This is a genomic window from Rhizobium album, assembly GCF_003122325.1.
GTDB lineage: Bacteria > Pseudomonadota > Alphaproteobacteria > Rhizobiales > Rhizobiaceae > Metarhizobium > Metarhizobium album.
This window is the reverse complement of the sequence record NZ_QFBC01000002.1, coordinates 389497-500681: the sequence shown is the minus strand read 5'-3', so window position 1 is coordinate 500681 and position 111185 is coordinate 389497. Positions and strand designations below refer to the sequence as shown.

The following is a 111185-nucleotide window of genomic DNA, read 5'->3' as shown; positions in this document are numbered from 1 at the left end:
CTGTCTACGTCGAGCGCGGCACGATGGCGAATGCCGCCATGGTGCCGCTCGCCGAAAAGGCGGATGACGAGGCGCCCTATTTCTCGCTGGTGCTGGTCGCCGGCTGGAAGGACCGGCCATGAGCGGAGTGCTGTATGTCGTCGGCACCGGCCCCGGCAATGCCGGGCAGATGACGCCGGAGGCCTTGAGCGCCGTTGCCGCCGCCACGGAATTTTTCGGCTACGGTCCCTATCTCGACCGCCTGTCGCTGCGCCCCGACCAGCGGCGCATCGCTTCCGACAACCGCGAGGAACTGGATCGCGCCCAGGCCGCGCTGACGCGGGCCGCGGCGGGAGAGAAGGTCTGTGTCGTCTCCGGCGGCGATCCCGGCGTCTTCGCCATGGCGGCTGCCGTCTGCGAAGCCATCGACAAGGGTCCGGCTGAATGGCGGCAGGTGGAGCTTGTGGTGACGCCGGGCGTGACCGCCATGCTGGCGGTCGCCGCCCGCATCGGCGCGCCGCTCGGCCATGATTTCTGTGCCATCTCGCTCTCCGACAACCTGAAACCCTGGGACGTCATCACCAGGCGGCTGCGGCTGATGGCGGAAGCCGGCATGGTGATCGCGCTTTACAATCCCATCAGCAAGGCGCGGCCCTGGCAACTCGGCGAAGCCTTTTCTCTGCTGCGCGAGGTTCTGCCCGGCACGGTGCCGGTGATCTTCGGCCGCGCCGCCGGCCGGCCGGACGAGCGCCTCCTGGTCATGCCGCTTGCCGAGGCCGATGCAAACCGCGCCGACATGGCGACCTGCGTCATCATCGGCTCGCCGGAAACGCGAATCGTTGCCCGCGAGGGACAATCCGACCTCGTCTACACGCCGCGCTTCTATGCCGGAGGCAACACGTGAGCGATGCGTTCGAGCGCCGCTTCCGCGTCGGCGACCGACAGGATGTCGGGCGCGACCTGCCGCTCGATCATCACCACCGGTTTGCCCAGAATGCGCGCGGCGGCGATCTTGCCGTAGGTGGCGCTGCCGCCGCTGTTCTTGGCGACGATCACATCGATGCGCCGCTCTTCGAGCAGCCGGCGCTCGTCCGCCTCGTGGAACGGCCCGGTCGCCAGGATGTATTCCGCCTGCGGCACGTCGAGCGGAGGCACCACGGGATCGACGCTGCGCACGACATAAGCGTGCTGCGGCGCGCGGCTGAAGGTGAAAGCCTCCTGCCGGCCGATCGCCAGGAACACCCGGCGCGGTGCCGTGCCCAGGGTATCGACGGCCGTTTCGATACTCTCGACGCTCTCCCACAGGTCGCCCTCGACCCGTTCCCAGGCGGGGCGGCGAAGCGCGAAGACCGGCACGCCGGTTTCCCTGGCCGCTTGCGCGGCATTGGCGGAAATCCTGTTGGCGAAGGGATGGGTTGCGTCGATCAGCAGGTCGATTTGCTGGGCGCGAAGATACTGCGCCAGCCCTTCGGCGCCGCCAAAACCGCCACTTCTCACCGCCAGCGGCAGGGCACGCGGCTCGGCCGTGCGGCCGGCAAGCGACAGCGTCGCCTCATAGACGGGATGGCCGGCCAGGCGTTCGGCAAGCTGCCGGGCCTCCGTGGTGCCGCCGAGAAGAAGAATGCGGTGTCTGCCCATGCCTGATCCCATCCATGCCCCGTCCGTTTCCGAACGCTGGCTCACCATTATCGGCATCGGCGAGGATGGTCCAGCCGGCCTCGGCGATGCCGCCAAGGCGGCGATTGCCGCCGCCGGCCTGGTTTTCGGCGGTACCCGCCACCTGGAGCTGGCCGCTCCGCTGATCGCCGGCGAGACGCAGGCCTGGCTCAGCCCCTTCGAAAAGTCGGTCGAGGCCGTCGTCGCCCGCCGCGGCAGATCCACCGTGGTGCTCGCCTCCGGCGACCCCTTCTTCTTCGGCGTCGGCGCCACGCTGTCGCGGCGCATCGACCCGGCAGAGATGGTCGTCATTCCCGCACCCTCCTCGTTCAGCCTTGCTGCGTCCCGTCTCGGCTGGCCGCTGCAGGAGGTGACGGTGGTTTCTCTGCATGGCCGGCCTGTCGACCTCATCCGTCCGCACCTGCAGCCGGGCCGCCGCGTGCTGGCCCTGACCTCGGACGACAAAGGCCCGGCCGTCCTTGCCCGCCTGCTTTGCGAAAGCGGTTTTGGCGGTTCGCGGCTGACGGTACTGGAAGCGCTTGGCGGAGAGCAGGAACGGCTGACCCGGCATGTCGCCGCGCATTTTTCCGACGATGTTTTTCACGCGCTCAATGTTTGCGGTGTCGAGGTGGCGGCGGGCGAAGGCGCAAGAATCCTGCCGCTCGCCAGCGGCCTGGACGATGCGCTATTCGAACATGACGGCCAGATCACCAAGCGGGAGATCCGGGCGCTGACGCTCTCGGCGCTCGCCCCGCGCAAAGGCGAGCTTCTCTGGGATATCGGCGGCGGTTCCGGATCGATCGGCATCGAATGGATGCTCCGAGACCCCGCCATGCGCGCCATTGCCATCGAACAGGCGCCGGACCGGGCCGCACGGATCGGCCGCAACGCGGCGATGTTCGGCGTGCCGGGCCTCGCCGTCGTCGAGGGGCAGGCGCCGCAGGCGCTTGCCGGGCTTGCGGCCCCGGATGCGATCTTCATCGGCGGTGGCGGCAGCGAGGAGGGCGTCATGGATGCGGCCATCGCTGCACTGAGGCCGGGCGGCCGTCTGGTCGCCAATGCCGTGACGATCGAGATGGAGGCGGTGCTGCTGGCACAGCATGCGCGCCTCGGCGGCACGCTGGTGCGCATCGACATTGCCCGCGCAGGCCCCGTCGGCAGCATGACCGGCTGGCGGCCGGCCATGCCGGTGACGCAATGGAGCTGGGTGAAATCATGACCGGAGCGGAAACGGGAGCTTTTTTCGTAGGAGCAGGGTTTTCGCCTATGGAATGAGAGGGTGCGCCCTGCCTCCTTCTCCCCGCTGGGAGAAAGGGAAGGCGGCATAGGTCGACACCCTGCCCGCCAGGGGTGGCAAGGTCGGTAATTTTTGTCAGCGCGGCGCCATCCATCGGCTGGTCGCGGTATGATCGAGGGATAGGACATGACTGTACATTTCATCGGGGCAGGGCCGGGGGCGGCCGATCTCATCACCGTTCGCGGCCGGGATCTGATCGGCAAATGCCCCGTCTGCCTGTATGCCGGTTCGCTGGTTTCGCCGGAGCTTCTGCAATATTGCCCGCCCGGCGCCCGCATCGTCGATACCGCGCCGATGTCGCTGGACGAGATCGAGGCGGAATTCGCCGGGGCGGCGGAAGCCGGCGAGGATGTAGCCCGGCTGCATTCCGGCGATCTTTCGGTCTGGAGCGCCGTTGCCGAGCAGATCCGCCGCCTCGAAAAACGCGGCCTCGACTACACCATGACCCCCGGCGTGCCGGCTTTTGCGGCCGCCGCCTCGGCGCTTGGGCGCGAGCTGACCATCCCTTCCGTCGCCCAGAGCCTCGTGCTGACCCGCGTGTCCGGCCGGGCGTCGCCGATGCCGAACCGCGAGACGCTGCAGGCGTTCGGCGCCAGCGGCTCGACGCTGGCCATTCATCTGGCCATTCATGCGCTGGATCAGGTGGTGGCGGAGCTGACGCCGCTCTACGGCGCGGACTGCCCCGTCGCCATCGTCGTCAAGGCAAGCTGGCCGGACGAACGGATTGTCCGCGGCACGCTGGCTGACATCGCCGCCAGGGTGGCGGAAGACCCGATCGAGCGCACCGCGCTGATTTTCGTCGGGCCCGGCCTTGCCGCCAGCGATTTCCGTGAAAGCGCCCTCTACGATCCTGCCTACCAGCGCCGTTTTCGCGGTCGGCAGGAATAAAAGAGCCGCCTGCTGACAACGCCGTTTCCAGCGCAACCGGTCGAGATTGCCCAGGGTTTTACGCGGGCGTCTGCGACCGGCAGTCCGCCTACAGTATGCCTGAGAGCAGGCCGACGCCCGCCAGCGCGGCGACGCCGCCGGCCGAACGGACGACGATCGGCCCCTTGATCTCGCCGAGCCGGCCGATCAGGGCGCCGGTGCCGAGACCCGCGACATGCAGCAAGGCGGTGGCCAGCATGAAGCCGAGCGCATAATCCATGCCGCTCGCATCCGCCGGCATTTCGGCGCCGTGCGCGTAACCGTGGAAGATCGCGAAAAGGCCGACGATGCCGGCTGCCGCCGCCAGCGAGGCGCGCAGGCCGAAGGCCACCAGGCCGCCGAGGATGACCACCGACAGCGCGATCCCGGTTTCGACGAACGGTACGGGTATGGCCGAAATGCCGAGTGCACCGCCGCCGGCCATCAGCGCCACAAAACTCGCGGGCACCGCCCAGAGCGCCTTGCCGCCGAGTTGCCGGGCGAAGACGCCGACCATCACCATCGCCAGGATGTGATCCAGCCCGCCGACCGGATGCATGAACCCATGCATGAAGCCGCTCGCCTCGCCGACGCCGGTATGCGCGAAAGCGAGCGCCGGCGTGAGAAAGGCCGCCGCGGCGGCAATGGTGAACGGGATGAATTTTCTGGCCATGATGCGTCCCCTTGCTGGCGGAGGCGCCGATGATGCGGACGACCTCCTTCAGTGTGGAGTTTTGGCATATCCGGCGCCGGGAGAAAATGCCGGAAGTTTTCGACTACGTCATTTGACGTATATCGGCCAGGGCCGGCGACTGCCGCTCAGCCGGCGATCTCCGAAACCTTAACGGCCCGGCCTTCCCTCACCGATTTCAACGCCGCCTCCGCCAGCACCAGCGCCGCCAGGCCGTCCTTGCCGCCCGGATGCGGCTCGGTGCCCTTTTCCACCGCATCGATGAAGGCGGAGATTTCCGCGGCATAGGCGGAGGTGTAGCGGGTCATGAAGAAATCGTGCAGCGGCGGGCGGGTGTAACCGTCGGCATTGGCGATCTCGATGGAGACCGGGCGCTGGTTTTCAGCCGAAACCGCGCCCTTCGAGCCGTGCACCTCGATGCGCTGGTCGTAGCCGTAGCTGGCGCGGCGCGAGTTGGAGATGACGCACTGCCTGCCGCTCGCCGTCGTCAGGATGACGCTGGCGCTGTCGTAGTCGCCGGCGGTGCCGATGGCCGGATCGACCAGCACGGCGGCGGAGGCCATGACGCTGTCGATCTCCTCGCCCAGTAGGAAGCGGGCCATGTCGAAGTCATGGATGGTCATGTCGCGAAAGATGCCGCCGGAGACTTTGATGTATTCCTGCGGCGGCGGGCCGGGGTCGCGGCTGGTGATCGTCACCATCTCGACCTCGCCGATGCGGCCGTCGTCGATGGCGGCGCGCACCGCGCCGAAATGCGGGTCGAAACGGCGGTTGAAGCCGACCATCAGCTTGCCCGAGACACTTTCCACCACCTTGAGGCAGGCCTTGACCCGGGTGACGTCGAGATCGATCGGCTTTTCGCAGAAGATCGCCTTGCCGGCCTTGGCGAACCGCTCGATCAGGTCGGCATGGGTGTTGGTCGGCGTGCAGATGATCACCGCATCGACATCGGTCGATGTCTCGATCTCCTCGATGCTGCGGACCGCGCAACCGACTTGCGCCGCAATCGCTTGTGCCGCGTCGGCGATGGCATCGGCGACGGCGACCAGTTTCGCGCGCGGGTCCGAGGTTATGGCGCGGGCGTGGACCTTGCCGATGCGGCCGGCGCCCAACAGTGCAAAACGAAATGCCATCTCTGGTCTCTCCTCCCGGATGTGCGGCATACGCACGGCGCGCATGCGACGGCTTGCTCTTCCAACCGATATCCTCCATGCGGGGAGCGATGGTTTCTTGCCAAGGACGCTCCGGTTCGGTGTGGAATTTTTATTCTATATTTGCTATGGAATAGCATGCCACCGGTGTCAAGACGGAATGTGAAAGGACGAGGCATGCCTGAGCTCGATGCGCCGACGACGATCAAAGCCTTCGAAGAGCGCCTTCTGGAAGTCTCCTCCAGCCTGCCGAAGCGGCTGCGGCAGTGTGCCGATTATGTCGCCGCCAACCAGGACCGCATCGCCGTCTCGACGGTGGCGACGATGGCGGAAGGGGCGGGCGTGCAGCCCTCGGCCTTCATGCGTTTCTGCCAGATCCTCGGCTTCACCGGCTTTTCCGAGATGCAGAAGCTGTTCCGCGAATCCTACTCCGGCGGCTGGCCGGACTATTCGACGCGGCTCGAACATCTGCGCGACAGTGGCAGCGGCAGTCCCTCGGCGCTGCTGGCGGAATTCGTCGATGCCGGCCGCACCTCGCTGGAAAGCCTGTTGAAAACCATGGATGCGGAGATGCTGGATGCCGCCGTTGCCGCGCTTGCCAAGGCGAATATGGTGCATATCGTCGGCTATCGCCGCTCCTTTCCTGCGGCAAGTTACCTCGCCTATGCCTTCGAGAAGATGGACGTGCCGGCGATGCTCCACAGCGGTATCGGCCGGCTCGACAGCCGCCATGCCCTGCGTCCCGGCGACGTGCTGATCGCTATTTCTTTCGCGCCCTATTCGGCCGAGACGGTGGAGCTTGCCGAAGCCGCGCATGCGGCGGGCGTCACGGTGGTGGCGATCACCGATACGGTCGTCAGCCCGCTGCGCAAGCTCGACGCGTTGATCCTGTCGGTCTCGGAGGTCGATTTCGGCGCGTTCCGCTCGTTGTCGGCGACGCTGTCGCTGGCGATCACGCTGGCCGTGGCCGTCGGGACGATGCGGCAGAATGGGAAAATCTGAATTTTTGTATTGCCGCTTCCAAAAATGGAATATATAGTCCAAATTTATAATGAATGAGGTTGGAATTCCATGTCCGCCTCGCAGCGGGAGATCTTGCATCCGCGGCAGGAGGCGGCAATCCTTGCCGGCCGCGGTCGCGCTCCAGCCAGCAACCGGTTCGGCCGGCACGATGACAGCGTTCGGAAGGGCGGTGAACCGCCTCCGGCAAGGGAGGGCCATGTGAAGCCGCTTGACTTGATTACCATTGGCCGTTCCTCGGTCGACCTCTATGGCGCGCAGATCGGCGGACGGCTGGAGGACATGGCTTCCTTCAACAAGTATATCGGCGGCTCTCCCACCAATATCGCCGCCGGCACCGCTAGGCTGGGGCTGAGATCGGCGCTGATCACCCGCGTCGGCGACGAGCACATGGGCCGTTTCATCCGCGAGCAACTGGTCCGCGAGGGGGTGGACGTGCGCGGTGTGAAGACCGATCCGGAGCGGCTGACGGCGCTGGTGCTGCTCGGCATCCGCGACCAGGAGCAGTTCCCGCTGATCTTCTACCGCGAAAACTGCGCCGACATGGCGCTGGAGGAAGGCGATATCGATCCCGCCTTCATCGCCGAGACGCGTTGCGTCTGCGCCACCGGCACGCATCTGTCCAACCCGCGCACCGAAGCGGCGGTGCTCAAGGCGCTGCGGCTCGCCCGCGAGAGTGGTGCGAAGACGGCGCTCGACATCGATTACCGCCCGAACCTCTGGGGCCTGGCCGGCCACGGCGCCGGTGAGAGCCGCTACATCGAATCCGGCACGGTGACGGCCAAGCTGCAATCGACGCTGAACCTGTTCGACCTGATCGTCGGCACGGAAGAGGAATTCCATATCGCCGGCGGCTCGACCGAGACGATCGAAGCCTTGAAGGCGGTGCGCCGGGTGTCGAAGGCGGCGCTGGTCTGCAAGCGCGGGCCGATGGGCGCCGTGGTCTTCGAGGGCGAGATCCCCGAAAGCCTCGACGACGGCCGGACGGGCGAGGGCTTCCCCATAGAAGTGTTCAACGTGCTCGGTGCCGGCGACGGTTTCATGTCCGGCCTGCTCAAGGGCTGGCTGAGCGGCGAAGACTGGCCGACGAGCCTGAAATACGCCAATGCCTGCGGTGCCTTCGCCGTCTCCCGCCACGGCTGCACGCCGGCCTATCCCAGCTGGGAGGAGCTGCAATATTTCTTCCGTACCGGCATCCGCGACCGGGCGTTGCGCAAGGACGGGGCGCTGGAGCAGGTGCATTGGGCGACCAATCGCGATGGCGACTGGCCGGACATGCACGTCTTCGCCTTCGATCATCGCATGCAGCTCGAGGAGATGGTGCGCGAGACGGGCGCCTCGCCGGAGCGGATTGCCGATTTCAAGCGGCTCTGCCTGCAGGCGGCGCTGAAGGTGCGGGACGGCCGTGAAGGGTACGGCATCCTCTGCGACGGCCGGCTCGGCCGCGATGCGCTGTACCAGGCGGCCGGCTCCGGCCTCTGGATCGGCCGGCCGGTGGAGTGGCCGGGCTCCCGGCCGCTGACGCTGGAGCCGGAGATCGGCCCGGATTTCGGCGGGCTGGTGGAATGGCCGCTGGAGCACGTCGTCAAGGTGCTCTGCTTCTATCATCCCGACGATCCGGAGGCGGTTCGCGCGCAGCAGGAAGAGACTGTCCGCCGGCTGTTTGCCGCCGCCCGCCGCAACCGGCTGGAAATGCTGCTGGAGGTCATTCCCAGCAAGGTCGCGCCCTGCGACGATACAACGGTGGCGAGGATCATCGACCGCTTCTACGAGATCGGCGTCTATCCCGACTGGTGGAAGCTGGAGCCGATGGTGAGCGCGGCCGCCTGGGCGAACGCCTGTTCCGCCATCGCCCGCAACGATCCCTATACGCGCGGCATCGTCGTGCTCGGGCTCGATGCGCCGGCGGCGGAGCTGGAGGCGAGTTTTGCCACGGCGGCGCAGTTCGACCTGGTGAAGGGTTTTGCTGTCGGCCGGACGATTTTCGGCGAGGCGGCGCGCAAGTGGCTTTCGGGCACCATCGGCGATCAGGAGGCGATCGACGACATGGCCCGCAAATATGGCGACCTCTGCGAGGTCTGGGACCGGGCGCGCGCCCGGAGGGGAGAAGCAGCATGAAAACCGTAAGACTGACGGCGGCGCAGGCCACCGTTCGTTATCTTGCGAACCAGATGAACGGCGAGGGCGAAACCTTCATCGCCGGCGTCTGGGCGATCTTCGGCCACGGCAACGTCGCGGCGCTGGGCGAGGCGCTTTACGGCATTCGCGAGGAGCTGCAGACGTTCCGCGGCCAGAACGAGCAGACGATGGCGCATGCAGCCATCGCTTATGCCAAGCAGCTGCGCCGCCGCCGCGCCATGGCCGTCACCTCGTCCATCGGCCCCGGCGCGCTCAACATGGTGACGGCGGCGGGCGTGGCGCATGTCAACCGCCTGCCGGTGCTGTTCCTGCCCGGCGACGTCTTCGCCAATCGCGGCCCCGATCCGGTGCTGCAGCAGATCGAGGATTTTGGCGACGGCACGGTGAGCGTCAACGACTGCTTCCGTCCCGTCAGCCGCTATTTCGATCGTATCACCCGGCCGGAACAGCTGCTCACCGCTCTGCCCCGCGCCATGCGGGTGATGACGGATCCGGCCGACTGCGGCCCGGTGACGCTCGCCTTCTGCCAGGACGTGCAGGCCGAAGCCTATGATTACCCGGAAAGCTTCTTTGCGAAGAAGGTCTGGGGCATTCGCCGGCCGGAGCCGGATGCGGCGGAGTTCGAGGCGGCGGTGACGGCGCTGAAGGCGGCGAAGAACCCGGTGATCGTCGCCGGCGGCGGCGTGCATTTTTCCGGCGCCACCGAGACGCTGAAGGCCTTTGCCGAAAAGCACGGGATCCCGGTGGTGGAGACGCAGGCCGGCAAGTCGGTGCTTGCCTGGGACCATCCGCTGAATTTCGGCGCCGTCGGCGTCACCGGCACGGAATGCGCCAACATCGTTTCGGAAAAGGCCGACCTGGTGTTCGGCGTCGGCACCCGTTTCCAGGATTTCACCACCGGTTCCTGGGGCCTGTTCAAGAATCCCTCGCGAAAAATCCTGGCGCTCAACGTCCAGCCCTATGACAGCCACAAGCACGATGCGATCCCGCTGGTGGCGGATGCCAGGATCGGGCTGGAGCGCCTGTCGGCCGCCCTCGGCAACCACGTCTTCGGCGCGCCGGATACGGCGATCAAGGACGGCTGGTTCGCCAAGGCGGATGCAGTGACGGCCGCACCGAAGGACAGCAACGCGCTGCCGACCGACATGCAGGTGATCGGCGCCGTGCAGCGCGCTTCGCGCGACAACACGGTGGTGATGTGCGCCGCCGGCACCATGCCGGGCGAGTTGCACCAGCTGTGGAAGGCGAAGCTGCCGCTCTCCTATCACATGGAATACGGCTTCTCCTGCATGGGTTACGAGATCGCCGGCGGGCTCGGCATCAAGATGGCGGAGCCGGAGCGCGACGTCATCGTCATGCTCGGCGACGGCTCCTACATGATGGCGAATTCGGAGCTGGCGACCGCCGTGGCGATGGGCAAGAAGATCACCGTCGTCATCACCGACAACCGCGGTTACGGCTGCATCAACCGGCTGCAGATGGGCACCGGCGGGGCGGAGTTCAACAATCTCTACGCCCATACCAACGTCCATCCGATCGCCATCGATTTTGCCGCCCATGCGGCGGCGATGGGGGCGAAGGCGCACAAGGTGGCGACCGTCACTGAGTTGGAAACCGCACTCGACGCCGCGCGTTCGACGAGCGAGACGACGGTGATCGTCATCGACACCGATCCCTATCCGACGCCGGAGTCCGGCGGCTTCTGGTGGGACGTCGCGGTTCCCGAGGTCTCCGAACGCAGCCAGGTCAACGATGCCCGCGCCCGCTACGAGGCGGCGCTGAAGGAAAGAAGCTGATCCGATGATTTTCTACGGCACCAATCCGATTGCCTGGTCGAACGACGACGACCGTTCGCTCGGCGCCCATATCTCGCTCGACCAATGCCTGGATGAGACCGCCAAGATCGGCTTCGACGGCATCGAGAAGGGCCACAAGTTCCCCGAGGACGCGGCCGGCCTCAAGGCGGTGCTGGAGCCGCGCGGGCTGCGCTACGTCTCCGGCTGGCATTCGCTGAACCTGCTGACCCAATCCATAGAGGATGAGAAGGCGGCGATGCAGCCGGCGCTCGACCTGTTGAAGGCCATGGACTCGAAGGTGATCATCGTCTGCGAAACCTCCAACGCCATCCACGGCAACGATGGCGTGGTGCTCAAGGACCGGCCCAAGCTCGATGAGGGGCGTTGGGCCGAGTTCGGCGCCGGCGTCGAGGCGCTGGCGGCGTTTGCGGCGGAGCAGGGCATCCAGCTCGTCTACCACCACCACATGGGCACCATCGTCGAAAGCGAGGACGAGATCGACCGGCTGATGCGCCACACCGGCCCGAAGGCGAAGCTGCTGCTCGACACCGGCCATTGCCTGTTCGGCGGCGGCGATCCGGAGCGGGTGGCGAAGAACCACATGGCGCGCGTCGGCCATATCCACGCCAAGAACGTCCGCCCCGCCATCGCCGGCCAGGTGGCGGCGGAGGGCCTGTCCTTCCTCGAAGGCGTGCGGCGCGGCGTCTTCACCGTGCCCGGCGATGCCGAGGGCGGCGTGTCCTTCGAGCCGGTGCTGAAGATCGCCGCCGAGCACGGCTACCAGGGCTGGCTGGTGATCGAGGCGGAACAGGACCCCGAGGTGCGCAACCCCTTCGACTATCAGAGCCTCGGTCTGAAATCGCTGAAGGCGTTTGCGTTATCGGCCGGCCTCGACAAGGGGGATCGCTGATGGCGAACCTCCTGCGCAAGCCGAAGGGCACGAGCGGCAAGGTCCACGACATCACGCCGCAAAGCGCCGGCTGGGGCTATGTCGGTTTCGGCCTCTACCGTCTGACGGCCGGCGAGCGGGCCGCGGAGCCGACGGGGGAGACGGAGGTCATCCTCGTGCTGGTCGAGGGCAAGGCGGAGATTGCGGCGGCGGGCCAGGATTTCGGGCTGCTCGGCGATCGCATGAGCGTCTTCGAACGCAAGGCGCCGCATTGCGTCTACGTGCCGGCGGGCTCCGACTGGTCGGCGGTCGCCGCCACGGATTGCACGCTCGCCGTCTGCACCGCGCCGGCAAAACCGGGCCGTGCGGCGCAGGTGATCGGCCCCGATGGCCTCAGCCTGGTGGAACGCGGTAAGGGCGCCAACACGCGCTACATCTTCCCGATCGCCATGGAGGAGCGCGACGTCGCCGACTCGCTTCTGGTGACGGAGGTGTTCACGCCCTCCGGCAACTGGTCGTCCTATCCGCCGCACCGGCACGACGAGGACAATTTCCCCGACATGACCTATCTGGAGGAGACCTATTACCACCGGCTGAACCCGGCCCAGGGTTTCGGGTTCCAGCGGGTGTTCACCGAAGACGGGTCGCTCGACGAGACCATGGCGGTTTCGGATGGCGACGTGGTGCTGGTGCCGAAGGGGCACCATCCCTGCGGCGCGCCGTATGGCTACGAGATGTATTACCTGAACGTCATGGCCGGGCCGCTGCGCAAATGGCGTTTCAAGAACCATCCGGATCACGACTGGATTTTTCGGCAGGATAATCCTTGAGCCTCGGCGAAGGCCCCTCATCCTAACCCTCTCCCCGTAAAACGGGGAGAGGGGACGTGGCCCACCCGCGCGTTGAATGTGACAGAGACGGTGCGGCATACCCCTTCGCCTGCGTGCGGGAAGAAGGTGCCTGCAGGCGGATGAGGGACCGGTTGCGCCAAAAAAATCATAAAACCTAAGGGAGGCATTCATGGCGGGTTTGGGCGTCGGGCTGATCGGCACCGGTTACATGGGCAAGTGCCACGCGCTCGCCTGGAATGCGGTGCGGCAGATTTTCGGCGATGTCGAGCGGCCGCGGCTGGTGCATCTGGCCGAAGCGAATGCCGACCTTGCCCGGGTGCGGGCCTCCGAATTCGGCTTCGAGAAGGCCACCGGCGACTGGCGCGACTTGCTCGCCGATCCCGAGGTGCAGGTGATCTCGGTAACGACGCCGAACCAGTTCCACGCCGAGATGGCGATTGCGGCGCTGCAGGCCGGCAAGCACGTTTGGTGCGAAAAGCCGATGGCGCCGGCGCTTGCCGATGCCGAACGCATGCTGGCCGCCGCCAGGGCATCGGGCCGCGTGGCGATCATGGGGTACAACTACATCCAGAATCCGGTGATGCGGCAGATCAGGGCGCTGATCGAGGATGGCGCGATCGGCGACATCAACCATGTCCGCGTCGAGATCGACGAGGATTTCATGGCCGATCCGCAGGCCCTGTTCTACTGGAAAAGCGAGGCTTCCTCCGGCTACGGCGCGCTCGACGATTTCGCCGTGCATCCGCTGTCGCTCCTGTGGTTCCTGTTCGGCCATGTCGAGGCCGTCATCGCCGACATGGTGAAACCTTATGCCGAGCGGCCATTGGCCGAGGGCGGCCGGCGCGCCGTGGAGAACCACGACATCGCCAGCGTGCTGATGCATCTGGGCGGCGGCATTTCGGCGGTGCTCATGGCCAATCGTTCGGCCTGGGGCCGCAAGGGGCGCATTGCGCTGCAGATCTTCGGCTCCAAAGGCTCGATCCTCTTCGACCAGGAGCGGATGAACGAGTTCGAACTCTATCAGGCCTCCGGCGCACCCGCCGAGCAGGGATATCGCAAGATCCTGTCGGCGCCGGTCCACAAGCCCTATGACCGCTTCATTCCCGCCCCCGGCCACGGACTCGGCTTCAACGACTTGAAGATCATCGAATGCCGGGAATTGCACCGGGCGATCGCCGGCGAAAATTATTCCGCCATCGATTTCGCCAACGGGTTGCAGATCGAGCGCAGCGTGCATGCCATGGCACAATCTTTTAGCGAGCAACGGTGGGTGTCGGTGCCGAAAGGCTGATCGCGCCGTTACAGCCGTTCCATGTTCGCTGAAACAGGCGATGGAACGTATATTCCATTTTTCGACAAGCTTTGGGTTCTCGACATTCCGGCCACCAGTGTGGCCGGAACGCCCGTGTTTTCGGGCCTGACTACGGTGAAAGCAATGTCGCATTCGAATATTTCGGCCGAAGCCGCTGCAAATGAGGTTGACGCTTTCATCAGAAAATGGAATAAACAATCCGAAAACTGAAATTTTCAGTTTGTTTATTCTGTTTTGGTCGAGGGCTTGGGAGAAGCTCCGGCCGGATGAAGAAGGACCCTTCCGGAGGAGGAAGGGGTTCCGGTCAGCTTCGGTGCCACCGGACACCGTTTTGGAGGAGGAAATCATGAGAAAGCTTATCCTGAGCGCGGCTGCCGCCATGCTGATGTCCACCGCCGCCCATGCCGAAACCATCGGCGTGTCGATGGCGCAGTTCGACGACAACTTCCTGACCGTTCTGCGCAACGGCATGCAGGACTATGCCAAGACGCTGAACGGTGTCGAACTGCAGGTCGAGGACGCGCAGAACGACGTCGCCAAACAGCAGAGCCAGATCCAGAACTTCATTGCATCCGGCGTCACCGCCATCATCGTCAACCCGGTCGATACGGATGCGACGGTGGCGATGTCGAAGATCGCCGCCGATGCCGGCATTCCGCTGGTCTATGTCAACCGCGAGCCGGTCAACGTCGACACGCTGCCGGAAAAGCAGGCCTTCGTCGCCTCCAACGAGGTGGATTCCGGCACGCTGGAAGCCAAGGAAGTCTGCCGTCTTCTCGGCGGCAAGGGCAAGGCCGTGGTGATGATGGGCGAGCTGTCGAACCAGGCGGCCCGCATGCGCACCAAGGACGTGCATGACGTCGTGGCGACCGAAGAATGCAAGGGCATCCAGATCGTCGAAGAGCAGACGGCCAACTGGTCGCGCACCCAGGGCGCCGACCTGATGACCAACTGGCTCTCCAGCGGCATCGAGTTCGACGCCGTCATCTCCAACAACGATGAAATGGCCATCGGCGCCATCCAGGCGCTGAAGGCGGCCGGTCGTTCGATGGACAGCGTCGTCGTGGCCGGTGTCGATGCGACACAGGACGCGCTGGCCGCCATGCAGGCCGGCGACCTCGACGTCACCGTGTTCCAGGATGCCGCCGGCCAGGGCAAGGGTGCGCTCGATGCCGCCCTGAAGATTGCCAAGGGCGAGCCGGTCGAGAAGAAGGTCTACATCCCCTTCCAGCTCGTCACGCCGGAAAACGTCAAGGACTTCGTCGCCAAGAACTGAGGCGTCATCGTCATCTGGAATGCGGGTTCTGCCCGCATTCCAATCATGTTCGCATATGTATCGGGAGGAGATGGAGATGGCTGTCAGCCCATCGACGATGGCTGCCGTCCGCCAGAGCGGCGCGATCCCCAATGCCGAGTTCCTGCTGGCCGCCGAGGGTATCCGCAAGGAGTTTCCCGGCGTCGTCGCCCTCGATGACGTTTCCTTCCGCCTGAAGCGCGGCACCGTGCATGCGCTGATGGGCGAAAACGGCGCCGGCAAGTCGACGCTGATGAAGATCCTCGCCGGCATCTACAGGCCCGACAGCGGCGAGGTTCGCCTCAAGGGCGTCGGCATCCGGCTGCAATCGCCGCTCGACGCGCTGGAAAACGGCATTGCCATGATCCATCAGGAGCTCAACCTGATGCCGTTCATGACGGTGGCCGAAAACATCTGGATCCGCCGCGAACCCAAGACCCGTCTCGGTTTCGTCGATCACGGCGCGATGCGGCGGATGACGCAGGACCTGCTCGACCGGCTGAACATCGCCATCGATCCGGAAATCGAGGTGCGGCATCTTTCGGTCGCCAGCCGCCAGATGGTCGAGATCGCCAAGGCGGTGTCCTACAATTCCGACGTGCTGATCATGGACGAACCGACCTCGGCGCTGACGGAAAAGGAGGTCGCCCACCTCTTTACCATCATCCGCGACCTGCGCGCCCAGGGCATCGGCATCGTCTACATCACCCACAAGATGAACGAGCTGTTCGAGATCGCCGACGAGTTTTCCGTCTTCCGCGACGGCCGCTACATCGGCACGCACGCGTCCTCCGAGGTCACTCGCGACGACATCATCCGCATGATGGTCGGGCGCGAGATCACCCAGATGTTTCCGAAGGAGGAGGTGCCGATCGGCGATGTGGTGCTGTCGGTGAAAGACCTGACGCTCGACACCGTCTTCCGCGACGTCTCCTTCGATGTGCGGGCCGGCGAGATCCTCGGCGTGGCCGGCCTCGTCGGCTCCGGCCGGTCGAACGTGGCCGAGACGCTGTTCGGCGTCACGCCGGCCTCGTCGGGCACGATCGAATTGTTCGGCAAGCCGGTGAACATCACCTCGCCGACGGTGGCGATCCGCAACCGTATGGCCTTCCTCACCGAAGACCGCAAGGATACCGGCTGCCTGCTGATCCTCAACGTGCTCGAAAACATGCAGATCGCCGTTTTGCAGGACCGCTTCGTCAAGGGCGGTTTCGTCCAGGAGGGCGCCATCGAATCCACTTGCGAGGACATGGCCAGGCGCCTGCGCGTCAAGACGCCGAACCTCGACGAGCGGGTGGAGAACCTGTCGGGCGGCAACCAGCAGAAGGTGCTGATCGGCCGCTGGCTGCTCACCGATCCGCGCATCCTCATCCTCGACGAGCCGACGCGCGGCATCGATGTCGGCGCCAAGGCGGAGATCCACCGGCTGGTCACGGAAATGGCGCGCAACGGCGTTGCCGTCGTCATGATCTCGTCGGAGATGCCGGAAGTGCTCGGCATGAGCGACCGCATCATGGTGATGCATGAAGGCCGCGTCACCGGTTTCCTCAATCGCGACGAAGCAACGCAGATCAAAGTGATGGAACTGGCTGCGCAATAAGCGCGCCGCCATCCGCCTCGAAGGGAGGGTTCACATGAATACCAAGGCAGCAGAGGGAGCCGCCCCGCTTGCAACCCGGCAGCGCCGCCGCCGCGTGCCGCCGGAGCTCAGCATCTTCCTGGTGCTGGTCGGCATCGCGCTGATCTATGAAATCCTCGGCTGGATCTTCGTCGGCCAGAGTTTTTTGATGAACAGCCAGCGCCTGACGATCATGGTCCTGCAGGTCTCCGTCATCGGCATCATCGCCGTCGGCGTGACGCAGGTGATCATCACCGGCGGCATCGACCTGTCCTCCGGCTCGGTCGTCGGCATGACGGCGATGATCGCCGCCAGCCTCGCCCAATCGTCCAGCTGGTCCCGGGCGCTCTATCCCTCGCTCACCGACCTGCCGTTCTTCATCCCCATCGGCGTCGGCCTGCTGATCGGCCTCCTCGCCGGCTTCATCAACGGCCAGCTGATCGCCAGGACCAAGATCCCGCCCTTCATCGCCACGCTCGGCATGATGGTCTCGGCGCGCGGCATCTCCAAGTGGTACACCAAGGGCCAGCCGGTCTCCGGCCTCACCGACCAGTTCAATTTCATCGGCACGGGCATCTGGCCGGTCATCGTCTTCCTCGTCGTGGCGCTGATCTTCCACATTGCGCTGCGCTACACCCTCTACGGCAAGTTTACCTACGCGATCGGCGCCAATGTCCAGGCCGCCCGCGTCTCCGGCATCAACGTTGAGGCGCACCTGATCAAGGTCTATGCCATTGCCGGCCTTCTGGCAGGCCTTGCCGGCGTCGTCACCGCCGCCCGCGCCCAGACGGCGCAGGCCGGCATGGGCGTGATGTACGAGCTGGATGCCATCGCCGCGGCCGTCATCGGCGGCACCTCCTTGACCGGCGGCATCGGCCGCATCACCGGCACGGTGATCGGCACCGTCATCCTCGGCGTCATGACCTCGGGTTTCACCTTCCTGCGCGTCGACGCCTATTACCAGGAGATCGTCAAGGGCCTGATCATCGTCACCGCCGTGGTGATCGACGTCTACCGCCAGAAGAAGCGGACCAAGCACTGACTTCGGCCGGTGCGGTCCTCCTCCGGCCGCACCGGTCCATTTCCCCCCATTTCGAATTTTCTCGGCGCGACGCTGCCGGAGAAGGAAGGCCGATGACCCGCTTGCCCTTTGCCCTCAACCACATGGCCGCCCCCGGCCTGCCGCTCGACCGCTTCTTTGCTCTGGCGAAGGCGCTTGGTATCGGCAGCGTCGAAATCCGCAACGACCTCGCCGGCACTGCGATCCTCGACGGAACCCCGGCGGCGGAGGTGAAGGCGGCGGCGCAGGCGCAAGGGTTGACGATCATCTCCATCAATGCGCTGCAGCGTTTCAACGAATGGAACGATATCCGGGCGTCGGGAGCCCGCGACCTCATCGCTTATGCCCACGATTGCGGCGCCAGGGCGCTGGTGCTGGTGCCGGTCAACGACGGCAGCGGCCGGGCGGATGGCGAGCGGCAGGCCAATTTGCGCACCGCGCTCAAGGCCCTGCGGCCGATGCTGGCCCAGGCCGGCATCATCGGGCTGGTGGAGCCTCTCGGTTTTTCCGTCTGCTCGTTGAGTTCCAAGCGCGAGGCCGCCGAGGCGATCGGCGAACTCGGGTTCACCGATACCTTCCGGCTGGTGCACGACACCTTCCACCACCACCTCGCCGGCGAGCCGGAGCTCTTTCCCGATCTCACCGGGCTGGTGCATATTTCCGGCGTCAGCGATACGGCGGTGACGGTTGCTGACATGCGCGATCCGCACCGCGTGCTGGTGGATGCCAGCGACCGGCTGGACAATTGCGGCCAGATCCGTGCCCTGCGGGACGCCGGTTACAGCGGGCCGCTGTCCTTCGAACCCTTCGCGCCGGATGTGCATGCCCTCAACGATCCGGCCGCCGCGTTGAAGGCCAGCATGGCGTTCATCGAAGCCGGGGTCTGAGCTTCGCTATCGCCGACTGCCGGGCGTTTCCGCTTTAACGCGAAAACGCTCCATCTCTTCGTTTCCACGCAATCCGGACGCAAAACCGTTTAGCACTTTTGCAGGGATGGCTCTATAGGCCGGCGGCCACTTCGAACACCCCGGCAACGGCAACAGCGCCCGGATCGGCAACCCCGTCGAGATCCCGTTCGCCGACATAGGACGCACGGCCGGCGCGGGCCTTCTTCATCGTCTTTGTCGATTCGGCACCGGCAGCCGCGGCATGGGCTGCGGCGGACACACCTTGGGCCGCGAGCGCCCGCAAGGCAGGCTCCAATGCGTCGATCATGGTACGGTCGCCGACATTCGCGCCGCCGTAGAAGGTCATGCGGTCGAGACCGGCCAGAAGCGCTGCGGCGATATCGGCTTTCTCGGCCATCGCCTTGGAAGCGGCGGTGAAGAAGATCGAAAGAAGCACGCCGCTCGATCCGCCCATGCTGGTGCTCAGCGTTTCGCCGATCACGGCGAGCGTCGCGGCGTGATCCTTGAGCGGCAACTGGTCGAGCCGCGACAGGATGCTGCGGGCGCCGGTTGCCACGGTCGATCCGGTGTCGCCATCGCCGACGCGGCCATCGAGGCGGTTCAGTTCGGTTTCGAGAGAAATGAGATGATCGCCGATCGCCGTGATCAGCGTGCGTGTGGCGGCATCGTCGCTCGCTGTGGCTGTCGTGGTGTCGCTACCTGCTTTCGGTGCGGGGATGACAGACAGGGCATGGCAGCGGACGGCGGGCACCCAGGCATGCGGCTCGACCGGTGCGGTCAGGGCCATTTCGCGCTCGGCATCGAGGCGGACCAGCGACAGGGAAAAACCGTTCATGTTGAGTGCCGTCATCATCGGTGCGGGTCCGACGATCAGTGTCACGCGCGATGCCAGCGGCGAGGCAAGCGTCGCATTGGCGATGACGCCCATTTCGAGCGGCGGGACGGCGCCGAGATTGTTGATCAGCAGGGCATAATCGCCATCCGCCTTCAAGGTCGCGGCAAGGCGTTCGCTCATGGTGCCGACGAGGTCGAGCACCGGCTGCAGGGCGATGCGCTCGACACCGGGCTCTCCGTGGATGCCGAGGCCGAGTTCGCCCTCCTCGGAGCCGAGCCGGTCCTCATGGGCCTGCCCGGGAATGGAGCAGGAAGACAGCGACATGCCGAGCGATACGATGTCGGAGGCGGCTTCTGCCGCCTTGGCGGCGACGGTCTTCAGGTCCTTGCCCTCTTCGGCCAGATGGCCGGCGATCTTGTGGACGAACAGCGTGCCGGCCACGCCGCGCGGCTGGTTGATGTCGGGCAGGGCAATGTCGTCGGCGACGATGACCATCTCGACATCGAAACCTTCGGCACGGGCCTTTTCCGCCGCCAGGCCAAAATTCAGGCGGTCACCGGTATAGTTCTTGACCACGAGCAGGCATCCGGGCGCGCCCGTGACGGCACGGATCGCCGTCAGCACGGCATCGACGCTCGGCGAGGCGAAGATTTCGCCGGAGACGGCGGCCGTCAGCATGCCCTTGCCGACGAAACCGGCATGCGAAGGTTCGTGACCGGCACCGCCGCCGGAAATCACCGCCACCTTCGACTTGTCCCAATCCGCGCGCACGATCACCTTGATCTCGGGATAGGTGTCGAGCCGGGCGAGCCGCCCCGCGCTGGTGGTCAGCAGCAAGCCGTCCAGGGCTTCGGTGACGATGGTTTCCTTGCGGTTGAAGAAATGTTTCATGAAGTCGGGTCCCGTCCGTTATCGGTTTTTGCATCCGGGGCATGTCGGCTTTCCTCGAAATGACATGCCCCGATTTTTTATATTTATGAATTTGTCAGATAAAACGCCGCGCGCCTCCGCCCTGATGTGCTTCTGATGGTTGTGTTCGATTGAGGCCGCGCAGGCGTTGTCCGCCTCCATCGAAATAGAGCGGAGCGCGTAGCGTCAAGCTGATTTTTCGCTGGGAAAGGAAGAAGCGGGAGGCCTATTCGTCGTGCGGGCGAATGCGCCAATAGCGGGAACTTCGCCTCATGCGCCTGTCGGAAAGCCAGGAGGCCACGACAAACCCGGTGCCAAGACCGAGCGCCAGCGAATACCAGTGGAACGGGATATAGACGAGATACCAGATCCACAACACCGCGACAAATGCCAGAACTCCCAGCCAGGGGCCGACGCTTCGGTCGGTCTGCGGTTCATTGGGGTCATGGTCGATCTGCGGCATGGCCGCACATTTGCGTACCCGCAATGATTTCGTCAAGGCTTTTCGGGAAAGCGGGAGAGCGGAAATGAGGAGCGTCGATCGCGGATATGCCCCCCAAAAGCCAGTCGCGGCCGCCTGGGCGGCAGCCGCGGCAGTCGCCGTCAGGCCTGGGCGAGGGCGGCGGCGATGGTATCCTTGAGGGCCAGGCGCTGCTTGCGCAGGGCCGTTTCCGCCGCGTCAGAAAGCGGTTCGATGCGTGTCTCCGACCGATGAATCTGGTCGTTCACGTCGTCGTATTCCTCCAGTGTTTTTGCAAACCGGCTGTCCTTCGCCTTGAGGGCATGGATGGCTTCGAGCTGGCCGGGAAATTCCTCTCCCAGAGTGTGCGGTGTGTTCGACATATCGTCTCCTTGTTGTTGTTACGGACGATCATAGGACGGAAGAGGTGGCCCGGCTTTGATCGAGCGCAAAGCAACGCGATCATGCAAGCCGGAACTCCGCGGGCACGGTGGCCGGGAAGGGTGAAGGCTCATCGAAGAATGCACGATGCATGCGGTCGCGACCAATGCGTCGCCGGCAACCCTGAGGACCATCATCCTCCGCGCCGGCTTGTTTACGGTGGGCAGGCGCTGCGGACAGACTGCTTCTGCGGATGGAGGGGATGTTTTGCAGCGCAGCTTGCTGTTCAGCTTGCTGTCAGCAAGCCCCGGCATGGTCCGCGCGATTTCAAGGACCGCGAGACTGGCCGTGACAGCAACACCGATCAAACGCATTTTTTCCAACCGCCCGACGATCGGCAGCGTGCCGTTGAGCATCCTGGTCGCCGTTTATGTGCTCTTTGCCACCAACTACACCTTCTGGTATCGAGCCGTGCATTATATGTCGGACGACCAGAGCGCGCTGATCGCGCTTGCCGTCGGCCTGTCGGCCGCCTTCATCGCTCTGTTCACGGCCCTTTCGACGAAATATCTGATCAAGCCCGTCTTCATCGCATTGATCATGGTGGGAACGCTGGCATCCTGGTTTACCGACCAGTTCGGCGTGGTAATCGATATCGACATGATCAGCAATGCCGCCGAGACGACGGAGGCGGAGGCCGGTCACCTCCTGACGACGGGGCTTTTCTTCCACGTCCTCCTGGTCGGTATCGTGCCGTCGCTGCTGATCGCCTGGATACGCATCGAGCACCGGCCGTTCCTCTGCAAGGTCGGGCGCAATCTGGCGCTGATCATACCTTGCCTGACGGTGTTTGCCGTTGCCGGCTACGGCCATTTCAAGACCTTTGCCGCCACCTTCCGTGAACACAACGACCTGGTGCGCATCCTCAATCCGATCATGCCGGTTGCCAGCGCGGTCAAATATGCCGTGCGGCAGACGGAGGAGCGGGCCATCGTCGTGCAGGCGCTCGGCACGGATGCGCGCCGCCTGCCGGCGGAAAACGGCCTGGCCAAGCCGCGCATCCTGATCGTCGTTGCCGGCGAGACGGCGCGGGCAGCGAACTTTGCCCTGAACGGTTATGGCCGGCAGACCAATCCGGAACTCGAGAAGCAGGACATCACCTATTTTCCGGACACGGTCAGTTGCGGCACGGCAACGGCCGTCTCGCTGCCCTGCATGTTCTCGGTTTACGGCCGCGATGCCTATACCCATGAGAAGGGGCGTTCGACCGAAAACCTCATGGATGTGCTCGCCCATGCCGGCATCAAGGCGGAATGGTGGGACAACAACACCGGGCCGAAAGGCATTGCCGACCGCATCGCATCGGTGAACCTGTCCACCTCCGGCGACAAGCGCTTCTGCGTCAACGACGAATGCCGGGACGGCATCTTTCTCGACCGTCTCGACGCCTGGCTCGATACCGTGAAGCAGGACAGTGTTCTCGTCCTGCACCAGCTCGGCAGTCATGGCCCGGCCTATTACCAGCGCTATCCCGAGGAGTTCCGGCATTTCAAGCCAGACTGCCGCAGCGCCGAGTTCAGCAAATGCACGCCGGAAGAGATCGTCAACGCCTACGACAATTCCATCCTCTATACCGATCACGTCCTGTCGGCGCTGATCGACAAGCTCAAGGCCCGGTCGTCGACCCTGGCCGGCGCCATGGTCTATGTCTCGGACCACGGCGAATCGCTGGGTGAAAACGGCATCTACCTGCATGGCGCCCCTTACGTCTTTGCACCGGCAGAGCAGACGCATGTGCCGTTCCTCGTCTGGCTGGACCGGGATTTCAGTGCCGCCTTCGGCCTCGACCGTCCATGTTTCGACGGTTCGTCGGTGCAGCCGCGGTCTCAGGACAATCTGTTCCACAGCGTGCTCGGCATGATGAACGTCTCCACAAAGGCTTACGATCGTTCCCTCGACATCTTTGCCGCCTGCACGGGAAAGCCGACCTCCTGAGTGCTGTACTTGACGCGCGGGCCATGAACTCGCTACGGCATTGCTCTCGCAGCAAGGATGCCGGCATGAGAGTTCTTCTGGTGGAAGATGATGCCATTCTCGGCGAGGCGGTGCACGACCACGTCGCCGCCAATGGCCATGCCGTCGACTGGTTCCGGCTGGTGGACGATGCGCGCAATGCCGCCCTGACCACCAATTACGGCCTGATCCTGCTCGACCTGCGCCTCCCCGACGGCAGCGGCCTGTCGCTGCTGCGCGGACTGCGGGCGAAAGGCGATGCGACGCCGGTGATCGTCCTGACGGCGCATGACCAGATTTCCGATCGCATAGAAGGGCTGAACAGCGGCGCCGACGACTATCTGGTAAAACCCTTCGACCTCGGGGAGCTGACGGCACGCATGCTCGCCGTTTCGCGCCGGCATGGCGGCAGTTCCGTTTCCATCATCCGCCTTGCCGGCCTGGAGATCGACCAGCGCTCGCGAAGCCTGCGCGTCGACGGTCGCGAAGTGCTGCTCAGCGGCCGCGAATGGTCGGTGCTCGACACGCTCTGCGGCCGCATCGGCGCCATCGTCTCGAAGACACAGATCGAGGAAGCGCTCTACGCCTTCGGTTCGGAGATCGAAAGCAACACGGTGGAGGTCTATGTCAGCCGGCTGCGCAAGAAAATCGGACGCGACCGGGTGCAGACCGTGCGCGGTGTCGGCTACAGCCTGAAATGAAACCGCATGGCAAAACGCAGTTTTAGCATCACGCGCCGCCTGACGATCACCCTGACGGGCATCGTGACATTGTTCTGGCTGATGGCGGCCGGCTTCGGCATGATGGTCATGCAGGACGAGTTCACCGAGATCTTCGACAGCGCGCTCAAGGAAACCGGCGAGCGCCTGATGCCGCTGGTCGTGGACGACCTGTTGCAGCAGGAGGCGTCCGGCGGCCCGCGCCGGCTGGAGGCGCCGACCATCGCCCATGGCGAGGATTACCTGATCTACCAGGTGCGCGATTCCGGCGGCAGCGTCATCCTGCATTCGCACGATGCGACGCAGGCGCCGTTCGACGCGCCGCTGCAACAGGGGTTCCACGATACAGGCGATTACCGCATCTATACGGCGGCCTCGGTGGACGGCAGCATCTTCGTGCAGATCGCCGATGCCTTCGACCATCGGCGTGAGGCGATGATCGAAGGCGGGTTTGCGCTGCTGCTGCCGCTTCTGATCCTGTTGCCGGCCAGCATCTTCGCCATCCGCTTCACCGTGCGGCGGCTTTTGTCGCCGATCGACGATCTTCGCCTCGCCATCGGCACCAAGGACGGCGGCAACATGGCGCCGGTCGAGCGGGAGACGCTGCCGCCCGAACTGCAGCCGATCGCCCATTCGGTCAACCTGCTGCTGACACGCCTGCGGGCGGCGCTGGACGCGGAGCGGGAGTTTGCCGCCAACAGCGCCCACGAACTGCGCACCCCGATTGCCGGCGCGCTGGCGCAGACGCAGCGGCTGGTCGAGGAACTGCCGCCCGGTGCCTTGCAGGGCCGGGCCCGGCAGGTGGAAACCTCCCTCGGCAAACTGGCCCGGCTGTCGGAAAAACTGCTGCAGCTGTCGCGTGCCGAAGCCGGCATCGGCGGCGGCGAGCCCGTCGACCTGTCGCCGATCCTGTCGCTGGTCATCGAAGACGCGCGGCGGGTGCCGCTCGCCCACGGGCGGCTGCATGTCGTCCCGGAAACATTTCCACCGCTCGAACGACCGGTCAACTCGGATGCTTTTGCCATCGTCGTCCGCAATCTCGTCGAAAATGCGCTGCTGCACAGTCCGCCGGGCAGCCTGGTTGAGATAGAGCTTCAGCCGCAGGGCGTGATCCGCATCGTCAACCAGGCAGCGGTACTGGGGTCAGAGCTTCTGGCCGGCATCCGCAGCCGTTTCATCCGCGGACCGACAAGCGCCCCGGGCTCCGGCCTCGGCCTTGCCATCGTCTCCAGTCTCGTGGAGCAGATGGGCGGCGAGTTGCAGCTGCTTTCCCCGGCGGAGGGGCGTCAAGACGGTTTCGAGGCGCGGATTGTTTTAAGCGGCCAGACGCAACGCTGAAAAGGGTCGCCGGCCTTCCGCCAGATGCCGATCTGTGGCGCATTTGCCGGAATGGAAGTGAAGCCCTTAAATGCGAAAAGCCCTGTCGTAACAGGGCTTTATCTGAATTAGGATGGTGGGCGTGACAGGCATCTTAGAGCGAATCTATATTATTGATTTTACTATTATTTTCTTCATCGCCGCCCTCACCTGAAAGCGGGTGAGGGAATTTTATGTTCCCGATCTGATCCGCAACGATCCGGCTGGCTTCGATTCCAAGCCTTTTTCGGTCAACGCCCTTTGTGTAGATTTCGGCCGTCGAAAGCTTCGTCCAACCATATTGCGCCATGAGTTGGTGGCTGCCGGCGCCTCCCTCGGCGGCCAGTGTTGCGCTCAGCTTGCGAAGGCCGTGGGCCGACTTCGCAACGCCCGCCTCGGTGCATTTTTCCTTGAACCAATTGCCGAACGCCTCTTTGACGAACGGCTTCCCTTTGCTGCTTTCGATCAGGTGCAGGCCCTTGCGTGGCGTTGCTTTAATCATTTTCAAAAGTTCGTCGGACAGCTCGATTGATATTCTCGTGCCGGTCTTCGCAGTCGAGATCGAAAGGATGCTGCCCTGGATATGCTGTAGTCCGATAACGGCAACATCCGAGCGACGGAGGCCTGCCAGAAGCATCAGTTCCATCGCCAGTCTCTCTGGCGTTCCAATTTGATGTTTCGCTCGAAAAGAGCGAACGTCATCGATGGTCCAAGGTGGAAAGCCGTCGGATTTGTACGTTGGCAACTGAACCCCAAGCGTTGGGTCGACCTGGACGAGGCGCATCCTTCTTGCCCAGCCGAACATTCCACGCATCACCTTAAGGAAGTTCGCCGCTAGAGCCGGTGTTTCATGCCGCTTGTCGAGACTTTCCTGGATGACATCCTGCGTGATCGCGGTCAGGGCGGCTTTGCCGCCGGTCTTGAGCACCTTCGCCATAATTAGGCTCTGCTGCTTTTGCGTCGCCGGGCTATAGCCAGCCCATTTGGCGCTCTCGGCGGTGTACTTTCCCCACAGCCATTTAAGCGTCCCTTCATAGACCTTTTCGACCGGAAATGAATTCCCGGTCAGTGCGGCCAGGTATGCTGTTTTGAATTTTGGATCCGTTGGGTTTGGCAAACGTGTTCGTTTTCCCTTACCAATGCGGAAATAGAAAACCCACTTTTTATGGCGGGTCAGCTGTTTGTGTACGTGGGGATAAGGCTTTTTCGGCATAACGCACTATCACAGAGTCGGTCGGCCAAATTCAATACCGCTACTTGTTTTCGAGGCATCTTCAGGGATGACCGAAATAACTGTGTCGCCGATCCTGAACTCGACACGGCAGCCGGACTGCTTCGCGGCCTCGGCAGCGCGCATGAGGTCCGATTTTTTGATGAGGGCGGGGCGGGTCATTTAGGGTTCCACGAAGAATGTCGGGTTTGATGCGAGCCACCGGCCTCTTCTTGGGCCGGCGGCTCGCCAGGTGTCGCGTCATTAAGTGACGCGACGATAATCACAGGTACGGGTTGAGCCGCTGAGTGCCGGCGCGAATGGTGGCGAAAACGCTGAGGACATCTTCAGCACCCTTCAGGGTTGGGTCGCCAGTAGCTGTACCAGCGCCGCCGAGGCGCGCATGCTGGAAGGGCGCGGGGACACCCGCGTAACCGTTGAACAATTCCGCCAACTGTTGGGTTTGCGCAAGCATTGTGGCGGCTTCTGCAATTTGAGTATTAGCCGCTTCAAGCCATTTTTCGCGAAAAGGGTGCAGGCGCTCTAGCAGCGCCGTGTGTGCGGCTCGCACTTTTTCAGCTTGGCGCAGTATTTCGCTTTTGAGCGCCTCCACGCGTAACTCGATCGATGTATCGTTGAACTTTTTTGCACTGTCGAGTGCCGCCTGCAGCCTGTCGATTTCCGCAAGCGACGGCACGTTGTCCGCCTCCGCGCCCATGGCGGCGGCCTCACGACGCGTGAGTGCGCTGACGAGCGCCGCTTGTGCTGCTGCAACGGGGTCGACGCTGGCGAGGTCGCGTGCAACCCTTGCGGCCTCTTGGCGCTCATGCGCGCGTTGAACGTCTGCTTCCCGATCAGAAACAGACTTCTCAGCTGCAGCAACTGCCGCTTCCAGCTCTTTTTTCCGGCGGTCAGCGAACATCGCCGTCTTGATTTCGGTGAATTCCTGAAGCTTGTCGCGAAGCTCGCGCCTCGCGTCCGCCAATACATCGCGCGCATAGCCGGCGAAATCACGAGCCTGTTCATACGCGCGTTCTGCGTTTTTCTGCCGGATATCCGGAGGGATACGTGCGCTTTCGCTGACTTTGCGATATTCCCCGACCAGCGCGTCCACAACCTCGTACGCAGCAACGAGGGTTTTAGCGGCCTTGAAAATTTCCGGCGGCAAAGGCTGCTGCATCGCCTGCTCGAGTGCGGTTAAACGGTTTCCCTCGTCCTTCACTTTCGGCGGGCGACCGCGGCGGGCGGGGATGAAATGTTCGAGATCCATGTTCAGCTGTCTCCAAAAAATGCTCGATTTGCGTTTTGTGCTGCCAGTTGCCATCCTTTTTCGATGGCCTTTCGATCGAGGTCGGCTCTTGCCTCTGCTGCAGACATGCGGGTGTCGTAGGCGTAGTAGGAGGCGGTCTCCGCACTCGCGATCGTCTTGAAGATCTCGCGGATTCGAGCAAGTTCCGCGACTTCAGCCTTCGCTTCGGCGTCTATTCGGGCGCGCTCGGCAACCGAAAGTCGCGGCGCCAATGGTGGCGGCGTCATTGCGACCCGCGGTGTTTTTGACACCGCAGAGTTGACATGCGTGGGCAACTTCGTCGGGATCGGGACTGGTCGCTTTTTCAGGCTGGCCTCCGCGCTTTCGAGGCTGCCGACCGCATCGGCCATTCCCGCCTTCACCGCATGAGCGCCGATCTCGACGCCGCCTTGCCAAGCCAACACCTTTTCCGCGGAAATGCCGCGCTGCCTCGAAACGTGTGAGACGAAGACGGCCCCGAGGTCATCGACCATTCGTTGAATGCGAGTGCGACCGGGCTGACTTGTCGGATCAGGCTGCTTGCCAGGTGATTGCGATGAGACGAAATTGACAACTTGTTCACCGTCCCGGCCGATACGAGTTTCGTATCCGACGACAACGCCAACGCTGCCGACGATCGCGGCGTCCGATACAGTGACGGGGCCTGCGGCGCTGGCGAGCCAGTAGGCTGCACTGCATCCCATGCCGGAGATATAAGAAGCCATGGGCTTCTTTCGCCGTGCCGCGAAGATTGCGGCGGCGAGTTCGTCGCAGCCGTTAGCCTCGCCGCCGGGCGAGTCGATATGAAAAACAATAGATTCCACATCTTTGTGATCAATCGCGGCCTGCAAGTCACGCGCAAGCGTTTCGTATGTTGAAAACCCGAACAAATCTGTCAGCCAGCTTTTTCGCTTCATGAGCGGGCCGTGGACATAGAGCCGGCCGATTCCATCGCGGACACCCAGACGTTCGCCGACTTTCGCTTTGAAAGGCAGCCGACTTTCCAAGGCCTTAGGATCGGCTGCGATCCGGGCAAGCATGTCGAGTCCTTCGCCGATGCTGCGATCGAGCATGTCGAGGCCGTCACCGGTGATGGCAAACGGCGTGTTCAGAGCAGATGGGATCAAATGATGAAACCTCCGACCAGCGGTAGCAGCGCGTGAAGCGCAAGGAAAAGCAATGAAAACGCCGCGATCGCGAAAACAGCGGCGCCGGACTTTGTTTGCCAACCGTCATTAGAAGGGCGAAGCAGGTTGACGCCCATAGTCGCGGCCACTAGGGACGACAAAATCGTTAGGGCGGTTAGCATCAGAAACCTCCCCCGCCGCTGGTATCGGCGAAATTTCGCCGCATCTCGGCGCCCATGTTGCGATCGATGCGTGAGGCTGCGGCGCCTGCGGAAACGATCTCGTTTTTCAATGCGCGGGCGATGCCTAGAGCTCGTTCCATCGATGCCGTATCGACCGTTGGCGAAGCCATTACTGACAAGTTCTGTTGGATCTCCTGGCCAGCAGCCCGAGACGCTTCAATTGCCCCGCGACCGATATCCAGATCGTCCGCAGTCTTTCCAGGCATCGTGTCGGTAGACGCCGGCAGGCCGGCCTCTCGCGATCGACGGGCGTTGTCGAGGGCTAGGCCGCTTTGAACTTCCGGTGTGCCCGCGGGGTTTGTCGAGTTGCCGATGCCGAAGAGCCGTTCAAGAAACTCACGATACTGACGTTGGTTTTTCACCTGGTCGTCAAACGTCTCGCCGGGCGTGTCGCCCATCGCCTGCGTGAGCATCGCCCATGCGCCCATAACGCTGACTGCCGCAACGCCGCTGAGTTTGCCCCACCCGCCTTTCGCACCCTTCTTCAGATCCGGAGTGCCGTCCGTCACCGCCGAGCCACCGAGTGCTATGGCGGCGCGGGTCAAAGCTGCCGCCGAGCCGTCGAGCGCAATAGCGCTGGACTTCAAGCCGAACACGTCGGCCAGTGCGCCGAGGGCGAATTTGCCGCCGCCATAAAGCCCAGCGCCGGCGACGCCCATGCCGAGCGCCGCAAGTGCGGGATTGTCTTTGGCCACGGCCGACAGGGCATTGATGCCGTTGGCCAGGCTGTTCAGGCCGGCGTTGATCGTATCGATCGGCGTAAGCGCCGCCGACAAGTTCTCCAGCGATTTCTTGAACGATTCCCAACCGACGAACGGGTCTTCGGCTCGCACGTCCTTCGCGGCGCCGGTGCCCATCGCCTCGTCCATCATCTTGAGCCAGCGCTCGACTTGCGCCCGTTGCGTAACGATGCGGGTTATGAAACCCGTCGCCGTCGTGTTGCCGGACAATTTGCCGATGGCGACCGATACCGCCGTGTTATCGCTCAGATCCACGCCGTCTTTCTGAAGAGCCGGAATCAGATATTTCAGAACCCATTCATCGGGGTTCGCACCGAACATCCCACCATCGACCAGTTTGCCGTTTTGCCGGATCCCAAGTCGATCGCGTTCCGCGAGGTACTTCTTGCCGCCGGCGGAGCCAACTGCCTCCAGCGCGAAGGCTCGGAAGGCCATGGCCAATGCGTTGCCGCTGGTGCCGTCCTGAATGTATGTCGGTGCCCGCGCCAAGAAATCGAGCGACAGTGCCGGGCCGGCGGTTTTCGTGGATTTTGCAAATTCGAAAAACGTTGCCGGGTCGAAATCGGGATCGACCTGCGCGGCTCGCGTAGCGGCGTCGATCATTTTCATGACGTCATCGATGCCCGATGGTCCGTCCTTATTTACCCCGAGGTTATCGAGACCGCGGATCAAGCCGATCAGCTGTTGGCCGGCGGCGTCGGGGCCGCGGGCGCTCTGCATGACGACGAGCGATTCCACCATCTTCTCCAAGATGGCGTTCGCCCGTTCAGTGTTGCCCATCACGCTGTAGGCGCTGCGCGACATCTCCATGATGCCGGTGATCGGGATAGACGGATATTTTTTGCCGAGCTCCTCCGAGCGATCGAAGAGTTGGCCGCGATCCTTCTCAGGGATACCGGCCATGCGCTGGCGAAAGATCTCACGGCGGCGTTCGGACGAAGCGGAAAGTGCTTCTGAGCTTAGACTTCCGATGAGATAGGGCGCGGTGTACGCGCCCAGCATCGCTAAGCCCGGCTTCAGAATGTCCCGCATCCGGTTCGCGTGGCTGCGGGCAGATTTTTCCGCCTCCTGGAAATGGCGATCCATTTCGGCGCGGCCCTGCGCCAAGACCGAGACGGTGTTCGTTTTCCAATGTGCGATCGAGTTCTTTTGAAGCGCGTCGGCCATGCTGCGCGACTTCATCGTGTCGTGGAGGTGAATCCACGACCGCTCAACCTCTTTCATCTCCTGCGCAGAGAGCTTCAGCTTGTCCAGCTGGCGCTGGAAGCCGACGCCCCACGAACCGACACCCGCCGAGCCGAGGCGCCGGGCGGCGTTCTCCACCTGGCGCATCGCATTGGTGACTTTCTGCGCCTCGCCCAGGCCTTCCGTTCGAAGACGGAAGATGAGCTGACCGATGAGTGTTTTTGCCACGTCTACATTTTCTCCCAAAAACTGGGAGAAAATGTAGCATAATGAACCTTAAAAATCAAATAATATCTAATATAATCAAATACTTAGGTCATTCTGCATCATGCGATTTCACCGTGTGTCATCTTGTGTCGGAAATGAATTCTCGCATCGTTTTCATTTCGCCATCAATGACCAAATTGATGGGATCTAAGTCCTTTCTTTTAGGTGCGTTTGGTGCAATTCTCCCGCTTGGGTTTATTGAGGGGGATTTTGATGAGGATTTTTGCAGCGCTTGTCTTCAGCATCATATGGTCGGGTTCGGCCGCCGCGCAGTGGTACTACCAGGGTGAAGAAAGTGCATTCGGCGCGGGTGGTACTCACATCGCACTGGCGGCAAATGGAAGGTACGGGTTTGGGATAAGGTGCCAGAATGGCGACCTCAATTTCGTATTTATCACTCCAGAGGAGATTTCAACCGACCAGGCAACCGTGTTGAGCAGCAGTCAGCTAAAACTGTTGCTCCGCGTCGACGACATGCCGGCAAATACGCTGGCTGGCGTCGCCGACAGCAGCGACGGCAAACTACGAGTGACAGCTGTCGCCAGTGCAGACGAAGTTGGTCAGATAAGGGATGCGAAGAAACGTCTCGCTGTCGCTGCGTCAATCGGCACGGAAGTATTTCATGAAATTAAATTCACTTCTCGCGGATCTACGAAAGTAATTGAAAAAGTGCTAAGTGGTTGTGGGGTTCGCTGAATGGATCCAAGGCAATTCCTGGAGGTAATTCTAAAGCCGAACGTCGCGGAAGCCTTGGAGAAATTCAAGGATCTTCGCTCAAATTTCAATGCAGTTGCAACCGCTGATGCGATGGCTGCTCACATATTTTACTGGGCAAAGAAGCGCGAAGTTCTTGAGGTCGCGCACATAAAAGATGACCTCAATTATCGATTAGAACTCCGCAGGCTCAATGCCCATATGGCCCTGCTTTTTGATGTTGCGAAGGCGCTGAAGCATGTGGAATTAGAGCGCGGAAACCCGATGGTCAAAGCCGCTTCGGAAGTCGATGTCAGGTCCTTTGGCTACGGCGAGGGTGGGTATGGTGTAGGGCCATATGGAGGTGGCCCGCAAGTAAGTGTGTTCATAGAGGGTCGAAAAATTCAACTTGCTTCCCTTTTTCACGGCGCGATTGAAGTTTACGAATTGATCTTGAATCGCATGGAGAGCTGGTTGGCCGCCTCCGATACTGCGAAATAGTGAACGCCAGCTCGCTCGCCATCGTAGTAACAGACCGCGCTGAGTTCAAAGACTCGCGCTCTGAGGGGCAGGTGGCACACGAGCTTCATCGCACCTTTTTGGTCCCGAATAGCTGCTCGGCAGTTTCGCGTGCCGAGGGCTGAACCTTATAGGTTTCCGCGCGGACGCGCGGGCGGGCCAAATCCCGTGCCGCTCGCCATGCCTTTGCCTCGGCCTCGTAGGCTGATGAGAAAATAGCATCCCGCCCGCGAGATTTCACTCGACGCCACGCCGATTGAGCTGAAAGGCGGAATTCACCGCAGTAACCACCCATCCGGGCAACGGAACGTGCATCGAAATCCATCATGCTGCCCCTCACGCTGTCACACTTCCGGCCAGATGTGGGTTTTCGGCGCCGTGACGATCCTGGGCGAAACGGGAGGCTACCGCGGCGGCCTCCCGAGGATGGCTGAACACCACGTCGCGACCGTTCGCCTGGACGCGCTGCCATTCTGACTTGCGTGACAATCGATATTCGCCAAAAAATCCGTCATCCGTGGGGACGGCGCGCGCTCCGACATAGCTCATTTTGATGCTCGCTGATTAGACAAAGGAGGGGTTGCTTTGGACGCCTCGGCCGGATCAGGGCGGAGTGGTGCGTCGCATTCTATCTTTGATCAGCGACCGGCCATGGGGCCTGACATAGTCGCAACCCGATCCTGCCCGAAACCAGATCCCAAAATCAAGAAAAATCGAATCGAGGCAGTTATCGACTGCCGTCGTTGCTCGTGAGCGTGTTCGGTCAAACCTCTAGCAGCAGCCTGCTGCATCGCGGGTCCGGTGAGCCTCTCGAGGAAGCTGCGCACCTCCGGCATTTCGGTCACGACAGCGTCAACTTTCAGCGTCGGCGCCATGTGGTGGTGACCCCCTCAAGAAAAACTTAAATTGCGCGAGACACCGGGAGGCCGCGCCTCGCGGGCGGCGGGGCGCGCATACGGTCCCTAGACGTTCTTCATAGCGGGGTAGAGCGGGGCGGGGCGGCTCGCAGAGAGCATAACGGATTTGACATGACCGATAGGCCCGACCGCGGTGTGCGCGTGCCAGTGCCCGCCTGTGGCTCGCAAAGCGGGTGGACCTGCGCGCACCTGCGCAGTGAGGCGAGCCATTGCCGTGACCAGACCACAGGTGTGCGACTCAACCAAGTCCCCCGGAGGGCGCGTCGACCTGGGTGTGCCCGCGTCCGCCATTGCCGTCTTCAGGCAGTCGAGAGATCGGCCGCGAGGTTGGGCAGACGCCACTTGTTGAGCCCGTTCGGAGACCGCACTACTGCGCGACGACCGGGCCAGGCTTTTGGCGCTGCTTGCCCGCTTGAAACGATTTCGCCGGTCTTCAGATAGCTGGCACCGTACTGGGACTCCGTTCGGCCCGGAGCATTCCTGCGAACCAGCGACTCGGGCCAGTCGCTGATCGCTGAAAACGATTTTTATATTCGCTCAGAATAAACACGCCGGGCAGCGCACATACGCACATGTCTATAGGGACATGTGCGTGTACGTGCGGTCTCTGCCGGCTACGGCCCTTCGCACAATATGCGAAATGTGCGGTCATGTGCGATTGTGTGCGGTTTGGGGATGAATCTCGAAATACTAAACATTTTCAGATGTTTATAGAGGTCGGATCTGCGGCGCAAATATGTGCGGTTCATGTGCGACTTGCGCCGCCGGGTTATTCTCACATCAAAATAGGCGACATCGCTGCCGCCTACCCAATGTGCGCTCATGTGCGGTGTGTGCGGTCCTAAAAAACCGCTGAAACCCAGACGAATTCGCCGTAGTTCTCAACATGACCGGCGCTGATGAGCTCGTCTGTCGCGCGTTTGAAAGCGTTCCGATGCGCACTTTCGCCGCGACCTGCCGAGAGGGAGCCGTTGCAAGCTCTTCGCCATTCCTTGATCGGGAGGACATTGCCCTCCGGACCACCGACCCAATCTGGAGCCGTTCCGTTTTCGGCGATCGCTTTTTCCAATATAGAAAGTGCGACCCTGGCCTGGCCAGTCGGCGGAGGCTTTATAGAGGTCGCGGCCGTGTCGAATTCCGGAACGAGGGTGTCGTGGCTTGGTTGCAGCTTAAAAGACCACTTCCCGCGACTGTCTGAGTCCTTGTGGCGATCGATGCTGGCCACGCTCGTCAACTTGTCCTTGTCGCCTTCAATTTTGATGCGGCTGTCGAACGAGCCCCAGAAATGGGTGTGCATGCGGGCCCGCGTGTGGTCGCCCCAACCGGTGTGCGCCACCGTCAAGACCGTAATGCCTTCACCGAGCAGCTTGACCATGTTCCTGACCCAAGCCCTGGCCGTGGTGTCTTCTACCTCTGTCCCTTTCATAGTGCCGCCGAAGATGTCGAGGACCAGGAGATCGACACTTAGTAGCCGGCAGCGATCGGCGAGCAAGCGGTAGGCGTTGGGGTCGTCGAGCATGTTGTCGTTGGTGTCGATGAAGAAGGCGCCGCGTTCTTCTCGCGGCACACCGTGGTGCTCGTACCAGCCGGGTACACGGAGCTTGCCGACGCCAAACGCGCCTTCTGTTGCGACGTAAAGCACGCGGCCCTGCTTAACCCGGTGGCCGTGCCAAGGCCGGCCGGTCGCAACGGACAGCGCGGCGTCGATAGCGAGGAAAGATTTGAACGCGTTCGACTTGCCGAACCAGAGCGATGACCGGTTCTCCATGATCAACCCGTCGATCAACCATTCTGGGGTCACCAAACTTTCCATCGCAGAATAATCGAGGACACCCTTCGGCATCCCGCGAGCCGCGGCGCCTGCTGTGACCTGTGCGTTATGAAGCAACCGCTTTACAGGTTCCCCCAGATCGACCACGTCGAATTCGGCGACCGCCATCCCGCCGCCCCACGATCCTGTGGCGTACCGGTAGGCGTTGGCCACGACAGTCTGAAGGTCGGCCGGCAGCCAGGCGGGAAACGCCTTGGTCTCGTTCCAGTGCTCGAGCATGATTTCGAGAGTTGCCTCTTGCGTGAGGCCATACTCGCGGCAACGCGCGGCGACGGTGTAGGTCGTCTCGTTGCCGCCGGCGCCTTCCACGGCCTCTGGCGCCCTGTTGACGAGGTATTCCTTCGCCAGCTCGATATGGGCGGGCAGATCAAGCTCGACGGCTGGCGATTTGCTGTCGGCGACGGTGTGCGTCGGGGCGTTGGCCAGGAGGGCGGCCTCGACCTCGGCGCCGGCCGGTTCGATCACGCCGGGAATCGCGACGTAGGGCTTTCCGTCGACAACCGAGCCGGGCCCGACGACATAGCCGTTGTCCGAGCGGATATCGATGCCAGGGTAATCGGGGATCGAATGGACGCGGTTGCGATGGGTCTGATCAACGCGCAGGTAGACGTGCATGCCGCCCGACGGCGTCTGGACGCGGAACGATTTCGGCATCCCGCAGGCGATCTCGAGCATTTCTAAGCTCGCAAGGCCAGGTGCGCCTTCTTTGGTGTCGGCGTCGACAACGATCGTCCCACCGCCGGTGGCCACACCGACGTTGAAATTTGGGTCGGCTTTCCACCACTCGCGAATGCGATCGGGATCGGTGGTCGCCTCCTCTTTCCAGGCGAAGTCGCGCGGCGGCTTCTTGGAGCGGGGCGACAGGGGAAAGACGCGGAACCCCTGTTCCGCGAGGGCGAGAGCGTGGTCAACCTTCTTGTTCATCATCAAACCTCGCCAGTTTCCGCGAAGATGCGCGAAGCACCATCCGTGTCGGTGAAACGGAAAATGCATTCTGGGGGAGCGAAGGTTTTTACGATATGGCACCAGTACTGCAGCCGATCCGTTGTTGCGCGGATAAATACCCGCACACCGCCGGCCGCCAATGTCATGTCAACCGCTGCCTGGTGTTCGCGTTGGCGCCGCTCCTGGCCAAGGCGGCTACGCCCCTGCGGCCAGCGGTGGAGCACCAAGAGCACCGCGTTCGCCAGCTCAAATGCTTCACCAAAGCCGATTTTCTCATAGCGAAATTCGCGGCAGCGATGGGTGTATTTGTCCCGGTCTTCGATAAGAACAACGGGTTCGGAGCTTTCGGCCCATGGGGATGGCTTTAGCCGGTCGCAGTCGAGAAACGAGACGAAGAAATTCTCGGTTTTGCCTGAAATTTCAAGCCCGAAGGCTTGCGTTTCAAGCAGGAATGCGGTACTGTTATCTAACATTTTTATTCCTCTTCTGTCCGGATCGTTGGCGCGCTTTGGACAGATGCTAAGTTAAAAAAAGCCGGTCGCCTTAAAGCGCCGGCTTTTTTGGTTCTGCATGGCAGCGATCTTCGATTAGGCGGCCACTTGGTCCGCTTGGTCTCGGTGTATACGCTGCTGACGCGGCGCGTTTTGCTTTTTGGCCATCCAGGCGACCACATCCTCCCGCACAAAATACACCCGCCCGCCAACGGCGAACGGAAGGGGAAAATCTGGATCAGCTCGACGGCGATTTATCGTCGCGCGAGAGCACCGGGTCAGTTCTGCAGTTTCGTCAATCGATAACCATTCAGCCATTTTGGGTCTCCGGTTAAGTTGTAAAAATTTGTATCACGCCGAACGACCTGTTCCAAACCGAGCTGCGAACATTCGAGGTCGCGTGCGGGGCTCAGGCCGTGTCATTTGCGTCCAGGCTGATCATCCATATGTGGTAGTTAAACTAAAGTTAACGTTTGAAAATGCTGCAGAACATCAAGGCCGGAATCTACATCTTGTGGAGTGGGCGGAAACCGGCAAATCGCAACATCCCTAAAACAATCCGATCCACCAGAAACAGCCGACGGCGACGGCCAGGCAGCAGACAGATTGCGCCAGCTGACGGCGCCATGGCCGGGCGACCTGCGCCGGCCGAGGGACGATGTTCGGAAGGAATTGCTTCCAGCCGTCTTCCGGCCATTCCTCATCGCTCCATTGGATCGGCGCCAGGCCATGCAGGTTTCGCATTCGGTCGGTGAACTGGCGCTGCATCGCCTTGGCATCGACGCTGGCCGGGTAGGTGTGGCGCAGCGGATTGCCGGCGGTCAGGGTGTCTCGCTCGAGATTGGAAATCGGCCCGATCTGCGATTGCGGCGGCGTGATGCGGACCTTCTCGACAGGTGACGGAATTCCATCGTCCAGCATGACGGAGACGAGCGCCTCACCAATTCCCATGCCGATGATTTCGGCCTTGACGTCAACCCCCCTGTTCGGTCGGAACGCCTGGACGGCAGCTTTGATCAGTTTCTGGTCCCGCGGCGCGTAAGCTCGCAAGGCGTGCTGCACGCGATTGCCCAACTGGGCAAGGACAGTGTCGGGGATATCGGCCGGCGACTGGCTGACGAAAAACACGCCCACGCCTTTCGACCGGACAAGGCGGACAAGCCGCTCGATCTGCTGCAGCAGCGGTTTCGGCGCCTCGTTGAAAAGCAGGTGCGATTCATCGAAAAAGAAAACCAGTTTCGGTTTGTCGAGGTCGCCGACTTCCGGCAATTCCCGAAAGAGCTCAGTGAGCAGCCACAGGAGGAAGGTCGCATAGAGCTTTGGGGCTTCCATCAACCGGTCGGCATGCAGCAGATTGACGACACCCTGGCCGTTTTCGGTGCGGAGAAAATCCGCGATACGGAACGGCGGTTCGCCAAAGAGGTGGTGCCCGCCTTGTGCCTCGAGGGCGAGGATTGAGCGCTGAATGGCGGCGATCGATGCTGCGGTAACATTGCCGTAGAGCTTGCAGACGTCTTCGCGCAAGTCGATCATTTCGTTGAGGTGCCAGCGCAGGTCGTCCAGGGTGAGAATGAATTCCTGATTGTCGCGGGCGCGGCGGAAGGCGATGGCCAGCGCGCCGTGCTGAGTCTCGTTGAGCCGGAGCATCGAGGCCAGCAGTTCCGGGCCGAGGGCCTGCACGGATGTGCGGATCGGCAAGCCGTGGTCGCCAAAGATGTCCCACAAGGTTACGGGGCATCGGTGCGGCTGGACGGCACCGTGGCGTTGTGCGACTGGCGATTGCGGATCGCCATAGGCCGCGATGCCGGACAGGTCGCCTTTGACGTCGGCGGCGAAGACCGGCACGCCAGCCTTGGAAAAGCCCTCGGCGAGCGCCTGGAGCGTCACCGTCTTGCCGGTGCCGGTGGCGCCTGTCACGAGACCATGGCGGTTGCCAAATCGGAGCGGAAGCGCAATTGGCTTTCCGGCGGGCGTGCGGCCGATGTGGATGGAGTCAGTCATTGCGTGAAATCTCCCGCTGCGGCCAAGTCGGCCAGATAGCTACAACCGAATTCCAGGAGAGCCATTGCGTCGGCTTCGTGGATGCTTCGTGGCCCGGCATTTTTTAACAGAGCGAATAGCTGTTTTTTCGTGCTTGGATGACCAGCAACTTTGGATTGGAATCTGGCGGTGGCCACTTTTATTAAAGTAACGCCATGTTCCCTGCAAAAACAGTCCAAAACGTCCCCGAGAGGTTGCAGGCGTCGCGACCAATTCTGGCCGTTGTAGCCGACAAAAATATGCCGCGGCTGCAAAAAGCTCCAGTTATCCGCCAGTCGGCATGCGAACGACTCCGCGGTGGCTGGTGAGGCCTTGGAGCCAAAAATTCCGGAAATGCACATCTCGCTGTTCCCGTAGGCGATGGCCCCTTGTTCGTTCAGTTTTATCGACATCACGTTCATTTCCATGCCCCCTAAAAATTCTTGAATGTTAGCGCTCCCACCATTCTGAAAGGCTGGATGTCGAGCTTCCCCAAATGCTAGAAAGCCAGGTAGGTCAATTTGAAAGTGGCGGGCTTGCGAGGTCTGAATTCACCCTATTAGGGTAAAATATTAATCATTTAGCGTCAATATGGCCGCGGTGTTATTTATTGTGGGGTACAAATGATAGACGCTGGGCAAATGAAAGCGGCGCGGTCGCTATTGGGTTGGAACCAAACGACGCTTGCGGAGCGTTCGGGGCTTTCCTTGGAAACGATCAAAAGAATGGAATCGAAAGGGACAAGCTTCAGCACGGTTCGTAATGTCCAGGCGGTAGAGGACGCTTTGGCGGCAGCTGGATGTACTTTCCTTCCGGATGACGGGAAGGGCAGGGGCGTCCGCGCCAAGGCGCCGGAGGGCGACGAATAGACGGATCCCGCGCACCTTGAACAGCCGGTGTGCCGTAATGTGATTTATGTGCAAAACGGAAATTTGGACAAGGCAACACGGCCTTGATCCTTTTCAAGCGAAGAGTGCTACAATAGCGTGTGCTTTACAGCGCAGCGGGGGCATTCATGTCTATTGAGCACATTGTTGGCAAGATTTCTGACGCGACCGGCATCAAGCTGTTTGATGCGATCGAGCAAAAGTTTGGAGTCGACAGTAAATCTTTCAGAATTGCGGGAATTGTACTCGATGACGCCGATCTCCAGCGCATCTCAGATACACCCGAGCCTACCTATTCAATCACTGAATGTAAGCTTCATATCGCGGGAAGTTCTGTATTCGTAAAACTGACTAGAACCCCGTCTCATGGTTCGCCAGCATATTTTGATCAGATCACTATCGAGCCTTCAACCAATGCCAACAGGCCCTCGGCTGCCGCGGTTCTCGACATAGAGGACATTATTCGCTCTTTCGTGAGACTTCCGGGCATCGATGCCAAAAGTCCGACAGCTGACAGCATTCAGGGCGTGATGGAGCGCGAGATCGGCGCTCTAGCGGATTTACATCACAAAATGATGGCGGATGCACACACGCTCCGCGAGGGGTATGAGCGGGAGGCTCTGGAGACGCGTGCTGCCATAGACGCCGAAATGCAAGCAGAGTTGACGGCGCTCAAACAACGAGAAAAAGAGGGGCTGGAACAGCTTGCCAGCGAAAGGGCGGAGCTTGATGACAGACTAAAGGAATTCGACAGCTCCGAACATATGCGTGCCCGCCGAAAGCTGCGGGAAGACATAAGCACGCAAGTGCAAACGTTCCTGAAAGAACCGTCCGTGCCTCGCAGCTCGACGTCGAAACTTATTGGACTCATTGTGCTGTGTATCGCGGGAGCCGGCGCGGCGGGCATCTTCGCCTTCGAAAGCTTCCAGGCTTTTGTATCGCAGGCCTCGTCCACTAGGATGGAGCTCGCCAACTTGCTCTTGCAAATTCGCGAAACGTCGCCGGAAGCAGCAGACAAGCTTCAGCAGGCAGTTCCCGCGGGTGAAATGCCCGGTTCTTCTTATTTGTTGTGGCTCTTAGCACTCCGGGGCGTGATCCTAACTGTGGTTTCGATAGGCTTTGTCGCCTACTTGATTGCTTTGTTGAGACAATCCCACGACGAAGACGTTCGCTCACACCGAGAACTTCAGCGCTACGGCATGGATATCAACCGTGCGAGTTGGGTTATCGAAACCGCAATGGAGATGACCACAAAAGAGGGAGCCACGTTGCCGGAAAAATGGGTGGAGGGCGCCTGCCACGGGCTGTTTTCAAGCGGAGCTTCCGATGGCAATGTGACCAAGCTCGAGGCTCTTGGAAGCTTGATGGGACTGGCGCCAGATGTCAGCATCGGCCCCGACGGCACCCATGTGAAGTTCACCGGCAAGGCAACGAAGCAGGCGGCGAAGGAGTCATGAGCGCTACCTAAAGAGGCGGCAAAACGGTTGCTTCGAATGCTGAATCACGAACGAAAGTATCGTCCGCAAACCGACCGTCAGCGACATTCTCGGGGAACGATTATCGTTGGCGGCCAGATACTTTGTGAACGGCGCATTCCTCACATCAACGGTGACATGATACTCGCCAACCGCATCCCCTGAATACCCATAAGCCGCGCCTCCCGCCTTGAAGCAAGGAATGACTCGAATCTCCTCGATCGAATACATGTCGGTTTCGTCGGCGACGTATAAGGTTTCGACCTCTTCACCAGCCGCGTTCTGATACTCAAGGCCAAAAACCAGCCGCTCCATTTCTGTCCTCGCAGGCATTGTTTCCGCACGAAGAAATTGGTGCGGGGGCCATCGTTTTCAAGCGACAAAATGTTCGAACAAAATTCGATCTGAAAGGCAGGTTGTGTGCCGCGGTATGAGAGACCTACGCCAGCCGCTTCACCTTTCGCGCCGGCTGCCTAAAGCAATGCTCATCTGATCCATTGAATTGCTCGCGGAGGCCGTTCGATCCTTTCAGATCTTGGTTCGTCGCTGGCCCATTCCATAAATGAAGTTCAGAGTGCCATTCGCTGCGATAGATCCTTTCCGCTTCGAAGCCCTCGTATTCTACCCAAGACCAGACGAAAAGCCTGGTCGAGCCATCGAGGATCGCTTGAATTTCCGCCACCGGAATGAACTCGGTGCACGTCGAAACAGTGCCATCCTTGCCGAGGCTTCCTGCCGACTCATCGCCAACGCGATCGGGGAAGCTAAAGTGTGTTGGCAGTTCCTCTTCTCTAATATCGTGAGTGGCCTTCGCCCTGACCGATGTTGCTGGCGAAATTCCCGTATTCTTCCACGTAACCTTTACCAGCCAGCTCTCTATCCCACCGTTGGCATCCAACTTGTATTCGAGTGACCAGCTATCGAACGTAACATATGGCCTTAGCTCCCGCGCTGCGGTTTCTCGGGCGAGTGCTACGGCAAGATTTGCAGCATCCGCTGCCGCTACAGCTGCTTTCGTTGCCTGCGCCGACAGGAAGATCGTGGCAACAACCGCAAGAGTGCCGATCGCCGATAGAGCGATTTCTATTACCGTCGCGATTAGCAGAGACCGGTTCGCTGCAGCGTCTGTTCTTTGCATGCACAATTCAGTCAGGTCGGCACACGGTGGCGGCGCATTGGCGCCGGAAACGGTAAGCAAAATGTGGGACAAACCGGCTGCCGCTGCAGCCACGAACAACAATGTGACGACCCATTGGAACACAATTTTCATGGAGGCCTGCTGTGCGGATTAGGGTATGTTTATGGTTGAGCTACGGCTTCAGCTTTAAATTCGCCGGTTTTCTGATTAAAATAAACAATGCGCATCAAACGTGATCGATCCGGCCAGTATCGCAGAGCTTCCTTCGGCGACGCGTTGGGATTTTTTGCCTCGGCCATGACGATACGTACAATGCCGTCCAGATGATCGATTGCCCATTTGATGTTCTCTCGACGCTCTTTATTCCCGTTTCGGTCGACAATTTTTTGGTCGTTGCCCCACCCGGTATCATCATAAATGCGGGAATTCTCGTCCCATTGATCGAGCCAGAAAGTGAGCGCCACCGTGTTCTGATCACGGCTCCGGCCGGACCAACTCCAGCGAATGTTTGAAAACTCAGCTCCAAAAGCGCCGAATGCTTCCAGCTTACTATATTTCTCAGGCGGAATTATTTCTTCAATCAGTGCAACAGCGCCGCCATTGTCCCAGGCTCGCTTTAAGCCTTCCCAATTTTTCGCGCACGTCTCGATAACTTGGATAGTTTTTGATGAAATTTTGTAAGGCTGCCTTTGCGCTACTTGGTATCGGTCTTTAGTTCGCCCAGGTACTTTGAAGCTAGGGTCATCTATACGTACCCAAATACCTTCATACTCAAGACCCTGTTCGCTACTCATCGCAAAGCAGATAAGCGGCACTCCTTCTGGAAGATCTTGCCAATCGCTAAACAAGTCTATGTCGTCGAAAAGTAATTGTTTTTCGGGTTGCGCCTCATTTCTCATCTTCTGAAGCATTGCGTCCATGCGAGCAACTTCGCGTTTGTCTGCATGTCTATAAATTGCTACATGAGTGCTCTTAGGAAGTTGATTGACGCCTAACGTCGCATTCTTTTTGTTCGTTTTTAAAGATGCGAGCTGTCGCACCTTCCAGTTCTCAATTGCCGTGTTTAGCATTTTGTTGTCGATCAGAACTGCAGCGCTGTCTAGCTTCTCCCAACGTTCGTTGAGAGATGCGACCACAGCCCGATCAGTAAATGCACAATTCAGCTCGATCAGACCGGATGACTGCTGGCCCTCCTGGCCTAACCCGTTTGCAGAGATATTCGATGAGCCGACATATGCCCACTCTCCGACAACAGCGAATTTCGCATGAAGGCTCGCCAGGTGCTTTACAGCAACGCCTGCCTTCCTCATCTCTATAATCTCGTATGGATTGGTGCCACCTGAAAGAAGGTCGCAAATCACCTCGACTTTTCCCTTACGCGCAGCAAGCGTTTTTATGGCGCCCTTGCCCCAATAGGCAACACAAAACCGAGCTGATGTAGCTTTCTTTAAGGCCGACTTTAGCTCTTTGCGCAGGTCATCCCCGTTCAAAAGTTTCATTTTGGCATCCCTCCTACTCAAAAGTGTCCTTTGAAATCAGAGGGGCGTCAAGGTTGCGGAAAGTAGAAAAAACAACGGTGGACCCTGCAACCGCCAGATTTCAGCCACCGCCAGTGGATGAGAGTTTATTGCGCGGAGAGGAGGGTGCGGGAGTAGGGGTGACCCGCACCCAAATCGCGCAGTTGTCCGATCACACCCACGCGACTAGGCGCGAGATAACAATCGAGATTTAGTAAAGCAATATCTAAAATACGGACAGATTGTCTCAGCCGCCTGCATCAACCCATGGCGTTGACGACCATCCAGACCGGCAGCCCAACCGTGACGACGACCGCCCCGACCTTGTTGTAGGCTATGCTTCCGATTTGGCCAAATGATAAAAGAATATTTCCACTCACTGCGGCGATGACGGCGGACCTTGTTGGGCAAGCTGCTTAAGCGCTTCGGTAAGGGCCTCTGCGATTGCTCCTTCTCGACGGGCATAGAAAGGGCCGCTTGAAGCTATGACCAGTTTTGGTTGATTTTGCCGATAAGGCTCGTATTTACCTTCTTCTTTCCTCTTCCCGCGGTAGAAAAACTCTCGGTACTTTCGAGGAGTGATGCCAAAGAATGGTACGAAATCGACGCCTGGAAAGTGCTGATATTTCCCTCGCGATGTTCCTTCGATGTTTACCGAGTCGGAGTGAAGATCGGAGGTAAGGCTTTTGGGATACGGCTCAAGAAAAACGACTTTCATGATGCCGCTCGCCACAATGTGTTTGGAGCACATATGGCAGGGAAAAGTGGTGCAGTACAGTGTTCCGTCTTTAATGTTTATTCCGAGCCGTGACGCATCGCTGATAGCCGACATTTCGGCGTGTATAATCCGTCCGTATTCCAATGCGTCCATAAACTGAGATTTCTTAAGTTTTTCCCTTTGCTCGGGCGTTATTTCGGTTTGATCAGGCTGCAGTATCCGGACAACCTCGTCCAGGAGCTCTTTTTTCCGTATGTCGTTGCTGTCATCGCCGAGCACATATTCCCGCGCGTCATAAGGGTCGTCGCACCAATATGTTCCGCCGCCTGCTTTTGGCACTTCGTTTGCACCCAGAGATGCGATTTCACCGGTCGAGCGGAAAATTGCAGCACCAACTTGGCGGGACAAGTCGAGGCTGCGCAGAGCTGCCGAGTGGGCCAAGTACATGCCGTACTCAAGATGATTGGGGGAGTGGCCGTTGTGGCCGAACAAGAGCTCCACAAACCTCTTTATCTGGTCCTCAACCCTGTTCCTATCATCGGTTCTGTCGTCATTTATAACGACGTCTGCTAGCTGGAAAATTTTTCCAACCTTTTGGCCATAAGGCACGCCGAGTTCATCCTCGTCGCGAACCACAAGCTCTTCAGCTTTTGCGCGAAAATGGTTGCCGTCGCGTTTGTTATGATCGTGAGCGATCGATTTGGCTAGATTGTCAACGCGGATGTTGCGCGCGGAATAAACGGAGATCTGAAGAAATCTCGTGCCGTAAACTTCTTTCAGAAGTTCAATCTCTTCTTCTGTTTTGAGTTGGTCAACAACGTAAACGATACCTTCGCAATTTGTGATTTCTTCGGGCCGCCGCAACGCGATCTCAGAAATAGCGAACGCGCCCAGTACCTTGAGGCCGACATGATGGCGGAGGTGATTCCCAAATTTTATGTAAGTATCAATACGCTGATCGCGCGTTTCGTTGTTCAGTCCGTCGTATCTCAATACTTTAGCAATTCCAGGAAATAAATCTGTGAGCTTCACATGGTAAAATTGGTATTTATATTGTTCAAAACAAGATTTCAATTCGTTTATAGTTTTTTCAAGACTCGTTCCAACAGGGGATACAATCCCGATCACAACCTCGGGGAAAGATTTTTCTGAAATATGGAACGTTTCAGTGGCCATTTTGTTCTGTATTTGTTAACGAGAGAGTGTTAAAATGGAATCGTCACTCATATTGAATAGGTGGGCCGTAAATGCAACCTAAAAGCGACAGTCAAACGTTAAGGCATCCGTTGTTCGAGGAGGACACTTTGGAACGCCTTGAGATTGTTGCGCGGAAAAGCCTCGAAATCTACGACAACGCGATAAACGAATATCGTAGCAATTTTTCGCTCGGCGCAACACATGTTGAGAAGCGTGAGTATGAAAGACGCTGAAGTTTGAGTACCCAGGAGGAAATAAAAAAGGCCCAGCGTTGGGCCTTTTTTATTGGGTGGTACAAGCTGGGCCGCTCCGCGGATCGCTGCTGAGGTGCAAAACTAACGGCTGGCATAGCTGAGCGAGTGCTCTATCTCCTGACCAAAGGAGATAGCGATGCCCGAACTGAAAGACATTCCCGGCCCCCGCCATCACGGCGCGTATCCAGAGCGAGCCGCAGATTGCCGAAATGCGATCGAGCCGGCATATATGGATCATGTAAACGCCGGAACCGAGGACGAGGAGAAGCTGGCGGCCGGCGAGCTTTCCGATGTCATGATCGCGCTCAGCAACCGGGCCAGCCATGCGGGCTGGTCGACGGAGGAGGCTGACGCCGCGATCACGGCGATTGCCGGCGGCTACGTCTCGGGATCATGCTCCTCTTAACGCCTTTGCGGCAGCGCTCTCTTCTTTCAGTTGCACGAGAACCTGGTGGCAAAGCGAGTACACGGATCGCATTTCACCCTTGTGTTCGACGGTCCAGTAAGGAATGTCCATTCCGAGATGGTCCCAAGCGTCTTTGTCCTCCCATTCAACATCGTTGGAGGTAAGGTCATCAGCGGATGGTTGGGTATTCTTGACGGCATGTTTTGCGCCGTTCCCAAGGCGCCTCAACGTATCCCAACCATCGCATTTCCCACCAAACTGTTTCTTGGCTTCCTTGTCGAATTTTCCGGAGCCAAACTCGCTGTTATACCAATCCGCTGCATGGACGGTCGCCAAGACTGCGCCAAACAGATCGTTGAGGGATTGGCTTTCCCAAAATTGCTCTAATGCAGTTTCGGCCATCGCAGCAAATTCTTCGAAGGTCTGAGGAAATTTGGCCGTTTTTGCCTGATCTCTTCCGGACGAGGTCATAAAGGCGGTTCTCCATTCCGATACAGTATTGTCCGCTGGTGATTAAAACTCAAAATGGAAAAATCGAAGTGTGAAAAACGCTCAAAGGCCGGGAAGGCGGTGACCGCACGCAGGTGCAGAATTGACTGTCCCTACCCAGGGGATGTGTTGCCACAAGCCCCCTGACTGCGCGAATTTCGTTGGAACTTTGGTTGCGCTCATCAGTTTCGATCAAGCATGTAGTTGCAATGTGCATCGACAATAGATTGTATTGCCCGGAATTGCCTTGATTCTGGGTGGTACTTTGGGCTACGTAAAATCTGCGTTGACGATATTGGGAGGTGTTGTCGCGTTCTTTACACTTATCGCTCTGATAGGTGGAATTAACGGCGATTTCGAGGAGGTGCAAGATGAGCCCGCTATGGTTGGGCTCATGTGGCTTTGCAATCGAATTTTAAAGATTGCTCTGTACCTTCTCTGGCACCATCCTGACGGAGTGATTATTTTCTTTGTGGTCGCTGTGGTGGTGGTTACTCACCTCAGTACGGCCACCGTTGACGGATACAAAAAGGAATTTGATCGGCGCCGGGCTGAGCAATTCCCAGGCGATAAACCGAAACGACCACGAGGCAAGGGAAAGGGAAGACGATGACTCAAATGCAAATCGTTATACTCGCCGCTGGTTGCGTAGTCTTCTACATGTATGTTCGTTATCGCGTGGCGAAACTATTCCAGCCTTTCCGGATGGGGCTGCTGGACCGAGCGGAAAAGCTCTTGCGTAGCAGCAATCTGAGCGAAGATGACCGCCGAGCCGTCGAGAACGGTCTTGATATGGCTTACAGCGTTCGTGCGGCCTGGATGCTTGCTCTTGGACTTTTGCCGCTAGCTATTTACAGTCTTGCATGCCGAATATTCCGAGGCCGTAAAGAGACAATGGTTAAAAAGCGACCTCACAGCCGCGAGCTAAATCAGTTCACGGGCGCGCTCATAGTAAGCATACTGGCCAGCAGCCCGCTGGCAGCTTTCGTCTTTTTGCACGTTTTCATTCTTGGATGCGTGATACTGCCGACCACCATGTACACATTGCGAGCAGCGGTACGTTGGGCGACATCGGACATCTCCATCGGTAACTTCAAGAGTGATGTTTTGAAGCACAACCACTGAAGTCGGCGCCATGCTGGATCTTAGAGATGTTTTTTACAGACCGGCAGGCTCACGACCACGAGCCGGGTGTGCGCCGGTCTCTGGAAGCAGCGCCACAATTAGGTGAAGCGGTCGATCGAGCGCTTGGCGGATCGCAGCGCAATTCACCACGCATTGGGGAAAGTTAAAACACCTCGGGCAAATCGATGGCCTACTCGATCAGGGTTTGCCTACGCATAAGGAGGAAATGAATGACGCATGGAGATACCGAGATCATCCGCGGGAAATTGACAATGCTCGAATTTGTAGTTCGTGAACTGATTAAATCGTCTCCGGATAGAGAGGCTATTTTGGCAAAGGCTGAAGACCTTTTGTCCCAAATCAAAGCTGATAACGGGGGCGGGACTGACATGGCTGAGGGTGCCAGGCTAGTGCTTGCCGCAGTTGATTTATAATTCGAATACTGTACTTAATCTCCTGGGCCGCCTGCTTGTACAGGCGTCCCCACTGCAACGGTCACCCAAACCAAATTCGAACGATGCACTGAGCGTCATTCAAAACGATGTTGACGCGACCTTGCATATAATCGAACGCTATCGCATCTCCCTGTTTATACACTCGGCAAAGCTTTCCGATTAAACCCGTCAACGTTGTTGGGTTATTGCCCACGGCACTCGTGTTGGAAATGATCGCAGTAAGCGCTGATGCTAGTTTCTCAGGATCGCCTTTGGCTGCTTCAACAAGTAGCATCGGCCAAGGCACCCAGCGATCGTCGCTCTGAGGCTTGGTTACAGAAAATGACGGCCACGGTACGATCGGGCCGCCTTTACCCGAGGCAGGCCAGATAATTATCGGATCTCCCGAAGGCGAAACCACAGTCGAGCCGCCGCCCTCTTGCCAAGTCGCGTCGCCACCCTTCTCGGTATAAAAGGGATAAAGCGCAAATCCATTGGGACCAGCGACCCCAGTAAACAAACGCCTGAGCCCCTCGGGCGTGATGCGGTAGGCATTCACTCGTGCTGTCGGCGCACCGCAAATCGTAATGATCGGAGTAGGCGATTGTCGCTTCTCTTCGTCAAGGACGTTCTCAGAACCTATCAATTCCTCCAAACCCTTGCGCATAACTGCAAGTGTGATCTCACCTTCGCCTTCAGGCCGGCACTGGATGGTGCCATCTTGTTTGAAAATCCAGATGTCTGTCATTGATTTTTATCCCCGGGGTTGCGGATTGATATCATCACACCTATCCGACAAAGCGAAGTGCATTTTGAAACTCGCCTTTGGTTCATCGCGCTAAACGTCCAAATGTCACAAGATGTCACGCCTGAGCGCGCAATGCCACGCTGACCGTCAAGACACGGCTCTGGCGGGGGCGGACGTTTGAGAGGTGCATTCCCCGTATGATATTGATGTGCGAAGAGGAACGTCGCCCCTACGGATGACGGTCGATTACCTATCACAGCAAGCCGGTGGGCCGACTTGGCAAACATCTACTTTGACGTGCCGATCGACGCCGGCATTACCCAACAAGCCACGTCAGGTAGGTCAAGCCGCGGGCGGCGATCAGCCCCGAAACGAGCACACCGCGTAGGTGATCCAGCCGGCTGGGGCCGGCGGGCGCCTTGCTGGGTCTCGTTGAGCCTGAGCATCCGGCCGAGCAGATCCGGCCCCATGGCATGGACCGCCGTCCGGATCGGGAGACCGTCATGGCCGAACAGATCCCAGAACTGGACGGGGAACGCCCTGCTGACGAACTGCCTTCCAAGCGAGGCAGAGCGGGCCGCCAGGCGGCTTCCAGCTTCTCCGGTAGCAGCAACACCAGATAGGTCACCCTTGACGTCGGCGGCCAAGACTGGGACGCTAGCGGCTGAGATTTCCTTGCCGAGCACCGAGCGTCGGTTGTCTTTAGTTGAGAGCGATTGAAGAAAATTGCGATCTACATGGTCGGTAAAGCAAAACTGCGCACCTGAATCGGCCCTCGCAAGGATTTACCGCTTTCGATTCGCCTTTCGCAAGGAATCAATTGTGGCAGTCCACTGCTGCCCCGACTCACGAATCCTTGCGCCCACTCTTTATACATAGGGCCTGAAATAGGTGAGGGACACGTTTCAGGATTCGCAATGAAAACAATGGGCCTTTCAAGCCCCCAAGTGAGGGGAGAACCAAGCCCTTAAATGCGAAAAGCCCTGTAAAAACAGGGCCTTGCAAAGAAAAGGATGGTGGGCGTGACAGGGATTGAACCTGTGACCCCTACGATGTCAACGTAGTGCTCTCCCGCTGAGCTACACGCCCATCCGATGAGGCGCATACATCACAAAACCGGTTGGGGCGTCAACTGCTTTTTTCCCGGTTTGTGATGATTTTTTGAAAAGCCCTAGGCCACAAGGAGTTTGTTGACCTCGTTGACGAGGTCGCGGAGGTGGAAGGGCTTGGAAAGGACCTTCGCGTCCTTCGGAGCCTTCGAATCAGGGTTCAAGGCAACGGCGGCAAAGCCCGTGATAAACATCACCTTGAGGTCCGGATCCAGTTCCGTTGCCCGGCGCGCCAGCTCGATGCCGTCCATCTCGGGCATGACGATGTCGGTCAAAAGCAAGGAGAACGGCTCTTCCCGCAACCGGTCATAGGCGCTCGCACCGTTGTCGAAGGAGGCAACCTTGTATCCTGCTTTTTCCAGGGCCTTGACCAAAAAGCGACGCATGTCGTTGTCGTCTTCGGCGAGAAGAATTTTCTGACTCATGAAAATGACCGTTATTCGATTCTTATAGGGGTGTATCAGCGCATCAAAATAGACGAGCCGCGGTAAAGATCCGGTGAATCCTGACGCTTACGCACACGAATTCACTGGATAGATAGTATGGACTTGCCGCCGGGCAACTGGCAACATACGCGAAGCATCGACTTTATGACATGGTAAAGACAAAAAGAGGCTGAATGGAGCACATGCCGAGCGATTGCGGCCTGTTCGAGGTCCGGGAACCCGAGGCGCAACGCATTCCTTTCGTCTACAACTCGCCTCACAGCGGCCGCGCCTATCCTGTGGATTTCGTCGAACAGTCCCGTCTTGATCCATCCTCGCTGCGCCGCTCCGAAGATCATTTTGTCGATGAACTGTTTTCCTCGGCCGTCGAACTCGGCGCTCCGCTTCTCCTCGCCCATTTCCCGCGCGCCTTCATCGACGTCAATCGCGAGCCCTACGAACTCGATCCGCGCATGTTCGACGGCAGCCTGCCGCCCTATGCCAATATCGGTTCCGTGCGGGTTGCCGGCGGGCTCGGCACCATCCCGCGCATCGTCGCCGAAAACATGGAGATCTATTCCCGGCGTCTGTCGGTGGAGGAAGGGCTGGCGCGCGTCGAGGCGATCTACAAGCCCTACCATGCCTGCCTGCGGCGGCTGATCGCCCGCACCCATGTGCAGTTCGGTTTCGGCGTGTTGATCGACTGCCACTCGATGCCGGGCAACATCCGCGTCGCCGGCAGCAACATCCGGCCGGATTTCATCATCGGCGACCGCTACGGCACCAGCGCCTCGGCCGATCTTTCGCGCACGGCGATGCACATCCTCGAAGATCTCGGTTTCACCGCCGTGCGCAACAAGCCTTATGCCGGCGGTTTCATCACCGAACATTACGGTCGTCCGGCGCGCGGGCTGCATGCGCTGCAGATCGAGGTCAACCGGTCGCTTTACGTCGACGAGACCAGCCTGCTGAAGCGGCCGCAGTTTCCCGCCATCGCCGCGGCGATCGCATCCTTCATGCGGCAGATGGCGGAATATGTCGATCTGTACGCCTCGCACGGCGCATTGGCCGCCGAATAAAGCCTCTTCCCGACTGCCATGAATGCCTGGGCGCATCCGGCCAAAAAAAACCGCGCTTTGCGGCGCGGTTAAGTCTAGGGAGGAAACACCCAAGGAGGGTATTTACAGTCAGAAGACTGTGAGTGAACAATAATTTTGCACTGCACAAATGTCAAGCAGAAATGTGGCTTTTGTGTTGCGGTGCCAAAAGCGCCATGGTTTGAGCCGTCGCATTTGCATTTGCCTGCTTTTGGTCTAATGAATGCTGACCCCTCCCAATTGCCGGATTCCCCATGTTTCCTGATCGCGCTTTCTTCTACCGACTGGCGGATGCCGCCAAGGCCGAAACCCTGCCGCGTTTCCGCACGGGGCTCGATGTCGTCAACAAGCAGGAACTCGGCTTCGATCCGGTGACCGAAGGCGACCGGGCGGCGGAAGCCGCCATCCGCAGGCTGATCGTCGACCATTTTCCCGATGACGGCATCCTCGGCGAAGAACACGACGACATCGGCCTCGATCGCGACCACATCTGGGTCATCGACCCGATCGACGGCACGCGGGCCTTCATTTCCGGCGTGCCGGTTTGGGGAACCCTGATCGGCCTGCAGGACAAGGGTCGCTCGGTGATGGGGCTGATGGACCAGCCGTTTACCGGCGAGCGGTATTTCGCCGACGGCACCTCCTCCTGGTATGCCGGGCCGGACGGCGAGCGGCAGATCCATACGCGCGATTGCGGTACGCTGTCGAACGCGATCATGTTCACGACCTCGCCGCATATGTTCGTCGGTGACGATATCAACCGGTATCGCGTCATCGAGGACCGGGTGCGCCTGTTCCGTTACGGCATCGATTGTTATGCTTATGCGCTGCTGGCGGCCGGCCATATCGACCTGGTGATCGAAACCGGCCTGAAACCCTACGACGTCGGCGCATTGATCCCGATCGTCGAGCAGGCGGGCGGCATCTTCACCAATTGGGAAGGCGGCCGTCCGGAAGCTGGCGGCCGGGTGATTGCCGCAGGCAGCGCCGCGGTGCATCGCGAGGCGCTCGACCTTCTCGCCGGCTGAGGCTGGCTTTCGGCTCCTATCAGTCCGCCAGGGCGGCGGGTTGCTCGACAGCGTCGCTGCCGGGAATGAAGGCGTGGATCGCCGCCAGGGCCTGGGCGCGATAGACATCCCTTTCCTGCAGGATCTCGTGGCGCGAGCCGTAGATCGTCACCAGTTGCGAGGCGCGGAAATACCGGGTCAGGCGCTCCTGGTCGGCATACGGAATGACGCCGTCGCGTGTGGGCGCGATCACCAGCGACGGGATGCGGATGCGTGCCAGGTGTTCCGGCCGGGTGACGCGGCGGATCGCCGTCACCGCTTCGCGCAACCATAGCGCCGTGGGCAGGCCGATGCCGAGTTCGGGGTGGCTGGCCAGGAAGGCGGCGTTGCGATTGAAGCGTCGTTCGTCGCTGGTCAGCGGATTGTTCTCGAAACCGGAATGGATGGTCTGGCGGCCGACCTGCAGCTTGCCGAGGCCGGCGAGGCAATAGAGCCGCGACAGACAATGAATGGCGCGCAAGGACAGCGACCGGTGGGCGATGCCGATGAACGGCGCACACAGCACCATGCGTTCGATGCGGCTTTCCAGCCGCGTGGCGGCGGATAGCGCGATCAGGCTGCCGGTGGAGTGGCCGAGCAGGAAAAACGGCATGCGTGTATCCGGCAGCACCACGTCTTCCAGGAAGGTCGTAAGGTCTCGTTCGTAATCGGAGAATCGGCGGACGTGGCCGGGCATGCCGTCGCGCAAAAGCCGTGCCGAGCCCCCCTGTCCGCGGAAATCATAAGTCGCCACCCAGAGGCCCCGGTCGTTGAGATCGCGGATCGTCTCGAAATATTTCTCGATGCATTCGTTGCGGCCGTGCAGGAGCACGACGGTGCCGCGCGCCGGTACGATGGCCGAGCGGAAGATGCCGTATCGCAGCTGGATGCCGTCATGGGTGGTGAAGTAGGAAGCGGTGTAATTGTCCGGTGCCGGATTGTCCGGCGTGGCAAAAAGCTTGGCGCCCATGAGCTCGGATCGTCCTTCTGCAAGTCGGCAGCCGCCATCGGCCTTCTTTACCTCAAGCCCTATCGTAACAGCAAAAAATTAAAAGAAAAAAGGCCGGCCACGCGAACTTGAGGGGAGGGGGAGCGTGGGCCGGCCGGAAGAGGACTGAAGGGGGACGTTTACTTCAGTCGCCAGGAGCAGTCCGCTCCCAATAACGACCTTTCTAGCGCGGTGAAGCTGAACCGGCGCAGAATCGGGCATTCATGTTCCGTTCATGCCGCAAAATGCGAAAAACCTCTTGAACGGCAAAAAACACATCCCCATCTGTTGTTGGCGGGCGCCGGAAGGGTCCGCAGAAAAATGCTCCGCCATCGCCCAATGCGGGATGCCGGAGGATGAAAACCGCAAACAGTCGCTCAAAGGAGGACACCATGCGTCACGTTGATTTTTCCCCCCTCTATCGTTCCACCGTCGGCTTCGACCGTCTGTTCAACATGCTGGATGGCATCGGCCAGCCGGAGCAGGCCCAGACCTACCCGCCCTATAATATCGAGCGGACCGGCGAGAACACCTATCGCATCACCATGGCCGTTGCCGGTTTCGACGAGGCTGAACTCAGCATCGAAGCCCGCGCCCATGTCCTGACCGTTAAGGGCGAAAAGGCCGAAGAAACTGCCGGCGAAAGCGAATACCTCTATCGCGGTATCGCCAAGCGCGCCTTCGAGCGCCGCTTCCAGCTGGCAGACCATGTCGAGGTCAAGGCCGCTTCGTTGAAGAATGGCCTGCTTCATATCGACCTTCTGCGCAACATTCCGGAAGCGATGAAGCCGCGGCGCATTGCAATTGCCGCCGAGCCGGTCGAGACGACGAAGGCCATCGAAGGTGATGTGGTCAGCGAACAAATCACCCACTAACATCCTCCCAAGATGAAACTGAACGGCGGCGTCCCTTGGGGCGCCGCTTTTCGTTTCAGGCCTTGGCTGCGGCAGGTTTGCCGCCTGCCGTAAGCGCCCGTTTGCTGGCGTATCGCTGGGCGATGACGGCGCAGGCCATCAGCTGGATCTGGTGGAACAGCATCAGCGGCAGGACGATGGCGCCGATCGATTGTCCGGCGAAGATGGCGCTTGCCATCGGCACGCCGCTCGCCAGGCTCTTCTTCGAGCCGCAGAAGGTGATGGTGATCTCGTCCTCCTTGGAAAAACCGAGCAACCGGCTGCCGAACATGGTGACGCACAGCACGATCACGAGCAGGACGATATCGATGACGATCACCGCGCCGAGTTCCAGCGCCGTAAAATTGTGCCAGAGCCCCTCGACGACGGCCTCGCTGAAGGCGAGATAGACGACCATCAGGATCGAGCCGCGATCGACCGGCGTCAGCAGCTTCTTGCGGGCGCGGATCCAGCCGCCGATCCAGGGTTGCAGGATCTGGCCGACGATGAACGGCGCCAGCAGCTGCAAGAGGATCTGTTCCAGCGCGTCGAGCGAAAAACCGCCATGGCCGCCGATGGAAAACAAGACGCCGACCAGGAGCGGTGTCAGGAACATGCCGAAAATGTTGGAAGCCGACGCCGAGCAGATCGCTGCGGGCACGTTGCCGCCGGCCATCGAGGTGAAGGCGATCGACGATTGCACCGTCGAGGGCAGGACGCAGAGGAACAGGATGCCGGTATAGAGTGCCGGCGGCAGCACCGAGGGCACCAGCACGCCGGCAGCGAGACCGAGGATCGGGAAAAGCACGAAGGTGGAGGCGAGGATCGCCAGGTGCAGCCGCCAGTGCAGGATACCGGCGACGACGACGTCCCGCGGCAGCCGTGCGCCGTGCAGGAAGAACAGGAGGGCGATGGCGATCTTGGTGGCGATGCCGAAATAGTCGGCAAAGGTGCCCGTCGCCGGCAGCAGCGAGGCGAGGATGACGGTGCAGACAAGCAGGATGGTGAAGGTATCGGGAAGAAAACGGCGCATGGGCATCTCGCGGCGTTGATCGAGTTTTCCGTGCTTCGCTCATTATGATAGAGGATGCAAGGAATAACAGTTATCGCGAAATGAGATGACAAGATGATCGACCTGACGCAATTGCGCAGTTTTGTCGCTGTCGAACAGGCGGGCAGTTTTACGCTTGCCGCCGAGCGGCTGGGGCTTGGCCAATCCACCGTCAGCCAGCATATCCAGCGTCTGGAAACGGCGCTCGGCCGTCGGCTGCTGGCGCGCGACACGCACCGGGTGGTGTTGACCGGCGACGGCGAGGCATTGCTCGGCCATGCCCGGGCACTGCTGTCGATCGAAGGGCAGGTGCAGGCGCTGTTCAGCGACAGCAGCCTGCGCGGCAGCATCCGGCTCGGTGTTTCCGAGGATTTCGTCACCAGCCAGTTGCCGGCCGTTCTGGAGGATTTCGTCCGCTCCCATCCGTCCGTCGACCTCGAACTGACGGTGGCGCTTTCGGGCGTGCTCTACGAGATGCAGGACAATGGCGAGATCGACCTGGTGCTGGCCAAGCGCCGGCTGGGTGATGTGCTGGGGCGGCTGATCTACCGCGAGCCGCTGGTGTGGCTGGCGCGCGATCCCGAGCATGTGTTGTCCTCCGGCCTGCTGCCGCTGATCGCCTTTCCGCCGCCGAGCGTCACCCGCGCCATTGCGCTGGAGGCGCTGGGCCGGCACCAGGTGCCGTGGCGGATCGTCTGCACCTGCGGCAGCCTGAGCGGCCTGACGGCGGCGGCGCTGGCCGGCATGGGCGTGCTGGTGCAGCCGCGCAGCATGGCGCCGGCGGGCTTGAAGGAGATCGCCCCGGAAAAATTGCCGCCGCTGGAGGATGTCGAATTCGTGCTGGTGCCGCGCAAGGGGGCGGACCAGGCGCTGGTATCGGCATTGTCGGAGGATATTCTGCGCAAGGTCCGCGGTTTGCGGCTGGGGGATGCGCGGGGATGAGGATGGGATTTAGAGCGCCTTGCGGCGCCTGCCCCTCACCCTAGCCCTCTCCCCGCTTGCGGGGAGAGGGGACTTGCCCGACGCAGTGGGGAATGAGCGGAAAAGGTGCGGCATATCCCCTTCTCCCCGCAGAGGAGAAGGGGAAGAGGCGCTCACCCCGCCAGACATGCCAGCAGCCCGTCCACATCATCCTTGCTCGTCGCAAAGCTGGTGACGAGGCGGATCAGCATGTCGTTGTCGCCGAGCAGATCAGGCGTTTCGGCCGGCACCGGCCAGTCGTAGAATTTCGCGCCGCGTTCCTCGGCGGTTTTTGCCGCATCCTTGGTGACGACGGCAAACACCTCGTTGGACACGGTGTCCCAGGCCAGCCGCGCCCGGTTGGAGGCGGAAAGGCCGGCGCGCAATTCGTCGGCCATGCCGTTGGCGTGGCGGGCGAGGTCGAGCCACAGGCCACCCTTGAAATAGGCGTCGAACTGGGCGGCGATGAAGCGCGACTTGGAAAAGAGCTGCGCCGAGCGCTTGCGCAGGAAGGGCACTTCCTTTGCGATTTCCGGCTTGAAGAACACCAGCGCCTCGGCGCACCAGCAACCGTTCTTGGTGCCGCCGAAGGAGAGGATGTCGACGCCGCGTTTCCAGGTCATGTCGGCCGGCGTCGCATCGAGGGAAACCAGCGCGTTGGCGAAGCGGGCGCCGTCCATGTGCAGCGGCAGGCTGTGGGCACGGGTGATTTCGGCGATCGCCTCGATCTCGTCGAGCGAATAGACGGTGCCGATCTCGCTTGCCTGGGTGATGGTGACGGCGGTCGGCTGGCCCTGGTGCACGGCGCCGGGCGGAAAGCGGCCGATCTTCGCCTTGAGATCGGCGGGATCGATCTTGCCGTGCGCGCCGCCGACGGCGACAAGCCGGGCCGCGCCGCTGAAGAATTCCGGCGCGCCGCATTCGTCGGCCATCACATGCGCCTCGTCATGACAGAAGGAAACGCCGCCGGGGCGGGTGACGCTGGCCAGCGCCAGCGAATTCGCCGCCGTGCCGGTGCCAACGAAGAAGACGGCGACGTCGTGCTGGAAGACGTCGCGAAAATGCGCCTCGACCTTCCGGTCGAGGTCGCTGGTGCCGTAGGCGGAGGCAAAACCGCCGGATTCCTGGAAGAGACGTTCGGCAATGAGGGGATGGGCGCCGGCCCAGTTGTCGGAAGCGAAAAACATGAAGTGTACCCGGCTGGAAATCACGGAAAGTGCGATCGGCGGACGACCTTAAGGCAAAGTCCGGCACATGCAATCTCCCGCCCGGCCTGGGTTGGGCAAAAACCCAAGTAAGCAATCAAAGGGAAGATTATTTGCTCGGCAAGAAATATTCTTTCGTCTGGTTTTCATGTATCGCAATCTTCCGTCTCAATCGACGGATATTTTTCCGTTTGCACCCTTGCGGTCCCCCGCCGTTTCTGGCATAGAACGATGGAAATAGGACAGGTTTGCTGTCCTATTTCGGCCTTGGAGGCCGAAATGCGCGGAAGATGCCTTAACCTTAGGGCAATTCGCGCTATAGTCTGCCGATCTCGTACCCTCGGTGCGATTGAGGCGATGCAAGGCAGGACCCGCCAAAGTGCGTGCCGCAAGGCAGGATAAGCGAGCGGGATCAAAGGAAATGCAACGCAGTTGTCACGCGCCGGGTCCAGAGTAACGGGTGCCGCGCGGAACACGGGTCTGCCCGCGGCATGCGGGTTTCGAACGGAGGGAAGACGATGACGAAGATGACGCCGTCACGAGGTTTTGGGCAGAGTGTCGGAAGCGAGATCAAAGCCGCCGACAAAACGCCGGCCTGTCCCACCGGCCTGCCGCGGAAACAGGGCCTCTACGATCCGCGAAACGAGCACGATGCCTGCGGCGTCGGCTTCATCGCCCATATGAAGGGCAGGAAGTCGCACCAGATCGTCCGCGACGGCCTGTTCATCCTCGAAAACCTGACGCATCGCGGTGCCGTCGGTGCCGATCCGCTGATGGGCGACGGCGCCGGCATCCTGGTGCAGATCCCCGACCGCTTCTTCCGTGAAGAAATGGCCAAGCAGGGCATTACCTTGCCGAAGGCCGGCGAATATGGCGTCGGCCACATCTTCATGCCGCGCGACGACAAGCAGATCGCCCACTTCAAGGCGATCATCAAGCAGGTGGTCGAGGAAGAAGGCCAGGTGCTGCTCGGCTATCGCGACGTGCCGGTCGACAATTCTTCGCTCTCCAGGGCGCCCGACATCGCCGCCACCGAGCCGCATCACGTGCAGATCTTCATCGGCGCCGGCAAGCGGGCAGCGACCAACGACGAGTTCGAGCGCCGCCTCTTCACCCTGCGCAAGGTGATCTCCAACCGCATCTATGCCGAATTCGAGGGTGCGGAGAGCAATTTTTACCCGGTGTCGCTGTCGAGCGCGACCATCGTTTACAAGGGCATGTTCCTCGCCTACCAGGTCGGCGCCTATTACAAGGACCTGTCGGACCCGCGTTTCGAGTCGGCCGTCGCCCTGGTGCACCAGCGCTTCTCGACCAACACCTTCCCGTCGTGGAAACTCGCCCATCCCTATCGCATGGTCGCCCACAACGGCGAAATCAACACACTGCGCTCCAACGTCAACTGGATGGCGGCGCGTCAGGCTTCGGTTTCGTCGCCGCTGTTCGGTTCCGACATCGAGAAGCTGTGGCCGATCTCTTATGAAGGCCAGTCGGATACGGCCTGCTTCGACAACGCGCTCGAATTCCTCGTGCGCGGCGGCTACTCCATGGCGCATGCGGTGATGATGCTGATCCCGGAAGCCTGGGCCGGCAACCAGTCGATGTCGCCGGAACGCAAGGCGTTCTACGAATATCACGCTGCCCTGATGGAGCCGTGGGACGGCCCGGCGGCCGTCTGCTTCACCGACGGCCGCCAGATCGGCGCGACGCTCGACCGCAACGGCCTGCGTCCGGCCCGTTATCTCGTCACCGATGACGATCGCGTCATCCTCGCTTCGGAAGCCGGCACGCTGCCGGTGCCGGAGGAAAACATCGTCCAGAAGTGGCGCCTGCAGCCGGGCAAGATGCTGCTCATCGATATGGAGCAGGGCCGCATCGTCTCCGACGACGAGGTGAAGTCGCAGCTTGCCAACAAGCATCCCTACCGCAACTGGCTGGATCGCGCCCAGCTGATCCTCGAGGAGCTGAAGCCGGTGGAGCCGCGGGCGTTGCGCCGCGACGTGTCGCTGCTCGACCGCCAGCAGGCATTCGGCTACACTCAGGAAGACACCAGGCTGCTGATGTCGCCGATGGCGACCACCGGCCAGGAAGCGATCGGCTCGATGGGCACCGACACGCCGATTTCGGCGATGTCGACCAAGAACAAGCTGCTCTACACCTATTTCAAGCAGAACTTCGCGCAGGTGACCAACCCGCCGATCGACCCGATCCGCGAGGAGCTGGTCATGAGTCTGGTGTCGTTCATCGGCCCGCGTCCGAACATCCTCGATCACGAAGGCATGGCCAACGCCAAGCGCCTGGAAGTGCGCCAGCCGATCCTGACCAACGGCGACCTCGAAAAGATCCGTTCCATCGGCCACACCGAGGACCGCTTCGACACCAAGACGCTCGACTTCACCTATGACGTGTCGCGCGGCTCGGAAGGCCTGCCGGAAATGCTTGATCGCCTGTGCGAGCGGGCGGAGGCGGCCGTTCGCGGCGGCTACAACATCATCGTGCTCTCCGACCGTCAGGTCGGCCCGGACCGTATCGCCATTCCGGCGCTGCTGGCGACGGCCGCCGTGCATCACCACCTGATCCGCAAGGGCTTGCGCACCTCGGTCGGCATCGTCGTCGAATCCGGCGAGCCGCGCGAAGTGCATCATTTCTGTCTGCTCGCCGGTTACGGCGCGGAAGCGATCAACCCCTACCTGGCCTTCGACACGCTGCTCGACATGCATGCCCGCGGCGAGTTCCCGAAGGAGGTCGATGCCAGCGAAGTCGTCTACCGCTACATCAAGGCGGTCGGCAAAGGCATCCTCAAGGTCATGTCGAAGATGGGCATCTCGACCTACCAGTCCTATTGCGGCGGCCAGATCTTCGATGCGATCGGCCTGAAGACGGAGCTGGTCGACAAGTATTTCTTCGGCACGGCAACCACCATCGAAGGCGTCGGCCTGGAAGAAATCGCCCGCGAGACGGCGGCGCGCCATGCGGCCGCCTTCGGCAAGGACCCGCTGCTGGCGAAGACGCTCGATATCGGCGGCGAATATGCCTTCCGCATGCGCGGCGAAGACCACGCCTGGACGCCGGACGTCGTCGCTTCGCTGCAGCATGCGGTGCGCGGCAATGCCGAGGATCGTTACCGCGAATTCGCCGAGATGGTGAATGCCTCGTCGCTGCGGCTCAACACCATCCGCGGCCTGTTCACCATCAAGAGCGCCGAAGCGCTCGGCCGTGCGCCGGTGGCGCTGGACGAGGTCGAGCCGGCGTCCGAGATCGTCAAGCGCTTCTCGACCGGGGCGATGTCCTTCGGCTCGATCAGCCGCGAGGCGCATACGACGCTGGCGATCGCCATGAACCGCATCGGCGGCAAGTCGAACACCGGCGAAGGCGGCGAAGAGGCCGACCGTTACCTGCCGCTGCACGACGGTTCGCCCAACCCGGAGCGGTCCGCCATCAAGCAGGTGGCTTCCGGTCGCTTCGGTGTCACCACCGAATACCTGGTCAATGCCGACATGCTGCAGATCAAGGTGGCGCAGGGGGCCAAGCCCGGCGAGGGCGGCCAGTTGCCCGGCCACAAGGTGGACGCGACCATTGCCAAGACCCGGCATTCGACGCCCGGCGTCGGCCTGATCTCGCCGCCGCCGCACCACGACATCTATTCGATCGAGGATCTGGCGCAGCTGATCTACGACCTGAAGAACGTCAACCCGACGGCGGATGTTTCGGTCAAGCTGGTATCGGAAGTCGGCGTCGGCACGGTCGCCGCCGGCGTCGCCAAGGCGCGCGCCGACCATATCACCATCTCCGGCTTCGACGGCGGCACCGGCGCTTCGCCCCTGACCTCGCTGAAACATGCCGGCAGCCCCTGGGAAATCGGCCTGGCCGAAACCCAGCAGACGCTGGTGCTGAACGGCCTGCGCTCGCGCGTCGCCCTGCAGGTCGACGGCGGCCTCAAGACCGGCCGCGACGTCATCATCGGTGCCTTGCTCGGCGCCGACGAGTTCGGCTTTGCCACGGCGCCGCTGATTGCCGCCGGCTGCATCATGATGCGCAAGTGCCACCTGAACACCTGCCCGGTCGGCGTCGCCACCCAGGACCCGGTGCTGCGCAAGCGCTTCAAGGGCGCGCCGGAACACGTCGTCAACTACTTCTTCTTCATCGCCGAAGAAGTGCGTGAAATCCTCGCTTCGCTCGGCGTGCGCAAGCTGGACGAGATCATCGGTGCGTCCGAACTGCTCGAAAAGGACGCGATGCTTGCCCACTGGAAGGCAAACGGCCTCGATTTCTCGAAGATCTTCCACAAGGTGGAGGCTGCGAAGGAAGAGACCTACTGGACGACCCGCCAGAAACATCCGATCGACGACATCCTCGACCGGAGGCTGATTGCGCAGGCGGAAGCGGCCCTGACGTCGAAGACGCCGGTTGCCTTTGCCGTGGACATCAAGAACGTCGACCGCTCGGCCGGCGCCATGCTGTCCGGCGAAGTGGCGAAGCGTTACGGCCATCGCGGCCTCAAGGACGATACGATCCGCGTCACGCTGAACGGCACGGCCGGGCAGTCTTTCGCCGCCTTCCTGGCACAGGGCATCACCTTCGATCTCGTCGGTGACGGCAACGACTATGTCGGCAAGGGGCTTTCGGGCGGCCGTATCATCGTCCGCCCGCCGGCGAACTCGCGGATCGTCGCGGAAAAGTCGATCATCGTCGGCAACACCGTCATGTACGGTGCCATCGCCGGCGAGAGCTACTTCAACGGCGTGGCCGGCGAACGGTTCGCGGTGCGCAACTCCGGCGCCATCGCCGTCGTCGAAGGCGTCGGCGACCATGGCTGCGAATACATGACCGGCGGCGTCGTCGTCGTCATCGGCGAAACAGGCCGCAACTTCGCGGCCGGCATGTCGGGCGGCGTCGCCTACGTGCTGGACGAGACGGGCGACTTCGCCAAGCGCTGCAACATGGCGATGGTCGAACTCGAGCCGGTGCCGGAAGAGGACGACATGCTTGAGAAGCTGCACCATCACGGCGGCGATCTCATGCACAAGGGCCGCGTCGACGTGTCGGAAGACATGACGCGCCATGACGAGGAACGCCTCTACCAGCTGATTTCGAACCACCTGCATTATACGGGTTCGAAACGCGCCAAGGAGATCCTCGACAACTGGGCCGACTATCGCCCGAAATTCCGCAAGGTCATGCCGGTCGAATACCGCCGGGCGCTTGAGGAAATGGAGCGGATGCGCATGGGCATTGCCGCGGAGTGATCCCTTCGGGGTCGCACGCTTTCAACGCCGTCAGGTGCTGCGGCCGCCATCCGGGCGGTCGCGTCTGCCGCCGGCGGCGACGTCGTCATAGAAATCATTGTGTCGGAAGCGTCTTTGGGTTGCGCTTCAAGGCACCGGTGTCCAGCGGACACACTGCTTCGAAGAGGGAAAAAACATGGGCAAGGTAACGGGTTTCCTCGAAATCGACCGCCAGGTGGCGAAGTATCAGCCGGCGTCGGATCGCATTCGCCATTTCCGCGAATTCACGATCCCGATGTCGGAACCGGAAGTGCAGAAACAGGCCGCCCGCTGCATGGATTGTGGCATCCCCTATTGCCACGGCCCGACCGGCTGTCCGGTGCACAACCAGATCCCGGATTGGAACGACCTCGTCTATAACAACAATTGGGAAGCGGCGATCCGCAACCTGCATTCGACCAACAACTTCCCGGAATTCACCGGCCGCGTCTGCCCGGCGCCGTGCGAGGAAGCCTGCACGCTGAACCTCGAAGATGCGCCGGTGGCGATCAAGACGGTGGAACAGGCGATCGCCGACAAGGCCTACGAACTGGGCTTCATCGTGCCGCAGCCGGCAACGGTGCATACCGGCAAGAAGGTCGCCGTCATCGGCTCCGGCCCCGCCGGCCTTGCCGCCGCCCAGCAGCTCGGCCGCGCCGGCCATGACGTGCATGTCTACGAACGCGAATCCAAGCCCGGCGGCCTGTTGCGCTACGGCATTCCCGACTTCAAGATGGAGAAGAACTTCATCGACCGCCGCGTCGAGCAGATCAAGGGCGAAGGCGTCACCTTCCATTGCGGCGTCAATGTCGGCGTCGATGTCAAGGTCGAGCAGCTGCTCGCCGATCATGATGCCGTGCTCTATTGCGGCGGCTCGGAAACCCCGCGCGAAGCCGGCATTCCGGGCGTCGATCTTTTCGGCGTCCATGATGCCATGCCCTATCTGGTGCAGCAGAACCGCCGTGTCGGCCGTGAAAACATCGACAGCGTCGGCTGGCCTTCCGATCCGATCCTCGCCGGCGGCAAGCATATCGTCGTCGTCGGCGGCGGCGATACCGCGTCCGACTGCGTCGGCACCGCCTTCCGCCAGGGCGCCGTCAAGGTGACCCAGCTCGACATCCGGCCGCAGCCGCCGGAAAAGGAAGACAAGCTTGCCGTCTGGCCGTTCTGGGCGACGAAGATGCGCACCTCCTCGTCGCAGGCCGAAGGCGCCATCCGCGAATTCCAGGTCGCGACGCTGGAATTCGTCGGCGAAGACGGGTTGCTCACCGGTGTAAAATGCTGCGAAGTGGACGAGCGCCGCAAGCCGATTGCCGGCACGGAGTTCGTCATCAAGGCCGATCTCGCTTTCATCGCCATCGGTTTCAGCGGTCCTTTCACCAACAGCGTGCTGAAGGACCTGGAAGGCAAGCTGACGCTCAACGTCGACCGCCGCGGCTCGACCAACGTCGTCGCCAACGACAAGGACTACAAGACCTCGGTCGACAAGCTCTGGACCGCCGGCGACGTCCGTCGTGGCCAGTCGCTGGTCGTCTGGGCGATCCGCGAAGGCCGCCAGGCGGCGCGGGCGATCGATGAAGCGTTGATGGGATCGAGCATCCTGCCGCGGTAAGCGGAACATATCGCCGGGTTTGGCATGTCGGTCGCTTTTCAGGCTGCTGACATGCCGGAAAACCGCTCCTGCGTCCTGCTCGGCCTTGTGCCGAGCATCCAAGCACGACCCATAGATCCTTTGCCGTCAATGACTTGTCGGGCGACGGCAGATGCTCGGGACATGGCCGAGGACGACGTTATCGAGAAAATGGTCACTTGTTGACAGACTGGTGATGGTTTGTCGGGCACCATTCCTATGACGCCCCACGCAATTGCCGGATGGCTTCTACTTCATCCGATAATCATCGATGCGCCCCGCCGGCGCCGCTTCCATTTCTCCCTTTTCGATCAGCAGCCGGCGGGCGGACTGGTCGAGCATGACGGGCATGGCGCGGGCGCCGAGCAATTCCTTGCCGCCGTCGAGTTCGGGGTCGATCAGGCTGATCGGCGGTGTGCGCACGATCCTGTTGTTTTCGGCCGGCGGCAGGTCGAGGAGTTCGGGAAGATTGCTGGCGTCGAGCCGGACCAGTTCCGGCGACGCCGTATCGCCGAGAAGCCGTTTTGCCGATTTTTCGACGTAGAAGGCGAGCTTGCGACGGCCGGCACGCGTCAGGTTCATGCCGTCGGAATTGCGCAATCGCACCTGCTGGCCGTTGACGTCGGAGCCGGTGATGACGAATTTGCCGTTCTCGTCGACGAAACCGTCCCAGACGTCGATGAACTCGCCGCCGGCGCGCTCCACCTGCGTGCGGAACATGCCGTTGAACTGCAGCGCATCCGCCGTCATCGACGGCGACTGGAAGGCCGGCAGGCCGACCCAGAGCAAGGGCAGGTTCCGGGAGCGTACCGCTGCCGCCAGTTTGGCGGCGCGGACCTCATATTCCTTCAGCCAGGCTTCCGTGCGGAATTTTTCGCGCGTGCCGTTGATCGCCATCTGCTGCCGGTCGTTGGCGCCGATCATGATCACCACCATCGCCGGCTTGATCTCGTCGATGAAGGTCGGCAACTGCGCCTGCCAGTCGTAGTGGTCTTCACGCACCAGGCCGGAGGCGACGCTGTTGCGGTTTTCGACGACGACATTCGGCGATGTCTCGAAGGCCGCCGTCAGTCCGTCGCCGAGGCTGTTTGCCAGGAAGTCGCCGATTACCAGGATTTTCCTGGCGTTTTCCGCCTTGGTCACGGGTTGCGGCTGGTCCTGGCTGGCTGCAGTGGCTGTCGTATTGGCGGCAGGATTGCGCTTGCGGGTGCGTGGCCGCGTCTGGCGTGGCGTGATGATTTCTTCGACCGCGGCCTTCTTGGGTTTCTTGCCGAACAGCAGTTGCAGCAGCGTCTTGCGCTCTCCGCGATCCTGGGCATAGGCAGGCGGCGGCAGGCAGGAAAAGCAAAACAACAATGCCAGCAGAGCCGCAAGGCTCCGCTGCATCAGACCCGTCGATGAGGATGGGCGTGTCTTCATCCCGTTTTGATTACGCCGTTCGCCGCACAAGGACCAGCGCTATTTTCTGAGCGCGTTGAGCAGCGCCTGCGATGGTTCGCCGTTCTGTTCCATGCCGAGCCGCTGCTGAATGCTGGTGATCGCCGCCTTGGAGCCGGAACCGAAATTACCGTCCACCTCGCCGTTGTAATAACCGAGCGCCTTGAGGCGGGTCTGCAATTCGAACTTCTCCCTGACGTCGAGCGTGCCGTCCGGACGCGGCCAGCGCTGCTGCATGCCGCCGTAACCGGCGATTTCGTCGGCCAGCAATCCGACGGCCAGCGCATAGGTGTCGGCGGCATTGTATTTCTTGATGGTGAAGAAGTTCTTGGTCATCAGGAAGCCGGGGCCACCGGCGCCCGCCATCAATTTCAGCGAGGCGCGGTCCTTGCCGTTCTTGAACCCCTTGCCGCTCGGCCGGATGAAGCCGAGCTTCTCCCACTCGGCCAGCGTCAGCGTCTTGCCGGAATATTTGTTGCCGCCTGATGGCACGACCACCTCGTAGCCCCAGGTCTTGCCCGTCTGCCAGCCGTTTTTCATCAACAGGTTGGCGGAGGTCGCCAGCGCATCCGGCACGGAATTCCAGATGTCGCGATGGCCGTTGCCGTCGGCGTCGATGGCGTAGAGCAGGTAGCTGGTCGGGATGAACTGGGTATGACCCATGGCGCCGGCCCAGGAGCCGGTCATGCCGTTGGCGCTGATATCGCCGTTCTGCAGGATCTTCAGCGCCGCGACCAACTGGGTGCGGGCAAATTTCGCCCGCTTCGGGTCGGCATAGGCAAGCGTGGCCAAAGCGCGCGGAACATAGTGAAGACGGTCTTCCTTCTCCAAAACTGCGCCATAATTAGATTCCATCGACCAGATGGCGAGGAGGATATTCTTATCGACACCGAAATGACGTTCCAGTGCCTTCAACGTCTGACCGTGCTTGACGGCCATCTCGCGGCCGATCTTGACGGTATACGGATTGACACGGGAATCGACGTAGTCCCACACTCTCGACTTGAATTCCGGCTGATAACGCGCCTTTTCCAGAACATCCGGATCGGGATCGGTCACGCCGGCAAAGGCCTTGCGGTAGGTCGCACGGGTGATGCCGCTTTGCGACGCCGTTTCGTAGAAATTGTCGATCCACTGTCTAAAACCGGCATCGGCGCGTGCAGGCGCGGGCGTCACGGTCGTTGCGACCACGAACGCCAGAGCGAGGCCCAGGAGGGAGAACTTTCGATTGTTGGTCATCAACTGTCCTGTCCGTTTCTCTCATGAGTTGCGGTTCGGAAGGCGAAATACACATCCGGCTCAAACGCGAAGATTACAAGAATGAAGTCAACAAACTCTTTACCATGAAACACAAAGCGGGTCATCTTTTGCAAAAAAGTAGCAAATTTGTCCTAGGTCGAAACACAAGGTCATGAACGAGACCCCGCAAAACGCCTGAGGAGGCATGTGTGAACCAGCATCAAAAAGTGCGTAAGGCAGTCTTTCCCGTTGCAGGTCTGGGAACCCGGTTCCTGCCCGCCACCAAGTCGGTGCCGAAGGAAATGCTGACCGTCGTCGACAAGCCGGTCATCCAGTATGTGGTCGAGGAGGCCGTCGCGGCCGGGATCGAGCACCTGGTCTTCGTCACCGGCCGCAGCAAGCATGTGATCGAGGATTATTTCGACATCCAGTTCGAACTCGAGCAGACGTTGCGCGAGCGCCACAAGAATGCCGAGCTGACCCTGCTGTCCGGCCTGCTGCCGAAGGCGGGCACGACCAGCTTCACTCGCCAGCAGGAGCCGCTCGGCCTCGGCCACGCCGTCTGGTGCGCCCGCGAGATCATCGGCAACGAGCCGTTTGCGCTGCTTTTGCCCGACATGATCATGCGCGGCGAAAAGGGCTGCATGAAGAGCATGGTCGAGCTGTACGACCATAGCGGCGGCAACGTCATCGCCGTCGAGGAATGCGCCCCCGACCAGGCCCACAAATACGGCATCGTCGGCGTCGGCGATCCGATCGGCAACGGCTTCAAGATCACCGGCATGGTGGAAAAGCCGGCCAAGGGCACTGCGCCGTCGAATTTCTTCATCAACGGTCGCTACATCCTGCAGCCGGAAATCTTCAAGATCCTGGAAACCCAGGAGCGCGGCGCCGGCAACGAGATCCAGCTGACGGATGCGATGCTGAAGCTCTCCACCTCGCAGGATTTCGCCGGTTACCATTTCCGCGGCGAAACCTTCGATTGCGGCGCCAAGGATGGCTTCATCCTCGCCAACGTCGCCTTCGCGCTGGACCGCGCCGATATCCGCGCCACCGTCGAGGAGCCGCTGAAGGCGCTGCTGGCCGGGCTGAAGTAAGGCGCTGTCGCCGCCTGTCAGCCTTACGCAACACCAAGGGCCGGGCGCAAAGCCAGGCCCTTTTTCGCATGATGGAAAGGCCGATGAACCTCTACCGCTTGAGGGTCAGGCCGATGCCGGCGCGCAGCACGTCGGTATCGGAGCCGCTTTTCCGGACGGTGCGCTCGTAGGAGATGTCACCGGTCACGTCGAGGTGGCGGTTGAGGCCCCATGTCAGGCCGGTGCCGACGAGATAGACCGTTTCGTTCTGCGAGCCGCCTCTCGGATAGTCGCGCAGTGTTGCAGCACCGGTGAGGCGGGCGACGACGTTGTCGCGCACCTCGTGGGCGATGCCGGCGTTGATGCCGTAACCCATGTAGCCGCTTTGGCCGGCTGCGGTCGACGGTTCGACGGTGGTCGTCATGCCGATCGTCACATCCGTGCCGCGCTGCGGCGACCAGGCGACATTGCCTTCGACCAGCGCGCCGTCGAGGCTCTTCAGCCGGTCGTCGTCGAAGCGCGCGGTTTTATAGCCGACGCCCAGTTCGCCGCGCAGCTTTTCGCCGAGATCGACCTCCATGCCGACCTTGCCGGTGTAGGTCCAGTAGGAGCGGGCGTAACCCAGCGTATCCGTCCGGAGATCGTAGCGGGAGCGGCCGACCGAGGCTTCGACGAACGGAATGAGCGCGGGAGACAGTTCGTAACCGACGCGGCCGCGCAGATCGCCGCTCCACCGGTCCCGATCATGCAGCGAAAGCTCGCTGCCGTCGGAGAGTTCCACATCCGAATAGACCCGCCGCTCAAGCCCTGCGCCGATCGCGCCGCGGATGACGCCGAGATCCCGTTTCAGTTCGACGCCGGTATTGAACGTATGGACACCGGCCTGTGTCTTGGCGCCGGCGATGGCGTTCGGATCCTCGGCATCCTCGCGGGAGAAGCTGTAGCCGCCGGTTATGTTCATGATCGTTTTGTCGGCAAGGTCGAGGCGCAGCAGGGCATCGATGTTGGCCGACGGTTCGGTCTCGGCATTGCCGCTGATGTTTCGTTGCCAGACGCCGTCGCCGGTGACGGTCAGCGCATGCCGCGACCAGTCCGAAGACAGCGTTCCCTTGATGCCGGTCTGCAGGAAGGTGCGGTTGTCGCGCGAGCCGCCGCTGCGGGTCGATTCCGTGCCGATCGACTGGGTGATCGACGGGCGCAGGGTGAAGGTGCCGAGGCGCATGCCCTGGGCCTCGTCGCGGGTGAGGTCCTGGCGGGCGGAAAGCCCGTCCTCGGTGGTTTCTCGCAGGTTCAGGCGACCGAGATCGTCCGCCGCCAGATTGTCCTCCTGGCCGCTCAGGCGCCGGGCCCGCGTATTGATGCCGCCGGGCGGGTCTTCCTGGTCGGCGATCGAGCCGGTGGTGAGCTTCGACGGCGCCTTTTTTGTCGTGGTTTCCGTTGCAGTGGCTGCATTGGTATCGAGGCCGGATGCATCGCTGCCGTCGAAGGTCGCGGTTGCCGTTGGCAGCTTCATCTGCGTGTTGCGGGTTGCCGATTGCGCAAACAGCAGTGCCGGTGCGCAAAGCACCGTGCAGCCGATCAGCAGCGCCGCGCCGCGCGCCGTCGGACGGCGGGACGATTTTCCGCCATGGTATGCTGTGTGTGTCATGCGTTCATGCCCGGCGGTCGCTGGAAAGATTACGCAATCGTAAAGCCTCGTGGTTAACGTTTCCTTTATCGCCCGCGGCGGCGGCCGCGATGTTTGCCCGCGCCCGGCCATTGTCGATGGACTTGAACCGGGAAAAGCGCTAACTGATCGCCATGATCAAGCGCGCGATAAAACTGGTCGAAAGCAACGCGGTCGAATCCGCCCTGCGGACGATCGCCACCGAAAAGAACGGGCTGCAGTCGATCGAAAATGCCCTTTCGAACGGATTGGGCGAGCCGTTTACCCGGGCCGTGGAAATCATCGGTGGCATCAGCGGCCGGGTTGTCGTCACCGGCATCGGCAAGAGCGGCCATATCGGCTCCAAGCTGGCGGCGACATTCGCCTCCACCGGCACGCCGTCCTTCTTCGTCCATCCCGTCGAAGCCAATCACGGCGACCTCGGCATGATCACCCAGGACGACGTCATCATCGCGCTGTCGTGGAGTGGCGAGAGCGCCGAACTGCGCGGCATCATCGCTTTTTCCCGCCGCTTCGCCATCCCGCTGATCGCCATCACCTCCGGCGTCAATTCGACGCTGGCGCGCGAGTCCGATGTCCGTCTGCTCCTGCCCAACGAGCAGGAAGCCTGCCCGCACGGCCTGGCACCAACCACCTCGACGCTGATGCAACTCGCCATCGGCGATGCGCTTGCGGTGGCGCTTCTCGAAGCGCGCGGTTTCACCGCCCATGATTTCCGCACCTTCCATCCCGGCGGCAAGCTGGGAGCGAGCCTGACCCATGTCTCCGATATCATGCACAAGGGCGACCGGGTGCCGCTGGTGCCGCTGGGCTCGTCGATGCAACTTGCAGTGGAGACGCTGTCGCATATGCGCTTCGGCTGCGTCGGCGTCATTGATGCCGACGGGCGCCTGTGCGGCATCGTTACCGACGGCGATATCGCCCGTAACCTCGGCCGCAATCTCAGTGCGCTCAATGTCGACGATATCATGACCCGCACGCCGAAGACGGTCAGCGAGGAAACGCTGGCGACCGGCGCCATGGCACTGTTGCAGAAGCACAATATTTCGGCGCTCATGGTGGTCGATGCCGAGCGTTTTCCCATCGGCATCATTCATTTCCATGACCTGCTGCGGATCGGCGTGGCCTGAGCCGATCAGATGGCTTCGATCGTCAGGTCGCGGCCGTTGCTGGTGGTGACGCGAACACGGGTGCCGGCCGGCAGGTCCGGGCCCATCACCGGCCAGAACGTATCATCCAGGCGGATGCGGCCCCGGCCTTCGACGACCGGCTCATGCAATGTCGCCGTCCGGCCGACGAGGCTTGCGCCCCGCTGGTTGAGCAGCGGCTCGTCGGTGACGGCATTGCCGTTGGACAACAGGCGCCGGCCGAGAAAGACGCTCACTACCGACAGGGCGGCGAAGATCAGCAGTTGCACCTGCCAGAGCCAGAAGGACGTTTCCCACAACAGCAGCGACAGCGCGCCGACGACGATGGCGGCGGCACCGATCCAGACGAGAAAGACGCCCGGCAACACCAGTTCGGCGGCCAGCAGCACCAGGCCGAGCAGCCACCATCCCCACGGCCCGAGTTCCTCGGCAAGCGCATGGATCATCGGCTCAGCTCTCCTGCGACTGGGTGGACGAGGGGACCTGCGGCGTGGTGCGCGCGCTGTTGCGGTTGCGTTGCGGCGGAGAAGAGCCGTCGCCGAACACCTCCTTGGCGATGGCGCCGATGCCGCCCAGCGAACCGATCAGCGACGAGGCTTCCATCGGCATCAGCACGACCTTGGAGTTCGGCGCGGAGCCGACGGACGCCAGTGCCTCCGTATATTTCTGGGCGACGAAGTAGTTGATCGCCTGTACGTCACCGGCGGCGATGGCTTCGGAGACCATGCGTGTCGCCTTGGCTTCGGCTTCGGCCAGGCGTTCGCGGGCTTCCGCATCGCGGAAGGCGGCCTCGCGCTGGCCCTCTGCCTGCAGGATCGCCGCCTGCTTGGCGCCTTCGGCCTTGAGAATCTGCGCGTTGCGCATGCCTTCGGCTTCCAGGACCTGGGCGCGCTTCTCGCGCTCCGCCTTCATCTGCCGCGCCATGGCGTCGACGAGATCGACGGGCGGACGGATGTCCTTGATTTCGATACGGGTGACCTTGATGCCCCATGGGCCAACGGCATCGTCCACGACATGCAGCAGCCGGTCGTTGATCGTCTCGCGGTTGGAGAGCAGTTCGTCGAGATCCATGGAGCCCATGACCGAGCGGATGTTGGTCATGGTCAGGTTCAAAATGGCGTTTTCGAGATTGGCGACCTGATAGGCCGCCTGGGCAGCGTTGAGGATCTGATAGAAGGCCACCGCGTCGGCGGCGACGCTGGCATTGTCCTTGGTGATCACTTCCTGGGTCGGGACGTCGAGCACCTGCTCCATGACGTTCAGCTTGGAGCCGATCCGTTCGATGAAGGGCACGATCAGGTTGAGGCCGGGCTCCAGGGTGCGGGTGTAACGGCCGAAACGCTCGATGGTATAACGGAAGCCCTGCGGCACCGTCTTGATCCCGGCAAACAGGACCAGGATAACGAGAACGACCACCGCGATGACGACGATATCAAACCCCGTGAATTCCATAGCACCCCCTCATGACGACTGCGCTGGCCGTTGCGGCCCCGTTTGTTCACGCAACGGCTTAGCATTTTATTCGGGCGTGGTGTCGGGCTTTTTGCAAAAGGCCGTCAGATCCATCCCTGCACTTCGCGGCGCACAACGTTTTCCAGCACCGCCATGCCGTCGGCGCTGTCATTGAGACAGGGAATATGGGTGAACTTCTCGCCGCCATTGTGCAGGAAGGATTCCCCCGCCTGCTCGGCGATTTCTTCCAGCGTTTCCAGACAGTCGGAAACGAAGCCGGGGTTCATGACGGCAATGCGCTTGACGCCGTCCTGCGCCAGCTTTTCCACCGTCTTGTCGGTATAGGGCTGCAGCCACTCCTCCGGCCCGAAGCGGGACTGGAAGGTAACCATGAACCTGTTTTCCGGCAGGCCGAGTTTTTCACGCAGCAGCCGGGCGGTCTTCATGCACTGGCAATAATAGGGGTCGCCCTTCTCGAAGTAACTTTTCGGGATGCCGTGGAACGAGGTGATCAGCAGGTCCGGCTCCCAGTCGAGCGTGGCGTAGTGGCGGTTGACGGAGTTGGCCAGCGCCTCGATATAGACCGGATCGTCGTGATAGGGCGGCACGGTGCGCAAGGCCGGCTGCCAGCGCATCTTCAACAGCGTCTCGAACACCTTGTCGTTGACGGTGGCGGTGGTGGCGGCGGCATATTGCGGATAGAGCGGGAAGACGAGGATGCGGTCGCAACCGGCCTCCTTCAGCGCCGTGACGCGCGAGGCGATCGACGGCTGGCCGTAACGCATGGCCCAGTCCACCTGGACGTTGGGCAGGTCCTTGAAGGTCTCGGCCATCAGGTCCGACTGGTTGCGCGTATAGGTGCGCAGGAAGCTTTCGTTCTTTTCCTTGTTCCAGATCAGTTCGTAGGCCTTGCCGACCTTGCCGGGGCGGGTGTTGAGCACGATGCCGAACAGGATCGGATACCAGAAGAACCGCGACCACTCGATGACGCGCCGGTCGGTCAGGAATTCCTTGAGGTAGCGGCGCATGGAGGTATAATCCGTGCCGTCGGGCGTTCCGAGGTTGACCAGGAGCACCCCGACCTTGCCGTTGCGGACAGGCGGATGATTGGCGGGCAGGACGGTCGGATGGTTGTTCATGCTTCTCTCTGTTTTGAAAGCCAAGGAGGACATCGCCTTATCTAGGCGCTGTGCGCAATCATTGTATCTCCCTAGAAATAAAAACCGGCCCGGGGAAGCCCGGACCGGCAGGATCGGTGAGACAAATCGTCCTTACTTCGCCGGAATCTCCAGCTCGTTGCCGACGAGAAGCCGCTTCGGGTTCGGCTTGCCGTTGGCGGCAGCGATCTTTTTCCAGAGTTCGCCGTTGCCATAGACCTTGACGGCGATGTCCCACAGCGTGTCGCCCTTGACGATGACATGCTTGGTGGGCGCAATCGACGCATCGGCGGCCGGCTTGGCATCGACGGCCGTGTCGACGGGTTTCGCCTCGGTCGTGGTGGTGGCCTGCTCGGTTGTGGTCGACTGTTCGGTGGTTGCCGGTGCCGTGGCGGTATCGGCCGGTTTTGCTTCCGTCGCGGTTTCCGCAGGCTTGGCTTCCGTTGCCGTCTCGGCGGGCTTTGCCTCGGTGCTGGTGGCCGGCTGCTCGGCGGTGGATTGTCCGGTTGTCGCCGGTGCGGTTGCCGTATCGGCTGCGGCCACTTCGACGGCCTTCACGCGGCCATCGGTGTAGGGCTGATAGGGGCTGTGCGCGGCAATGAAGTCGGCAACGGTGGTTTCCAGGCTCGGGCCGTAGTCATAGGGGTTGATCGCCTTCGAGGCGAAGACGTCGTAACCATCGCCGCCCCTGCGGGTATAGTCGTTGGCGGCAACCGTGTAGGTCTTGTTCGGGTCGAGCGCCACGAAGGCGTCGCCTTCCTTCACCTCGACCGAAACGATGCGGCTGCCTGCCGGCTTCGACTTGTCGAAGGTGTATTTCAGGCCGGCGACCTGCGTGAAGCGGCCGGCGCCTTCCTCGATCTTGCTGGCGCCGTTTTCGAGCGCTGCGACGACGTCGGAGCCCTTCAGCTGGAAGGTTGCCAGCGTGTTCTGGAAGGGCAGGACGGTCAGCACGTCGCCCATCGTCACGTTGCCGGCATTGATGGAAGCGCGCAGGCCGCCGCTGTTGGCGAAGGCGATGGTCACGCCCTGGTCCTTGACGCGGTCGAGCATGGCATCGGCGACGAGGTTGCCCATCGAGCACTCCTCGACACGGCAAATCTCGCGTGCGCCCTCGATGGCCGCGGCGGACGAGCCGACGACCTTCTTCTTCAGTTCCTCGATCGGGGCGCCGAGTTCCTTGATGCGGGCGAGAACGGCTTCATCCGGCTTGAAGGTCGAATCGACGAGGATCGGATCGCCCTTGGCTTCCTTCACCACGCCGTTGTCGTCGAAGGTGACGACGAGGTCGCCGAGATATTTGCTGTAGGACTTGGCCTGCACCACCGGCACCTTGTAGCCACCGGGATTGTCGACCAGCGTCGGGTACGGACCTTCGGCCTTCTCGTCGGTGTTGGAAAGCAGGCTGTGCGAATGGCCGCCGACGACGACGTCGACATCGGGCAGCTTGGCGATCGCCTCGACGTCGCGCGGATAGCCGACATGCGTCAGCGCGATGATCTTGTTGACGCCTTCGGCCTTGAGTGCCTGCACCGCCTCGTTGATGGTGGCGATATCCTGGGCGATCATCACGTTCGGGCCGGGCGAGGAGATTTCTTCCGTGTCGTTGGCGACGGCGCCGACGATGCCGATCTTCTGGCCGCCGATGTCGAGCACGATGGAGGGCTTGATGCGGTCCTTCAGCTTGGAGCTGTCGCCGGCGAGCACGTTGGCGCTGATGACCGGGAAGTTGACCTTGTCGAGGAAGGTCGCCAGCCCGTCCTCGCTGTCGTCGAATTCATGGTTGCCGACGGTCATGGCATCGAACTTCATCAGGTTGAGCATTTCCGCCTCGGCGGCGCCCTTGTAGGTCGTGTAGAAAAGCGAACCCTGGAAATTGTCGCCGGCATTGAGGAGAACGACGTTTTTGCCGGCAAGCGCGGCACGGCGCGTCTCGATCGCCACCTTCAGGCGGGCGGCGCCGCCGAAGCATTCGTTCTTGCCTTCTTCTTCCGCCGAGCAGGTCGAATCATATTTGTTGATCGATTCGATACGCGAGTGGAAATCGTTGATGTGGAGGATGTTGAGCTCGTAGTCGGCAAACGCGGCGCTCGACGACAGCGCAACGATCGACGCCGTCAGAAGGCCGAAAGTGAAGGACTTGGTCATCTGTTTCTCCAGTGTTCTGCGGAAGCGCGTGGCCTCCGCCCGGGCTTGTGAACGGCCGGACCGCGACCGTTTCCCGGGTGGGATGTTTTCACCAAGAGGGCCGGACTTCAAGAGAAAAACACGCGGCATGGTTTGCGCGCCGGATGCCGGCGAGGCCGCATGCCGGGGCTTGCGAAGCGGCAGGCGGCGCCTGCGGAAAAACAAAGGGCTTCCGCCGGAAGCGGAAGCCCTAGCCCTTTCAGGAGAATGTCCCGGGGTGTCAGCCGCGACGGGCCAGCGAGAACTGCGTGCCGGAATCGGCGGTGCAATTCAGCTGGCTGGTGCCCGCCAGACGGCAGTTGACGCGCGACGTCGTCTTCTTGAGGTTCGAGAACAGGCTGATTTCGACGACGCCGTTCGGCTGCGTGACATAGGTGCCGGAAGCGAGGATCGCGTTCGATCCATCGGTGGTGCGCGTGTCGAACTTGCCGGCGGAGAAGGTCGAGATCAGGCCGTTGGGATCGCTCCAGGTGCCATCGACGGTGGGCGCGCTGGCGATCGTCGGAAGGGGGCGCGGTCCGGGGGAGGACTGACAGGCCGAAAGTGCTGCCGCGGTCGCGAGCAACAGGATGCTTGTCTTGATCTTCATGTTTTCTCCTGCGATTCTTTGTCAGCCCTATGGCAAAACCATGCCGTGAAGGCCAGCCCAAAGCAAGAGTATAGCGGGCTTTGCAATCGCACTCTTTTGGCGACCGTTGCGAAAATGCCCGCAACTCGCGTCGCGGGCATGTTTTTTTATCAGCTTCGGCCGCTTTTAGCGAACGAGGATGTTGCGGAACTGCCAGGGGTTTTTGGTGTCGAGGTCTTCCGGGAAGAGGCCGGGGCGACCGTCAAGCGGGGTCCAGTCGGTGTAGTGGCCTTCGACCGGGCCGAGATACGGCGTCTGGACTTCGAGGCAACGCTTGTAATCCACTTCGTCGGCCTCGACGATGCCGGCAGTCGGATTCTCGAGCGCCCAGACCATGCCGGCGAGCACGGCGGAGGTGACCTGCAGACCGGTGGCGTTCTGGTAGGGAGCGATCCGGCGGGTCTCTTCCAGCGACAGGCGCGAACCGTACCAGTAGGCGTTCTTGTCATGGCCGTAGAGCAGCACGCCGAGTTCATCGACGCCGTCGACCAGCTCGTTTTCGTCGAGCACGTGCAGGACCGGCTGGGCGTTGCCGCCGTTGCCGAACATTTCATGCAGCGACAGCACGGCGTCGTTGGCCGGATGGTAGGCGTAGTGGCAGGTCGGGCGGAAGACGACTTCGCCGTCCTTCTCGACCGTGAAGTAATCGGCGATCGAGATCGACTCGTTATGTGTAACGAGGAAGCCGTATTGCGGGCCGGGGGTCGGGCACCAGCTGCGCACGCGGGTGTTGGCGCCGGGCTGCTCTAGGTAGATGCCCGCCTTGCAGCCCTTCTTGTGCTTCTTGGCGTTCTTCGGCATCCATTCCTCATGGGTGCCCCAGCCGAGTTCTGCCGGCTGCAGGCCTTCGGAGATGAAGCCTTCCACCGACCAGGTGTTCCAGAAGACGTTGAACGGCTTCGGGTTCTTGGTGCGCTGGGTGTCGCGCTCGGCGATATGGATGCCCTTGACGCCGACCTTCTTCATCAGCTTGGCCCAGCCTTCGCGGTCATGCTGGTCCGGTTCGTCGAACTTGATGTCGAGATCGTTGGCGAGGTTGACCAGTGCCTGCTTGACGAACCAGGAGACCATGCCAGGGTTGGCACCGCAGGTGGAAACGGCCGTGGTGCCGCCGGGGTTCTTGCGCTTCTCATGGCGAAGGGTTTCGCGCAGTGCATAGTTGGTGCGGTCGGCATTCTTCATGTTCTTGTCGAAATAGAAGCCGAGCCAGGGTTCGATGACCGTGTCGATGTAGAGAACGTCGAGCTTGCGGCAGAGCTTGATCAGGTCGACCGAGCCGGTATCGACCGAAAGGTTGACGCAGAAGCCCTGGCCTTCGCCTGCTGTCAGCAGCGGCTTCAGGAGTTCCTTGTAGTTGTCCTTGGTGACGTGCGCCTTGATGTGCTTGACGCCGTGCTTGGCGAGGATTTCCATGTCGGCGGCGTCGTCGCGCGGATCGATGACGACCATCCGGCTCTTGTCGAACTTGAAATGGCGCTCGATCAGCGGCAGCGCGCCGCGACCGATGGAGCCGAAGCCGATCATGACGATCGGGCCGCTGATTTCGCCATAAACCGGATAGGCTTTTTCTGTCATCATTGTCTCCTTGACACGACGGAACGAGGTCCGCTCTGCAATTTTTCGGGGATTTTCAGCCGCCAAGCGGGGCTATTCATGGTTGGACGGCTCTAGAGCATAAAATCTCGTCACAATAAAGAGCATATGACGGTTGGTTGACAATTGTTTAGCAGTCGCTTTTTGCCGCAGCCGCAGTGCGCAAATATTCGACCAGTGCCGCCTTCTTTTTCGTCATGCCCTTGTAGTCGAGCTGCTCGGGGGAAAAGTCCTCCAGCCGGTCGGCCAGCGCGATCGCCAGCGCCTTGCCGTCGGGCTGCGCCAGCAGGGCGCGGATCGGATCGATGTAGATGCGGATGGTAAAGACGATGTCGCCTGTCTTCGGCAGGCGTCGCAGCGTCTGGCGCTCGACGCGGACGATGTTGGTGGCCGGCACGAGCGGCGCCTTGCCGTGTTCGCTGCTCACCTCCGGCGGCCAGAAGAGATCGCCGGCCGGATAGACCGACCAGTTGAAGCGCATGGCGGGCTGGTCGACCTGCAGGTTGTCGAAGATGCGGTTGATCAGCGTGGCATTGCGCGTACCGGCGTTAAAACCCGGCACCGGCGCGTGCACCTGTTCCATCGGCAGCCCGAATTTTTCCGGCAGCGACCAGGCGGAGGGAAAGGCGACGTAACCCGCCGCCACATGCCATCCCGTCTCGCGGCGACGGAGAATGACGAGGTCGTCCTGAACGAGCGACCCGGCGATGCGCAGCGGCGGCATGCCGGGTTGCGCCAGCGCGACGCTGCGTCCGGCGAAATTGAGGGTGCCGTCCTGCAGCCGGTAGAGACCGGCGTGATCCCTGGCGAGATGAGCGGCCAGCATGTCGAGGCATTCCTGCTGCGCGTCCTCCGTCCCCTCCTCGGCGCAGAAGACCTGCGGCAGATGGCTGCAACAGAGCCGTTCCTTCTCGTCCAGAAACACGCCGAGATCGTCGTCCGGCTCGATCCAGCGCGCCGGATCGATGGCCGACAGGCCAATGGTGAAAACTTTTGGGGTGGTGGCGTAGGGTTTGTGAACGAGCGAGGCCATTGTCCGATTTTGAATGCCAGAGATTTTACAGCAGGACCCTGGTACCTGCTCACCAGCAGGTTTGCCTACCCCTTCAACGCCTCCAGCCCCTCGACAACCGTGGTCAGCGCCACTTCGGTGATCTCGTAGGTGCAGATGCCGTGGATGGTGAACGGATCTTCGGCGACAAAGGCTTCGATCGCGGTGCGGTCGCCGACGGCGAGGATCACGCCGCCGGTGCGGGGGATCTTGCGGCCGGAGGCGAGGAACCAGCCCTTGTCGTATCCTTCCTTCACCCAGGCCAGGTGCGGCTGCATGTGCACGTCCGCTTCCTGCGTACTCTTTATATATGTCAGCGACAGGATGAGCATGTCGGATCAGGCCTCGATGAGTTCGGCGCGGATCAGGCCGCGCAGGGAATTGCCGACGAAGATATCGCGGTTTGCGAGGTCCTGCAGCCGAAGGCGCTGGATGCGGGCCTTCTGCTGGCAGATCATGTCGGTGCGCAAGACGCCGGAAAGCAGGCCGGAGGTCAGGGTCGGCGTCATCAGCGGGCCGCCCCCGTCGGCGACGAAGAGGCTGGTGATGGTGCCTTCGCAGACGTCGCCCTTTTCGTTGAGCAGGATGACCTCGTCTGCGTCTTCGGCGGGATATTCGGCGCGGGCCGCCTCGTAGACATCGCGCCTGGACGTCTTGTGGCGGATAAGCGGGTCGGCGGAATCGATGCGGGTCCTCGCCACCTTCAGCCGCCAGACCGTATCTTTCTCCAGCGGTGTGAACGGCGTGGAGGTAATGTCGAGCTCGCCCTTGTGCGTCAGCGTCATGCGCACGCGCAAAGAGGTGTCGGCATCGCGGACATGGTCGTCGAGCTTCTTGCGCACACCGGCGGGCTGGCGGAAACGCAGGGCATCGGCGGAGCGGGCCAGCCGCTTCAAATGCTGCTCGATGCGCAGCACGCCCTGTCCCGGTTCATAACGAAATGTCTCGATCAGCGTGAAATCCATTGATCCCCTACCGCAAAGCGGGCCTTCAGGAGGCACTCCTCGTATTCCGCGTCGGCGCGCGAATCGAAGACGATGCCGCCGCCGACATTGAAGACAGCATGTCCGTTTGGAAAGAGTGTGACGGTGCGGATCGCCACGGAAAAACGCATCGGCCCGTGCGGCGCGACGAAACCGATGGCGCCGCAATAGGCATCGCGCGGCCCCGCCTCCAGATCGTGCAGGATTTCCATGGCGCGGATTTTCGGCGCGCCGGTGATCGAGCCGCAGGGGAAGAGGGCGGCGAAGATGTCGCGGAGCGACAGGCCGGGCTGAAGCTTCGCCTGCACGTGGCTGACCATCTGGTGGACGGTGGGATAGGTCTCGATGTCGAAAAGTTTCGGCACGTCGAGGCTACCGACCTCGGTGATGCGAGAGATGTCGTTGCGCAGGAGATCGACGATCATGCGGTTTTCGGCCTGGGTCTTCTCGTCGCCCAGCATCTCGCGGATGATCGCTTCGTCCTCTTCCGCCGTTGCGCCGCGCCGCGCCGTGCCTTTCATCGGGTGGGTTTCGATCCAGCCCTCTTCGTCGGTGCGGAAGAACAGTTCCGGCGAGCGCGACAGGATTTTGGGGCCGCCGAGATCGATGAAGGCGCCATATTTCACCGGCTGGCGTTCGATCAGCGACCAGAAGGCGGCAAGCGGATCACCTGTCCAGCGGGCGGTGATCGGCATGGTGAGGTTGGCCTGGTAGCAGTCGCCGAGGCGCAGGTGGCGGTGCAGCCGGTCGAAACGATCCTCGTAGGTTGCGAAATCCCATTGTGCCCGTGGCTCGGTGAGGAAGGGCTCGTTGTCGGTGCGCTGCGGCGGCTGGGCCAGCGGGTGGCTGTCCTCCTGCGGTGCTGCGAAGACGCCGAAGCAGAGGAGGGGCGTTTCACGGCCGTCCTCGGCGAAATCTTTCAGCTTGTCTTCGAAGAGATGGCCGGCTTCGTAGGACAGGTAGCCGGCCAGCCATTTGCCGCTGCGTTTTGCCTGCTCCATGCGGGCAAGTGCCGGAAAGAACGCGGCAGCCGTCCGGGCGACAATGATCTCCTCGGGCTCGGCGAACAGCATGCTCTGGCCGGCCGCATCGTCGCGGAAAAGGGCGAAGGGGTGATGGTCGGCCATGGTTCTTGTTCAGCGTTGACATGATGGCCTCTTTCTCCCCGGCGGGGAGAAGTGCCGAGCGTATGCGAGGCGATGCGACGGGCGCAGTCTGCCGCACCGTTCCCCCTTATCCGTCCTCTGGACACCTTCTCCCCGCCGGGGAGAAGGGATTACTCCCTATCAAGCGCTTCCAACTCATCGATCAGCCCCTCAATCATCGACAGTCCCTGTGCCCAGAACGACGGATCGGTGGCGTCGAGGCCGAAAGGCTTCAGGAGTTCCGAATGATGCTTGGTGCCGCCGGCCTTCAGCATCTCGAAATACTTCTGCTGGAAACCCTTTTCGGCGCTCTGGTAGACGGCATAGAGCGAGTTCACCAGGCAGTCGCCGAAGGCATAGGCATAGACGTAGAAGGGCGAATGGATGAAGTGGGGGATATAGGCCCAGTAGGTCTCGTAGCCCTCGGAAATCCTGATCGCCGGGCCGAGGCTTTCGGCCTGGACCGACAGCCAGAGTTCGCCGATCTGCTCGGCGGTCAGCTCGCCCTCCTTGCGGGCGGTGTGCACCTTGCGCTCGAATTCGTAAAAGGCGATCTGGCGCACGACCGTGTTGATCATGTCCTCGACCTTCTGGGCGAGCATCGCCTTGCGCTCGCGCTTGTCCTTCGTCTTCTCCAGAAGGGCGCGGAAGGTAAGCATCTCGCCGAAGACGGAAGCGGTTTCGGCCAGCGTCAGCGGCGTCTGGCACATCAGCGCGCCCTGGGCGCCGGCCAGCACCTGGTGCACCCCGTGGCCGAGCTCGTGGGCGAGCGTCATCACGTCGCGCGGCTTGCCGAGATAGTTGACCAGCACATAGGGATGGGCGGAAGGCACGGTCGGATGGGCGAAGGCGCCCGGCGCCTTGCCGGGGCGAACCGGCGCGTCGATCCACTGCTCGTCGAAGAAGCGGCGGGCGATATCGGCCATCTCCGGTGCAAAGCCGTGATAGGCGGAGAGCACGGTATCCTTGGCTTCCGTCCACGGGATCAGCGCGTCGGCGGCTTCCGGCAGCGGCGCGTTGCGGTCCCAGAAATTCATCTGTTCCATGCCGAGCCACTTCGCCTTCATCTTGTAGTAACGATGCGACAGGCGCGGATAGGCTTGCCTGACGGCGGCAGCCAGCGCGTCGACCACCTCGCGCTCGACGCGGTTGGCCAGGTGGCGGCTGTCGGCGATGTCCTCGAAGCCGCGCCAGCGGTCGGAAATGTCCTTGTCCTTGGCGAGCGTGTTGGTGATCAGCGCGAAGGTACGGATATTGGCCTTGAAAGTTTCCGCAAGCGCGATCGCCGCCTTCTGGCGCAGCATCGGATCCTGTTCCTGCAGCATGTTCAGCGCCACTTCCAGCGGCACCCTCTCGCCGTCGATGTCGAAGCGCAGTTCGGCCATGGTCTCATCGAAAAGGCGATTGAAGGCAGCGGCGCTGGTCATCGACTTTTCGAGGAAAAGCTGCTCGATTTTATCGTCGAGCTGGTAGGGCTTGTCCTGGCGCAGGTCGACGATCCAGGAGCGATAGTGGCCGGCGGCCGGATCGCTGGCCATGCAGGCATCCATCACCGCGTCGTCGATGCGGTTGAGTTCCAGCGGGAAAAACAGCAGGTGGGCGGCAAATTCCGTCAGTTTCGACTGCACGTCGCCGTAAAGCTTGCCGTTGGCCGGGTTGGTGGTGTCGGAAAAATAGGTGAGGCCGGCGAAGGAGGCGAGGCGACCCATGACGTCGTCGAGCGCTTCGGATTCGGCGATGGCCGCACCGATGCCCTCGGCGCCGGTTTTCGTCGCGGCCTCGGCCAGCCTGCCCTTCCATTTGTCCTCGAAGGCGCGCGCATCGCGTCCGGCCTTTTCGAGATCGCCCAGGAATTCGGGAGAGGTGGCGGAGGGATAGAGATCCGTAAGCCGCCACATCGGCAGCTCTCCCAGCACGGCAAGACGGTCCGGCGCTGCTGCGGCAGCGTCCTGGGCCTGGCGGATCGGCAATGAGCGCATGGTCGGTATCCTTGTCTTCGGTCGTTTTCGCGTCGCCGACAGATGTATTGGCCCGGCGTCCGTCCGGCAAGTCGCTTCGCGGCGGATCGTTTGTCGGGCGAATATGCGGGAAGCATCAAATAGAGACCAAATGGTTAAAATGCGAGCTTTTCTCAAAACTGGATGTTCAAGCCTTTCTGGGAAGTTTGTCCCCAGAACGGGTTGCGCATGAGGCGCAGCTCTCCTGATCGATGCAATGGAGTCTCACCTTGATCGCGCACATTCTGGTTGTCGACGACGATTCTGTTCAACGCCGCCTGCTGAAAAACGCGGTGGAACGACACGGACATATCGCGCATCTGGCCGAGAACGGCCGCGCCGGCCTGGAAGTGCTGAAACGGCGGCTGGGTGAAATCAACGTCATCGTGCTCGACCTGGTGATGCCGGAAATGAACGGCCTCGCCTTCCTGGCGGCACTGCACGACCTCGGCATCGAGATCCCCGTCATCGTCCAGACCGGGCAGGGCGGCATCGAGACGGTGGTGCAAGCGATGCGTGCCGGCGCCTTCGATTTCGTCGTCAAGCCGGTCTCGCCGGAGCGGATCGCCAATTCGATCGCCAATGCCCTCAAGGTCGACCAGCGCGAGGCTAAGGCGCGTGCCGGCCGCAAGAGCCGCGCCACCGGCATCGGTTTCGACGACATCGTTTCGGCCAGCCCGTCGATGCTGCGGGTGATCGAACTGGCGCAACGCGCTGCCCAGTCGCATATCCCGGTGGTGCTCGAAGGCGAATCCGGCGTCGGCAAGGAGCTGGTGGCCCGGGCGATCCAGTCGGCCGGCGACCGCGCCAACAAGCCGTTCATCACCGTCAATTGCGGCGCCATCCCGCACAATCTGGTCGAAAGCATCCTTTTCGGCCATGAGAAGGGCGCCTTCACCGGCGCCACGGAACGCCATTCCGGCAAGTTCGTCGATGCCGACGGCGGCACGCTGTTCCTCGACGAGATCGGCGACCTGCCGCTGGAGGTGCAGGTCAAGCTGCTGCGCGCCGTGCAGCAGGGCGAGATCGAGACCGTCGGCGCCAGCAAGCCGCAGAAGGTCGACGTCCGCCTCATTTCGGCGACCAACAAGGACCTGATCGAAGAGGTCAAGGCCGGCCGCTTCCGCGAGGATCTCTATTACCGCCTCAACGTCTTCCCGATCACCATTCCGGCGCTGCGCCGGCGCAAGGAGGACATTCCGCACCTGGCGAGGGTCTTCGTGCAGCGTTTTGCGGCCGAGCAGAAGCTCGACCATTCGCCGGTTCTGACCGCCGGCGCCCTGGCCCTGTTGACGGCCTATGATTGGCCGGGCAACATCCGCCAGCTCGAGAACGCCGTCTTCCGTGCCGTGGTGCTGGCGCAGGGCGCCGAGATCACCGAGGCGGATTTCCCGCAGATCGCCGCGCAGATCCCCGGTTATGTCAGCGCCGGCAGCCTGTCCTTGATCAGCGGCGGCCTGATGCACGACCAGATGACCGGATCGGCCGACAAGCCGCCCGTCTATCCGGATTTCAGCGCGCACGAGAGCGGCATCTCCGCTCGCTCCGAAACGGCGGAGGCGGCGTCGGTCATGGTGTCGGACAATGTCATCGTCAGCACGGATTCGACCGGCGATGTGCGAAAACTCGCCGATGTCGAGGAGGAACTGATTCGCTTCGCGCTGAAATTCTACCGCGGGCAGATGAGCCAGGTCGCCCGCAAACTCGGCATCGGCCGCTCGACCCTCTATCGGAAGCTCAAGGATTACGGCATCAACCCCGACGATCCCCTGAAGAATGCGGCATGAGGCATGTGGAATAAAAAGTGTTAACCGTCAGGCAAGCATGATTTGTTACCAATGACAAAGTTCTTGTTAGTGGATAATTCACTATATAAGAAGTGCTTGTGCATGTGTGGCATTTTTGCCATCGTGTCACCGCAATTGACAGTCATCTGGGACAGCACGCGCAAAAGTGTGTCGGACGGGGATAGAGTTGCCAAAACTGTTTCGAGCAAATACGCCTTCGGGTGAAGGGCGCTGCTTTGCGACTTTGCTGACAAAGCTCGTGGCCAAGCCAGCGATTCTGCTGATTGCCGCATGCATGATGTGGTCGGGCCTATCGGTCTCGGCGTCCCATGCGGCGGGCGATACGCGGAGCCTGAAGCTCTATTTCGTCCATACCGGCGAAAAGGCGGTCATCACCTTCAAGCGCAACGGCAAATTCGACGCCAAGGGGCTGCAGCAGCTCAACCGCTTCCTGCGCGACTGGCGCCGCAACCAGCCGACCAAGATGGATCCGCGCCTTTTCGACCTGATCTGGGAAGTGTACCGCAAGAGCGGTTCGCGCGAATATATCCATGTCGTTTCGGCGTTCCGTTCGCCGCAGACCAATTCCATGCTGCGGTCACGCAGCAAGGGCGTCGCCGAAAAGAGCCAGCACATGCTCGGCAAGGCGATGGACTTCTATCTTCCCGACGTCAAGCTCGCCAATCTGCGCGCCATCGGCATGAAGATGCAGGTGGGTGGCGTCGGTTTTTATCCGACGTCCGGTTCGCCGTTCGTGCATATGGATGTCGGCAACGTCCGTTCCTGGCCGCGCATGAGCCGGCAGGAACTCGTTCGCCTGTTCCCCGACGGCAAGAGCATGCATCTGCCGGCTGACGGCAATCCGCTTCCGGGTTACCAGCAGGCACTGGCCGATCACAAGCGTCGTGCCGGCTCGGTGCAGATCGAGGTTGCCGATACGACGACGACAACGAAGCGCAAGGGTTTCTTCGCCGCGCTGTTCGGCGGCGGTGCCGACGAGGAAGAGGAGACCGGCCAGGCTGCGGAAGAGGTGTTGACGCCGACCCGCAAGCGCGACCAGCCGATCACCACGACGGCCGAGCAGGAGCCGGTGATGACGGCGGCGCTCGAGACCGAGAAGGAAAAGGACATCAATGCGCCGGTGCCGCTGGTGCGGCCGGCCTTCAAGGAGACGATGTCCGGCAACATGACGGCGCTGTTGCCGACCACCCGCAACGTTGCCGAGGAGGCTCTGCAGGCCGCATTGCCGGCAACGCCGGAAACGGAGCAGAACCGCGAGACCTTTGTCGATCTGGCTACCTACCGCATTCCGGTGCCGGAACTGCTCGGCAAGCGGAACATGGCCGGCGATGCCGAGGTTGAGGCCAACAGTGTCATGACCGCCTCCGTCGATCCGGCTGCGGCTGCCGCAGCCGAGACCGGTGAACTGGCCTTCGTGCCGGTGCCAGGCACGCGTCCGGCGCTTGCCGAAGCGCTGCTTGCCCAGGCGGCAGAAGCCAAGGTGGATGAGAAAAAGGTCGAGCAAGCCTCGCTGTCTCCGGATGTCATCGCCGCCCTGGAAAAGAGCGACGCGCGTCCTGTGGCCGGCGGCGTGACCATTCCGGCGGCGGAAGCGGCCGAGGAGGGAACCGAAGACTACCAGCGCGAAGCGGCGGAACTCGCCCGCGCCACCGGTGCCGCCGAAAACGACTATACCACCGACGAGCCGTCGGATAGCGACGGCATCATGCAGATGGCGGCGCTGGATACGGAAACCAAGCCGGTCATGCGCTCCGTCGATTTCGGCGATGCCTTCGACCAGCCGAAGGACAAGGAAGCCAAGGCCGAGCCGGTCAACGGCGAGCACACGGGCAGCCTGCCGGGCAAGGGCAAACGCCCGCAGAAGGCGGATGCCGAGGCAGATGCGGCGACCCGCGACACGATCCGGACCGAGCCGAAGCTGACCAAGCAGATCATTTCCCAGTGGGCGCTGAGCAAGGCGCGCTTCGAGGTGATCTCCAAGCCGGTCAAGGCGCCGCGTTTCGTCAGCCGCACCATGCGTGCCCAGCCGACGTCCGTTTACGCCACGGGCTTCACCGCGGCGACGGCCGAGATCGATCCGGGCCGGTTCAGCGGCTCCGCCGTCAACTTCATGGAAGTCCGCAAGTTCAACACGCGGAACTGAGTGCAGTACCCATGCGGGATGCCCTTGGCTGATGTGAATGGCACAGATTAAAAAACCCGCCGGAGCGATCCGGCGGGTTTTTGGTATTGCAGGTGATGGTGTCGCGGACGCTCAGCCTTCCGGTGGCGAGTCGATCATGCCGAGCGCGTGCAGGTAGGTATCGAGGATCAGGTCCTCCTCCATGCGTTCCTGCTCGTCCTTCTTACGCAATGCGATGACCTTCTTGAGGATCTTGGTGTCGAAGCCCATGCCCTTGGCTTCGCCGTAGACGTCCTTGATGTCGTCGGCGATGGTCTTCTTTTCTTCTTCCAGACGTTCGATGCGCTCGATAAAGGCGCGGAGTTGGTCGCGGGCGACGCCCTGGACATCAGACATCGGTCTCTCCTAACATTTCGGGATTGGCATTTTCGCAGGTGAGGTGCCGCGAACCGGGCGCGAGGTCAAGCCCGTAGCGGTCATTCCTTCGGCTTGTTCAGTTCAAATGCGGCTTTTTGCGCATCGCTGGCTTCGTTCTGGTGGCGTTTTTTCCACTCTTCATAGGGCATGCCGTAGACATGCTCGCGGGATTCGTCCTTGCTGATATCGACGCCGGCTTCGCTGGCGGCATCGCGATACCAGTTGGACAGGCAGTTGCGGCAGAAGCCGGCGAGGTTCATCAGGTCGATGTTCTGCACGTCGCTGCGGCTGCGCAGGTGCGACACCAGCCGGCGGAAGACGGCGGCTTCGAATTCTGTCTGCTGCTCCCGGCTGATGTCGGTCATGTCTGGTCTCCATAAGAAATGTCGTAGGCGCCGGTGCGGGAGGCAAAGACCCGGTATTCGTGCAGCGCCGGATCGTCGTTCAGGGCGGAAAAGATCGGCGCCAGCCGGGCGGCCCAGGCCGCTATGCCTTTTTGGTCGGCGATCAGGTCCTGCCGCACCTCGAGAAGCGCATGCGGGATGCCCTTCATCATGCAATGGCGATACATGGTATCGCCTTTCAGCGCGCCGTCATAGGGTTCGTTGTCGCCGACGACGATATCGCCGGCGGCCGCGAGATGCCGGATCAGCGGCCGCACGGCGCGGTCGTCGCTGTCCCAGAGAATGCCGGCATGCCAGGGACGCGGCACGCCTTTCCAGGCGGGGGTGAAGGAATGCAAGGAAAGCACCAGCGGCGCCCGGCCGGTCTTTTCGGCAACCGAAGCGATCGTCCGCGCCACGGCGTCGTGATAGGGACGATGATAGCGCACGAGGCGATCGTTCCACTCGGTCTCGGTGATCGGATGGTTGCCGGGGATGACGGCGCCGTCGGAGATCTTCATGATCAGCGTTGGGTCGTCCTCGCCGCGGTTCGGATCGATCAGCAGCCTGGAAAAGCAGCTCATCACCGCGGGCACGCCCAATCGGGACGACAGCGCCCGCGTCAGGCCTTCGATGCCGATATCATAGGCGATGTGGCGTTCGAAGGCGCTCTCCGGCAGGCCGAGGCGGCCATAAGCGGGCGGCAGGCGGTTCATGGCATGATCGGCGACGATCACCATGCCTTTGTCATGATTGCCGGATAGGGTTTCGTAGGCTGGAAAATCTGGCATGCGCGGTGACCGAGGGCCGGTTTGGTGTTCGCCGTTTGATCGCACGGGCCAAGGGGATGTGCAAGCCGATATCACCGGCCTTCATTTTGCCACGTCGTCCGTTTTGACTTTTATGGCAAATATAATCGATTAGAGCTGCGTTGACTTTCGGCGACTGGCATCGCAAGAAAGCACTGACGACAAATCATGGAGTCCCATCGGAAGCCGTGCCCCATATATTTCTGAATCTCTCCGGTTCGTGGCGTCTTTTCCTGGCGAAGGTCTTTCTCTTCGCGACCATTGCCGCAACCCCCATGGCTTTTGCCGGATCGGCGCATGCCGATTTCCGCGTCTGTAACGGAACCCAAAACCTCGTCGGCGTGGCGATCGGTTATCGCGCCAAGGAGGGCTGGATTTCGGAAGGCTGGTGGCAAGTGCCGGCGACCACATGCGCGACATTGATCGAAGGTGAGTTGCAGTCGCGTTATTATTATCTCTATGCCGAGGACGCCGCCCGAGGCGGTCGGTGGACTGGCGACGTCAACATGTGCGTTGCCGAAAACGAGTTCAAGATCGTCGGCGTGAACGACTGCTTCGCACGGGGCCACCAGCAGATGGGCTTCAAGGAATATGACACGGGTCGTCAGGGAAGCTGGATGGTTCAGCTTTCCGACACTCCAGGGACGCAAGAAAGCCAGAACTGATGAACCGCAATCGCAAAGTGAAGATCCTCGCCACACTCGGCCCAGCCTCCTCCGAGGAAGCGATGATCCAGAAACTGCACGAGGCAGGTGCCGATCTTTTCCGCATCAACATGAGCCATGCGAGCCATGACGTGATGCGAACCCTCATCCAGCGCATCCGCAGCGTCGAAAGCCGCTGTGGTCGGCCGATCGGCATTCTTGCCGACCTGCAGGGACCAAAACTGCGCGTCGGCAAGTTTGCCGATACCAAGGTGGAGTTAAAGCCGGGCCAGACATTCACGCTGGATAACAGCGATGCGCCGGGCGACGCCACCCGCGTCTATCTGCCGCATCCGGAAATTCTCGAAGCCGTCAAGCCGGGCGACCGGCTTCTGATCGACGACGGCAAGCTGGCGCTGCGCGCTGTCAAATGTGATGGCAAGAGCATCGTCACCACGGTGGTCTCGGGAACCAAGATTTCCGACAAGAAGGGCGTCAGCCTGCCCGATACCCTGCTCGGCGTCGGCGCGCTGACGGAAAAGGACCGTATCGACCTCGACGCCGTTCTGGCGACGAACGATGTCGACTGGGTGGCGCTCTCCTTCGTGCAGCGTCCCGATGACCTGGCGGAAGTGCGCAAGATCGCCCGCGGCCGCGTCGGCATCATGTCGAAGATCGAGAAGCCGCAGGCGCTGGAGCGCATCGACGAAATCATCGAGCTGTCCGATGCACTGATGGTCGCCCGCGGCGACCTCGGCGTCGAGATGCCGCTGGAATCGGTGCCGGGCATCCAGAAGCAGCTGATCCGTGCCTGCCGCCGTGCCGGCAAGCCGGTGGTCGTCGCCACGCAGATGCTGGAATCGATGATCTCGGCGCCCGTCCCGACGCGCGCCGAAGTGTCGGACGTGTCGATCGCCGTCTTCGAAGGCGCCGATGCGATCATGCTCTCGGCAGAATCCGCCTCCGGCGACTATCCGGTCGAAGCCGTGTCGATGATGGCCTCGGTGGCCAGCACCGTCGAACGCGACGTCAACTATCCCGGCATCATCTATGCCCAGCGCGCCCAGCCGGAAGCGACCGGCGCCGACGCCATTTCGCTGGCGGCCCGCCAGATCGCTGAAACGCTGAAACTGTCGGCCGTCGTCTGCTACACCTCGTCGGGCACCACAGGCCTGCGCGCCTCGCGCGAACGGCCGCAGGTGCCGATCATCGCCCTGTCGCCGATCATCCAGACCGCCCGCCGCCTGTCGGTCGTCTGGGGCCTGCACTGTGTGGTCACCAACGATGCCAGCGATCTCGGCGACATGGTCGACCGCGCCTGCCGCATCGTCGTCTCCGAAGGTTTCGGCAAGCCGGGCGACCGCATCATCATTTCCGCCGGCTTCCCGCTCGGCACGCCCGGCGCGACGAACATGTTGCGCATCGCCTATATCGGTTCGGACGGCCTGAGCGGTATCTGAGACAATTGGGGTGGCTTCGGCCGCCTGCCTGAACGCAGAAATTTGAAGCGCGCCGCGATATCGATGATCGCGACGCGCTTTTCTATTTGCAGCAGGGGGTACGGGCTATTTCCCGGTTCAGAGCGTAAATGTTGTCGGCGTCGTGGCGCCAGAGCCTACCGTTGCGCCGAGAATGGCCGTAAGCTTGCCGATCTGATCTCCGAGGGCGGAGATGGCATCGGATGCGCCGGCGCGCTCGGCGTTCTTCTCCTGCTGCATCTTGCGGAGAGCCTCCTGCAGCAGCCGTCTGATCTCTTCGGCAAGCGATTTGAAGTCTGCGAGGATGTCGCGCTCCTCGGAGGATGGCGTGGAGCGTTCCATGCCGTCCTGCATCGTTTCCAGATAGGCCTGTTGTGCGATCGAGTCACCGCCGTCCTCTTCCGAGGCATCGGCCGAAACCGTTGTCGCCACAAGCGAACTGGCAGTTGTCGCCGTCCCCGCTGCGTCTGGGGCCATGAGGTCGCCGGAGGCGGCGAAATCATTGGCGGCTGCCGCAACCTGTTGGCCGAGCGCGGCGGCCTGCCTGGCGACCACCTCCGGGCTGAAACTCCAGCGCCGCAGGAATTCGAGCTGCGCCTTGGCGTCTCCCAGTTTCTGCTTCGCCCGTGCAACGCGCGTTGCTTCCTCGATCTCGCCGGATGTCTTGATATAGGCGAGGGCCTGGTTGAGCGAACTCGGCTGCGTGTCCAGGGTGGTCCGCGTCGCGCCGGTGGAGGTGGGCTCCGCCGTCAGCGGTTTCGTAAATGCGGTATTGGCCAGACTGTTGATTTGCATGGATGTTGCCTCTTCTTCGGGCTCCATCCTTTCTTCTGCGGCTTGCGCCGGGCTTGGGCGTGCTGGCGATGACCGTCATTTTCCCAGTAAGGCGATGCGCGCTTCGGCGATCGCGACGACCTCGTCCAGATCGGCAGGTTTGCGGCCTTCCGCGTTCCGAATAACCGTGGCCGGGCTGGTCGACGAATAGTATTTCCGCACGGCCGTCCAGGGCGCCGGCAAAGGCGTGCGACTGGTCGCGCAGGTTCCGTGGATGAAGACGATCGGCGGCAGGTCCGGATGGTACGGCTTCGCAATCAGGACGGAGTTGAGCGCGTAGCCGCCGGCATTGCTTTTTCACTATCCCGGCGGAGTTACCGGTCGCATCCGTCCAACAGGATCAGGAACGACTGCCGGCCAGTTTTTCGGAGATGGTGTTCATCTGCTCCTGGGCGTTCCGGTCGGCCGGGTAGATTTCCAGATAGCGCTCCCATGCCTTCAGGGCCAGCGCCTCGTGGTTCGATTCCGACATGATCGCCGCCATGCCGGCGAGCGCGCCGAAATGGCGCGGTTCCAGCGCCAGAACGCGGTTGATGTCCGACATCGATTTGCGCGTGTTGCCGAGCGCATAATGCAGCGTGGCGCGACGGTTCCAGCCTTCGACATAGTCGGGCTTGAGCAGGGTCACCTGGTCGAGGAAATCGAAAGCTGCGGCATTGCGTTTTTCACCGATCGCCGTTTCGGCCCACTGCATCAGCAGGTTGACGGTGGCGCTGCCCGAATCGTTCCATTCCATGGCGATCTGGTTGGCGATGCCCTTGGCGGTGTCGGGATCGCGCTGGCGCTTGAGCTGGGCGAAAAGATTGTCGATGCGCTGCCTGGAGGTTTCGCTTGCCTGCGGCTGCTCGATAATCACCTGGGTGGCCTTGTCCGCCGCAAAGGAGGGCAGGGGCAAAGCGAGAAAAAAAGCCAGCGCCAGAATCGTGCGCGGAGTCGTAAAAATGCTCATGGCGGACATGGTAGCCCGCCATCGCAGAAGATCAAACGGAAATCTCGTCACGCTCCTAAAAGTGATCGGGCGGCCAGTGGCCGCCCAAGATCGAAAGCGTGCGCGCGCAATCAGCCCTGGCGAGCCTTGAAGCGCGGGTTCTGCTTGTTGATGATGTAAATACGGCCCTTGCGGCGAACCAGGCGATTGTCGCGATGACGTGCCTTGAGCGACTTGAGCGAATTCTTGATCTTCATTTTTCTGATCCGCAGTGGTTTGGGAGAATTCACATTCGCCCGTATCTTCGACATTCAAAAGCGTACCTGACGGCCCGCTCTTAGGTTGGCGCTGCAGATAACCCGGCCTCTGGTCCATGTCAACCATGTGAAGGCTTTTTTCGCTGCTTTTCCAGCCGTTCACAGCCTTTGGCGGCGGGCGGGAGAGGCTTGAAAAGGTCCGGGAAAGGCCTGTTTCAAGCCTTTCGCTGCAGCGTGGTGACATGGCCCATCTTGCGGCCGGGCCGTGATTCCGTCTTGCCGTAGAGATGGACGAGCGTATCGGCGCGCCGCAGCCAGTCCGGCAGGTCGAGGATGTCGTCGCCGATCAGGTTCCGCATCACGCAGTCGGAATGCCGGTCGGCATTGCCGAGCGGCAGGCCGGTGACGGCGCGGATATGCTGCTCGAACTGCGACACGACACAGGCCGCCTCCGTCCAGTGCCCGGAATTGTGGACGCGCGGCGCCATCTCGTTGGCGATCAGCCCGCCATCGGCAAGCACGAAGAATTCGATGCCGACGACGCCGACGTAGTTCAGCGTCGACAGGATCTTTCCGGCGGCGTCGCGGGCGGCATCGGCTGTTGCAGCGGAGATCGACGCAGGGAGTGTCGAGGTGTGCAGGATACCGTTGCGATGGACGTTTTCCGCCGGATCGAAGCAGACGACCGCGCCATCGATAGAACGGGCGGCGATGATCGACACCTCGCGCTCGAAGGCGACGAAACTTTCGAGGATCAGCGGCACGCCGCCAAGGGCGGCAAACGCGCCGTCGGCGCTGTCTTCCGCCGAACGGAAGACCTTCTGACCCTTGCCGTCGTAACCGAGGCGCCGTGTCTTCAGCACGCCCTGTCCGCTGAAATCGGCAAGCGCCCGTTCCAGCTCTTCCTGGCTGTCGACGGCGTGGAAACGGGCGGTGGGGATGCCGCAGCCGTTGATGAAGCGTTTTTCCACCAGCCGGTCCTGGGCCGCTTCCAGCGCCCGCGGCGGCGGGTAGACGGCGACCGAGGCGGCGAGCGTTTCGGCGGCCTGAACCGGGACGTTCTCGAACTCGTAGGTGACGACATCGCAGGCGGCGGCGAGTTCTGCGAGCGCGGCAGCATCGTCATAGGCCGCGACGATCTGCCGGTTGGCAAGCTGGGCGGCCGGGCAGTCCGCTTGCGGCTCCAGGATGACGGTGCGGAAATTCAGCCGCGCTGCGGCCATCGCCAGCATGCGGCCGAGCTGGCCACCGCCTATGATGCCAATCGTGCTTGCCGTCATCAGATTTCGTCCATCGGGTATTCGGCGACCGAGTCGGTCTGGCGCTCGCGCCATTCGTCGAGGCGAACGGCAAGATCGTCATCCATCAGCGCCAGGACCGCAGCGGCGAGAAGGGCGGCATTGACGGCACCGGCCTTGCCGATCGCCAGCGTGCCGACGGGAATGCCGGCCGGCATCTGCACGATCGACAGCAGGCTGTCCTTGCCGGACAGCGTCCGCGACTGCACCGGTACGCCGAACACCGGCAGCGGGGTCATGGCGGCGGTCATGCCCGGCAGGTGGGCGGCACCGCCGGCGCCGGCGATAATGACCTTGAAGCCTTCGTCGCGGGCGCCCTTGGAAAAGCGCACCAGCCGGTCGGGCGTGCGGTGGGCGGAGATGATCCGCGCCTCGTAGCTGATATCGAGCGCTTCCAGCGTGTCGGCGGCGTTCTTCATGGTTTCCCAGTCGGACTGGCTGCCCATGATGATGGCGACGGGCGGTGTATCTGCGGCTGTCACGGTCCGGACCTTCCTGCCATCAGGCGATGATATCGGGGACGATCTGGTCTTCGAGCTTGCTGAGCTTGTCTTTGATCACCAGCTTTTTCTTTTTCATGCGCTGGATCCGCAGGGCCTCGCAGCCGACCTCGATCATGGCGTTGATCGCCGCGTCATAATCTTCATGCTCCTGGCGTAGTCGAGCAACCAAAAGCCTTATGTCCGCCTGTTCCTGATCGGCCATGCCAAGATCCCCACTTTTCACTTGCGGACGAATGCCGTCCGATCTGCTCCTGATTTCCGCAAGCTCCTATCATCAAATGCCGGTAACGGGAAGTTATCCCTCTTCATGAATTTGCCGCGGAGAGGTCACGATTTCGCCTTCGACAATCGCCGAACTTCGTGTCACAATCCTGTCGTTAACTCGAACCGCGGCGCTTTAGGGCCGGGGTTGGACAGAAGGAAGGACGTGACGAATGACCATTCAGGCTCATCTTGAATCACTCGAAAAGAAGCACGGTGTCTTGGAGGAGCAACTGCACCATGCTTTGACTTCACCCTCCATGGACGACACGCTGATCGCAGATATCAAGCGTCGCAAACTACGCCTCAAAGATGAGATGGAGCGCCTGAGAGCCACCACACACTAACCTCTCCCTCGAAAACTTTCTAACGCATGAGGCCATCGGTCGGGCGAGCGGTCCGAGTTCAGAATAACGGATGCGGAATAACCGCCTTCCGGTGGCCGGCGCAAAAGCGCAAAGACAGACCGGAGATGTTGTGCCGGTTATCGAGATTGGTTCTGGTCGTGGCGTCGGGAAATGCCCGTTACGACCAGAACTGATCCAGCCAGAGGTTCAGCCTGTCGAAGCCGGGCTTGTTGACCGAATAGATCCGCTTCGTTCCCTCTGACGTCACACACACCAGATTGCAGTCGAGCAGCGCCTTGAGATGCTGCGACACGGCCGGCCGGCTGATCGGCAGGCCGCTGGCAAGATCGTTGACCGTCTTCGGCGCGCGCCGCAATTCCTCCAGCAGGTAGCGTCGGTTCGGATCAGCAATCGCGGAAAAAGGATCGGTTGAGGACATGGCCGAAAAGCTACGTCAAAGGCCGAAGGCAGGCAAGTGAAATTGTGCAGTGCAGCGCATTGTGTACGAGACGGTTACCAGATCACGCCGAGGCCGTCGATGAACAGCTTTATGGCGGCCAGAAGCGCCATCAGATACATGAACGGATAAAAGACGTCCGGCTTCATGCGCCGGATGATCCAGGCGCCCGCGACCGTCGCCAGCGGCGCGAACGGCAGTAGGCTGGCGGAGATCGCCAGGTTGGTGCTGTCGAGCTGCCCGAGCGCGAAATAGGGCAGCAGTTTCACGAAATTGAGGACGGCGAAAAAACGCACGCTGGTGCCGGTATAGGTCCTCGGGTCGAGTTTCAGCGGCAGGCCGTAGATCTGGAAGGGCGGACCGCCGGCATGCGCCACGAAGCTGCCATAGCCGGAGAGCATCGACCAGAAGGTGGCCGCAACCGGGCGCTGCCCTTTCGCCTCCACCGGTACGCCCGCCAGCGGGCCGAAACGATTGTAGAAATAGCGCAGCGCAAACCAGATCGTCACCGCGCCGATGACGAGCCGCATGACCTCCGCCGGCACCGCCGCCGAGGTCGCCCAGCCGAGCGCAATGCCGATCAGGGCGCCCGGCAGCATCAGCAGTAGGGTGCGCCTGTCGTAAAAATGCCGCCAGAGCCAGAGGGAAACCCAATCCATGACGATCAGGATCGGCAGCATGATCGCTGCCGCCTGGACGGGAGAGACCGCCATGGCCAGGATCGGCACGCCCATCAGCCCCAATGCCTCGCCCATGCCACCCTTGGTCAGGCCGACGAGGATGACGGCGGGAATGGCGAGCGCGTAAAAGGAGGCGTCTGGGAGCATGGCTCTGGTTCCGGGCAAAGGATGTCGGAAATGGTTTCGGAATCGGCGGGACGGTCACGATAGTGCATTCCGGTGCTGACATCCATGCATTGCCGGGCGGCTTCCATCCTGTTTTACGACGAAATTTTGTGCATTGCAGCATGCGCGCATGTTTTTTGAGCGAGCTGCGTCTTTGGTGCATGCCTACATTGCAGGCTTATGCCTTCAAAATATGCAGGCGGAGGCATATATCAGCCTCGTGAAAAGGAGAAAGACGATGAACATCCGCCAGAAGATCAAGGAATATGCAGCTGCTCGCAAGGCTATGCGCGAACTGCAGGCGCTCGACGATCACACGCTTGCCGACCTCGGCATTTCGCGTTCGCAGATCCGCGCCGCTGTCCTCGGTCAGTAATCTGATCCGACATCGGTCAGCGCGCTGATCCGAAACCTGCATATTGCAGGACCGTTAAACCCCGCTTGCTGGCGGGGTTTCGTGTTTTTGGGCCTGCCGCGGGCCTCTTCCGCGCTGCGTTGGAAAGAGCGCGGTTGATCCGGATGCCGGACCGGTCTATCGGAATGTCATGACCCGAGCCGTGGAGACGGAAACTGCATGACCACCGGACCTGAAAATCGCTGCCGACTCGTCCTGATCGTCCCTGATATCGCCGATATCGAGGAAAGGCGGACGATGCTTGCCGATGCGCTGCGCGGCGGCGACGTCGCCTCGGTGATCGTGCCGCAATACGGGCTGGACGATACGCTGTTCCAGAAGCATGCCGAGCGCCTTGTGCCGGTGATCCAGGAAGCGGGCGCTGCGGCGCTGATCGCCGGCGACAGCCGCGTTGCCGGCCGCGCCAAGGCCGATGGCCTGCACATTGCCGGCGGCGTGGTCGAACTGGCCGAAGCCATCGAGAAACACACGCCGAAACTGATCGTCGGCGGCGGCAATGCCGGTGACCGGCACAATGCCCTCGAAGTCGGCGAAGTGCGGCCGGACTATATCTTCTTCGGCAAGCTCGACGGCGACATCAAGCCGGAAGCGCATCCGAAAAACGTCGCGCTCGGCGAATGGTGGGCGGCGATGATCGAGATTCCCTGCATCGTCATGGGCGGCACCGATCCGGCCTCGGCGCTGGTGGTAGCCGAAAGCGGCGCCGAGTTCGTCGCCCTGCGTCAGGCGGTGTTCGGCGAGGCCGCGGCGGCGGCCCGCATCGTTGCGGAAGTGAACGCCCTTCTTGACGAAAAAGCGCCACGGTTTGACGATTGATAGCGTCATGCTGTTTTCGCGCTGCCTTGCCCTGCATTCTTTCGTTCTTGTCGTCGCCCTTGCGGCGAGCATCCTGCCGGCCATGGCGCAGGCGACCGACAATGTCGTCACCCGTCCGGTGGAAGGTGAGGCCGAACTGCTGAAAAAAGGCCGCATCGTCGGTCAGGATGCGCAGGCCGGCGACGGCGGGACCAAGGGCAAGGACGGACAGCCGGTAGACGGCAAGGCCGAACCCGGCGGTATCGGCGTGTTCGACCGCATGGGGGCCGAATTGCCGGCACTGCCGCCGGAAAAAGAATATAAAGGGCCGGTGGACGAAGCCTACGGCGCCTTCCAGCGCGGTTATTACCTGACGGCGATGGACAAGGCGTTGCCGCGTGCCCAGCTTGGCGATCCGGCGGCGCAGACGCTGATCGCCGAAATGATGTCGCAGGGCCTTGGCGTCAAGAAGGACATGAAGGCCGCCTCCTTCTGGTATGGCCAGGCGGCGCAGAACGGCGATCCCGCCGGCATGTTCAAATATGCGCTGATGCTGATGGAGGGGCGTGAAGTACCCCGCGACAAGGCCAAATCCGACGAACTGATGAAGAAGGCTGCCGATGCCGGCAATCCGTCGGCGCAGTTCAACCATGCCCAGGTGCTGGTGGCCGACAATCCCGGCGATCGCGGCCTGCACCTTGCCCTGCCCTATTACGAAAAATCCGCTGAGCAGGGTATTGCCGATGCGCAATATGCCGTGGCGCAACTCTATATGACGCTCACCGATGTCGGTGCCGAAAAGCGGGGCCGGGCGCGGGAGTGGATGGTGCGGGCGGCGCGGGCCGGTTTCGATACCGCGCAGCTCGACATGGGCGTCTGGCTGATCAACGGTGTCGGCGGCGCCCGCGATTTCGATGCCGGCTTCAACTGGCTGCGCGTGGCGGCGAACCGCGGCAACATCGTTGCCCAGAACAAGCTGGCTCACCTCTTCATCAATGCCATCGGAACCAAGCCGGATCCGATCGAAGCGGCGAAATGGTATGTGCTTTCCCGCCGCGCCGGCCTCAAGGATCCGAAGCTGGAGGATTATTACCTTGGCCTCACGGACGAGCAGCAGAAGCAGGCAATCGATGCTGCCAACAAGTTCAAGCGCCACTGATTGCGCCTGTCGCATGGCGCGGGGGATCTAGCATGGCTGTCGGTGCCGAAATTTTCGACTGTCAGTCCTGCGGCGCCTGCTGCGCCTATTCGGCCGACTGGCCGCGGTTTTCGATCGAGGAGGATGAACAGCTCGAGAAGATCCCCGAGGCGTTCGTCGCCGCCGACCTGAGCGGCATGCGCTGCGACGGCACGCGTTGTCTGGCGCTTGCCGGCGAGATCGGCAAACACGTCGCCTGCACCATCTACGACGTCCGTCCCGAGGTCTGTCGCGAATGCATGCCGGGAGATCCGGAATGCCTGATGGCCCGCGCCGAACGCGGCATGCCAGCGATTTGAAGCATGTCGTGCAAAACTGTGCAGCGGTTTTGCGAAGACGACATGCGGAAACAAGGAGCGAAAGCGTGAGTGCGAATCTGAAAGATCGCGGCACGCTTTCGGCCGCTCCCCTTGAATTTCATCGGGATTTGTGATCTTGAGGCCGCACTCTATCAATGATGACGCATAATCGCCGCCACGCAGGCCGCTGGAGCCGTGGCGAGACGCCAGTTTCAAGGAAATCGCCACATGGCCCGTTCAGCCCTCCTCAATGTCATGGTCCAGGCCGCCCTCAAGGCCGGCAAGTCGCTCTCGCGTGATTTCGGGGAAGTGCAGAACCTGCAGGTGTCGGTCAAGGGACCGGCGGATTTCGTCAGTCAGGCCGACCGCCGCGCCGAGAGGGTCATCCGCGACGAACTTCTGAAGGCCCGCCCGACCTATGGTTTCCTGGGCGAGGAGAGCGACGAGATCAAGGGCACCGACGGCGCGCATCGCTGGATCGTCGATCCGCTCGACGGCACGACCAACTTCCTGCACGGCATTCCGCTGTTTGCCGTTTCCATCGCGTTGGAGCGCAACGGCGAAATCGTCGCCGGCGTCGTCTTCAATCCGGCGACGGATGAGCTTTATACCGCCGAAAAGGGTTCCGGCGCCTTCCTCAACGACCGCCGGTTGCGCGTCGCCGCGCGCAAGGTGCTGTCGGATGCCGTCGTCGGCTGCGGCGTGCCGCATCTCGGCCGTCGCAACCACGGCGCCTTCCTCATCGAGTTGCGTCATGTGATGGGCGAAGTCGCCGGCGTTCGCCGTCTCGGCGCCGCTGCCCTCGACCTTGCTTATGTCGCCGCCGGCCGCTTCGACGGTTTCTGGGAAAACCACCTCAACGCCTGGGACATCGCTGCCGGCCTGCTGCTGATTCGCGAAGCCGGCGGTTATGCCACCGATTGGAATGGCGGTGCGACCAGCATCGAAAGCGGCGAGGTCGTCGCCGGCAACGAATATATCCACAAGGCGTTGACGGACGTCATCAAGCGCCCGGTGCCGACGAAATAAGGCGCATTAGCATCGCCTTGCGGACAGGCGGCTTTCGTCGCCGTTTTGCGCGGCTTGTCCCTTCAATTCGCTGCAATTCTCCACTAGTCTCCGGCAGCGGTTTTCCGGAGGCTTTGGAACAGAATGGCACATATGAACCTGTCGGATGTGGATGAGGTGGAGGGCGAGGCCCGCGACTTCGGGTACGGCGGCAAGCTTTCCAGCCCCATGACGTTTTTCTGGACGATGGTCATCTTCCTGATCATCGTCGGGTTCATCGCCGCCATCCTCTACCGGCAGGCGCATGCCGCCTTCGTCACCAATCCCGGCCTCAACGGCCTGATCCTCGGCGTGCTCCTGATCGGCGTCATCCTGGTGTTCAACCACGTGCTGGCGCTCCGGCCGGAAGTGCGCTGGTTCAACTCGTTCCGCGCCGCCGGCAGCGCCGAGCGCGTCGGCCGCGATCCGCGCCTCTTGGCGCCGATGCGCTCGCTGATCGGCAACCGTCATTCGCTGGCGCTATCGACGACGGCGCTGCGCTCGATCCTCGATTCCATCGCCACCCGCCTGGACGAGTCCCGCGATACCTCGCGTTACCTTATCGGCCTCTTGGTCTTCCTCGGCCTGCTCGGCACCTTCTGGGGTCTGCTCGGCACCATCGGCTCGATCAACTCCGTCATCCAGTCGCTGGATCCGGGCACGGGCGGGAGCGCCGACATCCTGCAGTCGCTGAAGGACGGTCTTTCCGCGCCGCTGACGGGCATGGGCACGGCGTTCTCCTCCTCGCTGCTCGGTCTGTCCGGCTCGCTGATCCTCGGCTTCCTCGATCTGCAGGCCGGCCGGGCACAGAACCGCTTCTACATGGAACTGGAAAACTGGCTGTCGTCGGTGACCGACGTCAATTCGGATATCGCCCCCGTGGTCGAGGCCGTCGCCGCCGGCGGCTCGTCGGAAGAGATCCGCGCGCTCACCGAACATTTGATGCGCGTTTCCGAAGAGGGCGGCAGCGGCGGCGGGCAGCGCTCCGTGCAGGCGATGGCGAACCTCGCCGAAGGCATCCAGGGCCTGGTCAAGAACATGCGCAACGAACAGCAGATGCTGCGCGACTGGATCGAGGCGCAACAAGAGGAGGCGAAGGCGATGCGCAAGACGCTCGACCGCCTCTCCGAACGGCTGTCCGACAGGGCGGGGAGCAAATAAGCCATGGCGCTGGCGAAGAACAGCCGCCGCGACCGGCGGGTCGATTACTGGCCGGGCTTCGTCGATGCCCTGTCGACCCTGCTCCTGTCGATCATGTTCCTGCTGACGGTGTTCGTGCTGGCGCAGTTCATCCTCAGCCGCGAAATCTCCGGCAAGGACGAGGTGCTGAACCGGCTGAACAGCCAGATCAACGAGCTGACCCAGCTTCTGGCGCTGGAGCAGAGCGGCAAGCAGGATCTCGAAGATACGCTTGCCAACCTGCAATCCTCGCTGGCCTCGTCGGAAAGCGAACGCTCCCGGCTGCAGCAACTGCTCGATTCCGGCACCGGCACCGCCGACCTCGCCCAGCAGCGCATCGGCACCCTGAGGGGCGAATTGGATGCCGAAAAGCAGATCAGCGCCCGCGCGCTCAGCCAGGTCGACCTGCTCAACCAGCAGATCGCTGCCCTGCGAAGCCAGATCGCCGCCGTCGAGCAGGCGCTGCAGGCGTCCGAGGCGCGCGACCAGACCTCCCAGGCGAAGATCGCCGATCTCGGCCGCCGGTTGAACGTGGCGCTGGCGCAGCGCGTGCAGGAACTCAACCGTTATCGTTCGGACTTCTTCGGCCGCTTGCGCGAAATCCTTTCCGACCGCGAAAACATCCGTATCGTCGGCGACCGTTTCGTCTTCCAGTCGGAAGTGCTGTTCCCCTCCGGTGGCAACGAGCTCAATCCGGCAGGCCAGGTGGAGATGGACAAGCTGGCGACAGCGCTGCTCGATCTCGCCAAGGAAATCCCGCCGGAGATCAACTGGGTGCTGCGCGTCGACGGCCATACCGACAACGTGCCGCTGTCCGGTTCCGGCCGCTACGCCGATAACTGGGAACTGTCTTCGGCGCGTGCGACGTCGGTGGTGAAATTCCTGATTTCCAAGGGCGTGCCGGCCAACCGGCTGGTCGCCGCCGGCTTCGGCGAATTCCAGCCGATTGCCGAAGGCGATAGCCCGGAGGCGCGTGCGACCAATCGCCGTATCGAGCTGAAGCTCACCGAGCGGTAAGGCACGTTTCAGGCTTCAGCGACCAGGGTCGTATTGCTCATGACGCTGATGCCATACAGGCAATAATCGATCCTGAAAGAAGGGCTGTAACTGGCCTTGACGGTCTTCAGCAGGAAATCGAGTTTGACGGTGGCAACGTCCGTTTCGCACGACAGGCAGATCCATTTGTCGTAGTCGCGCCCGCTCATCCGGAAGTCCTGGATGGAGCCGATTGCACCGATGACGCCCTGTATCGTTGCGATGCCAGAAAGAGGCCGGCCGTTGAGGGCGATATCGAGTTCTCCCGGTTCGAACGGTATCTCCGGCAACGGGACGCCCTGTTCGGCGGCAAAAGCAGCCAGCACGTCAGCCGTCAAGTCATCGCCGGGACGATAACCGTAGTTGACGCCGTGGAGAACGCCATCCGCCGTAAACTGGAAATAGAAGTCGCCGATTTCACAGCCCGGCGGCAAATTGATCGCCGGCGGCTTCATCTTCATCTTCTGGCGGCGCAGGCGCAGCAAAAGGGCAACGTCGTCGATGCCGGAGCGGCCGATGGCCAGCGTGGGCTCGGTTCCTTGCGCAAAATTCCAGAAATCGAAGCGTGGTGTCTGTCTTGCCGGCACGTCACGCTCCGTTCCTGGTTCATCTCACTGGCTGACGAGGGCTGCCGTATCTTCGGCGCCTGCCTCGAACTGCAGCCGGGCAAGCCTGGCATACAAGCCGCCTGAATGAATGAGGCTCTGGTGCGTACCTTCCTCGACGATCAGCCCCTTGTCCATCACGAGAATGCGGTCGGCTTTCAGCACGGTCGCCAGGCGGTGGGCGATGACCAGCGTGGTGCGGTCCTGCATCAGGCCGTCGAGCGCTTTCTGCACCAGCGTCTCGCTTTCGGCATCGAGCGCAGAGGTGGCTTCGTCGAGCAGCAGGATCGGCGCGTTCTTGAGGATGGCGCGGGCAATGGCGATGCGCTGGCGCTGGCCGCCGGACAGCGTGATGCCGCGTTCGCCGACGACGGTGTCATAGCCGTGTTCCAGGCGCTGGATGAATTCGTCCGCCTGGGCGGCAATTGCGGCGGCACGCACCGCCTCGCGGCTGGCGCCCGGCGCCCCGAAGGCAATGTTTTCGTGGATGCTGGAGGCAAAGATCGTCACGTCCTGCGGCACGATGGCGATGCGGGCGCGGAGCGCGTCCGGATCGACGCTACGCGCATCGAGGCCATCGATCACCACGCTTCCCCGGGTGGGGTCATAAAAGCGCAGCAGCAGCGAGAAGACCGTGCTCTTGCCGGCACCCGAAGGGCCGACGATGGCCACCGTCTCGCCGGGCCGGATGCGGAAATCGATGCCGGCCAGCATCTCCTTCTCCGGCCTTGCCGGATAGGCGAAACGTACGCCGGCAAACTCGACGCTGCCGAGAGGCGGCTGGGGCAGGGGGAGCGGATTGGCGGGTGGGCGCACCGCAGAGACTTCCGCCAGCAGCTCCGTCAGGCGCTCGGTGGCGCCTGCCGCCTGCGAGAGTTCGCCCCACACCTCCGACAGCGCGCCGAGCGAACCTGCGGCGATGACCGAATAGAGCAGGAACTGCCCGAGCGTGCCGGCCGATAGCGTACCTGCCAGTACGCTCTGGGCGCCGTACCAGAGCACGCCGACGACGCTGCCGAAGATCAGCGAAATGGCGACGCCGGTCAGCAGCGCCCGCGACTTGATCGCGGCGCGGGCGGCGTCATAGGCGCTTTCAACGGCGGTGCCGTATCGCTGGTTGGCGGCGGTTTCGCCGTTGAAGGCCTGCACGGTGCGGGCCGCGCCGATCGCTTCGCCGGCGAAGGCGGAAGCGGCGGCGAGCGTATCCTGCGCGGCGCGGGAACGGCTGCGCACCGAACGGCCGAAGGCGACCAGCGGGAAGACGATCAGCGGGATGGCGCCGAGCGCCAGGCTGGAGAGTTTCGGACTGGTGACGATCATCATGCCGATGGCGCCGAGACAGAGGATCAGGTTGCGCAACGCCACGGAGGCGGTGGCGCCGACGGCCGACTTGATCTGCGTCGTGTCCGCCGTCAGCCGCGAGACGATCTCGCCGGACTGGTTGACGTCGAAGAAGGCGGGGGAGAGCGCCGTGACGTGGCTGAACACCTCGCGGCGCAGGTCGGCGACGATCCGCTCGCCGATGGTGATGACGTAATAGTAGCGCATGGCGCTGGCGATGGCGAGCACGACGGCCATGACCACCAGCATGCCGAAATAGCTGTTGATGAAATTCGTATCGGTATGATTAAAACCCTGGTCGACCATGCGGCGCACGGCGAGCGGCAGGACAAGCGTCGTTGCCGCCGCCAGCGTCAGGAAGAAAAGAGCGCCGGCGACCATGCCGCGATAACGCTTGAGATAGGGCAAAAGCCTGAAAAGCGGCGAGATGGATCTACGCTGTCTGTTGCCTGGCTGCTCGACTACCGCCACCTTAACTCCGATCTCCGCAAGCCCTGCATGTTTGGCCGGCGGGCACTTGTTATCCTTGCGGCCTTCATGTATAGGCACGGCATCGAATTGGGAAGCCGTAGCCTCAACGGACTGCGGCTTTGTTTATTCAATCGGTTCGGTTGCCGCAACGGATTGCGACAAATGGACCCTGTCATCTCAGGAAGATTGTTATGAAGGCGAATATCCATCCCGACTACCACACCATCAAGGTGGTCATGACTGACGGCACCGAATACGAAACCCGCTCCACCTGGGGCACGGAAGGCGCCGTAATGAACCTCGAAATCGACTCCAAGTCCCATCCGGCTTGGACGGGCGGCAACCAGCAGCTCATGGACCGCGGCGGTCGCGTTTCCAAGTTCAACAAGCGTTTCGGCGGCCTCGGCCTCTGATCGTTTGGCGATCGGCTCCTCCGCCTGCGGCGGGGATACAGTTTCAAGAAGCCCGGCTCGTCCGGGCTTCTTGCGTTTTCGGCCGCTATTCAGGTTTGGACGATCTCGCATCTGCGATCTGATCCCGGCGGTAAGCTGCGCGCAAGGCTGGCATGACAAAAAAGCCCCTGTGGGGACCACAGGGGCTGAAAATCGGTGCTGCGTTCTGTCAGGTGGCTCAGTTGGTGTTGAAAGCCGTCTTTAGCAGGTTGAGCTGCGCCTGGACGCTGTTTTCGTTGTCATGCGGCATCGGGTCTTCCGACGGGCGATAGATTTCGCGGTCGAGCAGGGCGACGCGGTTCTGCAGGCGAAGCGAGCGTTCGACCAGATCACGGAAGGATTCCGGCAGGTCCAGCCAGCCCGGAGCGTGGCGATCGACGTTGAAGCTGTCGAGGCGAACCTTGCTCTTTTCGGAGAGAACCTGGTCGCGGGTCATTTCGCCGTTGTTGACGGCGCGCTGCAGCAGCAGCCAGGATGCCATCTGCATCAGGCGGGTGGTGAGGCGCATCGACTCGGCTGCGTAGAGAACCGAAGCCATGCGCGGCAGAACCTTGGAGGCCGCACGGCCTTGCCCGTCGAGATAGCTTGCCGTTTCTTCGACCAGCGCCATGCCTTCCGCATACAGTGTCTTGAACTGCGAGGAGGATGCTGCCCGGCCGGCAAAGCTGATCGTGTTCAATCCAAGCTCTGACATTATTGTAATTCCCTGTTCAACGCATCACTTCGGTTACGTAATGCCGTAAGCAGCTAAAAGTTTCACTGCCTGCGCTTTCTCTGGCTATAAGATGGTATCAATAGCTGAAATGCGCAAGCCGTTTCTTAAGAAAGGGTTAATTCCCACAACTTTAGCAGTTCCGATGCAACAAAAAAAGAGCCGCGGGAAGCGGCTCTCAAGGTAAAACAGGGAGAAAATCAGACCAATTCGCCAAGCGGTGAAACTGTCTGAATCCAGAAGCTCTGGATAACCCCGATAATCGATCATGAAGCTTAATTTATGGTTAATTTCTGTCCATCATTAATACAAACTGTCGATAGACATGTCTTAATGTCACCACGACAGTCTTATTTCACTATTTTCTAAAAAGATCTTCGGCGGCACGCCTGCCCGCGGATTTGCGGCCGATCTCCTCTTTAAGGCGGCTGATCTCGGCATTCAGGAGATCGATACGCCCCTGCAGTTCATCGGTGGAGAGCAGCGAAATGTCGCAGCCGATCTCATGCTTCACCGGTTTTTTCGGGCCTTCGTCGTCGAAGAGACTCATATGGCGGCTCCCGGATAGCGGTCTTCGGCAGATTCGCCCTCTTCCGGAAGCGGTGCGGCGCGCGGGCTGAGCGTCAGGCTTTCCGGCGTGGTGAGCGGGCTGGTCGAGACGGTGGTGAAGGTTTCGCGGTCGCCGGCGGGCACGGCTGCGCGCACCCGGCTGCGCAGGATGGCATAGGTGCTGATCAGCACATGCGCCACCGCCGTGACGCCGAACAGGGCGTAGGGGCCGAAGGCCGACATGATCGGGCCGCCGAGCGTCGGGCCGATGATCGTGCCGATGCCGTAGAGCAGCAGCAGCCCGCCGGATACCTTGACGAAATCCTCGGGGGCGGCGAAGTCGTTGGCGTGGGCGACGGCGATCGGATAAAGCGCGTTGGCCGTGGCGCCGTAGATGCCCACCAGGATCATCAGCCACATGACGTCGGCGGGCGCGGCAATGACGAAGAGCAGGCCGGAGACGGCGGCGACGGCGGCGAGTGCCGCCAGCACGTAGCGGCGGTCGACGCGATCGGAGGCGCGGCCGGCCGGCAGTTGCATCAGCGCGCCGGCGAAGATCGCCACGCTCATCATCAGCGCGATCGTGCTCTGCGAAAAGCCGGCTCCCGCGCCGAACACGGCGCCGAGCGTGCCGAAGGCGCCGTTGGCGATACCGACGAGGAGAATGCCGACGAAGGAGACCGGCGAATTGCGGAACAGCCCGCGAAGATCGAGTCGCACCGCCGTCAGCGGTTGCGGCGAGGCGGCGGTCGACAGCGTCGTCGGCAGCATCGCCACGCAGTAGAAGATGCCGCAGACCATGAACAGGATCGGCGTCATGACATCCGCCAGCGGGATGGTCATCTGGCCGCCGACCGAGCCGATCAGGGTGATGCCGATATAGAGCGAAAAGATCATGCCGCGCGACTTGTTGGTGGCGCGCTCGTTCAGCCAGCTTTCGATGATCATCGAGGTGCCGGCCGTCGAAAAGCCGGTGACGGCGCGCAGCGCGATCCACCACATATCGTCGACGACGATGCCCGTCACCAGGGCATTGATCGCCAGCAGCGAAATGAAGCTCGAAAAGGCACGCACGTGACCCACCCGGCGCACCACGTTCGGCGCCAGCAGGCAGCCGAGCACGAAGCCGGTGGCCCAGGAGGTGCCGAGCAGGCCGAGCACCGTGGTCGAATAACCTTCGCTTGCGCCACGCACGGGCAACAGCAGGCTGTGCAGGCCGTTTCCGAGGAAGAGAAACAGCGTGCCGAACAGCAGCGCGAGGATGGGGAGAAGGTTGCGGGTCATGTTCACAATGTCTGTTATCTCTGCTTAAAAAAGCAATAAGATTCACGCGTGACAAGCGGGGCAGGCCCGCAGTTGCCAGTGGGTGATTTTGCCGGTAACGGCTTGATCAATGTGCGATGTGGCCGGGAATAATGACGCCGGTATGGCACCCGCTGATCACAAGGGGAAGACCGTGTCGAAAATCATCACCGTCCTGCTGGTTCTCGCCATGGCATTGCATATCTTCAAACCCCTCGGCCTGCCGGGATTGCGGCGACGGCGGGATTTCTGGAAGATTGCGATCATCGCTTTCGCGGTGTGGACGGCCGCCTTGCTGCTGCGCGAGGCGGGCTGAGTCCAGGCCCCGCGCATCGCAATGCTTCCGGCCGATCAGCAGGTGATGCTGCCGCGCATGACCTCGACGCTCTGCCCGCTGATGCGGACATCGGTGACCGTGCCGGCCCGCTTGGTGACGGCAAGGCCGATCAGGCTTCGGCGGCCCATCTCGACGCCCTGTTCGATGGTCATGGAAATTTCGGCATCGCTGCCGGGGGCAAGCGTGGCGAGATAGGCGCCGAGGGCTGCCGAGGCGCTTCCGGTCGCCGGGTCTTCCATGACGGTGTCGAGCGGGGCGAACATGCGCGCCCGGATGTGCCAGGGATCGGCCGGCATGCGGGTATAAAGGAAGAGGGAGAAGTCGGTTTCCGCTTGCCGGTGGCGCTCGGCGGCGTCGTGGAAAGCCGATACATTGGGTTTTGCCGTGGCAAGCGCGTCCAGTCCGTCGAGCTCCGCCACGACGAAGGGCAGGCCGACCGACACGAAGACCGGGGCATGGGCGGCGGCGGTGATGCTGCCTGCGTCGATGGAGGCGCAGCGCGCCACCAGCTCGGCGGCGACGGTGTCCCCGATCGTCAGCGGCCGCGGGGCGCGGATCTCGGCGCCGGTGACGATGCCCTGGTCTCGCAGCAGCTTGACCGTGACCAGGCCGGCCTTTTCCTCGAAGCGCAGCGTATCGCCGAGCGGTCGGCCGAACAGCGTGCCCATCCGGCCGAGCACGAAGGCGGTGCCGACATTGGGATGGCCGGCAAAGGGGATTTCCATCGTCGGCGTGAAGATGCGCACCCTTGCCGTGTTCGCCGGATCCTCCGGCGGCAGCACGAAGGTGATTTCCGAATAATTGAATTCCCGGGCGATCCGTTGCATCGTTTCGTCACCGATGCCGCGCGCATCGGCAAAGACCGCAAGCGGGTTGCCGGCGAAACGGGTGTCGGTGAAGACGTCCAGGGTGACGAAATCGGCAGTGGTCATCGATGGCTCCGGAAAGATTTGGGCGGGATCGATGTCTAGCCGGCCACCGGCGGTTCCGGAATCCGAAAACTTGTGCCGGTGACAAGATGGGCGTGGAACGGATGTTCAGCGCAGATGACCGCGCCGCCCGTCGCCCGGAACCTGCATGCGGCGCAGTTTGCCGGGCCGCTCCCGCCCGACAGGAAAACGCGGCCGGCACGGTGCGCTCCGCCACCGAGCCCTGCATTGCTTCTGGGGCAATATCGTGTGACTTGGCCGGCGAAACATGGTTCCGCCGGCCGGTTTTTCATATCTCAGGCGTTCTTTTCCAGAACCGCGACGCCCGGCAGTTCCTTGCCTTCCATCCATTCGAGGAAGGCGCCGCCGGCCGTCGAGATGTAGGTGAAGTCTTCGGCCACGCCGGCATGGTTGAGGGCCGAAACCGTATCGCCGCCGCCGGCGACGGAGATCAGCTTGCCTTCCTTCGTGCGCTCGGCGGCGTGCTTTGCGGCGGCAACGGTGGCTTTGTCGAACGGTTCGATCTCGAAGGCGCCGAGCGGGCCGTTCCAGACCAGCGTGTGCGCCTTGGAAATCCAGTCGTTGACAGCCGCGACCGACTTCGGACCGACGTCGAGCACCATGGCGTCGGAGGGGATGGCATTGATATCCACCACCTCGTTGGCCGCACCCGCCTTGAATTCGCGGGCGACGACGCCGTCTTCCGGCAGAACGATGGCGCAGCCGGCCGAGGCCGCTTCGATCATGATCTGCTTGGCGGTGGCGGCGAGGTCGTGTTCGCACAACGACTTGCCGACATCGGTGCCGCGGGCGGCGATGAAGGTGTTGGCCATGCCGCCGCCGATGACCAGCGCATCGACCTTCTTGACCAGGTTCATCAGGAGGTCGATCTTGGTGGAAACCTTGGCGCCGCCGACGATGGCGACCACCGGCCGGGCCGGCTGGCCGAGACCCTTCTCCAGCGCTTCCAGTTCTGCCTGCATGGTACGGCCGGCATAGGCGGGGAGGTGATGCGCCAGGCCCTCGGTGGAGGCATGGGCACGGTGTGCGGCGGAGAAGGCGTCGTTGACGTAGATGTCGCCGTTTTCGGCCAGCGCCTTGGTGAAGGCCGGGTCGTTCTTCTCCTCGCCCTTGTGGAAACGGGTGTTTTCGAGCAGCAGGATATCGCCGTCCTTCATCCGGCCGACCGCTTCGGCCGCTGCCGGGCCGATGCAATCGCTGGCGCTGGCGACTTTATGGCCCAGCACCTGCTCGACGGCCGGGGCGATCAGCGACAGCGACAGGTCGGGCGAGGGGCCGTCCTTCGGGCGGCCGAAATGGGCGAGCAATATCACCTTGGCGCCTTTTTTCGACAGTTCGAGAATGGTCGGCGCGACGCGTTCGATGCGGGTAGCATCGGTGACCTTGCCGTCGGAAACGGGGACATTGAGGTCGACGCGCACGAGCACGCGCTTGCCCGAAATATCGGAAAGATCATCAAGAGTTTTGAAAGCCGGCATGTCGAAAGTCCATCTCTGGTTCTGGTGTTGCGACCGGACCATACACTCGCTGAGGCCGGACGCAAGGCGGATCAGCGGTCATTTTCCTCGCCCGCTCCGGCCG

At 61.7% G+C, this 111185-nt stretch carries 110 protein-coding genes, 1 tRNA gene and 3 pseudogenes (2 of these 114 only partly in view); 49 read left to right on the top strand and 65 right to left on the bottom strand.

Features of this window, described 5'->3' with window-relative positions; all coding sequences use genetic code 11:
* Nucleotides 1-122 carry the end of a precorrin-2 C(20)-methyltransferase gene (locus DEM27_RS06660; RefSeq protein WP_109457415.1) on the top strand. It extends 616 nt beyond the left edge of the window, so 122 of the gene's 738 nt are visible here — the last part of the coding sequence; its start codon lies beyond the left edge, outside the window; it ends in the stop codon at nt 120-122.
* Complete coding sequence (locus DEM27_RS06655; protein WP_109457414.1) at nt 119-883, top strand: precorrin-3B C(17)-methyltransferase; 765 nt, start codon at nt 119-121, stop codon at nt 881-883. Before DEM27_RS06660 ends, DEM27_RS06655 begins: the two co-directional genes overlap by 4 nt.
* On the opposite strand, the gene DEM27_RS06650 is transcribed toward DEM27_RS06655, so the two are convergent.
* Entirely contained in the window at nt 862-1617 is a 756-nt protein-coding gene (locus DEM27_RS06650; RefSeq protein ID WP_109457413.1) for a cobalt-precorrin-6A reductase, read from the bottom strand. The two genes, DEM27_RS06655 and DEM27_RS06650, sit on opposite strands and share 22 nt — an antisense overlap.
* On the opposite strand from DEM27_RS06650, the gene cbiE reads away from it, so the two are divergent.
* Together cbiE and cobM are read left to right on the top strand one after the other, a co-directional pair.
* Nucleotides 1601-2854: a precorrin-6y C5,15-methyltransferase (decarboxylating) subunit CbiE gene (gene cbiE, locus DEM27_RS06645; protein ID WP_109457412.1), complete on the top strand. Its 1254-nt coding sequence runs from the start codon at nt 1601-1603 to the stop codon at nt 2852-2854. The genes DEM27_RS06650 and cbiE overlap by 17 nt on opposite strands.
* A gap of 204 nt (nt 2855-3058) precedes the next feature.
* Nucleotides 3059-3820, top strand: a complete 762-nt coding sequence (cobM, locus tag DEM27_RS06640) for a precorrin-4 C(11)-methyltransferase (RefSeq protein ID WP_109457411.1) — start codon at nt 3059-3061, stop codon at nt 3818-3820.
* 88 nt (nt 3821-3908) lie between these two features.
* Here cobM and DEM27_RS06635 read toward each other — a convergent pair whose 3' ends face one another.
* Entirely contained in the window at nt 3909-4511 is a 603-nt protein-coding gene (locus tag DEM27_RS06635) for a HupE/UreJ family protein (RefSeq protein ID WP_109457410.1), read from the bottom strand.
* Between the two features lie 146 nt (nt 4512-4657).
* A complete protein-coding gene (gene iolG, locus DEM27_RS06630; protein WP_109457409.1) occupies nt 4658-5662 on the bottom strand; it encodes an inositol 2-dehydrogenase in 1005 nt (334 codons plus the stop codon).
* A 195-nt stretch (nt 5663-5857) separates the two neighbouring features.
* Between iolG and DEM27_RS06625 the strand changes: the two genes are divergently transcribed.
* From DEM27_RS06625 to DEM27_RS06575, 11 genes are all read left to right on the top strand, one after another.
* Complete coding sequence (locus DEM27_RS06625; protein WP_109457408.1) at nt 5858-6682, top strand: MurR/RpiR family transcriptional regulator; 825 nt, start codon at nt 5858-5860, stop codon at nt 6680-6682.
* A 219-nt stretch (nt 6683-6901) separates the two neighbouring features.
* Entirely contained in the window at nt 6902-8818 is a 1917-nt protein-coding gene (locus DEM27_RS06620) for a bifunctional 5-dehydro-2-deoxygluconokinase/5-dehydro-2-deoxyphosphogluconate aldolase (RefSeq protein ID WP_109457701.1), read from the top strand.
* Nucleotides 8815-10635, top strand: coding sequence for a 3D-(3,5/4)-trihydroxycyclohexane-1,2-dione acylhydrolase (decyclizing) (gene iolD, locus DEM27_RS06615; RefSeq protein ID WP_109457407.1), 1821 nt, complete (start codon nt 8815-8817; stop codon nt 10633-10635). Before DEM27_RS06620 ends, iolD begins: the two co-directional genes overlap by 4 nt.
* Nucleotides 10636-10639: 4 nt before the next feature.
* Nucleotides 10640-11545, top strand: coding sequence for a myo-inosose-2 dehydratase (gene iolE / locus DEM27_RS06610; RefSeq protein ID WP_109457406.1), 906 nt, complete (start codon nt 10640-10642; stop codon nt 11543-11545).
* Nucleotides 11545-12354, top strand: coding sequence for a 5-deoxy-glucuronate isomerase (gene iolB, locus DEM27_RS06605; protein WP_109457405.1), 810 nt, complete (start codon nt 11545-11547; stop codon nt 12352-12354). The genes iolE and iolB overlap by 1 nt, the downstream gene beginning before the upstream one ends.
* Nucleotides 12355-12544: 190 nt before the next feature.
* A complete protein-coding gene (locus tag DEM27_RS06600) occupies nt 12545-13666 on the top strand; it encodes a Gfo/Idh/MocA family protein (protein ID WP_109457404.1) in 1122 nt (373 codons plus the stop codon).
* 21 nt (nt 13667-13687) lie between these two features.
* Entirely contained in the window at nt 13688-13897 is a 210-nt protein-coding gene (locus tag DEM27_RS06595) for a hypothetical protein (protein ID WP_109457403.1), read from the top strand.
* Nucleotides 13898-14033: 136 nt separating this feature from the next.
* Nucleotides 14034-14963 (top strand): sugar ABC transporter substrate-binding protein, encoded by a 930-nt coding sequence (locus DEM27_RS06590; protein ID WP_109457402.1) that lies wholly within the window; start codon nt 14034-14036, stop codon nt 14961-14963.
* Nucleotides 14964-15039: 76 nt separating this feature from the next.
* On the top strand, nt 15040-16581 hold the full coding sequence (locus DEM27_RS06585; protein WP_109457700.1) for a sugar ABC transporter ATP-binding protein: 1542 nt from the start codon (nt 15040-15042) through the stop codon (nt 16579-16581).
* 34 nt (nt 16582-16615) lie between these two features.
* On the top strand, nt 16616-17641 hold the full coding sequence (locus tag DEM27_RS06580) for an ABC transporter permease (protein ID WP_109457401.1): 1026 nt from the start codon (nt 16616-16618) through the stop codon (nt 17639-17641).
* Between the two features lie 92 nt (nt 17642-17733).
* Nucleotides 17734-18546: a TIM barrel protein gene (locus DEM27_RS06575; RefSeq protein WP_109457400.1), complete on the top strand. Its 813-nt coding sequence runs from the start codon at nt 17734-17736 to the stop codon at nt 18544-18546.
* A 112-nt stretch (nt 18547-18658) separates the two neighbouring features.
* Here the strand turns inward: DEM27_RS06575 and DEM27_RS06570 are convergent, their stop codons facing one another.
* The 4 genes from DEM27_RS06570 to DEM27_RS33895 all read right to left on the bottom strand — a co-directional run bounded on the left by DEM27_RS06570 (nt 18659) and on the right by DEM27_RS33895 (nt 21568).
* The gene (locus tag DEM27_RS06570; RefSeq protein ID WP_109457399.1) at nt 18659-20293 is read right to left on the bottom strand and encodes a dihydroxyacetone kinase subunit DhaK; all 1635 of its coding nucleotides are present in this window, start codon (nt 20291-20293) and stop codon (nt 18659-18661) included.
* A gap of 244 nt (nt 20294-20537) precedes the next feature.
* The gene (locus DEM27_RS06565; RefSeq protein ID WP_128755457.1) at nt 20538-20810 is read right to left on the bottom strand and encodes a hypothetical protein; all 273 of its coding nucleotides are present in this window, start codon (nt 20808-20810) and stop codon (nt 20538-20540) included.
* A 104-nt stretch (nt 20811-20914) separates the two neighbouring features.
* Nucleotides 20915-21154: an HP1242/YdcH family protein gene (locus DEM27_RS06560; RefSeq protein WP_109457397.1), complete on the bottom strand. Its 240-nt coding sequence runs from the start codon at nt 21152-21154 to the stop codon at nt 20915-20917.
* A gap of 18 nt (nt 21155-21172) precedes the next feature.
* Nucleotides 21173-21568 carry a hypothetical protein gene (locus DEM27_RS33895; RefSeq protein ID WP_165823346.1) on the bottom strand — a complete coding sequence of 132 codons (396 nt, stop codon included), beginning with the start codon at nt 21566-21568 and terminating at the stop codon, nt 21173-21175.
* On the opposite strand from DEM27_RS33895, the gene DEM27_RS06555 reads away from it, so the two are divergent.
* From DEM27_RS06555 to DEM27_RS06545, 3 genes are all read left to right on the top strand, one after another.
* Nucleotides 21555-23147, top strand: coding sequence for a phosphoethanolamine transferase (locus DEM27_RS06555; protein ID WP_337250465.1), 1593 nt, complete (start codon nt 21555-21557; stop codon nt 23145-23147). The two genes, DEM27_RS33895 and DEM27_RS06555, sit on opposite strands and share 14 nt — an antisense overlap.
* Nucleotides 23148-23212: 65 nt before the next feature.
* Nucleotides 23213-23866, top strand: coding sequence for a response regulator transcription factor (locus DEM27_RS06550; RefSeq protein WP_109457396.1), 654 nt, complete (start codon nt 23213-23215; stop codon nt 23864-23866).
* Between the two features lie 6 nt (nt 23867-23872).
* Nucleotides 23873-25222: an ATP-binding protein gene (locus DEM27_RS06545; protein ID WP_109457395.1), complete on the top strand. Its 1350-nt coding sequence runs from the start codon at nt 23873-23875 to the stop codon at nt 25220-25222.
* 133 nt (nt 25223-25355) lie between these two features.
* Here the strand turns inward: DEM27_RS06545 and DEM27_RS06540 are convergent, their stop codons facing one another.
* From DEM27_RS06540 to DEM27_RS06520, 5 genes are all read right to left on the bottom strand, one after another.
* Nucleotides 25356-26453, bottom strand: a complete 1098-nt coding sequence (locus tag DEM27_RS06540) for a tyrosine-type recombinase/integrase (protein ID WP_109457394.1) — start codon at nt 26451-26453, stop codon at nt 25356-25358.
* A 9-nt stretch (nt 26454-26462) separates the two neighbouring features.
* Entirely contained in the window at nt 26463-26633 is a 171-nt protein-coding gene (locus DEM27_RS33890; RefSeq protein ID WP_165823359.1) for a hypothetical protein, read from the bottom strand.
* 100 nt (nt 26634-26733) lie between these two features.
* A complete protein-coding gene (locus DEM27_RS06535) occupies nt 26734-27720 on the bottom strand; it encodes a hypothetical protein (RefSeq protein WP_109457393.1) in 987 nt (328 codons plus the stop codon).
* Between the two features lie 2 nt (nt 27721-27722).
* Complete coding sequence (locus DEM27_RS06530; RefSeq protein WP_109457392.1) at nt 27723-28865, bottom strand: S49 family peptidase; 1143 nt, start codon at nt 28863-28865, stop codon at nt 27723-27725.
* A 181-nt stretch (nt 28866-29046) separates the two neighbouring features.
* Nucleotides 29047-31260, bottom strand: coding sequence for a hypothetical protein (locus DEM27_RS06520; protein ID WP_109457390.1), 2214 nt, complete (start codon nt 31258-31260; stop codon nt 29047-29049).
* A gap of 252 nt (nt 31261-31512) precedes the next feature.
* Here DEM27_RS06520 and DEM27_RS06515 point away from each other — a divergent pair, with 252 nt between their 5' ends.
* Nucleotides 31513-31995, top strand: a complete 483-nt coding sequence (locus DEM27_RS06515) for a hypothetical protein (RefSeq protein ID WP_109457389.1) — start codon at nt 31513-31515, stop codon at nt 31993-31995.
* Nucleotides 31996-32493, top strand: coding sequence for a hypothetical protein (locus tag DEM27_RS06510; RefSeq protein ID WP_109457388.1), 498 nt, complete (start codon nt 31996-31998; stop codon nt 32491-32493).
* Nucleotides 32494-32578: 85 nt separating this feature from the next.
* Here DEM27_RS06510 and DEM27_RS33505 read toward each other — a convergent pair whose 3' ends face one another.
* The 7 genes from DEM27_RS33505 to DEM27_RS06480 all read right to left on the bottom strand — a co-directional run bounded on the left by DEM27_RS33505 (nt 32579) and on the right by DEM27_RS06480 (nt 39136).
* Nucleotides 32579-32839 (bottom strand): hypothetical protein, encoded by a 261-nt coding sequence (locus DEM27_RS33505; protein WP_128755456.1) that lies wholly within the window; start codon nt 32837-32839, stop codon nt 32579-32581.
* Nucleotides 32840-32847: 8 nt separating this feature from the next.
* Nucleotides 32848-33060 (bottom strand): hypothetical protein, encoded by a 213-nt coding sequence (locus DEM27_RS33500; RefSeq protein WP_128755455.1) that lies wholly within the window; start codon nt 33058-33060, stop codon nt 32848-32850.
* 1209 nt (nt 33061-34269) lie between these two features.
* Nucleotides 34270-36186 (bottom strand): bifunctional DNA primase/polymerase, encoded by a 1917-nt coding sequence (locus DEM27_RS06500; protein ID WP_165823358.1) that lies wholly within the window; start codon nt 36184-36186, stop codon nt 34270-34272.
* On the bottom strand, nt 36186-36677 hold the full coding sequence (locus DEM27_RS33495; protein ID WP_128755454.1) for a hypothetical protein: 492 nt from the start codon (nt 36675-36677) through the stop codon (nt 36186-36188). Before DEM27_RS33495 ends, DEM27_RS06500 begins: the two co-directional genes overlap by 1 nt.
* Before the next feature lie 114 nt (nt 36678-36791).
* On the bottom strand, nt 36792-37013 hold the full coding sequence (locus DEM27_RS35180; RefSeq protein ID WP_109457384.1) for a helix-turn-helix transcriptional regulator: 222 nt from the start codon (nt 37011-37013) through the stop codon (nt 36792-36794).
* Between the two features lie 231 nt (nt 37014-37244).
* A complete protein-coding gene (locus tag DEM27_RS06485) occupies nt 37245-38696 on the bottom strand; it encodes a helicase HerA-like domain-containing protein (protein WP_109457383.1) in 1452 nt (483 codons plus the stop codon).
* Nucleotides 38693-39136: a hypothetical protein gene (locus DEM27_RS06480; RefSeq protein ID WP_128755453.1), complete on the bottom strand. Its 444-nt coding sequence runs from the start codon at nt 39134-39136 to the stop codon at nt 38693-38695. Before DEM27_RS06480 ends, DEM27_RS06485 begins: the two co-directional genes overlap by 4 nt.
* A 201-nt stretch (nt 39137-39337) precedes the next feature.
* Here DEM27_RS06480 and DEM27_RS35060 point away from each other — a divergent pair, with 201 nt between their 5' ends.
* Both DEM27_RS35060 and DEM27_RS06470 read left to right on the top strand, forming a co-directional pair.
* The gene (locus DEM27_RS35060) at nt 39338-39583 is read left to right on the top strand and encodes a helix-turn-helix domain-containing protein (RefSeq protein WP_109457381.1); all 246 of its coding nucleotides are present in this window, start codon (nt 39338-39340) and stop codon (nt 39581-39583) included.
* Between the two features lie 146 nt (nt 39584-39729).
* A complete protein-coding gene (locus tag DEM27_RS06470) occupies nt 39730-41058 on the top strand; it encodes a hypothetical protein (RefSeq protein WP_128755452.1) in 1329 nt (442 codons plus the stop codon).
* Between the two features lie 3 nt (nt 41059-41061).
* On the opposite strand, the gene DEM27_RS06465 is transcribed toward DEM27_RS06470, so the two are convergent.
* From DEM27_RS06465 to DEM27_RS06450, 4 genes are all read right to left on the bottom strand, one after another.
* The gene (locus DEM27_RS06465; protein ID WP_109457379.1) at nt 41062-41391 is read right to left on the bottom strand and encodes a hypothetical protein; all 330 of its coding nucleotides are present in this window, start codon (nt 41389-41391) and stop codon (nt 41062-41064) included.
* Between the two features lie 124 nt (nt 41392-41515).
* Complete coding sequence (locus DEM27_RS06460; protein WP_109457378.1) at nt 41516-42346, bottom strand: hypothetical protein; 831 nt, start codon at nt 42344-42346, stop codon at nt 41516-41518.
* Nucleotides 42347-42375: 29 nt separating this feature from the next.
* The gene (locus DEM27_RS06455) at nt 42376-43713 is read right to left on the bottom strand and encodes a phospholipase D-like domain-containing protein (RefSeq protein WP_109457377.1); all 1338 of its coding nucleotides are present in this window, start codon (nt 43711-43713) and stop codon (nt 42376-42378) included.
* Between the two features lie 394 nt (nt 43714-44107).
* Nucleotides 44108-45625, bottom strand: coding sequence for an anti-phage dCTP deaminase (locus DEM27_RS06450; RefSeq protein ID WP_109457376.1), 1518 nt, complete (start codon nt 45623-45625; stop codon nt 44108-44110).
* Nucleotides 45626-46036: 411 nt separating this feature from the next.
* On the opposite strand from DEM27_RS06450, the gene DEM27_RS06445 reads away from it, so the two are divergent.
* Nucleotides 46037-46306 (top strand): hypothetical protein, encoded by a 270-nt coding sequence (locus DEM27_RS06445; protein ID WP_109457375.1) that lies wholly within the window; start codon nt 46037-46039, stop codon nt 46304-46306.
* Here the strand turns inward: DEM27_RS06445 and DEM27_RS06440 are convergent.
* On the bottom strand, nt 46292-46777 hold the full coding sequence (locus DEM27_RS06440; protein WP_109457374.1) for a hypothetical protein: 486 nt from the start codon (nt 46775-46777) through the stop codon (nt 46292-46294). The genes DEM27_RS06445 and DEM27_RS06440 overlap by 15 nt on opposite strands.
* 265 nt (nt 46778-47042) lie before the next feature.
* Here DEM27_RS06440 and DEM27_RS06435 point away from each other — a divergent pair, with 265 nt between their 5' ends.
* The 3 genes from DEM27_RS06435 (at nt 47043) to DEM27_RS06425 (ending at nt 48354) form a co-directional block, all read left to right on the top strand.
* Nucleotides 47043-47408 (top strand): hypothetical protein, encoded by a 366-nt coding sequence (locus tag DEM27_RS06435; protein ID WP_109457373.1) that lies wholly within the window; start codon nt 47043-47045, stop codon nt 47406-47408.
* Nucleotides 47405-47920 (top strand): hypothetical protein, encoded by a 516-nt coding sequence (locus tag DEM27_RS06430; RefSeq protein ID WP_109457372.1) that lies wholly within the window; start codon nt 47405-47407, stop codon nt 47918-47920. Before DEM27_RS06435 ends, DEM27_RS06430 begins: the two co-directional genes overlap by 4 nt.
* A gap of 230 nt (nt 47921-48150) precedes the next feature.
* Nucleotides 48151-48354 carry a hypothetical protein gene (locus tag DEM27_RS06425; RefSeq protein ID WP_109457371.1) on the top strand — a complete coding sequence of 68 codons (204 nt, stop codon included), beginning with the start codon at nt 48151-48153 and terminating at the stop codon, nt 48352-48354.
* A gap of 61 nt (nt 48355-48415) precedes the next feature.
* On the opposite strand, the gene DEM27_RS06420 is transcribed toward DEM27_RS06425, so the two are convergent.
* The 4 genes from DEM27_RS06420 to cpdR1 form a co-directional block, all read right to left on the bottom strand.
* Nucleotides 48416-49102 (bottom strand): hypothetical protein, encoded by a 687-nt coding sequence (locus DEM27_RS06420; RefSeq protein WP_109457370.1) that lies wholly within the window; start codon nt 49100-49102, stop codon nt 48416-48418.
* 287 nt (nt 49103-49389) lie between these two features.
* On the bottom strand, nt 49390-49788 hold the full coding sequence (locus DEM27_RS35175; protein WP_420028800.1) for a helicase HerA-like domain-containing protein: 399 nt from the start codon (nt 49786-49788) through the stop codon (nt 49390-49392).
* Between the two features lie 328 nt (nt 49789-50116).
* Nucleotides 50117-50191: transfer RNA gene (locus tag DEM27_RS06410), tRNA-Val, on the bottom strand.
* Nucleotides 50192-50273: 82 nt separating this feature from the next.
* On the bottom strand, nt 50274-50636 hold the full coding sequence (cpdR1, locus tag DEM27_RS06405; protein WP_109457368.1) for a response regulator CpdR1: 363 nt from the start codon (nt 50634-50636) through the stop codon (nt 50274-50276).
* 194 nt (nt 50637-50830) lie between these two features.
* Between cpdR1 and DEM27_RS06400 the strand changes: the two genes are divergently transcribed.
* Both DEM27_RS06400 and hisN read left to right on the top strand, forming a co-directional pair.
* The gene (locus tag DEM27_RS06400; RefSeq protein ID WP_109457367.1) at nt 50831-51715 is read left to right on the top strand and encodes an N-formylglutamate amidohydrolase; all 885 of its coding nucleotides are present in this window, start codon (nt 50831-50833) and stop codon (nt 51713-51715) included.
* A 272-nt stretch (nt 51716-51987) separates the two neighbouring features.
* Nucleotides 51988-52761: a histidinol-phosphatase gene (gene hisN / locus DEM27_RS06395; RefSeq protein ID WP_109457366.1), complete on the top strand. Its 774-nt coding sequence runs from the start codon at nt 51988-51990 to the stop codon at nt 52759-52761.
* Between the two features lie 19 nt (nt 52762-52780).
* Here hisN and DEM27_RS06390 read toward each other — a convergent pair whose 3' ends face one another.
* Nucleotides 52781-53749: an alpha/beta fold hydrolase gene (locus DEM27_RS06390; RefSeq protein WP_109457365.1), complete on the bottom strand. Its 969-nt coding sequence runs from the start codon at nt 53747-53749 to the stop codon at nt 52781-52783.
* Nucleotides 53750-54159: 410 nt separating this feature from the next.
* Here DEM27_RS06390 and DEM27_RS06385 point away from each other — a divergent pair, with 410 nt between their 5' ends.
* Nucleotides 54160-54642 (top strand): Hsp20 family protein, encoded by a 483-nt coding sequence (locus DEM27_RS06385; protein WP_109457364.1) that lies wholly within the window; start codon nt 54160-54162, stop codon nt 54640-54642.
* 55 nt (nt 54643-54697) lie between these two features.
* On the opposite strand, the gene DEM27_RS06380 is transcribed toward DEM27_RS06385, so the two are convergent.
* Nucleotides 54698-55693, bottom strand: a complete 996-nt coding sequence (locus DEM27_RS06380) for a bile acid:sodium symporter family protein (protein WP_109457363.1) — start codon at nt 55691-55693, stop codon at nt 54698-54700.
* 93 nt (nt 55694-55786) lie between these two features.
* On the opposite strand from DEM27_RS06380, the gene DEM27_RS06375 reads away from it, so the two are divergent.
* On the top strand, nt 55787-56653 hold the full coding sequence (locus DEM27_RS06375; protein ID WP_109457362.1) for a LysR family transcriptional regulator: 867 nt from the start codon (nt 55787-55789) through the stop codon (nt 56651-56653).
* Between the two features lie 152 nt (nt 56654-56805).
* Here the strand turns inward: DEM27_RS06375 and DEM27_RS06370 are convergent, their stop codons facing one another.
* Nucleotides 56806-57858: a threonine aldolase family protein gene (locus tag DEM27_RS06370; RefSeq protein WP_109457361.1), complete on the bottom strand. Its 1053-nt coding sequence runs from the start codon at nt 57856-57858 to the stop codon at nt 56806-56808.
* Between the two features lie 536 nt (nt 57859-58394).
* Here DEM27_RS06370 and gltB point away from each other — a divergent pair.
* Nucleotides 58395-63119 carry a glutamate synthase large subunit gene (gene gltB / locus DEM27_RS06365; RefSeq protein WP_245445686.1) on the top strand — a complete coding sequence of 1575 codons (4725 nt, stop codon included), beginning with the start codon at nt 58395-58397 and terminating at the stop codon, nt 63117-63119.
* Between the two features lie 175 nt (nt 63120-63294).
* Entirely contained in the window at nt 63295-64749 is a 1455-nt protein-coding gene (locus DEM27_RS06360) for a glutamate synthase subunit beta (RefSeq protein WP_109457359.1), read from the top strand.
* A gap of 267 nt (nt 64750-65016) precedes the next feature.
* Here DEM27_RS06360 and DEM27_RS06350 read toward each other — a convergent pair whose 3' ends face one another.
* Both DEM27_RS06350 and DEM27_RS06345 read right to left on the bottom strand, forming a co-directional pair.
* Entirely contained in the window at nt 65017-66153 is a 1137-nt protein-coding gene (locus tag DEM27_RS06350; protein ID WP_245445684.1) for an SGNH/GDSL hydrolase family protein, read from the bottom strand.
* A 72-nt stretch (nt 66154-66225) separates the two neighbouring features.
* Nucleotides 66226-67443: a lytic murein transglycosylase gene (locus DEM27_RS06345; RefSeq protein ID WP_109457356.1), complete on the bottom strand. Its 1218-nt coding sequence runs from the start codon at nt 67441-67443 to the stop codon at nt 66226-66228.
* Nucleotides 67444-67652: 209 nt separating this feature from the next.
* Here DEM27_RS06345 and galU point away from each other — a divergent pair, with 209 nt between their 5' ends.
* Nucleotides 67653-68540, top strand: a complete 888-nt coding sequence (gene galU, locus DEM27_RS06340) for a UTP--glucose-1-phosphate uridylyltransferase GalU (protein ID WP_109457355.1) — start codon at nt 67653-67655, stop codon at nt 68538-68540.
* A gap of 91 nt (nt 68541-68631) precedes the next feature.
* Here galU and DEM27_RS06335 read toward each other — a convergent pair whose 3' ends face one another.
* A complete protein-coding gene (locus DEM27_RS06335) occupies nt 68632-70167 on the bottom strand; it encodes an outer membrane beta-barrel protein (protein WP_109457354.1) in 1536 nt (511 codons plus the stop codon).
* 152 nt (nt 70168-70319) lie between these two features.
* Between DEM27_RS06335 and DEM27_RS06330 the strand changes: the two genes are divergently transcribed.
* Nucleotides 70320-71315, top strand: coding sequence for a KpsF/GutQ family sugar-phosphate isomerase (locus DEM27_RS06330; RefSeq protein ID WP_109457353.1), 996 nt, complete (start codon nt 70320-70322; stop codon nt 71313-71315).
* A gap of 5 nt (nt 71316-71320) precedes the next feature.
* On the opposite strand, the gene DEM27_RS06325 is transcribed toward DEM27_RS06330, so the two are convergent.
* From DEM27_RS06325 to DEM27_RS06275, 11 genes are all read right to left on the bottom strand, one after another.
* A complete protein-coding gene (locus DEM27_RS06325) occupies nt 71321-71779 on the bottom strand; it encodes an NfeD family protein (RefSeq protein ID WP_109457352.1) in 459 nt (152 codons plus the stop codon).
* A 4-nt stretch (nt 71780-71783) separates the two neighbouring features.
* Nucleotides 71784-72785, bottom strand: coding sequence for an SPFH domain-containing protein (locus tag DEM27_RS06320; protein WP_109457351.1), 1002 nt, complete (start codon nt 72783-72785; stop codon nt 71784-71786).
* Between the two features lie 104 nt (nt 72786-72889).
* Entirely contained in the window at nt 72890-73924 is a 1035-nt protein-coding gene (gene hemH, locus DEM27_RS06315) for a ferrochelatase (protein WP_109457350.1), read from the bottom strand.
* 132 nt (nt 73925-74056) lie between these two features.
* Entirely contained in the window at nt 74057-76090 is a 2034-nt protein-coding gene (locus DEM27_RS06310) for a 5'-nucleotidase C-terminal domain-containing protein (RefSeq protein ID WP_109457349.1), read from the bottom strand.
* 259 nt (nt 76091-76349) lie between these two features.
* Complete coding sequence (gene omp10 / locus DEM27_RS06305; RefSeq protein WP_109457348.1) at nt 76350-76718, bottom strand: outer membrane lipoprotein Omp10; 369 nt, start codon at nt 76716-76718, stop codon at nt 76350-76352.
* Between the two features lie 165 nt (nt 76719-76883).
* Nucleotides 76884-78332 (bottom strand): homospermidine synthase, encoded by a 1449-nt coding sequence (locus tag DEM27_RS06300; RefSeq protein WP_109457347.1) that lies wholly within the window; start codon nt 78330-78332, stop codon nt 76884-76886.
* 148 nt (nt 78333-78480) lie between these two features.
* The gene (locus DEM27_RS06295; RefSeq protein WP_109457346.1) at nt 78481-79383 is read right to left on the bottom strand and encodes a heme-dependent oxidative N-demethylase family protein; all 903 of its coding nucleotides are present in this window, start codon (nt 79381-79383) and stop codon (nt 78481-78483) included.
* Nucleotides 79384-79448: 65 nt separating this feature from the next.
* Nucleotides 79449-79733 (bottom strand): YciI family protein, encoded by a 285-nt coding sequence (locus DEM27_RS06290; protein ID WP_109457345.1) that lies wholly within the window; start codon nt 79731-79733, stop codon nt 79449-79451.
* Nucleotides 79734-79739: 6 nt separating this feature from the next.
* Entirely contained in the window at nt 79740-80366 is a 627-nt protein-coding gene (locus tag DEM27_RS06285) for an aminotransferase class IV family protein (protein ID WP_109457344.1), read from the bottom strand.
* A complete protein-coding gene (locus tag DEM27_RS06280; RefSeq protein WP_109457343.1) occupies nt 80351-81511 on the bottom strand; it encodes an aminodeoxychorismate synthase component I in 1161 nt (386 codons plus the stop codon). Before DEM27_RS06280 ends, DEM27_RS06285 begins: the two co-directional genes overlap by 16 nt.
* A 149-nt stretch (nt 81512-81660) precedes the next feature.
* The gene (locus DEM27_RS06275; protein ID WP_109457342.1) at nt 81661-83508 is read right to left on the bottom strand and encodes a M3 family oligoendopeptidase; all 1848 of its coding nucleotides are present in this window, start codon (nt 83506-83508) and stop codon (nt 81661-81663) included.
* A 230-nt stretch (nt 83509-83738) separates the two neighbouring features.
* Between DEM27_RS06275 and DEM27_RS06270 the strand changes: the two are divergent.
* The 3 genes and pseudogenes from DEM27_RS06270 to DEM27_RS06265 form a co-directional block, all read left to right on the top strand.
* Nucleotides 83739-84948, top strand: a pseudogene (locus DEM27_RS06270) (sigma-54-dependent transcriptional regulator); the annotation flags it as partial.
* A gap of 182 nt (nt 84949-85130) precedes the next feature.
* Nucleotides 85131-85313, top strand: a pseudogene (locus tag DEM27_RS35170) (helix-turn-helix domain-containing protein); the annotation flags it as partial.
* A gap of 187 nt (nt 85314-85500) precedes the next feature.
* Nucleotides 85501-87477, top strand: a complete 1977-nt coding sequence (locus DEM27_RS06265) for a peptidoglycan L,D-endopeptidase MepK (RefSeq protein WP_420028799.1) — start codon at nt 85501-85503, stop codon at nt 87475-87477.
* Between the two features lie 111 nt (nt 87478-87588).
* Here DEM27_RS06265 and DEM27_RS06260 read toward each other — a convergent pair whose 3' ends face one another.
* From DEM27_RS06260 to DEM27_RS06250, 3 genes are all read right to left on the bottom strand, one after another.
* Entirely contained in the window at nt 87589-87852 is a 264-nt protein-coding gene (locus DEM27_RS06260; RefSeq protein ID WP_109457340.1) for a DUF2312 domain-containing protein, read from the bottom strand.
* 80 nt (nt 87853-87932) lie between these two features.
* On the bottom strand, nt 87933-88238 hold the full coding sequence (locus tag DEM27_RS06255) for a DUF1244 domain-containing protein (RefSeq protein ID WP_109457339.1): 306 nt from the start codon (nt 88236-88238) through the stop codon (nt 87933-87935).
* A complete protein-coding gene (locus tag DEM27_RS06250; RefSeq protein WP_109457338.1) occupies nt 88235-89047 on the bottom strand; it encodes an N-formylglutamate amidohydrolase in 813 nt (270 codons plus the stop codon). Before DEM27_RS06250 ends, DEM27_RS06255 begins: the two co-directional genes overlap by 4 nt.
* Before the next feature lie 293 nt (nt 89048-89340).
* Here DEM27_RS06250 and DEM27_RS06245 point away from each other — a divergent pair, with 293 nt between their 5' ends.
* Nucleotides 89341-89730, top strand: coding sequence for a DUF1036 domain-containing protein (locus DEM27_RS06245; protein WP_109457697.1), 390 nt, complete (start codon nt 89341-89343; stop codon nt 89728-89730).
* On the top strand, nt 89730-91169 hold the full coding sequence (gene pyk, locus DEM27_RS06240) for a pyruvate kinase (RefSeq protein WP_109457337.1): 1440 nt from the start codon (nt 89730-89732) through the stop codon (nt 91167-91169). The genes DEM27_RS06245 and pyk overlap by 1 nt, the downstream gene beginning before the upstream one ends.
* A gap of 117 nt (nt 91170-91286) precedes the next feature.
* Here pyk and DEM27_RS06235 read toward each other — a convergent pair whose 3' ends face one another.
* The 7 genes and pseudogenes from DEM27_RS06235 to DEM27_RS06205 all read right to left on the bottom strand — a co-directional run bounded on the left by DEM27_RS06235 (nt 91287) and on the right by DEM27_RS06205 (nt 95209).
* Nucleotides 91287-91982 carry a hypothetical protein gene (locus DEM27_RS06235; protein WP_128755451.1) on the bottom strand — a complete coding sequence of 232 codons (696 nt, stop codon included), beginning with the start codon at nt 91980-91982 and terminating at the stop codon, nt 91287-91289.
* A gap of 139 nt (nt 91983-92121) precedes the next feature.
* Nucleotides 92122-92312, bottom strand: a pseudogene (locus DEM27_RS34550) (alpha/beta fold hydrolase); the annotation flags it as partial.
* A 49-nt stretch (nt 92313-92361) separates the two neighbouring features.
* Nucleotides 92362-92979: a tetratricopeptide repeat protein gene (locus tag DEM27_RS06225; protein ID WP_109457335.1), complete on the bottom strand. Its 618-nt coding sequence runs from the start codon at nt 92977-92979 to the stop codon at nt 92362-92364.
* A 101-nt stretch (nt 92980-93080) separates the two neighbouring features.
* A complete protein-coding gene (gene ykgO / locus DEM27_RS06220; protein ID WP_109457334.1) occupies nt 93081-93206 on the bottom strand; it encodes a type B 50S ribosomal protein L36 in 126 nt (41 codons plus the stop codon).
* Nucleotides 93207-93421: 215 nt separating this feature from the next.
* Nucleotides 93422-94486, bottom strand: coding sequence for a 5-(carboxyamino)imidazole ribonucleotide synthase (locus tag DEM27_RS06215; RefSeq protein ID WP_109457333.1), 1065 nt, complete (start codon nt 94484-94486; stop codon nt 93422-93424).
* Complete coding sequence (purE, locus tag DEM27_RS06210; RefSeq protein WP_109457696.1) at nt 94486-94950, bottom strand: 5-(carboxyamino)imidazole ribonucleotide mutase; 465 nt, start codon at nt 94948-94950, stop codon at nt 94486-94488. The genes DEM27_RS06215 and purE overlap by 1 nt, the downstream gene beginning before the upstream one ends.
* 55 nt (nt 94951-95005) lie before the next feature.
* Nucleotides 95006-95209, bottom strand: a complete 204-nt coding sequence (locus tag DEM27_RS06205; protein WP_109457332.1) for a YdcH family protein — start codon at nt 95207-95209, stop codon at nt 95006-95008.
* A 232-nt stretch (nt 95210-95441) separates the two neighbouring features.
* Between DEM27_RS06205 and DEM27_RS06200 the strand changes: the two genes are divergently transcribed.
* Nucleotides 95442-95615 carry a YdcH family protein gene (locus tag DEM27_RS06200; protein WP_109457331.1) on the top strand — a complete coding sequence of 58 codons (174 nt, stop codon included), beginning with the start codon at nt 95442-95444 and terminating at the stop codon, nt 95613-95615.
* 178 nt (nt 95616-95793) lie between these two features.
* On the opposite strand, the gene DEM27_RS06195 is transcribed toward DEM27_RS06200, so the two are convergent.
* Both DEM27_RS06195 and DEM27_RS06190 read right to left on the bottom strand, forming a co-directional pair.
* Nucleotides 95794-96054: an ArsR/SmtB family transcription factor gene (locus DEM27_RS06195; RefSeq protein ID WP_109457330.1), complete on the bottom strand. Its 261-nt coding sequence runs from the start codon at nt 96052-96054 to the stop codon at nt 95794-95796.
* Nucleotides 96055-96128: 74 nt separating this feature from the next.
* A complete protein-coding gene (locus tag DEM27_RS06190) occupies nt 96129-96899 on the bottom strand; it encodes a sulfite exporter TauE/SafE family protein (RefSeq protein ID WP_109457329.1) in 771 nt (256 codons plus the stop codon).
* Between the two features lie 256 nt (nt 96900-97155).
* Between DEM27_RS06190 and DEM27_RS06185 the strand changes: the two genes are divergently transcribed.
* The 7 genes from DEM27_RS06185 (at nt 97156) to DEM27_RS06155 (ending at nt 102867) form a co-directional block, all read left to right on the top strand.
* Nucleotides 97156-97293 carry a DUF1127 domain-containing protein gene (locus DEM27_RS06185; protein WP_109457328.1) on the top strand — a complete coding sequence of 46 codons (138 nt, stop codon included), beginning with the start codon at nt 97156-97158 and terminating at the stop codon, nt 97291-97293.
* A 198-nt stretch (nt 97294-97491) separates the two neighbouring features.
* Nucleotides 97492-98148 (top strand): thiamine phosphate synthase, encoded by a 657-nt coding sequence (locus DEM27_RS06180; RefSeq protein WP_109457327.1) that lies wholly within the window; start codon nt 97492-97494, stop codon nt 98146-98148.
* Nucleotides 98138-99286, top strand: coding sequence for a tetratricopeptide repeat protein (locus DEM27_RS06175; protein ID WP_245445718.1), 1149 nt, complete (start codon nt 98138-98140; stop codon nt 99284-99286). The genes DEM27_RS06180 and DEM27_RS06175 overlap by 11 nt, the downstream gene beginning before the upstream one ends.
* Before the next feature lie 32 nt (nt 99287-99318).
* Nucleotides 99319-99624: a YkgJ family cysteine cluster protein gene (locus DEM27_RS06170; RefSeq protein WP_109457325.1), complete on the top strand. Its 306-nt coding sequence runs from the start codon at nt 99319-99321 to the stop codon at nt 99622-99624.
* 228 nt (nt 99625-99852) lie between these two features.
* Nucleotides 99853-100653, top strand: coding sequence for an inositol monophosphatase family protein (locus DEM27_RS06165; RefSeq protein WP_109457324.1), 801 nt, complete (start codon nt 99853-99855; stop codon nt 100651-100653).
* 123 nt (nt 100654-100776) lie between these two features.
* Complete coding sequence (locus tag DEM27_RS06160; protein ID WP_109457323.1) at nt 100777-101832, top strand: flagellar motor protein MotA; 1056 nt, start codon at nt 100777-100779, stop codon at nt 101830-101832.
* Nucleotides 101833-101835: 3 nt separating this feature from the next.
* A complete protein-coding gene (locus DEM27_RS06155) occupies nt 101836-102867 on the top strand; it encodes a peptidoglycan -binding protein (protein WP_109457322.1) in 1032 nt (343 codons plus the stop codon).
* A gap of 8 nt (nt 102868-102875) precedes the next feature.
* Here the strand turns inward: DEM27_RS06155 and DEM27_RS06150 are convergent, their stop codons facing one another.
* Nucleotides 102876-103472 (bottom strand): hypothetical protein, encoded by a 597-nt coding sequence (locus DEM27_RS06150; RefSeq protein WP_109457321.1) that lies wholly within the window; start codon nt 103470-103472, stop codon nt 102876-102878.
* Between the two features lie 24 nt (nt 103473-103496).
* Nucleotides 103497-105302, bottom strand: a complete 1806-nt coding sequence (locus DEM27_RS06145; protein WP_109457320.1) for an ABC transporter transmembrane domain-containing protein — start codon at nt 105300-105302, stop codon at nt 103497-103499.
* A gap of 191 nt (nt 105303-105493) precedes the next feature.
* Between DEM27_RS06145 and rpmE the strand changes: the two genes are divergently transcribed.
* On the top strand, nt 105494-105715 hold the full coding sequence (rpmE, locus tag DEM27_RS06140) for a 50S ribosomal protein L31 (protein WP_109457319.1): 222 nt from the start codon (nt 105494-105496) through the stop codon (nt 105713-105715).
* 217 nt (nt 105716-105932) lie between these two features.
* Here the strand turns inward: rpmE and rcdA are convergent, their stop codons facing one another.
* From rcdA to DEM27_RS06125, 3 genes are all read right to left on the bottom strand, one after another.
* Complete coding sequence (gene rcdA / locus DEM27_RS06135; protein WP_109457318.1) at nt 105933-106448, bottom strand: protease adaptor protein RcdA; 516 nt, start codon at nt 106446-106448, stop codon at nt 105933-105935.
* Nucleotides 106449-106824: 376 nt separating this feature from the next.
* Nucleotides 106825-107016 (bottom strand): DUF1192 domain-containing protein, encoded by a 192-nt coding sequence (locus DEM27_RS06130; RefSeq protein WP_109457317.1) that lies wholly within the window; start codon nt 107014-107016, stop codon nt 106825-106827.
* A complete protein-coding gene (locus DEM27_RS06125) occupies nt 107013-108299 on the bottom strand; it encodes an MFS transporter (RefSeq protein WP_109457316.1) in 1287 nt (428 codons plus the stop codon). The genes DEM27_RS06130 and DEM27_RS06125 overlap by 4 nt, the downstream gene beginning before the upstream one ends.
* Nucleotides 108300-108408: 109 nt before the next feature.
* On the opposite strand from DEM27_RS06125, the gene DEM27_RS33885 reads away from it, so the two are divergent.
* Nucleotides 108409-108633, top strand: a complete 225-nt coding sequence (locus DEM27_RS33885) for a hypothetical protein (RefSeq protein ID WP_165823345.1) — start codon at nt 108409-108411, stop codon at nt 108631-108633.
* Nucleotides 108634-108668: 35 nt separating this feature from the next.
* On the opposite strand, the gene DEM27_RS06120 is transcribed toward DEM27_RS33885, so the two are convergent.
* The 3 genes from DEM27_RS06120 to DEM27_RS06110 all read right to left on the bottom strand — a co-directional run.
* A complete protein-coding gene (locus DEM27_RS06120; protein WP_109457315.1) occupies nt 108669-109586 on the bottom strand; it encodes a PhzF family phenazine biosynthesis protein in 918 nt (305 codons plus the stop codon).
* 293 nt (nt 109587-109879) lie between these two features.
* Nucleotides 109880-111082 carry a phosphoglycerate kinase gene (locus DEM27_RS06115; RefSeq protein ID WP_109457314.1) on the bottom strand — a complete coding sequence of 401 codons (1203 nt, stop codon included), beginning with the start codon at nt 111080-111082 and terminating at the stop codon, nt 109880-109882.
* Nucleotides 111083-111153: 71 nt separating this feature from the next.
* Nucleotides 111154-111185, bottom strand: the 3' end of a protein-coding gene (locus DEM27_RS06110) for a potassium/proton antiporter (protein ID WP_109457313.1). Its footprint extends 1840 nt past the window's final position; the window shows 32 of its 1872 coding nt (coding positions 1841-1872); the start codon falls outside the window, past its right edge — the gene reads right to left on this strand; its stop codon occupies nt 111154-111156.

Bases quoted from the DNA above. Each gene is read 5' to 3' on its own strand.
- pyk (WP_109457337.1), top strand. From the start codon at position 89,730: ATGAACCGCAATCGCAAAGTGAAGATCCTCGCCACACTCGGCCCAGCC.
- DEM27_RS06250 (WP_109457338.1), bottom strand. From the start codon at position 89,047: ATGCCAGATTTTCCAGCCTACGAAACCCTATCCGGCAATCATGACAAA.
- DEM27_RS06545 (WP_109457395.1), top strand. From the start codon at position 23,873: ATGGCAAAACGCAGTTTTAGCATCACGCGCCGCCTGACGATCACCCTG.
- DEM27_RS06320 (WP_109457351.1), bottom strand. From the start codon at position 72,785: ATGGAATTCACGGGGTTTGATATCGTCGTCATCGCGGTGGTCGTTCTC.
- rcdA (WP_109457318.1), bottom strand. From the start codon at position 106,448: ATGTCAGAGCTTGGATTGAACACGATCAGCTTTGCCGGCCGGGCAGCA.
- DEM27_RS06170 (WP_109457325.1), top strand. From the start codon at position 99,319: ATGGCTGTCGGTGCCGAAATTTTCGACTGTCAGTCCTGCGGCGCCTGC.
- DEM27_RS06430 (WP_109457372.1), top strand. From the start codon at position 47,405: ATGACTCAAATGCAAATCGTTATACTCGCCGCTGGTTGCGTAGTCTTC.
- DEM27_RS06285 (WP_109457344.1), bottom strand. From the start codon at position 80,366: ATGGATTTCACGCTGATCGAGACATTTCGTTATGAACCGGGACAGGGC.
- DEM27_RS06655 (WP_109457414.1), top strand. From the start codon at position 119: ATGAGCGGAGTGCTGTATGTCGTCGGCACCGGCCCCGGCAATGCCGGG.
- DEM27_RS06245 (WP_109457697.1), top strand. From the start codon at position 89,341: ATGGCTTTTGCCGGATCGGCGCATGCCGATTTCCGCGTCTGTAACGGA.
- DEM27_RS33500 (WP_128755455.1), bottom strand. From the start codon at position 33,060: ATGAGCTATGTCGGAGCGCGCGCCGTCCCCACGGATGACGGATTTTTT.
- DEM27_RS06580 (WP_109457401.1), top strand. From the start codon at position 16,616: ATGAATACCAAGGCAGCAGAGGGAGCCGCCCCGCTTGCAACCCGGCAG.
- DEM27_RS06600 (WP_109457404.1), top strand. From the start codon at position 12,545: ATGGCGGGTTTGGGCGTCGGGCTGATCGGCACCGGTTACATGGGCAAG.
- DEM27_RS06290 (WP_109457345.1), bottom strand. From the start codon at position 79,733: ATGCTCATCCTGTCGCTGACATATATAAAGAGTACGCAGGAAGCGGAC.
- DEM27_RS06465 (WP_109457379.1), bottom strand. From the start codon at position 41,391: ATGGAGCGGCTGGTTTTTGGCCTTGAGTATCAGAACGCGGCTGGTGAA.
- DEM27_RS06625 (WP_109457408.1), top strand. From the start codon at position 5,858: ATGCCTGAGCTCGATGCGCCGACGACGATCAAAGCCTTCGAAGAGCGC.
- DEM27_RS06235 (WP_128755451.1), bottom strand. From the start codon at position 91,982: ATGCAAATCAACAGTCTGGCCAATACCGCATTTACGAAACCGCTGACG.
- DEM27_RS06225 (WP_109457335.1), bottom strand. From the start codon at position 92,979: ATGTCCGCCATGAGCATTTTTACGACTCCGCGCACGATTCTGGCGCTG.
- DEM27_RS06515 (WP_109457389.1), top strand. From the start codon at position 31,513: ATGAGGATTTTTGCAGCGCTTGTCTTCAGCATCATATGGTCGGGTTCG.
- iolB (WP_109457405.1), top strand. From the start codon at position 11,545: ATGGCGAACCTCCTGCGCAAGCCGAAGGGCACGAGCGGCAAGGTCCAC.
- DEM27_RS06595 (WP_109457403.1), top strand. From the start codon at position 13,688: ATGTTCGCTGAAACAGGCGATGGAACGTATATTCCATTTTTCGACAAG.
- DEM27_RS06330 (WP_109457353.1), top strand. From the start codon at position 70,320: ATGATCAAGCGCGCGATAAAACTGGTCGAAAGCAACGCGGTCGAATCC.
- DEM27_RS33885 (WP_165823345.1), top strand. From the start codon at position 108,409: ATGTGCGATGTGGCCGGGAATAATGACGCCGGTATGGCACCCGCTGAT.
- DEM27_RS06590 (WP_109457402.1), top strand. From the start codon at position 14,034: ATGAGAAAGCTTATCCTGAGCGCGGCTGCCGCCATGCTGATGTCCACC.
- DEM27_RS06470 (WP_128755452.1), top strand. From the start codon at position 39,730: ATGTCTATTGAGCACATTGTTGGCAAGATTTCTGACGCGACCGGCATC.
- DEM27_RS06125 (WP_109457316.1), bottom strand. From the start codon at position 108,299: ATGACCCGCAACCTTCTCCCCATCCTCGCGCTGCTGTTCGGCACGCTG.
- cobM (WP_109457411.1), top strand. From the start codon at position 3,059: ATGACTGTACATTTCATCGGGGCAGGGCCGGGGGCGGCCGATCTCATC.
- gltB (WP_245445686.1), top strand. From the start codon at position 58,395: ATGACGAAGATGACGCCGTCACGAGGTTTTGGGCAGAGTGTCGGAAGC.
- DEM27_RS06575 (WP_109457400.1), top strand. From the start codon at position 17,734: ATGACCCGCTTGCCCTTTGCCCTCAACCACATGGCCGCCCCCGGCCTG.
- DEM27_RS06300 (WP_109457347.1), bottom strand. From the start codon at position 78,332: ATGACAGAAAAAGCCTATCCGGTTTATGGCGAAATCAGCGGCCCGATC.
- DEM27_RS06370 (WP_109457361.1), bottom strand. From the start codon at position 57,858: ATGTTTTTCGCTTCCGACAACTGGGCCGGCGCCCATCCCCTCATTGCC.
- DEM27_RS06115 (WP_109457314.1), bottom strand. From the start codon at position 111,082: ATGCCGGCTTTCAAAACTCTTGATGATCTTTCCGATATTTCGGGCAAG.
- DEM27_RS06120 (WP_109457315.1), bottom strand. From the start codon at position 109,586: ATGACCACTGCCGATTTCGTCACCCTGGACGTCTTCACCGACACCCGT.
- DEM27_RS06400 (WP_109457367.1), top strand. From the start codon at position 50,831: ATGGAGCACATGCCGAGCGATTGCGGCCTGTTCGAGGTCCGGGAACCC.
- DEM27_RS06460 (WP_109457378.1), bottom strand. From the start codon at position 42,346: ATGAAAATTGTGTTCCAATGGGTCGTCACATTGTTGTTCGTGGCTGCA.
- DEM27_RS06260 (WP_109457340.1), bottom strand. From the start codon at position 87,852: ATGTCTGATGTCCAGGGCGTCGCCCGCGACCAACTCCGCGCCTTTATC.
- iolE (WP_109457406.1), top strand. From the start codon at position 10,640: ATGATTTTCTACGGCACCAATCCGATTGCCTGGTCGAACGACGACGAC.
- DEM27_RS06200 (WP_109457331.1), top strand. From the start codon at position 95,442: ATGACCATTCAGGCTCATCTTGAATCACTCGAAAAGAAGCACGGTGTC.
- cbiE (WP_109457412.1), top strand. From the start codon at position 1,601: ATGCGGTGTCTGCCCATGCCTGATCCCATCCATGCCCCGTCCGTTTCC.
- DEM27_RS06295 (WP_109457346.1), bottom strand. From the start codon at position 79,383: ATGGCCTCGCTCGTTCACAAACCCTACGCCACCACCCCAAAAGTTTTC.
- cpdR1 (WP_109457368.1), bottom strand. From the start codon at position 50,636: ATGAGTCAGAAAATTCTTCTCGCCGAAGACGACAACGACATGCGTCGC.
- DEM27_RS35060 (WP_109457381.1), top strand. From the start codon at position 39,338: ATGATAGACGCTGGGCAAATGAAAGCGGCGCGGTCGCTATTGGGTTGG.
- DEM27_RS06385 (WP_109457364.1), top strand. From the start codon at position 54,160: ATGCGTCACGTTGATTTTTCCCCCCTCTATCGTTCCACCGTCGGCTTC.
- iolD (WP_109457407.1), top strand. From the start codon at position 8,815: ATGAAAACCGTAAGACTGACGGCGGCGCAGGCCACCGTTCGTTATCTT.
- hemH (WP_109457350.1), bottom strand. From the start codon at position 73,924: ATGAACAACCATCCGACCGTCCTGCCCGCCAATCATCCGCCTGTCCGC.
- DEM27_RS06155 (WP_109457322.1), top strand. From the start codon at position 101,836: ATGGCGCTGGCGAAGAACAGCCGCCGCGACCGGCGGGTCGATTACTGG.
- DEM27_RS06160 (WP_109457323.1), top strand. From the start codon at position 100,777: ATGGCACATATGAACCTGTCGGATGTGGATGAGGTGGAGGGCGAGGCC.
- DEM27_RS06360 (WP_109457359.1), top strand. From the start codon at position 63,295: ATGGGCAAGGTAACGGGTTTCCTCGAAATCGACCGCCAGGTGGCGAAG.
- DEM27_RS06380 (WP_109457363.1), bottom strand. From the start codon at position 55,693: ATGCGCCGTTTTCTTCCCGATACCTTCACCATCCTGCTTGTCTGCACC.
- DEM27_RS06540 (WP_109457394.1), bottom strand. From the start codon at position 26,453: ATGCCGAAAAAGCCTTATCCCCACGTACACAAACAGCTGACCCGCCAT.
- DEM27_RS33895 (WP_165823346.1), bottom strand. From the start codon at position 21,568: ATGCTCAACGGCACGCTGCCGATCGTCGGGCGGTTGGAAAAAATGCGT.
- DEM27_RS06275 (WP_109457342.1), bottom strand. From the start codon at position 83,508: ATGCGCTCATTGCCGATCCGCCAGGCCCAGGACGCTGCCGCAGCAGCG.
- DEM27_RS06485 (WP_109457383.1), bottom strand. From the start codon at position 38,696: ATGACTGACTCCATCCACATCGGCCGCACGCCCGCCGGAAAGCCAATT.
- DEM27_RS06450 (WP_109457376.1), bottom strand. From the start codon at position 45,625: ATGGCCACTGAAACGTTCCATATTTCAGAAAAATCTTTCCCCGAGGTT.
- DEM27_RS06550 (WP_109457396.1), top strand. From the start codon at position 23,213: ATGAGAGTTCTTCTGGTGGAAGATGATGCCATTCTCGGCGAGGCGGTG.
- DEM27_RS06425 (WP_109457371.1), top strand. From the start codon at position 48,151: ATGACGCATGGAGATACCGAGATCATCCGCGGGAAATTGACAATGCTC.
- DEM27_RS06585 (WP_109457700.1), top strand. From the start codon at position 15,040: ATGGCTGTCAGCCCATCGACGATGGCTGCCGTCCGCCAGAGCGGCGCG.
- DEM27_RS06335 (WP_109457354.1), bottom strand. From the start codon at position 70,167: ATGACACACACAGCATACCATGGCGGAAAATCGTCCCGCCGTCCGACG.
- hisN (WP_109457366.1), top strand. From the start codon at position 51,988: ATGTTTCCTGATCGCGCTTTCTTCTACCGACTGGCGGATGCCGCCAAG.
- DEM27_RS06310 (WP_109457349.1), bottom strand. From the start codon at position 76,090: ATGACCAAGTCCTTCACTTTCGGCCTTCTGACGGCGTCGATCGTTGCG.
- DEM27_RS06345 (WP_109457356.1), bottom strand. From the start codon at position 67,443: ATGACCAACAATCGAAAGTTCTCCCTCCTGGGCCTCGCTCTGGCGTTC.
- DEM27_RS06375 (WP_109457362.1), top strand. From the start codon at position 55,787: ATGATCGACCTGACGCAATTGCGCAGTTTTGTCGCTGTCGAACAGGCG.
- DEM27_RS06535 (WP_109457393.1), bottom strand. From the start codon at position 27,720: ATGGATCTCGAACATTTCATCCCCGCCCGCCGCGGTCGCCCGCCGAAA.
- DEM27_RS06325 (WP_109457352.1), bottom strand. From the start codon at position 71,779: ATGATCCATGCGCTTGCCGAGGAACTCGGGCCGTGGGGATGGTGGCTG.
- DEM27_RS06570 (WP_109457399.1), bottom strand. From the start codon at position 20,293: ATGAAACATTTCTTCAACCGCAAGGAAACCATCGTCACCGAAGCCCTG.
- DEM27_RS06480 (WP_128755453.1), bottom strand. From the start codon at position 39,136: ATGAACGTGATGTCGATAAAACTGAACGAACAAGGGGCCATCGCCTAC.
- DEM27_RS33495 (WP_128755454.1), bottom strand. From the start codon at position 36,677: ATGTTAGATAACAGTACCGCATTCCTGCTTGAAACGCAAGCCTTCGGG.
- DEM27_RS06195 (WP_109457330.1), bottom strand. From the start codon at position 96,054: ATGTCCTCAACCGATCCTTTTTCCGCGATTGCTGATCCGAACCGACGC.
- DEM27_RS06420 (WP_109457370.1), bottom strand. From the start codon at position 49,102: ATGACAGACATCTGGATTTTCAAACAAGATGGCACCATCCAGTGCCGG.
- purE (WP_109457696.1), bottom strand. From the start codon at position 94,950: ATGGGCAGCCAGTCCGACTGGGAAACCATGAAGAACGCCGCCGACACG.
- DEM27_RS06440 (WP_109457374.1), bottom strand. From the start codon at position 46,777: ATGACCTCGTCCGGAAGAGATCAGGCAAAAACGGCCAAATTTCCTCAG.
- DEM27_RS33505 (WP_128755456.1), bottom strand. From the start codon at position 32,839: ATGATGGATTTCGATGCACGTTCCGTTGCCCGGATGGGTGGTTACTGC.
- DEM27_RS06390 (WP_109457365.1), bottom strand. From the start codon at position 53,749: ATGGGCGCCAAGCTTTTTGCCACGCCGGACAATCCGGCACCGGACAAT.
- DEM27_RS06255 (WP_109457339.1), bottom strand. From the start codon at position 88,238: ATGACCGACATCAGCCGGGAGCAGCAGACAGAATTCGAAGCCGCCGTC.
- DEM27_RS06510 (WP_109457388.1), top strand. From the start codon at position 31,996: ATGGATCCAAGGCAATTCCTGGAGGTAATTCTAAAGCCGAACGTCGCG.
- DEM27_RS06455 (WP_109457377.1), bottom strand. From the start codon at position 43,713: ATGAAACTTTTGAACGGGGATGACCTGCGCAAAGAGCTAAAGTCGGCC.
- DEM27_RS06130 (WP_109457317.1), bottom strand. From the start codon at position 107,016: ATGAGTCTCTTCGACGACGAAGGCCCGAAAAAACCGGTGAAGCATGAG.
- rpmE (WP_109457319.1), top strand. From the start codon at position 105,494: ATGAAGGCGAATATCCATCCCGACTACCACACCATCAAGGTGGTCATG.
- DEM27_RS06165 (WP_109457324.1), top strand. From the start codon at position 99,853: ATGGCCCGTTCAGCCCTCCTCAATGTCATGGTCCAGGCCGCCCTCAAG.
- DEM27_RS06190 (WP_109457329.1), bottom strand. From the start codon at position 96,899: ATGCTCCCAGACGCCTCCTTTTACGCGCTCGCCATTCCCGCCGTCATC.
- ykgO (WP_109457334.1), bottom strand. From the start codon at position 93,206: ATGAAGATCAAGAATTCGCTCAAGTCGCTCAAGGCACGTCATCGCGAC.
- DEM27_RS06350 (WP_245445684.1), bottom strand. From the start codon at position 66,153: ATGCAGCGGAGCCTTGCGGCTCTGCTGGCATTGTTGTTTTGCTTTTCC.
- iolG (WP_109457409.1), bottom strand. From the start codon at position 5,662: ATGGCATTTCGTTTTGCACTGTTGGGCGCCGGCCGCATCGGCAAGGTC.
- DEM27_RS35180 (WP_109457384.1), bottom strand. From the start codon at position 37,013: ATGGCTGAATGGTTATCGATTGACGAAACTGCAGAACTGACCCGGTGC.
- DEM27_RS06500 (WP_165823358.1), bottom strand. From the start codon at position 36,186: ATGATGAACAAGAAGGTTGACCACGCTCTCGCCCTCGCGGAACAGGGG.
- DEM27_RS06635 (WP_109457410.1), bottom strand. From the start codon at position 4,511: ATGGCCAGAAAATTCATCCCGTTCACCATTGCCGCCGCGGCGGCCTTT.
- omp10 (WP_109457348.1), bottom strand. From the start codon at position 76,718: ATGAAGATCAAGACAAGCATCCTGTTGCTCGCGACCGCGGCAGCACTT.
- DEM27_RS06445 (WP_109457375.1), top strand. From the start codon at position 46,037: ATGCCCGAACTGAAAGACATTCCCGGCCCCCGCCATCACGGCGCGTAT.
- DEM27_RS06650 (WP_109457413.1), bottom strand. From the start codon at position 1,617: ATGGGCAGACACCGCATTCTTCTTCTCGGCGGCACCACGGAGGCCCGG.
- DEM27_RS06180 (WP_109457327.1), top strand. From the start codon at position 97,492: ATGACCACCGGACCTGAAAATCGCTGCCGACTCGTCCTGATCGTCCCT.
- DEM27_RS06280 (WP_109457343.1), bottom strand. From the start codon at position 81,511: ATGGCCGACCATCACCCCTTCGCCCTTTTCCGCGACGATGCGGCCGGC.
- DEM27_RS33890 (WP_165823359.1), bottom strand. From the start codon at position 26,633: ATGACCCGCCCCGCCCTCATCAAAAAATCGGACCTCATGCGCGCTGCC.
- DEM27_RS06560 (WP_109457397.1), bottom strand. From the start codon at position 21,154: ATGTCGAACACACCGCACACTCTGGGAGAGGAATTTCCCGGCCAGCTC.
- DEM27_RS06205 (WP_109457332.1), bottom strand. From the start codon at position 95,209: ATGGCCGATCAGGAACAGGCGGACATAAGGCTTTTGGTTGCTCGACTA.
- DEM27_RS06185 (WP_109457328.1), top strand. From the start codon at position 97,156: ATGAACATCCGCCAGAAGATCAAGGAATATGCAGCTGCTCGCAAGGCT.
- DEM27_RS06215 (WP_109457333.1), bottom strand. From the start codon at position 94,486: ATGACGGCAAGCACGATTGGCATCATAGGCGGTGGCCAGCTCGGCCGC.